We start from the raw sequence: 90,851 nt of genomic DNA on the forward strand, positions 1-90,851 counted from the left end.
AATTTAGACGGAAGTGAAGGGTAGAGCGGATTAAACTGCATAGGCTTAGCAAAATAGAGAGAGCGAATTTCACTATAACACAGTTAAAAAGCAGGCATAAAAATAGCTCCCGAAAGAGCTATTTTAGATCAGAATTTATTTTAGTCTGACACCACGTTGGTATTCTTTTTAACACTACGCATAAGTGTTTCTAAGCATTCGCGGTGATGACTTAAACGGTGTTCAAGCAATTGGAAATCAACTTTAAGCTTATGATCCATTCTATGAATCTTTTCAGCCATTGCTGCTTTTTTCGCTTGTAACTCTTGTTCTTTAAGTTTTGCCCAATCATTTAAGGTGTGTGTAAATGCTTCGTACTCTTGTGCAATACGTTGCTTCATTTGAGTAATGTCTGCATTTACATCATGACCATAAATAGCGAGGTCTTGTTCAGCGTATTTAAATTTCATCGCCAGTTCTGCTTTTTTAATATTAAAGCTTGGAATACGACGTAAATTTTTAGCTAAACCAATTTTAGAACATGACCAGATCAACCATTTTGTTGGGTCATATTGCCACCATTTCACACCATTACGATAGTCGTATTGGAAGATATGGTGATAGTTGTGGTAACCCTCGCCCCAAGTGGCAATGGCTAACCAGAAATTATCACGTGCTGAGTTTTCATCTGTATAAGGACGTTTACCAAACATATGGCAAAGCGAGTTAATAAAGAATGTAACTTGATGGCTAATGATTAAACGTAAGAGACCACCTAGGAGGACTACACCCCATAGATCACCTGTTGCCCAACCGATTAAACCTAAAATACCAACATGAACTGCGACTACAAGTAGTGCGTAATATTTATGCTGGAACATGACCAATTTATCATTGAGTAGGTCTGGTGCATTTTTAAAGTCTGGCTCAGATGGTGAATGATCGCGGATCATCCAACCCATATGGGCATACCAAAAACCACGCTCAATTGAATACGGATCCTCATCAACATCATCAACATGTCGATGGTGAGTACGGTGACCAGATGCCCAAAACAAAATACTATTTTGCACGGCAAATGTTCCACCGATCATTAAAAGAATTTTAAGCGGTAACGACGCTTCATAAGCTCGGTGAGCCCAAAGGCGATGGTAACCAGCAGTAATCCCCATACTACTTAGAGCTAAAAGAAAAAATAAGCTTACCCATGCGCTTACACTAAAATCATAATAATACGCATAAATCGGGATTATGATTGCGGCAAGAATTGGTAAACCAATTAAGGTAATGCTAGCGGTCCAGTTAATTGGGGCTTTGAGTGGGGCGGAAGTCATATCCGGCAGCGCTCCTAGAATCCTTGTGAAACAAGGTACAAAGACAAAACGACATAGCAAAACCAATCATCAAGATATATTGCTATTCTATCCTTCATATTAGCACGTGCTTAGTGAGAATCACTAGCATTATTGTACAGATGTATTGAAAGAACCGTAACAGAATTAAACTATGTCAAAGAGTTTTTCAAGCAGGAGAAGTTGTTTAATGAACGTACAACGATTGAAAAAAAAGAACAGCATTGATATTTCAAGAAAATTATCATTGAAGTGTGTCTTGGTCACAATCAGTCTTGTATTAGCCGCATGTCAAAGTGCACCCGAACAAACTACGAAAAAAGTTCAAACAAAAAGAACAGTTCATCAGACTCAAACCCCTATTGTAAAAAAGCGAGTGAGTCCAGATGGCATTCAAGATATTGATTGGCAGATCACTCAGATCAGTGGTCATAAGGCAAAATTTTTTAACCAATGGCCAACCCTTTCACTGAACTCAGCAGTCAAAACAGTATCGGGCCATACGGGCTGTAATGCTGTTTTTGGTCGTTATACCTTTAATTTCAGTCAGCAAAAACTTGATATGCAAGTAAATGCAGGTCATTCAAGCTGTGATGGTGCTTTGGCTCAAGAAGCAGAGCTGGTAGATGCTTTGCAACGTATTCAACGCTTTCAACTCGTAGGTAATACGCTATATCTACTTGACCAGAGTGGTCAGCGCCTCATTCAGGCACAAAAGAAATAAAAGGTGGTTTTTACCACCTTTTTTATATTTATAAAGCTTGTAACATCGTGGTTGGAATATCTGTAATTAAGCCCTGAACCTCTAAATCACGCAGCCTTTTTGCTCTTTCTACATCATTTACTGTCCAGACACTGATGTTCAAACCAGCTTGATGTGATAATTCAATCATTTCATCTGTTGCAAGCTGGTCGTGCCAACCAATATGACCGCAACCATATTGATGCGCGAGTTCAATCGCTGTTGCGCCAACTGGAAGTTCAACTAACAATCCGCGTTTAAATTGAGAGTTTATATCGCGTAAAGCAGTTAGAATTTGAAGATCAAAACTTGTGATGGTTACGACTTTCTCAAAGCCCTGTAATTCCATCTCAAGCTTTTGAACGAGTTGTTCGGCTAACGCCATATCTCTTACAGCTTTAACCTCAACTTCAATATGATCGAAGTTATCAAGTAAATTTAAAACACCTTTAAGTGTAGGTGTTGGTTCAGAAGTTGGCCAATTGGGCCAGCTTTGACGATGATCGAATGACAATGCCTGAGCCAAAGTCGACTGCTCTACAACTTGATCGACTCCAGCTGTACGTAAAAAATTGTCATCATGAATAACAACTAACTCTTGGTCTTGAAGCTGACGAATATCAAATTCGACACCACGAATACCTAAGTCTTTTATGTGCTGAAACCCACCTAACGTGTTTTCAGGAGCTTCTCGGCGTGCACCACGGTGACCAATAATGCGCATAATTTTCTTCTATGAAATCTTTTGATTATGGTCTCTTTTAAAAAGAGTAGAGACCATATTTAATCTAATCTATTTTTAAATAATCTCATTAATATTTTTTTGCCAAAGTACTTCTTGTCCACCTTCAGCACGCTGTAAAGCACGCGATGCGACAAATAACCAGTCAGATAGACGGTTTAAAAGTTGAAGTGCTGTAGCTTGAATATTTTGATCACGAGTTTGCACCGACATGAGTGATCGCTCTGCACGACGACAAACAGCACGAGCTTGATGAGCATAACTACAAGATAAGGAGCCAGACGGCAGAATAAACTCCTTAAGCATCGGTAAGTCTTCATTCATACGGTCAATTTCTTTTTCAAGAAATTCAATACAAACGGGCTGGAGTAGGTTGTAATTTGGAATACAAACCTCTCCACCTAAATCAAAAAGCCAATGTTGAATCAGACTTAAGCTTTTATCCCAATCAGCCTTATTAGTTATTTGACTAGCTGTGATTTGAGCACGGAGTACCCCAATAATGGCGTTGAGTTCATCAACATCACCAAGTGCCGTAATTCGTAAATCATCCTTGGCAACACGAGAACCATCGCCTAAACCTGTGGTACCTGAGTCGCCTGTGCGTGTATAGATTTTGCTTAAACGGTGTCCCATGATGGATATCCTGAACATAAAAAAGGGGATAATGTCGGTCAGAACATTACCCCGAAACTGGAGTTAAGAAAATATTTTTATAATCAGAGTGAAAAATTAATAACGGAAAGTGACCCCAACAGAAGCTTGGCGGCCTGTATTAACATACCAATCATTTGAAGGATACGTATTTAATACTTCACGATATTGAACATCACCTACGTTTTGAATATTGGTAAATACTTTTACGTTAGGAATAATATTCCAATAAGCATTTAAGTCTACAGTTGCATAACCCGGTACTCGCATAGAATTTGCTGAGTCTGCATAAGATTTAGATCTTGCAATTAAAGAGGCACTGATTCCATAAATTGCATTTTCTAAACCTGTACTTACAGTGATTGTCTGGCGAGGACGGTAAGCAATTTCTGTATTATCTTTTTCATTTTCTGTTTTTACGTAAGCATATTCAGTAGACAAGAATAGATCATCCTGACGCCACTTAATTCCAGCTTCACCACCTGTAAAGTTTGCTTTAGCTATATTTGTATTAGTACCAGCATTGTAGGCGATAAGATCTTTAATTTTTGTATGATAAACAGAAAAATTAGTACTCACATTTGATGTAAGATCGTAGTTCATACCCATTTCATAAGAAGTACTTTCTTCTGGGGCTAAGTTCTCATTGCCTCCCCATTGAGAATATAGTTCATTTAAGGTCGGAGCTCTGAAAGCACTGCCGATATTTGCATATACACTAGCATTAGGTAAGAAATGATAGCGTATAGCACCTTGTCCAACAGTATGAGTACCAAAGCGTTGGTTGTCTTCTAAACGAACACCGACTTGGGTGTCAAAAAGATCATTTTTGAGTTGATGCTGTAAATAATACCCTGTGCTATTTACACTTTTATCTGAGTTAAGAATGGTATTACTTTTATAATTTGCATCGTTATAGGTAGCACCAACTAAAATATTTTGGTTTGGAGTGAATTTCCATTTCAGGTTTAAATCACTCTCATTATTTTCAGTATTGTAATATGAGCCATAAGCAGGAACATTTTGTTTATCCTCAACATTTGCATAGTGTGCATTAATGATTAAATCAGGCAAAATATTATAAGCAACTTTAGTGTTAATAACTCGATTTTCGAATTGACGTTGTGCTGTATTGGTTATGTAGTCATTACTAAAAACGTTAGTGCCTTTATTTTCACTAATTGAAGCAGAAGCATCTATTAAGTTTTCTTGGAAGAAACCTATTTTAGCGTGATAGCCTTTTTGATCATAACTGGCTTTTTCATTTTCTGGCTGGCTTTCAAAAATACGTGTCCCATCACTTTCTAAGCGTTGCCCACCTACTTGTGCATAGAACCCTTGGTCAGTCACAAGATTGGCATTAACAATAGCCTTATAGGTATTATTTTCACCATAAATACCCGTTAACTCAGCACCTGTTTTCTCTGGTTTTTTAGAAATTAACTGGACAACACCACCAATAGCATCACTACCATATTGAACTGATGCAGGGCCTTTTAGAATTTCAATTTGTTGAACATCTGTCGTATCTAAAAACGCCGGATATAATGGGCCAAGCTCATTTTGACTATTTAAGCGAGCACCATCTTTAAGAACTAATGTATGAACTGATTTAGTGCCACGAAGTGAAATTTCAGAAATCTGACCTAGACCACCGCTTTGTTTGATATAAACAGAAGGATCGCGTTGGATAATATCCGAAACGTTTAATAATGGATTATTCTCAATCGTTTTTTCATCAATCACTGAAATCCGCGCCGGAACTTCACTGGCTTTTTCAGCACTTTTTGAGGCAGTGATTACAATTGGATCTAGCTGAGTTGCATTCGTTGTATCTTCAGCAAAAATAACAGGTGAAAACCCCATCGCAATAGCGATAGCCCCTACCAGACGAGTAGGTTGAAAAGACTTAGACATAACATGCTCCATACATTCACCCCACGTGAATGATCGGGTAGATAGATGAAACAAGTAGGTCTCCGGACTTCAGCGCCATATTTAATTTATGGACATATTCACCTTCCCACATTACTGCAGTGGTGTAAGTCGAGAACGACTTAAAAAATATGCTTTACATTGTTACCGTTGCGGGGGCAGTGCCGGACTTTCACCAGCTTCCCTAAAGCATGAATTGCTTACACTTGCTTCCAATTTTACGCAGTATAAAGTGGCGATTTACTTCATACAATGTCATTTGGAGCAATTCCCAGAGAACTTTTACGCAAGGGACAAAAATTGCATTACAATGGCGCTTATTTTAAGAAATGGTTGTAGTTTAGGCAGATCATGAGCCCATCAAACCAAAAACGTACACGAGCAAAAATCTGTGGAATTACTCGCATTCAAGATGTTCAGGCAGTTGTTGCTGCTGGAGCTGATGCGATTGGTTTTGTTTTTTTCCCGCCAAGTCCAAGACATGTAACGGTTGAACAGGCCCAAGAATTAGCAAAAGTAATTCCACCTTATGTACAAATGGTAGGTTTGTTTGTAAATGCGAGTGCTACTGAAATTCAGGATGTACTTGATTGTGTTCCCCTAGATGTATTACAACTACATGGCGATGAAACTCCAGAACAATGTCAGGAAATTGCTCTCCATTGTAAACGTCGCTGGTATAAAGCGATTCAGGTTAAACCTGATCTGGATGTAGTTGCTGAAATTCAAAAATATCAGGCAGCTGGTGCCAGTGCTGTATTACTCGATGCATGGCATCCTGAGCTCAAAGGGGGCACAGGACATCAGTTTGACTGGTCTAAATTCCCAAAACTTGATATTCCATTAATCTTGGCAGGCGGTTTAACCCCTGACAATGTCATTGACGCTATTCATACTACCGGTGCTTTTGCAGTAGATGTGAGCGGAGGCGTAGAGTCCGCAAAAGGTATAAAAGACCAACAACTCATTGAACGATTTATGCAAGGAGTCCAACGTGGATCAGCAAAACAATGTGATTGACTATACACAGTACCCAGATGCTGCAGGGCATTTCGGTATCCATGGCGGACGTTTTGTGTCAGAAACTCTAATGGCGGCATTAGAAGATTTAGAAAATCTCTATTCCCGCATGAAAAATGATGAACAGTTTTTGGCAGAATTCGACCGTGACCTCGCCTACTATGTAGGTCGTCCTAGTCCACTTTATTATGCTGAGCGATGGTCAAAAGAGTTAGGTGGTGCGCAAATTTACCTTAAACGTGAAGACTTGAACCATACAGGCTCACACAAGGTAAATAACACGATTGGTCAGGCATTACTTGCAAAGCTTTCAGGCAAAAAACGTATTATTGCCGAAACTGGTGCAGGGCAGCATGGTGTAGCAACAGCAACAATTGCAGCACGTTTAGGTCTTGAATGTGTTGTTTATATGGGTGCTGAAGATGTTAAGCGTCAAGCGATGAACGTTTATCGTATGCGTTTGTTGGGTGCTACAGTTGTTCCTGTGCAAAGCGGCTCTAAAACGCTGAAAGATGCTATGAACGAAGCAATGCGTGACTGGGTAACGAATGTTGATACGACCTACTATGTAATTGGTACAGTTGCAGGCCCGCATCCATATCCTCAATTGGTTCGTGACTTCCAGTCGATTATTGGCCGTGAAGCACGTAAACAGATTTTGGAGCAAGCAGGTCGCTTACCAGATGCATTAGTTGCCTGTGTAGGTGGTGGTTCAAATGCAATGGGCTTGTTCTATCCATTCTTAAACGATGCCAATGTGAAAATGTATGGTGTTGAAGCAGCTGGTTTTGGTATTGAAACTGGTAAACACTCTGCGCCGTTAAATGCGGGTCATGTTGGTGTATTGCATGGTAACCGTACTTACTTGATGAGTGATGAACAGGGCCAGATTATTGAGACACATAGTATCTCAGCGGGCCTTGATTATCCGGGTGTTGGCCCTGAACATAGCTTCTTGAAAGATATGAAGCGTGTAGAGTACGTGCCAATTAACGATACAGAAGCTCTTCAAGGTTTCCGTGATTTAACCAAAATCGAAGGGATTATTCCTGCGCTTGAAAGCTCGCATGCGATGGCCTATGTGTCTAAGCTTGCACCGACAATGTCTAAAGATCAGATTATTATTGCGACTGTTTCAGGTCGTGGTGACAAAGATTTAATGACAGTTGCACGCATTGATGGCGTAGAAATGGTTGAAATGTAAGAGGAAAAAATGCCAAGTTTGTTTATGGTAATGTTAGGCGGGCGTCATGCACGCGCTAATACCGAAGTTCATGATGTTGTCATGGCTGTAGGAGATACTTTGGAAGAAGTTTATCCTCAACTTAAACAGGCTTGGTTTGGTGAGGCTCAAGGATTGCATATTGATGCTTGGGCCAAGCTCTCTGGCGTTAGCTCTCAAGGACAAAATTATCAAATTCACTTTACAGACGCTGCTCCACAACCAGATGATTTAAAATTATATTTAATTAATCTAGGTGGATATAATGCAAGTGAATTCGGTGAACTTCACCGTTATGAGTTTGTGGTTGCGCCCAATGCGGTAGTTGCCAAACAATTAGGTAAACAATTTATAGATCGGCAGTGGCAAAAAGCACATACAGATCGAGTTATTGATATTGATGACTGCTTAGCGATAGATTGTGTAGCAGGGCGCTATATTCATTTAATAAAAGGCGGTTTTGCTGAAACAATTTGGGAAAATACGTATTTGACCGTGGTATAGGTCATTTGAAATCTAATATTCATATGGAAGTGGGTAAATGGATTTAATTCAAGAAAATGGACAGCCTCGCTACGGGCGTTTTGAATCTGTACCGTCAACCATTCACGTACAACATTATATTTATAAAACCCCTTACGGTAAGGTCCTTAAAGGCTGGCGTAAGCAATTAAAATATAAAAAATTTAAATTCTGCGGCATTCAACATAAACACTATAGTATTGGTCTGGCTATTGCAGATATCGGCTGGGTCGGGCATGGCTTTTTCTATATTTATGACCATGAAACAGGGCAGGTTATTGAGTGGAATGCCATTCAGCCTTTGGGGCATAAAACCTACCTTGATGAACAGCCCTTATTTAATCAAAGTTATTTTTCTAAATCTCCTTATCAGTTTGATATCCAGCATGCCAATGGTGTGCGATATATCCGAGTGACCAAATATGGTGAGATTCAACTCAGCGCTCGTATTTTTTGTGCTGGAACCGATATATTAAGTTTGTGTACACCAACTGGCATCAATGGTTGGACTTATACCCAAAAGCAGACCACATTGGCTGTAGAGGGAATGTTTATTAATAAGCAAAACCAAGTCGTACAATTTGATGAAAAGACATTTGCATCCTTAGATGATACCTGCGGTTTTTTGCGACCTGAAACAGCTTGGTTCTGGCTTTCATGTAATTTTTGGGATGAGCAAGGGCGACGTATCGGTTTAAATTTAGCTTCTGGTGTGAATGAAAGCTTTGGTAATGAAAATTGCTTATGGATTAACGGAGTTTTATTTCCACTGACTGATGTTTTATTTGAAAAAGTAAATGATGAACTTTGGCAAATTAGCTCTCTAGATCAAAAACTTAATCTCCAAGTGCATATTGGTTGGTGCCGATACGAAAATATTAATTTAAGAATGATTGGTAGTCAGTTTAACCAGTGGCAAGCTAAAATTAGCGGAACAATTGAGCATGAGGCAACCGATATAATCAATTGCAATGAGCAATACGGTTTACTAGAACAACATTATGCAAAATGGTAACAAGCAGGTTATAAACCTGCTTGCCAAAATGCTTCACCAGCTGCAATAGGATCATTGGTCTTTTCAAGTGTTTCAATCCAAACAGGATATTGACGAATGACCGGATGCTGACTTGGATGGAAATCTTTTTTAAACCAATCTAAATATTGGCTTTTCATAGCGGTTAATGTGCCATTTTTGCCAAAGAACCATGGTAAGCCTTTAAGGCTCATTAATAGTCTTTCTCTGGAACTAAAGCCATCACATTTCAACATGATATTCGTGCGGTAAAGTGTAAAGCCAAACATCAGTACTGTCGTAAGAACTAATACAAAACGACGAGTCGACTCAGGAACTTCACCTACTTGTTTCATGACATCAAAAGCAACATCGCGGTGCTCCATCTCTTCAATGGCATGCCACGCGAATAGCGCTCGAACATAGGGGTGAGCATTTTCCAAAGTTTTTTTATTGCTATAAAAAGTTTCCGCCATTAACGCTGTTAAATGTTCAGCTGCTGCCGTCATTGCAATATTGTATTGCGGTGAACGTTTGGTGAGTTCAAAACGAAAAATTCTTTTTAGTGTAGCTGTGAACTGGTCAACAGGCATGCCTTGCTCTTTCATGAGCTGATTCATTTTGTCATGAGCAATACCGTGTTGAGCTTCTTGTTTAATAAAGTCCGCAACCCGTTTTTGTAGTTCGGGATCATCAATTTTGTCTCGGAACATGCGGACACATTCAATAAAATAACGCTCTCCATCTGGAAAGGTTAAGCTGAGCGCATCAAACATACGAGTCAAAAAAGGATCATTATTAAACCAAAAGCGAGGTGCTTCGTTTAAATGAAAATCCAGATCTTTACGAACTACTGGCTCAACCTGATAAGAAACATGTGCGTTCATATTTTTATTTCTCGCATCTAACATGTTCATTAGTATGTCGCCAATAGTCGGCTTTGTTTTGACAGTTATTGCCAATTTTTATACAGTTTGCGACAAGATGGCATTAAAAAAAGGATGAGCCATGCAGGATTTTACGATTTCAAATGGTTATTTTTATCTGTGGAATACTTATCTAAAAGAAAAAGGAATCGATTGGCAGGCATTAAACCTTACAGATGTTCAGGCCCGTCAAGTTCAAAATATTTTAGCTTCATCTATTGATGCTCAATCTTCTTTAAACTTTTTTCTTGAACTTTTAGAGCTGACAGAGTCTCGTCTACAAGTTTCTAATTTAGCCCTAGAAATGGCAACTTGTATTACACCTGCCAATTTTGGTGTACTGGGATACATGGCTTCTCGAAGTGGCAGCTTTGCAGAGGTTCTTGAATATGTCATGAAATTTCATCGTCTCGTGATTGACGGTGAGCAAGTCGTACCTATGCAAGTTGAGCAAGATGCTTCTAACATTCGTTTGTATTGGCCGTTAGTTGATGCCAGTAATATCATACTTTGTGAGCTGACTTTAGCTGCTATGGTGCAGCTTGCTAAACAAATTGCTCCTTTTCATGATTTTCTCTTGCAACATGTTGAGTTCGTGCACCGTTCACGTGGTCCATTAGTTCACTATCAGCGTTTCTTTCAATGTAAATTATCATTTGAGCAACCTTACTATGCATTAACTTTTGCAAGTGAGGGATTGAATGTTCGCCCTCGACATGCAGACCCTAGCTTAATGCAACTTTTAGTGAAACAAGCAGAAGAGGCATTGGCTCAGCGGAAAATACATACAGATTTAGCTCAGCAAATACATTGGATTGTTCATGAATATTTCAAACACAAGCAACAAGCCCCGAAAATAGAGGATATTGCCATCGAGTTGAATATTTCAGTACGAAGCTTGCAGCGTCAATTACAGTCATTAAATACTTCATTTAAATTAATTTTAGATACTGAACGCATGAAACGCTGTGAAATATTACTTCACCAGAATGAAAGCCTCACCACAATTGCTGAACAGTTGGGATATTCGGATCAGTCGGCACTTGCACGGGCTCATAAAAATTTGACAGGACAAACTTTACTTACGCGCAAAAGGGAGTTACAACTCGCCAATAAAAATATTGAGAAATAAGCTTTATGTGGTTAATTTTTGGTCAGTCGACGATCTAATAATGGCTCGAAAATAGGAAGCTTTGATCATTGAGAAAAGTTTCAAAATATTGATAAATGTACACCATGGGTTGTATGAATCATACAATCGAATATCGCCATAACGTTAGACCTGTTCAATGGACAAAAAATAGCGTTAAAATGCGATGTTCTTGTATTTCTACAAACAACTCCTCAATTTTAAATAATTCAAGGAAAGCACAACCCTATGTCACGTCTTGCCACCCGTTTTGAAAAGCTTAAGTCCCAACAACGTAAAGCGCTTGTATCTTATGTTATGGCGGGTGATCCACAGCCACAAGTAACGGTTCCGTTACTGCATAAAATGGTTGCGGCAGGAGTAGATGTCATTGAGCTTGGCTTACCATTTTCAGATCCAATGGCTGATGGTCCGGTAATTGCGCTTGCAGCTGAACGTGCGCTTGCAGCAGGGACTAACACGTTGGATGCACTCAACATGGTAAAAGAGTTCCGTGAGCAGGATCAGGAAACACCTGTTGTTTTAATGGGTTATCTGAATCCGGTTGAAGTGATTGGTTACGAGAAGTTTGTTTCTCATGCGAAACAATGTGGTGTAGATGGCTTATTACTTGTGGATTTACCACCAGAAGAGTCAAAAGAGTTTGGTGCTGTGTTGAAACAACATGATATGGACCAAATTTTCTTACTTGCGCCAACCTCTACAGATCAACGCATTCAACATGTGACAAATCAGGCAAGTGGTTTTATTTACTACGTTTCACTTAAGGGTGTAACTGGAGCAGCAACACTTGATACGGCAGAAGCTGCTGCGCGTATTCAAAAAATCAAAAATGCCACTAATATTCCAGTGGGTGTTGGTTTTGGTATTAGTGATGCCGCCTCAGCAAAAGCAATGGGTAACGTTGCTGATGCCGTGATTGTAGGTAGTGCTTTCGTTAAAAATTTTGCAACGTTGGCAGCGGATGACGCTGTTGAACAGACGGTGAGTAAAGTCAAGGAGCTTCGAGCAGCGCTCGATGAGTTAGTATGAATCAAGAAGTGAAACCAGGGAAAGTTCTTAGCCCTTCGACACCATGGACAAAACGTCCGGTTCCAGGTATTGAAGTCGCAGATGAGCAACAAATTCTCAAAGCAACATTTACTGAGCCAACGATTGAATGTCCTGAATGTCATGCACTAGTGACACGTACAGCAATTTCTTTCAATGCATATGTTTGTCCGCAATGTGATGAACACTTACGAATGAAAGCTCGTGACCGCTTGAACTGGTTCTTCGATAATGTTGTAACTGAATTGGGTCAAGAATTTACTGCTAAAGATCCATTAAAGTTTGTTGACTCTAAACCGTATCCAGATCGTATGCGTGAAGCGCAAAGCAAAACTGGTGAAACGGAAGCATTAATTGCCATGCAAGGTAACTTAAATGGCGTGGATATGATTGCATGTGCTTTTGAGTTCGACTTTATGGGCGGCTCAATGGGTACAGTTGTAGGTGACCGTTTTGTACAGGCTGCCGAGCTTGCAATTGAAAAACGTCAGCCATTAATCTGTTTTGCAGCTTCTGGTGGCGCACGTATGCAAGAAGGTATGTTATCGCTTATGCAAATGGCCCGTACTTCTGCTGCGATTCAAAAATTAAAAGATGCTGGCTTACCATATATCGTTGTGTTAACACATCCTGTGTATGGTGGTGTAACAGCTTCTTTAGCAATGTTGGGCGATATCCATATTGCTGAACCTAAAGCGATGATTGGCTTTGCTGGTAAACGTGTAATTGAGCAGACTGTACGTGAAACTCTTGAAGAGCCGTTCCAACGTGCTGAATATTTGCTTGATCATGGTGTAATCGATCAGATTGTTCATCGCCACGCTTTACGTGATACTGTATCTCGACTTGTATCGAAATTGATGAACTTACCTTGAACCAACAAGCTCCACTTTCAATAGACTCTTTAGATACATGGCTCAATTATTGGAGCCATGTTCACGTTACAGGGATAGATCTTGGTCTGGAACGTGTAATTCCTGTTGCAGAAAAGCTGGGTGTAACTCAGCCTAATGCTAAAGTTTTTACAGTAGCCGGAACGAATGGTAAAGGCTCAACCACAACCACACTGGCTGCGATATTAAACGCACAGGGTTATAAAGTTGGGTTGTATCAGTCACCGCATATCTATCGCTTTAATGAGCGAGTCAAATTAGGTGGAGTCGAAGTCGATGATCAAAGTCTGATTGATGCTTTTGTTCAAGTCGATCAGGCTCGTCGCGATTGTGATTTAAGCTTATCTTTTTTTGAAGCAACCACTTTGGCGGCTTTTGTTATTTTTAAACAACAACAATGTGATGTATGGGTGCTCGAAGTCGGTTTGGGCGGGCGTTTAGATGTCGTCAATGTGATTGATCCCAACGTTGCAGTGATTACTAATATCGGCCTAGATCACACAGATTGGCTAGGCGATACCATCGAAAAAATTGCTTTTGAAAAAGCAGGCATTATTCGCCCACATATTCCGGTTATCTTTGCGGGTGAGCAACAATTACCGCAAGCAATTCAAGATAAAGCACAAAGTTCACAAGCAGAGTTATATACTGTTAATCGTGATTATTTCTATAAGCTCGCAGAAGATGGACAAAACTGGTACTTTGCTTCGGAAGGAACCACTTTAAAACTTCCTTTAGGTACATTAGCGATTGAGAATATTGCAGGGGCGGTTGCTGCCATTTTAAATAGCGGACTTGAAATTTCTCAGTCAGCATTAGAAAAAGGTATTCAATCTGCTCGCTTAGCTGGACGTTTTGAACAACGTCAAGTGGATGGGAAGACAGTTATTTTTGATGCTGGGCACAATCCACATGGTGTTGAATTTTTGTTAAAGCAATTGCGAAATTTCTTAGAATACAATAAACAGTACACAGAAGTTGTCGCAGTATTTTCAATGCTGGCAGATAAAGATATAAAATCAGTAGTCGATTTATTGAAACCTACTGTTTTACATTGGAAAATTGCTGAATTGAATGTGCCGCGTGCTGCACCGATTCAGCAACTCAATGATGCCTTGCAAGGCCAGACAGTACAACAATATGGCAATATCAAAGAGGCTTTTAAATCAGCGCTTGAGCAAACAAATAACAATCAGCTGATTTTGGCCTGTGGTTCGTTTCATACTTTAGAAGCGATTTGGGAGTATTTGGAAGAATGTCAATGAATAACAAACAACGCTGGATGGGTGGCGTTGTTTTACTAGGAGGTGGTGTTTTATTGGCAGCATTACTCCTAAAAGGAAATGAGGAAATAAAACAGGTTGAAGTTCAACCCTCCGCATCCACATCGCCAAAAACTCAAACTAAACCAAAACAGACAACTGAAGGGCAAATGGTACAACTACAACCTCTTGCGGTTGATGTTGAAACTGAAAAACGGTTGCTAGAAGAACAGCGTCGTGCGCGTGAAAAAGCCGTTGCTGAACAAGAAGCACGTGCAGCTGAGTTCTTAGCAATGCAGCAGCAAGCTGAAGCTGACGCTGCTCGTAAAGCTGCAGCAGAGTACGCTGCGATTAATGCGCGCCGTACAGCGGCTCAAGAAAGTTCAGATAATATTCCACCGGAGTTAGTGGGTGAGGCGAAAGCTAAAAACCAGCAAACCAATACGGTGAATAAAACAACTGATACTTCAAAAATAGATGCAGACAAGAAAGCTGCTGAAGCAAAACGCCAAGCAGAAGCAGACAAGAAAGCGGCTGATGCTAAGCGTCAAGCTGAAGCAGACAAAAAAGCAACTGAAGCAAAACGTCAAGCGGAAGCAGACAAGAAAGCAGCTGAAGCTAAACGACAAGCAGAAGCAGATAAAAAGGCTGCAGAAGCGAAACGCCAAGCAGAAGCAGACAAGAAAGCAGCTGAAGCCAAACGACAAGCAGAAGCTGATAAAAAAGCCTCTGATGCTAAGCGAAAAGCAGAAGCTGAGAAAAAAGCAGAAGCTGAAAAAGCGCGTGAACTGCTTGAAAATGGCGATAAAAAGTGGATGGTTCAAGTCGCTTTGGCTGCTAACCAAGCCAATGCAGATGCAGTTGTTTCTAAATTACGAGCTAAAGGATATAAGGTCACTACAAGCCCAACCAGTAAGGGTATTCGTATTATGGTTGGACCTGCGAAAGACCGTGATACAGCAGATGCTGCTCGTAAAAAAATCACTTCTGATTCAAGTCTAAATATGAAATCAGCGTGGGTAATTGACTGGGTGCCGTTAGATCAACGTAAGTCAGATTAAAACTCCACTTTAGATGTCATTAAGATGGATTCGACAGTTGTTGTTGAATCCATTTTACATTTTCAGGTGTGAATAAACGGTCAATATTCTTCCAAATAATATGATAACCATAACCACCTTGTTTCATTTCCTTAACCGCATCATCAATTGCCCAATTTTCAAAAATAATGCGATACATGGCAACGCTAGCACCTGTACGGTCTGAACCATGGTAACAGTGCAATAAAACGCGTTGATCATTCTGCTTGGCAATTTTGATTTGTTGCATGACTTCTAAGAGATCTTGTCGGTCAATTGCCCAAGTGTTGATAGGAATATGCACAAGATTAAAATTTTCATTTTTAAAAACTAAAGTATCTGCGTCTTTGGCTCTTAAATTAATGATCGTTCCAATTTGATGATTCTTTAATTCAGAAATCATTGCAGCATCAGGCTGTTCACTGCGATAAACATCATTACTAATTTGATAAAAGTTATGAGTCTGAGAAACTAAGCTTCCCCAATCTTGTGGTCGATGCTCATGGGCGATACTTTCGTGCTGCATACACCCTTGTAAACTTATACAGATGACAAGTGTAAGGAGCGATAATTTTTTCATGTTTGATACCGTTTCAGCTCATGAGGGTCGTGAGCACAAATTATTTCAATCGTTGGTTCATGTTGAGCTAAATGCTGTAAACGCTTGAGATTAAAAAGACGCTTTTCATTATCTTCTGCAAATGTTTTTTCCAACAGACCGAGTGATCTTAATTTATTTTTAGGGTTTAACTCTAGGTGTGAGTAGTAGGCATCTCCACAAAATAATAACCATTGATTTTGTTGCTTTATTGCAATACCGCAATGTCCAGCTGAATGCCCCAACAGTGGTACCATTAAAATTTCATCTTGAAACAGTGGAAATCCTTTTACTTTTTCGAGGTTAAACCATGCTTCACCTTTTTGATATTCAATAAAGTTCCAGTAGCGATGATCTTTATATTGATTGGTTCTATAACGAAGTTTGCCCTTAAAATTTGGAAGTTGGGCTGCGTTATATTCTGCAGCTAAAACATGCACAGTGGCATGTGGAAAATCTGAAATTCCACCAGCATGATCAAAATCAAGATGAGTGATAAAGATGTGTTGTACATCTTTCGCATTAAATCCTAGCTTTTGAATTTGTTGGATCGCACTAAACTCAAGGTTAGGCTCAATTTTGCCTAAACGTTTAACTAATGAGCCTAGGCGTTGCTTCATATGTAAGTAATCTTGCAAGCCAAAGCCTGTATCGATAAGCACTAAGCCTCGATCAGTTTCAACTAAAAGACAATGACAGATGACTTCAGCTCGGAAGCCTTTTTGTCCAAATAAAGGGGCGCAAACTGGGCACATGCTGCCACACTTTAAATGATGAATTTTATAGATCATGATTTTTATTTTTTACCGAATCGCTTCGAGTTATAACTGATCTGAGCAATAAAAACTATGCTTATTCAATACATAAATAAAAAAGCCATCACTCTGGATGACTTTGTCGGGTGTGATATTTAATCTAAGTGTGCCTACGCGCTTCGCTTGTCTTGTAGCCAACTTTTCGAATGCTTGCCTACGCACTTCGCTTGTCTTGCAGGGAATCTTTTAGATGCTTGTCTACGCACTTCGTTTGTCTTGCAAGCAATAAAACCTTTAGTCGGTTTTATTGCTTTCAGGCTGTGGCGTGAGGCGTAAATAAGGTTTAACAGCCGTATAACCTTTAGGGAAACGCTGTTTAATTTCTTCTTCATCTTTAAGTGATGGCACAATAACGACATCTTCACCTTGCTGCCAGTTCGCAGGTGTAGCCACTTTATGCTTATCTGTTAATTGTAATGAATCCACAACACGTAAGACTTCATTAAAATTTCGGCCCGTCGAAGCAGGATAGGTAATGATTAAGCGAACTTTTTTGTTAGGATCAATAATCACTAATGAGCGCACTGTTAGAGTTTCACTGGCATTAGGGTGAATGAAGCCATAGAGCTCAGATACTTTACGATCTTTATCTGCAATGATTGGAAAATTTACCGTTGTATTTTGTGTTTCATTAATGTCATTAATCCAGCCTTTATGAGACTCTACATCGTCTACTGACAAAGCAATCGCTTTAACATTACGCTTCGTAAATTCATCTTTTAATTTTGCTGTATAACCTAACTCAGTTGTACATACGGGAGTATAGTCGGCTGGATGTGAAAATAAGATTCCCCAACTATCCCCTAAAAAATCATAAAAATTAATCGTGCCTTCACTCGATTCTTGTTGAAAATCGGGAGCAGTATCTCCTAATCGTAGTGTCATGATCTTTCCTCAATTGCTCATAATTTGTTATTCGATTGAATGAATATGCAGCATTTACTTTATGATTAAAATTATTGTTTTTGTATTTTATTATGAACTTTTTATATAAGTGTAAATATATATGACTAAAACTCATTATTTTAAGTGCTTAATCAATGTAACTTTAAGGTAAATTTGCTAAATTAGATTTCTCGGAAGTTATGCTTAATCGATGAGCGTTAATGGTGTGTTTTTGGTGCTCGGCACATTAAGGGGAGATTAGATGAATGAAAAACCATTCGTCTAACTATCAGATTTTTTTTAGGGGTTTTGTGCAAACCCCTTGTACTTCAAATTTCTGGCACCATAATAAACGACTGAGAAAAAGTTTATTCATTTGACCAAGCAAGATTTAGAGAGTTTATCCATGTTGGCAAGTCTGATCGGAGGTATCTTCGGTACAAAAAATGAGCGTGAACTCAAACGCATGCGCAAAATTGTTGAGCAAATCAATGCGCTCGAGCCGACGATATCAGCTTTAAGCGATGCAGACTTATCTGCAAAAACTCCAGAATTCAAACAACGTTATAATAATGGCGAAAGTTTAGATAAATTACTTCCAGAAGCGTTTGCAGTTTGTCGTGAAGCTGCTAAACGTGTAATGGGTATGCGTCATTATGACGTTCAGTTAATTGGCGGTATTACCTTACATGAAGGTAAGATCGCCGAGATGCGTACTGGTGAAGGTAAAACCCTTATGGGTACTCTGGCGTGTTATTTAAACGCTTTGAGTGGTCAGGGTGTACATGTCATTACTGTGAACGATTATTTGGCACAGCGTGATGCCGAATTGAACCGCCCATTATTTGAGTTTTTGGGTCTATCAATTGGTACGATTTATTCAATGCAAGGTCCGTCAGAAAAAGCGGAAGCTTATCTTGCAGATATTACTTACGGTACCAATAACGAATTCGGTTTTGACTACTTACGTGACAACATGGTGTTTTCTTTAGCAGAAAAGAAACAACGTGGTTTGCACTATGCCATTATCGATGAAGTTGACTCCATCTTAATTGATGAGGCACGTACACCATTAATTATTTCTGGTCAAAGTGAAGACTCTTCACACCTCTACAGTGCAATCAATACGATTCCACCTAAATTGCATCCGCAAAAAGAAGAAAAAGTAGCAGATGGCGGTCACTTCTGGATTGATGAAAAGCAGCGTTCAGTTGAAATGACCGAAGTTGGTTATGAAACTGTTGAACAAGAACTTATTCAAATGGGCTTGTTGGCCGAAGGCGAAAGCTTATATTCAGCAACAAACCTAAACCTTGTTCACCATGTATCTGCTGCCATTCGTGCGCATTTCCTATTCCAACGTGATGTTCACTACATCATTCATGATGGTGAAGTGGTTATTGTCGATGAACATACGGGTCGTACGATGCCGGGTCGTCGTTGGTCAGAAGGTTTGCATCAAGCTGTTGAAGCAAAAGAAGGCTTAGAAATTCAGCCTGAAAACCAAACTTTAGCGACAACAACATTCCAGAACTATTTCCGTCTCTATAAAAAGCTTTCAGGTATGACAGGTACTGCTGATACTGAAGCTGCGGAAATGAAAGAAATTTACGGTCTTGATGTTGTGATTATTCCAACTCACCGTCCAATGATTCGTAACGACCAAAACGATTTAATTTATTTAAACCGTAACGGCAAATATAACGCGATTATTCAAGAAATTATGAATATTCGTCAGCAGGGTGTTGCTCCTATTCTGATTGGTACAGCAACCATTGAAGCCAGCGAAATTTTATCTTCTAAGTTAATGCAAGCTGGTATTCATCATGAAGTTTTGAACGCAAAACAACATGAGCGTGAAGCTGACATTATTGCTCAAGCGGGTAGCCCGAATGCAGTAACGATTGCAACTAACATGGCTGGTCGTGGTACGGATATTATCTTGGGTGGTAACTGGAAAGCTAAGCTTGCCAAACTTGAAAACCCAACTGCAGAAGATGAAGCACGTCTAAAAGCACAATGGGAACAAGACCACGAAGATGTATTGCAAGCAGGTGGTTTGCATATTATTGGTTCTGAACGCCATGAATCACGTCGTATTGACAACCAGTTACGTGGTCGTGCCGGTCGTCAGGGTGACCCTGGTGTTTCTCGTTTCTATTTATCTCTTGAAGATGATCTGATGCGTATTTTCGCAGGCGACCGTGTCGTTGGTATGATGCGCGCGATGGGTTTGAAAGAAGACGAAGCGATTGAACATAAAATGGTGAGCCGTTCGATTGAGAATGCTCAGCGTAAAGTTGAAGCACGTAACTTTGATATTCGTAAAAACTTATTGAAATACGATGATGTGAATAATGAACAGCGTAAGATCATTTACTCACAACGTGATGAAGTATTAGCTGAAAACACCTTAAAAGAATACGTTGAAGAAATGCATCGTGAAGTGATGCAAGGCATGATTGCCAACTTTATTCCACCAGAGTCAATTCATGACCAGTGGGATGTGGAAGGTTTAGAAAATGCTTTACGTATTGATTTAGGTATTGAGCTGCCAGTTCAGGAATGGTTAGACCAAGATCGTCGTTTAGATGAAGAAGGTTTGGTTGAGCGTATTAGTGATGAAGTAATTGAACGTTATCGTCAGCGCCGCGCTCAAATGGGTGATGAATCAGCAGCAATGCTTGAGCGCCATTTCGTTTTAAACTCTCTTGATCGCCATTGGAAAGATCACTTGGCTGCAATGGATTATTTGCGCCAAGGTATTCACTTACGTGGCTATGCGCAAAAGAACCCTGAACAGGAATATAAGAAAGAAGCTTTCAACCTGTTCGTAAACATGTTGGGTATTATTAAAACTGATGTTGTGACTGATTTGTCTCGTGTACATATCCCAACACCAGAAGAACTTGCAGAAATGGAAGCTCAACAGCAGCAGCAAGCTGAATCAATGAAGCTTTCTTTTGAACATGATGATGTAGATGGTTTAACTGGTGAAGTTACACTTTCTCAAGAAACCATGAACGAGTCTGCTGAACAGCAAGCTTTCCCTGTTCCAGAAAGCCGTAATGCACCATGCCCATGTGGTTCGGGACTAAAATATAAGCAATGTCACGGTAAGATCTAATCTGCCTTCACAAAAAAAGCAGAACAATTGTTCTGCTTTTTTTATGTTTGTAGTAAGCCTGTGAATAATGTTTGCAGTTTTAAGCATTAAATGCTATTTACTTCTCATCCAGAGTGTATGTTGGAAAGACAATGAAAAAAGTATTACAACCTTTATTTTTAACTGTTCTTGCTGTACCAAGTTTTGTTTTTGCAGCAGAAGCAGCTTCAGCCCCTCAAACGACAACGGTTGACAAAGTACTTGCAGCAAAAGGCCCAACTTCGGCTCAAGCTGTAGTGAAGCAAGAAAATACTACAGTGATTAGTCCACGTACAGGTATTCGCTATACGTTGGGTAACACAGGTAATCGCCCAATTATTTTACAAACTACTGCGATTGCTCCAGCAAACTCAGCAAATATTAATCGTATTGTGGCAAGTAACCCAGCTCTCTCTGCAAAAAGCCAAGAAAAAGCAAAAGTTGCTTTAATCGGTGAAGCAGCTGTAGCAGGACCAGCGGCAGTTGCAGCAAGCAATGTGACAACGTCAGCTGCAACAAATAGTGTTGCTCCAGCAAATCCTGCATCAATGAATTAATTCATTTACGTATAAAAAAAGCCAGTTCAAATTGAACTGGCTTTTTTATGGGGGTGTCTTTAAAACTTTAAATCTGATTATTTACATCATCATTTTTTGTTTCACGAATGAGTAAGAATGCGATAAGTGATAAAAGTGATGCAGCAGTAAGATAATAACCAACCGCATATAAACCATAAGTTTCAGCAAGTTTAGTCGCAATGAGTGGGGCAAAAGATGCACCAAAAATACCAGCCAAGTTAAAAGTTAATGCTGAACCTGTATATCGAACTGAAGTTGGGAAAAGTTCAGAAAGAACTGTACCAATTGGACCATATGTTAAGCCCATAATTGCTAAGCCAGTACATAAGAAAAGGAATACGATTAAGGTATTTCCAGACTCTAACATACTAGAGAAAAACAAGCCGAAAATCGCAGCAGCAATACAAACGCCAATAGAAGTTGTTTTACGACCAAATTTTTCTGCAAAAATAGCCGATAAAGGAATGAATGCGGCGAAGCAAAGGGTGGCAAAGAGTTGAAGTTCTAAGAATTCACCACGCGCATAACCCAGTTTAGTGGTTCCCCAGTTTAAGGCAAATACGGTAGTAAGATAGAACACAACAAAGGTACAGATTGCTGCAACTGTACCAAGAATAAGCTTACCGGTATGTTTGGTTAAAACTTCTTTAAATGGAATATTAACTTCTTTTTGCTTATCTAAGACTTTCTGGAAAGCTGGAGTTTCATGAAGTTTTAAACGGATATATAAGCCAACAATAACCAATACAGCACTAGCAATAAATGGAATACGCCAACCCCATTGCATGAATGCTTGCTCAGGAATAACTGCGCTTAATAATAAGAATGAACCTGTTGCCAGAATAAAGCCAATTGGAGCACCTAGCTGCGGAAACATGCCGTACCATGCTCTTTTTCCTTCTGGGGCATTTTCAGTCGCTAATAATACTGCACCGCTCCATTCACCGCCTAGGCCTAAGCCTTGTCCTAAACGACAAACAGCTAATAGTAATGGTGCGACAATCCCGATTTGGGCATAGGTTGGAAGCAAACCAATACATACAGTTGAAATACCCATAGTCAGTAAAGCTGCAACTAAAGTTGCTTTTCGCCCAATACGATCTCCTAGATGGCCAAATAATGCGGCACCGATAGGACGAGCAATAAAGGCAATTGCAAAGGTTGCCAGAGATTGTAAGACTGCGGCACTGCCACTACTAGCAGGGAAAAATAGATGAGGAAAGATAATCACGGCGGCTGTTGCATAGATATAAAAGTCGAAGAACTCAATAGTTGTACCGACTAAGCTTGCAAACAAAACTCGTGTTTTTGAATTAGTGGCTACTACAGGAGCAGCAGTCGCAGAAGTTGACTCCATATAAGTCCTTATATCCGTTAAAATTTATTTTTAATAGCTACTCTTTTTAAAGACGTATTTTTCTCAAAGAATAGCGTGAAAGAACATCATCCATGACTCTTTCAGGATCACTGAATATGAGTGAAAAATGGACTAAACTACGTACCAATAGATTGCAAGAAAATGTGCCCCTGCACCTAAAAGCACAAAAATATGCCAGATCGCATGGGTATATCTTACCTTTTTTAACGCGTAAAACAATGCTCCAACCGTATAAGCTAATCCGCCAATAATTAACAAAATCAACGCGTCTTTACTCAGATAGGTGCGCATATCATCCATAACAAATACAGCAAGCCAACCCATAAGAACATAAGCAAGTAGCGAAATTTTCTGAAAACGATGAATAAAAACTAACTTGAAAAGTGTACCAATTGCAGCAATGCTCCAGAGAGCAATAAGTAAAATATGAGCTTTTTGTGTAGGTATAGCAATGCTTAAGAATGGGGTATATGTTCCAGCAATTAAATAATAAATGGCAGTGTGATCGAGTTTTTTATACCAGTAGCGTAGGTTTTGTGTTTGAGCAAAATGATAGAGTGTAGAACTGGTAAAAACTAAAATCAGGCTAAATGAATATACCCATAAGCCCACCCACTGAGCAGTTGAAAGATAAGATCCCTTTATAATTAAAAAGATAGACGCTACAACTGCCATAACAACACCAGCACCATGACTATAGGCATTAAATAGTTCTTCTTTTGGATCGTAAGTTTCCAGCACAGATTTACTCATAACTTTAATTTTTTTGATTAAAAATACAAATGTATAGAAATGCAAAACAGTCGTAAAGTTATTTTATTTTTAATCCTAGACCCTTTAAACTTCTATTTTATATGAGTCTTCATTTTTCAGGTATATCCGTGTCGGTTTTCTCCTTTGAGCAAGAACAGCAATTCTTTCATGAAATCAAGCAAATGCTTGACCAACAAGCTTTTGAGCGTTTGATCTTGAGCCAATATAAGGGAGAGTTGGCGCAGCTTGAAAAAATTACTTTCCGCGTTGTAGAGCTACATGGACAAAAACAGCTTTCAGCTCTATATCATCACACGACCCAAGATGTGACTAAAAACTATTCATTTCAAGAAGGTTTGCAACAGATTGAGCAATTAATCACTCAGTGTAAGCAAGGAAACTTATTTTCGACTACTCAAGAAATTCAACTTAAAAAAAATAAGAAAAAAGCCATATTAAATATAGGCAAAAAGCAGGCAGTAAATACGACACAAACGGTTCAGGCGCATGACCGTGAAAAGCAGCGCTATGTACAGCAGGGGAATGCATTTTTAAAAGAGCTGGGTATTACTGATGAAAAAGCTCAGGTCATTCCAAGCATGGCTCGTAAATGGAAACAGATTAATAAATTTATCGAAATTTTTGCGAGTGCCTATGAACAGATTGATGCGTCTCAACAAGAGTTACGCATTGTCGATTTTGGATCAGGTAAAGGTTATTTAACTTTTGCATTGTATGATTATCTGCAACAACAACAGAAAACACCATTAATTACTGGTGTAGAGCTACGTCGTAATTTGGTGGAGTTTTGCCAGAACGTTGCAGACAAAGTTCATTTCAATCATTTAGACTTTTTTGAAGGTGATGTTCGTAGTTATCAACCGGAAAAGCTGGATGTTATGATTGCCTTACACGCATGTGATATTGCGACTGACTTTGCTATTCATACTGGAATTCGTTTAAACGCTTCGATGATTATGTGCGCACCATGTTGCCACAAAGAGTTACGTCCACAATTACATAGTCCGGAAGTTTTACAACCAATGCTACAGTTTGGTATTCATGCTGGACAACAAGCCGAGATGCTGACTGATACTTTACGTGCGTTACTTTTAAAAGCTTATGGTTATGAAACCAAAGTTTTTGAGTTTGTATCGCTTGAACATACCAGCAAAAATAAAATGATTTTGGCGACAAAACGCAAAAACGTTTCACAACCTGACGCCAAGATTATGGCTCAAATCCAAGCATTGAAAGAAATGTACGGAATTAAAAAACAAACGTTGGAATTGTTATTGCAAGATCAGTTGCCGATCGAAAATATCGGCTGTAAGTGCTAGGAAGGTGAATGGATGTATAAAATTGTAGAGGGTGGTTGGGAACAGCTTGGGCAAGATGCCAAATACATCCGTGAACAAGTCTTTATCCAAGAACAGGGAATTGCACCTGAAGATGAATGGGACGACTTGGATGCCACAGTTCTACATTTTATTGTCTATGACAAAGAGCAGCCTATCGCTACAGCACGCTTATTGCCACAGCATAGCGTAGGGCGTGTTGCTGTTTTAGTGCCTTATCGAAAGCAGGGTATTGGTAAAATTTTAATGCAGCATATTATTGACTATGCACGTCGTCATAAACTGCCTTACTTAAAGCTTTCAGCACAAACCTATGTAACAGCCTTTTATGAAGCTTTAGGGTTTCACGTGCAAGGTGAAGTTTACGAAGACTGTGGTATTCCACATATTGATATGATTTTAGAATTAACTTGAGACTTCTTTTTAGAAATCTCAAGTTGGATTTATTTCATTGCATTCCAGTTTTCGATGGCTTGTAAGCCAGTCTCTAAACCGACTTCATAGCTATAACGAAGCTTTTTCGGATTAGTAGTTAAACGGCCAGCCATATTTTTAAGTGGTGGTGGGCACACTTCTAAAATTTGCTGTTCTGGATTTTCACCACGAACAAAATCGACCGAAGCGTTATAACGAGCACAACGGCTACGCAAGCTACTAGCGAAACCATAATGATGTTTAAAAGCATAATTCGCGAGGAATTGATCACCTCGACTACTTGCTTTGAAATAGTTTTTCGGACGAGTACGTAAAACTAACAGTTTTTTTACGCCACTTTGCTGAGCCGTCCAGCGAACAGGTAGGGCATCTGCAACGCCACCATCAAAATAAGGTTCACCCATAATATCGACGGGATGACGCGTTAAAACTGGAATTGAGCTAGAAGCACGAAGCGCATTTAGCAAATTATCTTTACCCGCACGAAGATATTCTGCATGGCCAGTTTTAGCATGCGTCAACACCATATAAAAATCAGGATTTTTGGCAAAAAGACTCTGTTGATCAAGTGGATGTTCTTTTTCACCAATTTCCCACATCCATTTTAAATCAAGTAAATCACCGCCTTTAAAAAAGCGTTTGTAATCGATGAATTCAGGACGAAGTGAGTGATCAATATAAAACGTTAGAGTGCGGCCTTGCTGGCCTGCCAAGTAATTAGCCACATTGGTTGAACCAGACGATACACCAACGTATAAGTCAAAAGGATTAAACTGCTGTTGTAAAAATGAGTCAAGTACACCACTGGTAAAGGCACCACGCATGCCCCCACCTTCTACAACCAGTGCGTTGCGGGAAAAATCTGTCATTTGAAAAATATCTGATTACTGAGTTGATTGCTTATGTTCTTGCATATCCATTTCAGGCATGTTGTCACTATGTTGAGCATGTTGCTCTGTAGAGTGTTCAGCCTTTTGCTGCATTTGCTCTTGTTGAGCTTTGCGCTGTGCACCTGGCATATAGTCAGGTTCATTACTCATTGCTAAATAGAAAAAGCCAAGGAAAATCGCACTTAAAACACCAACGATCAGAACAAATTTCCAGCCTAAAATTGCTGACTCGGAAGAATTTTTATCGGACATAAGAATTTCTCGAATGTGCTATAGAAGCACAAAAATGAAGTCTATTTATAGCATATTTAGGCAGGGGGCTGAAATCTTAAAGGTCATAAAGAAAAACCCATATAAATAAAATATATTTATATGGGTAAGGTTTATGCAGTTTTTTAAATATCCAATAGGACTAAATTACTGAATATTTTGTTTCTGCTCAGCTTTGGTTCTTAGTAAAGCTGGCGGTGTAAAACGTTCACCATATTTTGCAGCTAATTCTTCAGCTCGTTTTTGTGCTTTATCAGTGCCGTATTGATTTAGGAATTGAATTGCTCCTCCAGTCCAAGGCGCATAACCAATTCCAAAAATAGAACCGACATTGGCATCAATTACAGATTCCAGTACGCCTTCTTCATAACAACGTAAAGTATCTAAGGCCTGTACAAACAGAATGCGATCAATCATATCTTGTTCAGAAATATCATGATCTTTTTTCCAGCGGTTTAAGCCTTCCCATAGATGCTTTTTACCATTTTCAGGATATTCATAAAAACCAGCTCCAGCAGCTTTACCTTTACGGTTTAACTCATGAATCATGGTGTGAACCACTTCATCTACAGAAGTTTTAGGTAAATCTTTTCCTTCGGCTTGTAGAGCTTTGCGTGCTTCACTAGCAACATGTTCAGTTAATGTTAAAGATACTTCATCTTGAATAGCGAGGGGGCCAACTGGCATACCAGCTTTCAGTGCTGCCATTTCAATACGCGCTGGGTGGACACCTTCGGCAAGCAAGCGCATACCTTCTTGAATGAAAGTACCAAACACACGACTGGTAAAGAAACCACGGCTATCATTGACAACAATCGGTGTTTTTCCAATTTGTTGTACAAAGTCGTAAGCTTTGGCAAGTGTCTCTGCGGAGGTGTTTTTACCTTTAATAATCTCAACCAACTGCATTTTGTCGACAGGGCTAAAGAAATGCAGACCGATAAAAGCTTTATCATCCTTACTTGCCTGAGCTAAACCTGTAATTGGCAGGGTTGAGGTGTTTGATGCCATCACACCGTTAGGCGCTAGATATTGCTCGGCTTCTTGAGTGACTTTAGCTTTGAGTTCTTGATTTTCAAATACCGCTTCAATAATTAAATCACAACCTTGAAGATCTTGAGCGGAAGCTGTCGCCGTGATGAGAGATAAAATCTGATCGCGTTTTTCTGCGGTCATGCGGCCTTGTGAAACACGTTTATCTAAGAGCTTTTGTGTGTAAGCTTTACCTTTCTCAGCATTTTCAACAGATACATCTTTAAGTACAACTGGAATGCCTTTAATGGCTGTTGAATAAGCAATGCCTGCACCCATCATGCCTGCACCCAACACACCAACTTTAGTCGCTTGCCATTTTGGAACGTCGGCAGGACGACTAGCACCAGACTTAATTGCATTTAGACCATGCCAGAAAGTGCCGATCATATTTTTAGAAATTTGACCTGTTGTAAGCTGAGTAAAGTAGCGAGACTCAATACGCAGTGCAGTATCGACATCAACTTGAGCACCTTCAACTGCGGCAGCCATAATTGCTTCAGGGGCAGGGTAACAACCTTTGGTTTTGTCTTTTAACATGGCTGGTGCAATTGCAAGAACTTGTGCAACTGCTGGAGTTTTTGGATCGCCACCCGGAATTTTATAACCCTTCACATCAAAGGGCTGCTGAGATTTTGGATTGGCCTTGATCCAAGCAATTGCTTTATCTAAAAGTTCTTGTTCATTTTCGGCAGTGTCATGAATTAAGCCTAAAGATTTTGCTTTATCGACACCGAACTGTTTGCCTTCCATTAAAAATGGGAACGCATTTTGAAGTCCAAGCAGACGTACCATACGTACAATACCGCCGCCACCTGGTAGTAAACCTAAAGTAACTTCTGGTAGACCAAATTTGCTTTTCGGGTCAATAATTGCAATACGGTGATGGCAACTTAATGCGATTTCCCAACCACCGCCAAGTGCCGTGCCATTTAATGCTGCAACCACTGGAATCCCTAGTGTTTCAATTGTACGTAAATGACCTTTTAGCTTTTCAACCATATTGAAAAAGTCAGTTGCGTGTTCAGGCTGAACTTGAATCAGCTCATCTAAATCACCGCCTGCAAAGAAAGTTTTTTTAGCCGAGCGGAAAATAACCCCTGAAAGTTCTGTTTCTGCTTTAAGTTTCTGAGTCGCTTCATCAAGCGAGTCACGAAACTCAGCATTCATGGTGTTCGCAGATTGACCAGTTGAATCAAGCGTTAAAATGACAATATTGTCGGCATTTTTTTCGTATTGAATTGCACTCATCTTCTATATCCCTAATTTTTATACGCGTTCAATAATGGTGGCGATACCCATCCCACCGCCAACACAGAGGGTCGCTAAACCGCGCTTTTTATCTTGTCGTTCAAGCTCATCAAGTAAAGTACCTAAAATCATGGCACCTGTTGCCCCTAATGGATGACCTAAAGCAATCGCACCACCATTTACGTTGACTTTTTCAGTAGGGACATTGAGCTCATTAATAAAACGCATAACAACTGCTGCAAATGCCTCGTTGACTTCAAATAGGTCAATATCATCAATCGTAAGCCCAGCTTTTTCTAAAGCTTTACGTGCAGCAGGCGCAGGGCCAGTCAGCATAATGGTTGGGTCAGTACCAACCAGTGCGGTCGCTAAAACTTTAGCGCGTGGTTTTAAGTTTTGTTCTTTTACCGCTTTTTCAGAAGCTAACAAAACTACAGCTGCTCCATCGACAATGCCTGATGAGTTACCTGCATGGTGAACATGATTAATTTTTTGTGCTTCTGGATATTTTTGTAAAGCGACTGCATCAAAGCCCATTTGCCCCATCATTTCAAAACTTGGGTTGAGCTTCGTTAGACCTTCGAGTGTTGTATTGCCTTTAATAAATTCATCTTTTTCTAAAATCACTACACCTGCGTGATCTTTGACTGGTACGACTGATTGGTCGAAATAACCATTTGATTGAGCCGCCGCCGCTTTTTGCTGTGACTTCACAGCGAAATTATCAACATCTTCACGGCTATAGCCATCTAAGGTTGCAATGAGGTCGGCCCCGATACCTTGTGGAACAAATGATGACTTAAGATTTGTTTCTGGATCTAGAGCCCATGGTCCGCCATCGGAACCCATTGGAATGCGTGACATTGATTCAACGCCACCAGCAACTACTAAATCTTCCCAACCAGAGCGGACTTTCATTGCTGCTATGTTGACTGCTTCTAAACCTGATGCACAAAAGCGATTGATTTGCACCCCAGCAACATCATCATTCCAACCTGCTGCAATCGCTGCAGTTTTGGCAATATCACCACCTTGATCGCCAATTGGTGTTACGCAGCCCAAAACAATGTCATCGACTTTAGACGTATCGAGTTGATGGCGCTGCTGTAATTCATTTAATAAGGTCGTCAGTAATGTAATTGGTTTTACTTCATAAAGAGAGCCATCTTTTTTTCCTTTTCCGCGTGGGGTGCGAATGGCATCAATAATATAAGCCTCGCTCATAACAGTTCCTTTTTTATTACTTAAACTTTGTTGTGTTTTGAGTGTACTGGTTTTAAAAGGCAACGCAATGACGATAAGCGCACCAGTCAGGTGATGATTTTTGCCAATAGAAATACAAAAAAGCCCAAGTTGAACTTGGGCTAAATGTGAAACTAAAGAGATTTAAGAGTTAGTGATAACCATGTAGCTGGCGATATAGGCCAGGAGTTACACCCGTCCACTTTTTAAATGCGCGGTGGAACGTACTGGTTTCACTAAAACCAACTTGTTGAGCAACGTCTTCAAGTGTTAATTCTGGGTTAAGTAACAAGTGAATCGCAGCATCTCGGCGTAGGGCATCTTTTACACCTTGGTAGCTTTTACCTTCGGCAGCCAAGCGGCGGCGTAAAGTTTGCGGAGATAAATACAACATTGATGCAACGTCATTAAGCGTTGGCATTTCTTCACCAATTTGGCTTTTAAGTACTTCACGAATACGAGAAGTTAGCGAGTTGGTGTTTTTGAATTTTACTAAAAGCTGAGCAGGAGCTGCTTTTAAGAATTCTTCTAGCGTTTTCTCATCTTGGCGGATTGGCAAATCAAGATAATCAGCTGCAAAGGTAATTTCAGTACGTGGTGCATCAAACTGCATAACTGGTGCAAAAAATAATGCATCATATTCATCGGCATGCGCAGGACGTGGATAGCTAAAATGAACACGTTCTAATGGCAAACGACGTTCAATCAACCATGATGCTAGACCGTGCCAAATCATGAGCATGCTTTCAGTAATGAAATGGTCTGGATCTAAAGTTTTTGGAATGAGGGGAACTAGACGTGCTTCATGTTTGTCACGCTCTAGAGTTACAGACCATTCATCGCCAAATAATTTGTAGAATTGAGATGACAGTTCAAGGGCTTGGCCCAATGTTTTTGCGTGAATAATCAACTGACACATAATGGCAAAAGTGCCCAGACGACGCGGTTGTACGTCAAATCCAACGTGTTCATCCTGTGTGACCATCCACAACATTTTTATAAAACGAGTGTATTGTTCTGGTGAGATTCGAGCTTTAGGTTGACGTAATAATTCCGCTTCAATACCCACATGTGAAAGGAGCATTTCAACATCCATGCCAAGGCGTTTTACGCCTGTCAAAGCCGCATTCACGAAGTGGATGCTAATCGTATCGCGACTCATATTGAATCCTTCAGTCTCTTTGATGTTCACTTTAAATTGACCTAAATGACCGTCTAAAAAAATAAATTGGCGATTTACAACAGAGTAAAAGCACTTTTTACATGTTAAATTGCCGAAATGATCAAGGTAAATGGCTGAACATGACATTGTTTTAGTATATTTGCTTAACTAATATAAAAGAAAATTCGAATAATAGTGGTTAAAAATACGATGACGACAGCATTAAATGGACTTAAAGTTCTCGATTTCTCGACGCTCTTACCTGGCCCTTTTGCCACAATGTATTTGGCTGATATGGGAGCAGAAGTCATCCATATCGAATCTCCATCACGTCCTGATTTAATCCGAATCATGCCGCCATATGCAAATGGTCAAGCAACAGCACATAGTTATTTAAACCGAAATAAACAGTCGATTGTTCTCGATTTAAAGGATAAGGCGAGTATTGATCTGATTAAAGCCAAAATTTCTGAGTTTGATATTGTCATAGAGCAGTTCCGACCTGATGTTATGCGCCGTCTCGGTTTAGACTACGCGACACTTGCCGAAATTAACTCACGTCTCATTTATTGTTCAATTACAGGTTATGGACAAACAGGGAGCTATAAAGACAGAGCTGGGCATGACATTAACTATTTAGCTTTAGCAGGTATTGCTGGATATAGCGGCCGACAAGACAGTGGTCCACCACCACTCGGTATTCAAGTTGCAGACATTGCAGGTGGTTCACTTCATGCGGTCATTGCGATCTTGGCTGCGGTCGTTGAACGCGGACGTAGTGGGATGGGACAATATATTGATATTTCCATGACCGATTGTGTTGCTAGCCTCAATAGTATGGCCGCATCAGCAACACTTGCGGCACAAGTTGAACAGGCTCCAGAGCATGGCATGCTCAATGGCGGTATTTTTTATGACTATTATATGACTCAAGATGGTCGTTATCTTTCAATAGGTAGTCTTGAGCCACAATTTATGTCTGGTTTATCAGTGGCGCTTGATTTGCCTTTATTATTACAAAAAGGTGCTTCCTTAGATGTCGAAGACCGACAGGAAGTTAAACAAGCTATTCAAGAGAAAATTAAAACGAAATCATTTAAAGAATGGCATGAAATTTTTGCAAATCTTGATGTGTGTGTAGAACCTGTTTTAAGCCTAACAGAGTCCTTAAACTCGCCTTTAGCACAAGAACGTGGATGGATTGTGGATGTACCTTTGCAAAATAATACAGCGGATACAGAACCACAATTGGCTTGTCCAATTAAGTTTTCAAGATCGAAAATGAGATATTCCTTTATAGGTCAAAAACTTGGTGAAGGGCAGTGGTAAAGAGCTGGGGCCATTTTTCATACAATGTGTATTAAGATTATTATTAGATTAATCAATCGATTAACATTTTGAATAATTTCTTTACATAAAATTAGCGTACCCTTTATAAACAAAGACATAAAAGGTATGTAAACATGAAAACACATAAATCCTTGATGGCTTCCTGTTTATCCGTTTTATCAATTACTCTTTTTATACAGCATGCACAAGCTGCTGCTGCATTCGACCCAAATAGTCCTTGGATATTGGGTGATTGGAACGGTCAACGCACCGCGTTACAAGCACAAGGTTATGATTTTTCTTTTGGATATACCGGCGAATATGCCGGTATTTTAGATTCAAAAAATACGTCTACGCATGGTAGTGCTTATACGGGGCAACTTGCACTAGGAACTCATTTTGACCTAAATAAAATTTTAGGTTGGCAAGATACTGAAGCTCAAATCACATTAACATATCGTGATGGGCAGTCGCTTTCTGAACATTCACCAGCTTTAGCAGGGCACTTAAGCTCGGTGCAAGAAGTGTGGGGGCGTGAACAAACTTGGCGTTTAACAGATTTGTGGATCAAGAAGAAATTCCTTGACCAGAAGTTAGATGTGAAAGTTGGTCGTTTTGGTGAAGGTGAAGACTTTAATAGTTTTGACTGTGATTTCCAGAACTTGGCACTTTGTGGTTCGCAGGTCGGTAACTGGGTGGGCGATCAGTGGTATAACTGGCCAGTAAGCCAATGGGCAATGCGTGTTAAATATAACTTGCAACCTGATTTATATACGCAAGTTGGTGTATATGAATACAACCCGGAAAATCTGGACCGAGGTAAAGGTTTTAACTTAAGTACTGATGGTTCTCACGGTGCAATTATCCCTGCCGAAGTAGTTTGGTCACCTAAATTAGGCGCTCAAAGTATGGCTGGTGAATACCGTTTAGGTTATTACTACAGCACTGCTGACGCCAAAGAAATTGCAGATGAAACCAAAAACTCACATAAACAAGGTGTTTGGGTAACTGCAAAACAAAAATTATTCCAGCCTGCTGATCAAACAGATCGCGGTTTGACAGGTTTTGTGAACCTGACTTTCCACGACTCTGATACCAACAAAATTGATAACATGCAAAATGTAGGCTTGGTCTATAAAGGTTTGCTCAATCAACGTCCTCAAGATGAGTTGGCACTCGGTGTGGCTCGTATCCATATCAATGATGATTGGAACGATGTTCAAACTAAAGAATATGACACTGAATACAATACCGAGCTTTACTACGGTATTCATGCCACTAACTGGTTAACTATTCGTCCAAATGTGCAATATGTTCGTCATGTTGGTGCATTAAAAAATGGTGATAACACTTGGGTTGGCGGTATTAAATTCTCAACTGCATTCTAAGCGTAATTACTCCGAAAAACGGATTGTCGAGGGCTAAATCATTGATTGAATTATCCTGACCTTCCGTTTTTTCTTGATGCCTGAATTTGTTTTAGATGTATTGGTGATGCCATTTTTCTATAAGGTTCTTGGCACATCTTTCCTATAAAAATGATGATTGATAAGAGGTGGTTTATGAATCAACCTACTTCAAGATCAGGTTTAACGACTTTTACCGTAATTATTATTGGGTTACTGGCGTTATTCCTGTTAATTGGAGGTATTTGGCTCGCTACACTAGGCGGTTCAATTTACTACATTATAGCTGGAGTATTACTCCTCATTGTTGCATGGCAACTCTACAAGCGTGCTTCTACTGCTTTGTGGGTTTATGCTGCATTAATGCTAGGAACTATTATCTGGAGTGTCTGGGAAGTTGGAACAGACTTTTGGGCGCTTGCACCACGTTTAGATATTTTAGGTATTCTTGGTTTATGGTTATTGGTTCCGGCTGTAACTCGTGGAATCAACAACCTTGGATCAAGTAAAGTTGCCTTATCTTCAACTTTAGCAATTGCAATCGTGTTGATGGTTTATTCTATCTTCAATGATCCGCAAGAAATTAATGGTGAAATCAAAACACCTCAACCAGAAACAGCTCAAGCCGTGCCTGGTGTTGCTGAAAGTGATTGGCCAGCTTATGGTCGTACTCAAGCAGGTGTGCGTTATTCTCCATTGAAACAGATCAATGACCAAAACGTAAAAGACTTGAAAGTTGCTTGGACTTTACGTACTGGCGATCTTAAGACAGATAACGACTCTGGCGAAACGACCAATCAGGTTACACCGATTAAAATCGGTAATAACATGTTTATCTGTACAGCTCACCAGCAGTTAATTGCGATTGATCCTGCTACCGGTAAAGAAAAATGGCGTTTTGATCCGAAACTTAAAACGGATAAATCGTTCCAGCATTTAACTTGTCGTGGTGTGATGTACTACGATGCAAACAATACAACTGAGTTTGCAACGAGTCTTCAAAGCAAGAAATCTAGCTCTACACAATGTCCACGTAAGGTATTTGTACCAGTCAACGATGGCCGTTTAGTGGCTGTAAATGCTGACACTGGTAAAGCATGTACTGACTTTGGTCAAAATGGTGAAGTGAACTTACAAGAGTTTATGCCATATGCGTATCCAGGTGGTTACAACCCAACATCTCCTGGTATCGTGACTGGTTCAACTGTTGTGATTGCTGGTTCGGTAACAGATAACTACTCAAATAAAGAGCCATCTGGTGTGATTCGTGGATACGACGTTAACACTGGTAAACTTCTTTGGGTATTTGATACTGGTGCAGCAGATCCAAATGCAATGCCGGGCGAAGGAACTACTTTTGTTCATAACTCACCAAATGCGTGGGCACCTTTAGCATACGATGCCAAACTTGATATCGTTTATGTACCAACAGGTGTAGGTACACCAGATATCTGGGGTGGTGACCGTACTGAGCTTAAAGAGCGTTATGCAAACTCAATGTTAGCGATTAATGCTTCTACTGGTAAATTAGTGTGGAACTTCCAGACAACCCATCACGATTTATGGGATATGGACGTACCATCTCAACCATCTTTAGCTGATATCAAAAACAAAGCTGGCCAAACTGTTCCTGCAATCTATGTATTGACGAAAACAGGTAATGCCTTTGTGCTTGATCGCCGTAATGGTCAACCGATTGTTCCTGTAACTGAGAAACCAGTTCCACAAACAGTTAAACGTGGACCACAAACTAAAGGTGAGTTCTATTCAAAAACTCAGCCATTCTCTGACTTGAACTTGGCTCCACAAGATAAATTGACTGATAAAGACATGTGGGGTGCCACTATGCTTGATCAGCTCATGTGTCGTGTATCTTTCAAACGTCTAAATTACGATGGTATTTATACGCCACCATCTGAAAACGGTACTTTAGTTTTCCCTGGTAACTTAGGTGTATTTGAATGGGGCGGTATGTCAGTTAACCCTGATCGTCAGGTTGCTGTAATGAACCCGATTGGTCTGCCATTCGTCAGTCGTTTAATTCCTGCTGATCCAAACCGTGCACAAACTGCAAAAGGTGCAGGAACTGAGCAGGGCGTACAACCGATGTACGGCGTACCGTATGGTGTTGAAATTAGCGCATTCTTATCTCCGCTTGGTTTACCTTGTAAACAACCGGCTTGGGGCTATGTAGCTGGCGTTGATTTGAAAACTCATGAAGTGGTATGGAAAAAACGTATTGGTACAATTCGTGACAGCTTGCCGAACTTGTTCCAGTTACCAGCTGTGAAAATTGGTGTGCCTGGTTTAGGTGGTTCAATTTCTACTGCCGGTAATGTCATGTTTGTTGGTGCAACTCAAGATAACTACTTACGTGCGTTTAACGTTACTAACGGTAAGAAACTTTGGGAAGCGCGTTTACCAGCAGGTGGACAAGCAACACCAATGACTTATGAAATCAATGGTAAGCAATATGTTGTAATCATGGCTGGTGGTCATGGTTCATTTGGTACGAAAATGGGCGACTATTTAGTGGCTTATGCCTTACCAGATAACAAATAAAAAGCTTTTATAGAAAGGGCCTGGATTTATCCGGGCTTTTTTTATGTCGATTTATATTAAAGCTTATCAATAAAACCGTTATTAAATATGCAAAAAAAGCATTTTATTGATGAATAAAAGCTCGCTATGCTATCCGCCTTAATAATGAATCTACTAGCCATACGCCATGTATTTATATACCGATTTCGACCAGCAGCTGGTTAATGAACGAGTTGCTCAGTTCCGTGATCAAACAGAACGCTATTTAGCTGGCAAACTTTCTGAAGATGAATATCGTCCATTACGTTTGCAAAATGGTTTATATGTGCAACGTTATGCGCCTATGCTGCGTATAGCTGTGCCGTATGGCTTAATGAATTCTAAACAATTACGTAAAGTTGCTGAAGTTTCAACTGCTTATGACCGTGGTTATGCACATGTATCTACACGTCAGAACATCCAGTTGAACTGGCCTGCGCTTGAAGATGTGCCAGATATTTTGGCGGAACTTGCAACTGTACAAATGCATGCCATTCAAACCAGTGGTAACTGTATTCGTAACACGACAACTGACCAATATGCAGGTGTGGTTGCTGGTGAAATTGCAGACCCACGTCCAACATGTGAGTTGATTCGTCAGTGGAGTACATTCCACCCAGAATTTGCATTCTTGCCACGTAAGTTCAAAATTGCTGTTTCTGCACTTGAAGAAAAAGATCGTGCGGCAACTGCATTCCACGATATTGGTGTTTATATCGTGCGTAATGAAGCAGGTGAAATCGGCTACAAAATTATGGCTGGTGGTGGTTTAGGCCGTACCCCAATCATCGGTAGTGTGATTCGTGAGTTTTTACCACGTGAAGATTTAATTGCTTACTTAGAAGCGGTTTTACGTGTTTATAACTTGCATGGTCGTCGTGATAACAAATATAAAGCGCGTATCAAAATTCTAGTTAAGGCATTAACTCCTGAAGTGTTTGCACAAAAAGTTGAAGCTGAATTCGAACATACACGTGAAGCATTGAAGATTCAGCCAGAAATCTTGAAAAAACTGGATGAAGAATTCACACCATTTGACTATCAAGATTTAGCAGATGAAGACTTCACAGGTTTATTTGCTGAGCATCCAAAATTCAAACAGTGGTTTAATATCAACACACATGCGCATAAAGTGAAGGGCTATCGTATTGTTACGATTTCTTTAAAACGTGCAGGTATTGCACCAGGTGATATGACCACCGCAGAAATGAATTTTATTGCAGACCTTGCTGATAAATATACATTCGGTGAACTTCGCACGACTCATGAACAAAACATTGCTTTGGCAGATGTACCCCAAAAGGATTTGTTTGATGTATGGCAAGCGCTTGAACAACAAAATATGGCGCGTGCACATATTGGTTTTATTACCGATATCATTAGTTGCCCAGGCGGTGATTTCTGTTCGCTTGCAAATGCAAAATCAATTCCAATTGCTGAAGCAATTACACGTCGTTTTGATGACTTAGACAAAGTTTATGATCTTGGTCATTTAGATCTAAATATTTCTGGTTGTATGAATGCTTGTGGTCATCACCACGTAGGTAACATCGGTATTTTAGGTGTAGATAAGAAAGGCGCTGAATTCTACCAAATTACATTAGGTGGTAATTCTGACCATGATGCATCAATCGGTGACATCTTAGGGCCATCATTTGCAGCAGATGCTGTGCCTGATGTAATTGAGGAAGTATTAAATACTTATCTTGATTTGCGTACTGAAGGTGAACGTTTTGTTGATACATATCGCCGTGTAGGAATTCAACCATTTAAGGAGCGTGCATATGCTTAATACAGCTCTACCAGTGCTTTATAAAGATGGCACGATTGCAGATAATACTTATCAAATCATTGCTGAAGATGGTGTTATTCCCCAAGGTGATGTTGTGGTTACAACAGCTCAACTTGATCAATTAGCTAACGTTCAAGGCAAAAAAGCTTTGTATGTAACTGTAAATGATTCACCTGAAGAGCACACATTTCCATTAAGTGAACTTGATGCAATCTTCATTGAGTTTGCAGGCTTTGGTGATGGTCGTGGTTATTCATTCGCTGCACTATTGCGTCGCCAAGGTTTCCAAGGTGAATTGCGTGCAACTGGTGATGTGTTTAAGGATGTCTTAAACTACTTAAAACGTTCAGGTTTTGATAGTTTTGTGATTAAAGAAGGTAAAGATGTGCAAGAAGCGGCAGCTGGTTTGCAAGACTTTACCAACCCATACCAAGCTTCAACAGCCGTACCGCAAGCAAGTTATCAAACTGGTGCTTAAATAGTTTTTAAATATAAAGGCTGAACTCAGGTTCAGCTTTTTTTATGAATAATTTTTAAATGACTCAACTGAAGAACAAAAATGTTTGGTTTAATTTCAAAAATAAATCCTGGTGCTTGGTGGCTACTTTTTGCTATTGCGACAGATGTACTCTCAACATTTTATTCTGCTAAGGGGAATGGCTTAGTCAATAAAACAGCGCAGGGCATTGCTCTGGTTTTGTATATTATTTCTTTTGCATGCGCTGCTATTGCTTTGAAATATATGCAAGCTGGAATCTTATATGTGCTTTGGTCTGGGATAGGTGTATTAGCAACAGCTTTTTTGGCAAAGATTTTTCTTGGTCAGAATATTGATATGGCAGGATGGGTGGGAATTGGTTTTATTACTGTAGGTTTAATGATTATTGCGCAATATTCCAATATCGATGTTTAAAGCCCTTATAGAAATAGTAAGTATTTCTATAAGGGCTAAATATTGAAAATATTAGGTGTCAAGCTGGCAGTTAATCATCCACTTTATACCGAACTGATCGGTAAAAGCGCCGTACAATGCGCCCCAGAAAGTTTTTTCTAAAGGCATTTCAATTTGACCATTAACAGATAAAGCATCAAAAAGTTGTTTTGCTTTTTCTTGCTCATCTTTTTCAAGATTGATCGAGATGTAGTGATTATTTCCTTGGGTAAAAACGCTGTTAGGGGCACAGAACTGATCATTTGTATCTGAGGCCATAAGTACAGTGTATTCATTAATTGGTAGAGACACATGCAGAACTAGATTTTTGTCGGCTTCAGATAGAGTCACGCCCTCGGTAGGTGGCATATCACCATATCGGCTTAACATACCGAATTCACCGCCAAATACTGACTTATAAAAATTAAAAGCTTGCTCTGCCTGACCTTGGAAATTGAGATAGTGATTGAGTTGCATTGTTATTGTCCATTGTTGTTTTCGTTTAAAGGAATAAGTTAAAACTTAAAAGTGATTTTGTGGGTCATTTTTTGTAGTTTTTTCATAAAAAATCCCACCGAAGTGGGATTTAAAAATAATGAATCTGGATTAAATGAGTTCAATTGCAACCGCTGTTGCCTCACCACCACCGATACAGAGTGCAGCAATACCTTTTTTACCGCCAGTACGTTTGAGTGCGTGAATAAGAGTAAGAATAATACGAGAACCCGTAGAACCTACTGGATGACCTAGGGCGCAAGCACCACCATTGATATTCACTTTCTCAGCATCAAGTTTGAAATCATCAATTGGACACATGGTAACCATAGCAAAAGCTTCGTTAATTTCCCAAAGATCGACATCTTGAGCATTCCATCCCGCTTTTTTAAGAACTTTTTCAATAGCACCAACTGGAGCGATAGTAAATTCTGAAGGATGCTGAGAGTTTGACGCTGTCGCGATAATTTTCGCAAGTGGTTGTAAACTGTGCTGTGCTGCAACTTCACTTGAAGTTAATACTAATGCAGACGCACCATCCGAAATAGAACTTGCATTCGCTGCGGTAATTGTACCGTCTTTTGCAAAAGCTGGTTTGAGTGAAGGAATTTTATCAATTTTAGCATTTAAAGGTTGTTCATCCTGATCAACAAGGATGTCACCTTTACGACTAGGTACGGTAACTGGAACGATTTCATCTTTGAAATAGCCTTCAGTAATTGCTGTTTGAGCACGTTTCAAAGAGCGAATCGCAAAGTCATCCATTTGTTCACGTGTATAGCCACGAGTATTGGCCATATCTTGAGCAAACGAGCCCATTAAACGCCCAGTTTCAGCATCTTCAAGCCCGTCAAAGAACATATGATCTTTAATTTCACCATGGCCCATACGGTAGCCAGCTCGTGCTTTTGGTAAAACATAAGGTGCATTTGTCATAGATTCCATACCGCCAGCAACAACAACTCCAGCACTACCTGCTTTAATCATATCAGCGGCTTGCATAACAGCTTTCATGCCAGAACCACAAAGCTTGTTAATCGTTACTGCACCTGTAGAGTCTGGTAAGCCAGCTTTACGCATTGCTTGACGAGCAGGGCCTTGTTTTAAACCAGCAGGAAGAACACAGCCCATAATAACTTCTTCGACATCAGTAGGCTGTAAACCTGCTCGTGCGATAGCTTCTTTAATCGTTACAGCACCTAATTCAGGCGCTGTAAGTCCTGATAGTGATCCTTGAAAACCACCCATGGCAGTACGAGCACCATTCACAATTACGATGTCAGTCATTGTTGTAATCTCCGATTGTTCTTAATCTCAAAATAAGAAATGTTTAAAACCTAGGCAGTATATTGCAAAAATTAAAGAGAGATATCTTCTGCATTAGACTGTAGAGTTCTAACAATTTTTAATGTCTTCTAAACGCGTGTGTCCCATTTTGCTGAGGATTAATTTAAAGTTTTTAAGCTGATTATAAGAACAATAAATAAAAGTACCGTTAGATTCACGTGGGAGTCCTGTGTCGCCCTGAAATACAATACTATTTAGATTTTTTCCAAACTTTTGAAATTTTAAAGAACCATAGTGATGGTCAAGTTCAACATTGGATAATATTTCCTCATTATTTTCTCTCTGTAGATTCTGATTTATGTCTACAAAACTTATAAGACTTGTATCCCAGTTACTATTACAAATAGACAAATCAACACTTGGGCAAAGTACGACATTTTTATGTCGTAGAATTGCGTCGTATTTGGCTTTTTGTATATGAATTGTGAGTAGTCGAGACGAATTTTTTAATTCTACAGAAGCCATAAATTGATGGTATAAAGGTAGCGCTATAGTGGTCATAATCATAAAAATTGCGAGCGTTATTATGAGTTCCACCAATGTGAAACCGGGAGATTTAAACATTAAAATTCCTTAATATATAAAGAAATATTTTGATTTTATGCTTTCTATCAATGATTTATAATGATTTTTATAATGAGGAAACACAAAATTAAATAAAGGTTATCAGGATGCTAGAATACTGGTAAAATCACCGTAAGCGAAAGAAAGAAGTTGTTCATATTTGCTAGTTGAGTGAAAAATTACCGAATTACAACGGAAATTGTAAGTAATTTTGTCAATAATTTACTTGATTAAAATTATCAAGCACTTGGAAAGTCTATCAAGTGTTTGTATGATTCAAATGTGAATAGCTTAAAAATAATACTGGGGTAAAAATATCTCAGGGGCCAATAAATTTAGGCTGAGCTTGAACAACAATTGTTATCTCTGGAGGATATCCATGAAATTGAGTCGTATTGCACTTGCTACTATGCTTGTTGCTGCTCCATTAGCTGCTGCTAATGCTGGCGTAACAGTTACTCCATTATTGCTTGGTTACACTTTCCAAGACAGCCAACACAACAATGGCGGTAAAGATGGTAACTTAACTAACGGACCTGAGTTACAAGACGATTTATTCGTTGGTGCAGCTCTTGGTATTGAGTTAACGCCATGGTTAGGTTTCGAAGCTGAATATAACCAAGTTAAAGGCGACGTAGACGGCGCTGCTGCTGGTGCTGAATATAAACAAAAACAAATCAACGGTAACTTCTATGTTACTTCTGATTTAATCACTAAAAACTACGACAGCAAAATCAAGCCATACGTATTGTTAGGTGCTGGTCACTACAAGTATGACTTTGATGGCGTAAACCGTGGTACACGTGGTAACTCAGAAGAAGGTACTCTAGGTAATGCTGGTGTTGGTGCTTTCTGGCGCTTAAACGATGCTTTATCTCTTCGTACAGAAGCTCGTGCTACTTATAATGCTGATGAAGAGTTCTGGAACTATACAGCTCTTGCTGGTTTAAACGTAGTTCTTGGTGGTCACTTGAAGCCTGCTGCTCCTGTAGTAGAAGTTGCTCCAGTTGAACCAACTCCAGTTGCTCCACAACCACAAGAGTTAACTGAAGATCTTAACATGGAACTTCGTGTGTTCTTTGATACTAACAAATCAAATATCAAAGACCAATACAAGCCAGAAATCGCTAAAGTTGCTGAGAAGTTAACTGAATACCCTAACGCTACTGCACGTATCGAAGGTCACACAGATAACACTGGTCCACGTAAGTTGAACGAACGTTTATCTTTAGCTCGTGCTAACTCTGTTAAATCAGCTCTTGTAAACGAATACAACGTTGATGCATCTCGTTTGTCTACTCAAGGCTTCGCTTGGGATCAACCGATTGCTGACAACAAAACTAAAGAAGGTCGTGCTATGAACCGTCGTGTATTCGCGACAATCACTGGTAGCCGTACTGTAGTTGTTCAACCTGGTCAACAAGCTCAATAATTTGAGTTTTTGAACAGTAAAAAAGCGACTCGTTAGAGTCGCTTTTTTTATCGCAATTTTTAAAATATTGAGTCATTTGTAAATCTCCTAATTCATAATCTCTTTCGATTTTGGTTTAAATTATTTACCAATCACCTTTTCTTAATTGCTGTTTCGTATCTTGTCTATCTCTACGATGCTGTGCACGAGGTTTTTCTGTCTCATGCATGCCACCTTTTTGAAGTAAAGGGGACAGAGCTATGTGGTTACGGACCTTAATTTTTGGCATTTCTTTAATTTTCATACTTTAACCTTTAATACATAAAACTTGTTTAAGAGTGTGAATAACTTCAATGAGGTCTGACTGATTCGCCATGACTTCATCAATGTCTTTATAGGCGCTTGGGATTTCATCGACAACACCATTGTCTTTACGGCATTCGATACCTTGAGTTTGTTCAATAAGATCTTGCTGATTAAAAAGAATTTTTGCTTTGCTTCTGCTCATCTTGCGACCAGCTCCATGGGAACAAGAACAAAATGATTCAGGATTTGCTTTGCCTTTAACAATATAAGATCGTGCTCCCATTGAACCAGGAATAATACCTAGTTCATCTAAGCCTGCTCTAATTGCACCTTTTCGGGTAATCAATAAGTTTTCGCCAAAATGTGTTTCACGGCTTACATAATTATGATGACAATTAATCGCTTCTTTTGTCATTTGAAAAGAAGGGAGAAGAGGGCGGATCGCTTCTAAAATTAATCGCATCATCTCTTTGCGGTTTTCAAAAGCATATTCTTGTGCCCACTCTACAGCTTCTACATAATCATCAAAACTTTTTGAGCCTTCAGCAAAATAACTTAAGTCTTTATCAGGAACATGGCCAAAGCGATGCTGAGCTTCTTTTTTGGCTAACTCAATAAAGTAAGTACCAATAACATTACCAAGCCCTCTGCTACCTGAATGTAGCATTACCCATACATCTTGATTCTCATCAATACATAACTCTATAAAGTGATTACCACCACCCAAAGTCCCAAGTTGCTTTTGCCATGTTGCATCAAATTGTCGAAGCATTCGGACAAGACCAGGATGCTTTTTGATAATTGGTTCTAAGCGTTTTTCAAGTGGAATAATGCTAGAAGCTTTCGCTTTGACTTGTTTATGCAAAGCAAAGCCAACAGGGACTTTACGTTCAATTGCATCACGCAAACGACTTAAGTTATCAGGTAAATGCGAAGCCTTTAAACTCAAGCGAATTGCATTCATCCCACATCCAATGTCAACTCCTACAGCAGCAGGAATAATGGCGTGTTTGGTTGGAATAACACTACCTACAGTAGCGCCTTTACCCACATGCACATCAGGCATAACTGCAATGTGAGAATAGATGAATTGCAGCTGAGCCATTTTTTTGAGTTGTTCTATACTTTCACTATCTATATCTTGAGTGAAAATTTTAACCGGGACACCATAGAGTGCCTCTTCGTTTAATATTTTTTGTATGCCCATAATTTTTCTCTTATTTTTGTCCGAGTAGGCATAAAAAAACCTAGCGAATGCTAGGTTTTAAATTTAAGCATTCGGACAAGTGGTGTGAATTTGTACACTTGTCCGTGAGCTGACATCGTGCCAAATTATTTAATCTGTTTTACCTTGTACTAATGGCATGATGTCCTCCTTATTTAAAAGTGCCGTTGAAAATCTGAACGGCATTTTACGCCTTTTAAATCAAAGATCAAGCTTTTGATCTTCGATTTACTTTAATGACGAGTTTTAATCTTGCTCAGGTTTGACGTTCATTTGATCGTAAGAGATCAATTTGGTTTTATTTTTCCACTTATAACCTAACCAAATGATCAAGAACAATGGCAAGCTAATATAAGTTGAAAGTAAGCCTAACCAGTCGATTTTTCCACCTAAAATTGCTTGATAGTTCTGCCCTAAAATGATGATTGAACAGAGAATAAATGCAAACCAAGGTGCAAATGGGAAAAATTTGGCGCGATATGCTAAATCTTCTAATTTATAGCCTTGAGCAATATATCCTTTACGGAAACGATAGTGTGAAATAGCAATTCCTAACCAAACAATGAAACCACACATACCAGACATATTGAGTAGCCAGTTAAATACTTGCTTTTCTCCAATAAAAGTCGTCAAGAAGCAAAAAGCGGCAATAAATGTGGTGGCATAGAGTGCATTCATCGGAACGCCACGACCATCGAGTTTTGCAAACCACTTTGGTGCACGGCCTTCTTGAGCCATTTTAAACAACATGCGAGTTGAAGAATACATGCCTGAATTACCTGCTGATAAAATAGCGGTAAGAATGACAGCATTCATTAACCCCGCAGCGAAAGCAAAGCCTACTCTTTCATAAAGCAATGTAAATGGAGAAAGCGCGATATCTTCAGTGGCAGCTGCTTGCAATAAATTTGGATCATCATAGGCAATCAGAGTGCCGATAATGAAAATACATAGGATATAGAATAATAAGATTCGCCAGAAAATCTGTTTGATTGCAAGTGGAATTGTCTTCTTTGGATCTTTTGATTCACCAGCAGCAACCCCAACCATTTCAGTTCCTTGGAAAGAGAATCCGGCAATCATTGCTACACCAATCATGGCTTGTAAACCACCTACAAAAGGTGCCTCTTTGTAAGTCCAGTTCCCGAATGTTGCAACACCAGGAGTTAGCATAATCTTGATGATCATGGCTAAGCCAATAATAATGAATGCAACAATCGCAATCACTTTTACCATTGAGAACCAGAATTCGCTTTCGCCAAATCCCTTTACTGTCATTGCGTTAATCATAAAAATAACGGCAAGGAATAGAGCACTCCAATAGAACCCCGGAATATCAGGGAACCAGAACTTCATAATAAACTGGACTGCAACAAGTTCGAATGCAACTGTAATTGCCCAGTTATACCAATAGTTCCAGCCTAGAGCGAAACCAAAGCCTTCTTCGACATAACGACTGCCATAAGTAAAAAAGGCGCCAGATGTTGGTGTATGAGTTGCAAGCTCGCCTAAGCTGGTCATTAAGAAGTAAATCATAATACCAATCAGAGAGTACGCGAGTAGCGCTCCACCGGGGCCAGCGTTTGCAATGGTTGATCCAGAAGCAAGGAAGAGGCCTGTACCAATGGAACCACCAATGGCGATCATATTCAGATGACGAGCCCCAAGCTTACGCTGGAGTTTTTCAGGAGCATGTGTTTCGCTCATGGAGATTCCTTACATAGTTTGTTATGCACAGGCATATAACACCTTAAAGCCTTGAAGATCAGTTTTAATCTGGCACTGACCAAAGTGCTTCTCAATTAAGATCGGATAGTTTAAAAAACGGTTTGCTACAATCCATAGCTCACCTGATGCCTTTAAATGTTTTTTAGCGTTTTGGCAGAGTCCTTCACTTGCATCATAGTTGGTATGAATACCTTGATGGAAAGGGGGATTACTGACAATGGCATCGAGTTCTGTTGGAGCGTCTGCAATACCTGTGACAGGCTGCAATCTCAACTGGTCTGACCCTATTCCATTTCGACTAAAAGTCATTTCCGTTGACCGTAAAGCGAAAGCATCAATATCTAGGGCATGAATAATATTACTTGAATTTATTTTTGCCAAATAGCAACTGATAATTCCAGCACCACACCCGAAGTCGGCAATTCTACCTGATTTCACCTGATTAAGATAAGGGAGTAAAACAGCTGTTCCGACATCTAGATGATTTTGGCTAAATACACCGGGAAGGGCACAAATCGTAAGCTCTTGTTCATTAACATGAACAGTGTAAGTTTTAAGCCAACTTTCGAGAGGTTTAATTTGTTCTGTTTTTTCAATTTTTAAGTGCCATAGCTGACAGTGACGTGCACTATCAAGTTTAAGTATTTTGCCGAAGCTTTGTAATTGTTTGGCAGCGCGTTCAACACCACCTTTTTTCTCACCTACTAAAAAAACAGACTGAGCAGTTTTAAGATTGCTCATTACGACATGCAGTATGTAATTTAACAGTTCTTTAGATTTCGGAACAAAAATGATCGCTTGATCGAATTCTTGTAATGGAAACTCAACTGAGAAATGCGCATTTGTTCCACTATTTATAAAGCTCTGGTAGTCGGCATAGTTCCATGTCCAGACTGACGCATCAACCTCAGTAGGTAATTGACTGACTAAGGCATCATTCGGTGCATTAATTAACAAGATTCTACCTTTTAAATAGTCTTGTTGTCTTAATACCACTTCACTTCTAGGATCCATGTACATCTCTCATGAAGAAGAATGCCCAGTGGAAACTGGGCAGTAATCAAAATTAAAAAATAGTTATTTGTGTGTTTCAGGAAGTACAACATTTAAAATTAATGCTGCTATACCACCTGTCGCTACGCCAGAGCTAAAAATATTTTTAAATAATTCTGGTAGATGTTCCAAAATTTGAGGAACTTGAGCAACACCTAAACCTAATGCAAGTGAAATTGCGATAATTAAAAGTGCTCGGCGATCTAAATGAATCGATGAGAGGATGTTAATCCCTGATGCCGCCACGGCACCGAACATGACCATCACTGCACCACCTAAAACCGCTTGAGGAACTGCTTGTATTACACCGGCTACTGCTGGAAATAAACCTAATAAAATAAGTAAAGCAGCAATCCAGATACCCACATAACGACTAGCTACACCAGTGAGTTGAATTACACCATTATTTTGAGCAAAAACGGAACTAGGGAAAGTGTTAAATAAGCCTGCGAGTAAAGAGTTCGCGCCATTCACTAAAACGCCACCTTTAATACGCTTCATCCATTCAGGGCCATTAACGGGTTGGTTTGAAAGTTTACTGGTCGCAGTAACATCACCAATCGCTTCTAAAGATGTGACTAAATAGATAAAAGCCATTGGAATAAATAAGCCCCAAGAAAAGCTTAAACCAAAATGCATCGGCGTTGGAATCTGTACAAGAGGCGCATCTTTAATACCTGAGAAATCTAGGTAACCCATAAATCCTGCAAGAATGTAACCAATCACTAAAGCAATTAAAATTGCTGAGCTTTTAATCCACACCACTCGGATACGGTTTAGCACAATAATAATAGCAAGTACGGTACATGACATAATAAGGTTGTCTGCACTTGCAAAAGTATGGTCTTGCATGGCTTGGTAGCCACCACCCATACTAATCAAGCCTTCCTTAATAAGCGTTAAGCCAATTAATAAAACAACAATTCCAGTCACCAAAGGAGTAATTAGTCTTTTTACCCATGGAAGAATTTGCGAAACACCCATTTCAATAAAGGAGCCAGCAATTACTACACCAAAAATTGCAGCCATAACTTGGTTTACAGGCGTTCCTGCGGCAACCATTGCACTACCAATACCAATAATTGGACCAATAAAGTTAAAGCTTGTGCCTTGTACAATCAGAAGGCCAGCACCAAATGGACCAACTTTTTTACATTGTAGGAACGTAGCAATACCTGAAATCACCAAAGACATCGATAAAATCATGTTGGTTTCAGTGCGTGATACACCTAAAGCTAAACAAATTAAAAGCCCAGGTGTAACAATTGGTACAATAATCGCAAGCAAATGCTGGAAAGCTGCTAAAAAAGCGATCAGTGGTTTTGGTCGATCATCTAAGCCATAAACAAGGTCAAGATGGTCTTGAGAGTGTTGATTGGACATGGGTGTAGGTCCGCCGCAATTTCGCAAATTGGCGCTATTCTAATCGAGATACCTATCTTTACAAAACGAAATACAGGCTATTGGAAAATTTTTTTGTCAATGTCAATAAACTGTCACTACTCAAGAGTAGTGTTTTTCTGTATAATTTGCCCTCAAATTTCAGGCGTTTCGAATTTTCATGTCAGATATCAAAAATCTCCGTAATATCGCAATTATTGCGCACGTCGACCACGGGAAAACCACACTTGTCGATAAACTACTTCAGCAATCTGGTGCTCTCGGTGAACGAGCAGGCGAGATTGAGCGTGTCATGGACTCAAATGCGCTTGAAAGTGAACGTGGTATTACCATTCTTGCAAAGAACACTTCTATTACTTGGTTAGATAAACGTACTGATACAACTTACCGTATCAACATCGTGGATACCCCGGGACACGCCGACTTCGGTGGTGAAGTAGAACGTGTTATGTCGATGGTTGACTGCGTATTACTTTTAGTTGACTCTCAAGAAGGCCCAATGCCACAAACTCGCTTTGTGACACAAAAAGCCTTTGCTCGTGGTTTAAAACCAATTGTTATTATCAACAAAGTTGACAAACCAAGTGCGCGTCCAGATTGGGTTATTGATCAAGTATTTGATTTATTTGATAACCTTGGCGCAACTGATGAGCAATTAGATTTCCCAATCGTTTATGCATCAGGTTTACGTGGTGTAGCGGGTCCTGCTCCAGAAGAACTTGCAGAAGATATGACCCCGTTGTTCGAAACGATTGTCGACATCGTTGAACCACCAGCAGTTGATGTTGATGGTCCATTCCAAATGCAGATTTCATCACTTGACTATAACAGCTTCGTAGGTGTTATCGGTGTTGGTCGTATTCAACGTGGTTCAGTAAAATTAAATACTCCTGTTACTGTAATTGACAAAGAAGGCAATACACGTAACGGTCGTATCTTAAAAATCATGGGTTACCATGGTTTAGAGCGTATTGATGTTGAATCAGCATCTGCTGGTGATATCGTATGTATTACTGGTATCGATGCACTTAACATTTCTGACACGATTTGTGATCCGAAAAATGTTGAAGCATTACCAGCTTTATCTGTAGATGAACCTACAGTATCTATGACTTTCCAAGTAAACAACTCTCCGTTTGCTGGTAAAGAAGGTAAGTTCGTAACTTCACGTAATATCCGTGAACGTCTTGATCGCGAATTAATTCATAACGTAGCTTTACGTGTTGAAGACACTGACAGTCCAGACCGTTTCAAAGTATCTGGCCGCGGTGAACTTCATCTTTCAGTTTTAATTGAAAACATGCGTCGTGAAGGTTTCGAAATGGGCGTATCTCGTCCACAAGTAATCATCAAAGAAATTGATGGTGAAAGACAAGAGCCTTACGAAAATGTAACTTTTGACGTTGAAGAACAGCATCAAGGTGCTGTAATGGAACAAATGGGTCACCGTAAAGGCGAGATGACCAATATGGAAGTTGACGGTAAAGGCCGTATCCGTATTGAAGCAACTGTACCTTCACGTGGTTTGATCGGTTTCCGTTCTGAATTCTTGACCATGACTTCTGGTACAGGGATCATGACTTCAAGCTTCTCGCATTATGGTCCTGTTAAACAAGGTACTGTTGCGAAACGTCAAAACGGTGTATTGATCTCTATGGTTCAAGGTACTTGCTTGGGCTATGCATTGTTCAGTTTACAAGACCGTGGTCGTTTATTCGCTAAACCACAGTTAGAAGTTTATGAAGGTATGATCGTGGGTATTAACTCTCGTTCAGACGATATGGTTGTAAACCCGACTAAAGCGAAACAATTAACTAACGTTCGTGCATCTGGTACAGATGATGCTTTAACTTTAGTACCTGCAATTGAATATACGCTTGAACAAGCGCTTGAATTCATTGAAGACGACGAATTAGTTGAAGTAACACCTAAATCAATCCGTATCCGTAAGCGTTATTTAACTGAAAATGAACGTAAACGTAACCGTGATAAATAATTTTTCTTAATTGAAAAAGAAGAAACCGCTAAATTAATTTAGCGGTTTTTTTAATCGTTATATTTGAAATTAAAGTAAGCTTAAAATCATATTTTTCTTGTAAACGAATATGTTGTTAAAGTGTGAAATAGCTTTCTTTTTTTGATAAAAATATTAAATTATCAATATCATGGCGAGAACTATCTAATTCGATAAGATGCCAATGAAAAAGAAAAATATGACGTGTTTCTGCCCCCGACATCTGGAGATGTTTAGATGAGTATTATTCAAGAATTTAAAGAATTTGCCGTTAAAGGCAATATGATGGATTTAGCCATTGGTGTGATTATTGGTGGTGCTTTTGGCAAAATCGTGGACTCTTTAGTGAAAGATATTATCATGCCACTTATCACTGTAATTACTGGTGGTGGTGTTGATTTTTCACAAAAATTCATTGTATTAGGTGCAAACCCTAATAACTTGCAATCTTTAGATGCTTTGCAAAAAGCAGGTATTAATGTTTTAACTTATGGTAATTTCCTCACCATTTTAATTAACTTTATTATTCTGGCGTGGGTTGTGTTCTTAATGGTGAAATTATTAAATAAACTTCGCCGTAATAAAGAAGAGCCAGAGGCTCCAGCTGCAACTCCAGAAGACATTCAATTGTTGCGTGAAATTCGTGATGAGTTGAAAAAGCAAGCTTAATAATATTCTGAATTAATAAGAAACGGTGCCGAGAGTGCCGTTTTTTATTACTTAGTATTTCATGTTGGACTAAAGATATTGATAAAATAGAAAAGTTACTGATAGGTTCAACTACCTAGATTGTAAAAGGGATATAAATAAATGAATCAGCTTTTTGTGTATGGCACTTTATGTCCGAATAAAGCAAATGCTCATATTCTCGAACAAATTGGCGGTAGTTGGACCAAAGCCAGTGTAAGAGGTGTGATTCATATTTTAGATTGGGGTCCTGACAAAGGCTTAAAAGCGCTTGAGTTAGATTCGGAAGCAGATTGGGTAGAGGGCTATTTGTTTAGCACAGAAAAACTTGCTGAAAACTGGCAGATGCTTGATGACTTTGAAGGTTTTCAATACCAGCGTGTTATCGCAAATATAAAATTAGAATCAGGCGATTATGTTAAAGCCTGGACATATCAGCTGAATGCGCAGGCTTCTGAAAAACGATAGTTAAAATTATGGAATCAACGTAAGCTACCCATTCTAAATTTAACTTCTAAAAGATGATAGCCAAACTGGCTTTTAATAGGGCCTTGCAACACGCGTTCAGCAGCCGTAAAAACAACTTTGTCGATGACGGGCACCAATTGCCCTTTTTTGACTTCACCAAGTTCACCGCCACGTTTTGCCGAATTACAAGTAGAGTATTGCTTGGCAAGTTTGGCAAAGTCAGCGCCACTTTGTAGCTTCTTTTTTAGCTGCTCAGCTAAGTCTTTATCTTTGACTAAAATATGTCGGACAATTGCTGTTTGCATGTTGTCTTCCTCCAAAAAATTAAGGCTTTCTCAGCTTTTTAAGCGGTTGGCACTGTGGGCAAAATACGCTGGCACGCTGACCAAGTTTTAAGTTTTCTAATGTGGTTTCACAGTTCACGCACATTTCTCCAGCACGACCATACGCGAGCAAGGTTTGCTGAAAATAACCATTTTCACCCATGGCATTGCTGTAGTCTCGTAATGTAGAGCCACCTAGATCAATGGCCGACTTTAAAATGCGCTTAATCTCGACAACAAGTTTCTCAATTTGTTGCATGCTTAAGTCACCAGCAGGCTGTGCAGGGTGAATACCAACATTAAACAAACTTTCAGTTGCATAAATATTGCCTACACCGACGACTACATGATTATCCATGAGTGCAATTTTTATGCCGACAGATTTATTCTTGAGTTTTGAAGCTAAATATTCCGCATGAAAGTCGGGACTTAAAGGTTCAGGCCCTAAAGTATCTATGAGTTTGCCTTGAGTCTCGTGGTTAAGCCAAAGAATACAACCAAAACGGCGAGGGTCATGGTAACGTAATTGCTGATCTTCAAATTGAATAATCAGATGATCATGCTTTCTCAGTTCATCATTTGGCTCGGTCAGACGAAAGCTTCCTGACATACCTAAATGCCAAAGCATTTGATCTTGTTCAAACTCTGCCAAAATATATTTTGAACGTCGATTTAACCCGATGAGACGTTGTCCGACAAGTTTCTGAACATCAGCTGGTATAGGCCAGCGTAAGCTAGGATTACGTACTTCAACACTAAGAACTTTTTGATTCAATAAGGGAAATAAACTGGTTTTGGTGGTTTCGACTTCGGGTAACTCAGGCATGCCAACTCGCAGAATTAACAGATATACTGGATTAATCAAGTATAACGTGTGGTATGTAATATTTCAGAGATTACTATGTCAGATATTTTACCATTAAGCTGGTTTCAACGTGAAACCTCAGAAGTGGCTTATGATTTAATCGGTTGCGTGTTGTGTAAACGACAACCTGACGGCCAAGTGATCCGCTGTACAATTAGTGAAACTGAAGCTTATTTGGGTGTTCGTGATAAAGCCTGCCATAGTTACAATGATAAACGTACAGCTCGAACAGAGGTAATGTATGGCCATGGAGGTACGATTTACGTCTACTTAATTTATGGCATGTATGAAATGCTTAATATTATTACTCAAACAGAGGGTGTACCTGAAGGAGTGATGATTCGTTCTGCGTTTTTAAATAATGCTTCAACCAAAAAAGACTTTAAGCTTTTAGCTGGGCCCGGTAAATTGACACGCTATTTAGGTATTGATCGATCTTTAAAAGGACAAACCTTGGGAGAAGAATCTGGACTATGGATTGAGGCGGCATCAACGCAACCAGAAGTAGTCCTAACGCCACGTATTGGAATTGACTATGCCGAAGAAGCAAAACATTGGCCTGAACGATATTGCTGGAAAGATCATCCATCTTTGAGTCGATAATTTTAATCTGGAAATCAGTTTTTAGATATCGATGAAGAATGTTCCAGATTTACAACAATGCAGATCGAATTCAATATCCAGACAAGACACTGCTTTTTGTTATCATAACTACAATATAAATAAAGGAAATAAGCATGTCCTTATTACGCTTAGACCGACTTCATTACTGTATTTTGATGAGTATGGGCTGTATTTCTAGCCCACTTGTTTGGGCAGAAGATTTAACACAAGACGTAACTGTATTGCCAACATTACATGTGGAAGCAACCCGTACCGATACAACCTATTTGCAGACACCGGCTTCGGTTTTTCGAATAGATGCACCTCAAGTTGATAGTTCTTCACAAGTAAATTTAACTGAAGTTGTGAAGGGTGTACCGAGTTTACAGATTCGTAATCGTGAAAATTATGCACAAGATTTACAGCTCTCTATGCGTGGTTTTGGTGCACGTTCTACTTTTGGTGTCCGTGGTATTCGCCTTTATGTAGACGGTATTCCTGCAACAATGCCGGATGGACAAGGCCAAACCTCTAATATTGATTTAAGTAGTCTGGACCATGTTGAAGTTCTAACAGGACCTTTTTCTTCACTTTATGGAAACTCATCTGGCGGAACGATTTTAACGTCTACTAAAGAAGGGCAAGGGAAAGATTCAATTGAGCTGAGCTATTCGGGAGGTAGTCACGATAAAAGCCGAGCAGGACTCGTGTTACAAGGTGGAGCAAAGGGGGAGAATGAACCAAGCTATGTTATTAGTTCATCGTATTTCGATACTGATGGTTATCGAGAACATAGCGGTGCAGAAAAAGTACTAAATAATGCAAAGCTCAGTTGGAATCTTGATGATGGTAGCAAAATCAACTGGGTAACCAACTATGTAAAAATTCATGCAGACGATCCGCAGGGTTTAACCCGTGACCAGTGGAATGCAAATCCAAAGCAACAAGTTCCGTTTTTAAAGCAATTTAATGTTCGTAAAGATATTGAACAAACGCAAACGGGTGTGACGTGGTCTAAACCGATTAATGATAAAAATGAACTCTATGCCATGGCATATTTAGGTAATCGCCAAGTTACTCAATATCAATCTATTCCTAAGTCGACACAAGATGCCAGCATCAATCATGCAGGTGGGGTGATCGATTTTGAGCGTGATTATTATGGCGCTGACTTCCGTTGGACGGGCAAAGAATTACTTCCAAATACTACTCTAAGTGTTGGTGTTGCACTCGATGCAATGGATGAAGATCGTAAAGGTTTTGAAAACTTTAATTTAGTAAACGGACAACCTTCTTATGGCGTCAAAGGTAATTTACGCCGTGATGAAGATAATACTTTGTGGAATATCGATCCATATTTACAAGCTTCATGGCAGTTCCTACCCACATGGCGTTTAGACACGGGAGTACGCTATAGCAACGTCCATTACAAATCTAAAGATAACTATTTAAGTAATGGCAACGATAGTGGTAAGACTGATTATGATAAAGTTTTGCCTTCTGCTGCTTTAAGCTGGCAAATTTTACCTGAACTCATGGCTTATGTGAGTTATGCCAAAGGATTTGAAACCCCAACTTTTACTGAAATGGCATATCGCCCAGATGGAGAAAGTGGTTTTAATTTTGATTTGACCGCATCCACAAGTGATACCTATGAAACAGGCTTAAAATCACAAAATCATTTAGGTGATTTCACTTTGGCGGTTTTCCAAACTAAAACCAAAGATGACATCGTTTCTGCCGGCAACTCAAATGGCCGATCAACGTTTCGTAATGCAGATAAAACCTTACGTGAAGGGGTAGAGTTTGCATGGAATAAAAAGTTGTGGCGAGATTTAACTGCGACTGCTAGCTATACATATTTAGATGCAACTTTTGATGCTGATATTCCAGCTTTAGGAAGTATTGCTCAAATTCCAGCGGGCAATGCTATCCCTGGAATTGCTAAAAACCAAGCTTATGCCTCTTTAGCTTGGCAGCCATCACACGGGCTATATGGCGGTGTAGATGTACAGTATATGGATAAAGTATACGTGAATGATACCAACAGTGACGCAGCGCCAAGCTACAGTGTAACCTCAGCTAATGTGGGTTATGCATGGGTAATGGGCGACTGGAAAGTAAATAGCTTTGCCCGTGTAGATAACCTATTTGATAAAAACTATGCAGGTTCAGTGATCGTAAATGATGGTAATGGACGTTACTTTGAACCAGCAGATGGACGTAACTGGAGTGCAGGTTTACGTGTAATTAAGCAATTCTAGGAATTAAAAATGGCAAAATTATTTGAAACGGTTAACTTTGGTTCACTACAACTGGTCAATAGAATTGTAATTGCTCCGATGTGCCAATATTCGGCAACAGATGATGGTGAAATTACCTATTGGCATGAACAGCAATGGGCGAATTATGCATTATCTGGCGCTGGGCTTTGTATTGTAGAAGCGACTGCTGTACAACCTGAAGGTCGGATTAGCTATGCTGACCTTGGGCTTTGGAATGATCAACAACGTGACAAAATTAAAACGTTGTTAGCTAAGGTTCATACACTTTCACCGATGCCATTTGGAATTCAGTTAGCACATGCAGGGCGTAAAGCATCTACTGAAAAGCCGTGGTTAGGTAAAGGTCAGATTGCAAAAGATCAGCCTCATGGTTGGCAAACAGTTGCACCAAGTGAAAGTACCTTTTCGGTCCATGATGCAGCGCCTCATGCTTTGACTATTGCTGAGATTAAACAAGTTCAACAAGACTTTGCAGCAGCGGCAAAACGTGCTGTAGAAGCTGGATTTGAGTTGATTGAAGTTCATGCCGCGCATGGTTATTTACTACATCAATTCTTATCGCCAATTGCCAATCAGCGTACTGATGAATATGGTGGTTCTTTAGAAAACCGTATGCGTATGACCCTTGAAGTTCTTCAGGCAATTAAACTCGCTGTACCAGAAGGTTATCCTGTTGGTGTTAGGCTGTCTGCGACCGATTGGTTGGAGAGTATTGAGCATTGGGATGTTGAATCTACAGTGGGCTTATCAAAAGCTTTAGAGCAATTGGGCGCAGCCTATGTGCATGTGTCTAGTGGTGGTTTGCATGAGCATCAATCTATTACGATTGGGGCTGGTTACCAAGTTCCATTTGCTGAACAAGTCAAAAAGCATGTGTCTATTCCCGTTATTGCTGTAGGGTTAATTACTGAGCCAGAACATGCTGAACAAATTTTGGAAAACCAGCAAGCTGATGCTATTGGTCTTGCTCGTGCAATGCTATATGACCCAAGATGGCCTTGGCATGCAGCAGCAGCTTTAGGTGCAGAAGTTAAAATTGCACCTCAGTATTTACGTTGCCAACCTCATGGATTAAAACAGCTTTTTAACTCTTTTTAATTGTATTGGGCAAAGTCATCTTTGCCCATTTTTCTTTCGCTAAGTGAGGACGGTCAGTGGTTTTTCAGGTTATTTTACCTATCTTGATATTGCTATTGATGGGCTATGTTTGTGTTCTCATCAAATTGGTAACACCTGAACAAATCAGGGCACTTAGCGCATTCGTAATTAAAATTTCTTTGCCCGCTTTTTTAATTCATTCTTTGGCAAATAAAAGCTTACAAGACATTTGGCATCCAGCTTATTTTCTTGCTTATGGTGGCGGGTCTTTAATTTTATTTTTCTTGGCTTTCATTCTCTATCGAAAATATTTTAAAAATAGCTTAACCCATAGCGCCGTTATTTCGATGGGGGCATCTATGTCCAATACTGGATTTATGGGAACAGCTATTCTAACTATGTTAATAGGTAATCACGCTGCGATCTATATTTCTTTAACACTCATCATTGAAAATTTATTGATTGTGGCGCTGATGCTCATTTTGGCCGAAGCTGGTTTACATCAACAGCAAAATCTTTTACCGCTTTTAAAACAAACATTTTTAAACTTACTCAAGAATCCTGTCATTATCGCTATTTTGGTTGGGATGGGATGCATTCTCTTAGATGTTAATCTTCCTGCGACGCTTGATCAGTCTCTAGAGTTACTTGGACGTACAGCTTCGCCTTTGGCTTTGTTTGCAATTGGCGGAAGTTTAGTAGGTATTGGAATCACAACGGTAAATATAGAAAGTATTTTGTTAGCGACCTTTAAAGTTGTGCTAATGCCATCTGTTATTTTTGCACTTTTTTTAATAACTCCAAATGTAAGCCGTGAAATGCTTTACGCAGGAACATTAATCGCTGCTTTACCAATGCCGATTGCTTTCGGAATTTTTGGACAGGCTTATGGCTTAAATGAAAAAGCCTTAACCCCGCTTATGATTAGTACAATTGTTGGTTTTATTGGGGTGAGTTGGCTTATTGCTTTGTGGTGGTAAAAGAAAAGCCCCCATAAGGGGCTAAGCATTGATTATTTTTTCGGTGCTGGCTGTGCGGGAGCATTTGCAGCCTGTTTGCTCTTTTCTGCAATAATCTTATCAACCGAGGCTAAAGACTCTTTAGCGTTAGGCACATTTTGATTGGCAAGTTCAGTAAAGATCTTTTTAGCTTGCGGTAGATTTTGCGGAATGATATTGCCATTCGCCATCATGGTGGCTAAAGCCATAGACGCAGGCGCATAGCCTTTTTGAGCAATTGATTGTAAAGCTTCGATACCTTGGCGTTTCATTAAAGGATTTTTATTTTCAACGCCTTGGCTAATGTCATAGAGTGCTTTGACCTGAATAGCAGGGTAGTTTCCTTTTCGAATTAAAGGCGCTAATTTTTGAAGGGCAATTTGATGTGACTGCGGTTTTTTCTGAGCAAATAAAATTGTCGCAATTTTCACAGTTGCATCATCAGAACCTTGAGCCGATGCCTTTTGAATATATTGACTGAATTTGTTGCTGTCTTTGGCAACGCCCAATTCACCCGTCTCATAAATTTGTGCAAGTGTGTAACTCGCTTGGGCATAACCCTTATTTGAAGCATCCTCATAATATTTAAGAGCTTTAGAAGAGTCCTTTGCTGTACCTTGGCCCATTTGACTCATATAGCCTAAGTTATAGATAGCTTGGGCATTACCTGTTTGGGCTAGGCGTTGCATTTCTTGAAATGCGGCAGAGTAATTTTTTGCTGCGTAGAGTTGTTCAGCTTGTTTAAAAACATCGGTTTTAGCAGCAGTCGCTGTGTTATCAGCTGCAAAAATTGATGCACTTGCAAGAGTGATTAGGCTTGCGATTAGTAATTTCTTCATTTCTTTTTAACCTTTTACTTCGTAGCTACATCATTCCATTGATGCATTGAATAGTTTCAATTTCTCATCATAAATATTGATTGCTGAAAGTAAACAGCCGATTTGTATATAAAGCACTGCACTTTGGGCAAATTGTGGAGAAAAAATACCCACTCATATTTATAAAACAGAGTGGGTAATATTATTATTTTGCTGACTAGAGTAATGCTTCAATTTGCTTGGCATCAGTTGGTACGCCAGAGAGTCTTTGGCCATCTTGCAAGAACAGGGTAGGTGTTCCATCGATATTTAATTTTTGACCTAAAGCAATATTTTTCTGAATTGGGCTTGAGCAACTTTTGCTATTAGTTGGCAATTTGCGATTAAGCATATAGTTTGTCCAAGCTTCTGCCGGATTCTTTGCACACCAGATTTGATTTGAAACTTTTTCAGCATTTGGATGCAAACTAGTAAGAGGATAAAGGAACACATATACGGTTACGTTATCAACCCCAACCATATTTTGTTCTAAGCGCTGGCAATATGGGCAATCTGGGTCACTAAAGACATAGATTGTACGTTCACCTTTACCTTTCACATATTTAATCGCCTGATTTAATGGCAAACTTTTAACGTCAATCTTACCCAATTCGGCAATACGTTCTTCAGTCATATTTTTTTGTTGTTTAATGTCGACTAAATTACCAACAAAAAAGTACTTCGCATCTTGATTAGTATAAACAATGCGGCCGCTTGTATACACTTCATAAATACCTTGCACAGGCGATTGATAAACACCTTTTACAGGCAAATCGGGATAATTCGTCTTAAGATTTTGTTCAAGTGTTTTAACATCAGCATGAGCAGAACCGAAAATAGCCAGACTCAAGATGAGTGTAGCAAGTTTAGTTTTCATCTTTTTTCTCTTTAATTTCAACAGGGCTAATGATGGCATATAAAGCTTAAAAAATTGACGTTCTAATCTAATGAAATCATTAGTGTTTTGTATCTATAAAAAAGCCCACTAACTTAGCAGTGGGCAGTTCGAGCTAATAAAAATTATTATTGTGGTCTTGCAACGTCGCCACTTAAAGCTTCTGGCAACTCAAGAACTTGAAGCCCCAACTCTTGTAGAGCAGCAGGTTTCGCAACAACTAAAGCAAGATAGCCTTCATCATTTGCAATACTATTAACGACTTCAACATCATTATTTAATTGAGTTGCTGAAGCAGGCGCTTCACCTGTACCCTGAACCAGATGTAACCAGTGTTTTGGTTTTGCTTTAAACCAAAGACGCGCCACAATTTCCTGACCTAGGTAACAGCCTTTATCGTAATTGACGCCTTCACGTTGATGTAAACGTAATTCCTGTGGTTGGAATTCATGCTCAGTAGCCTGTGTAATCCAAGCTTGACCTGTCATGATGGCTTGTTTTTGCCATTCTGAAATATCAGTTTCAGCAGTAGTGAATTCAGTTTGATGATTCACAACTTTTGGAAACACAGCACCTTGTTCACTTAAGGTCATTTTTGAAAAGGCACCATACTTTTTAATATGCTTGGCAAACTCTTCGGCTTGATCTTGAGTAACTACAATTTCAAAACTTTCAGGACTAATCTTCTTTAGCCATAAGCCAAAGTGAATACGACCTTTAAGATCACAAATGGCTGTATAGCGAGTTGTATTTTCAGCTAAACGTTCAGTATCTACAGTAACTTGGCCTTGTAAAAACTTTTGTGCATCTACACCGTTTAAAGCATATGAGGAGAAAGCGAGCAGACTCATGATTAATCTCAAATTCAATATGTTTCTTTATGATTGCTGACTATTTTGCTCCATTTTTACTAAAAAATCAGCCATAGTTTTCGTAATTTGAGTTTGTCCTGAAGTTGGCTTTTTTGTTTAAAAAAACACCAAAAATATACGTTCTGATAAATCGGAAGGTTTAAGCTAATAGCCATAATTTCAATAATTTTAAGGAAATTAAAATAAGGAGAATATGATGGCAACAGGTACAGTGAAATTTCATCGCGTGTTTAAGGCACCAGCCGAGCGAGTTTACCGTGCATTTTTAGATCCAGATGCTTTAGTAAAGTGGTTACCACCCCACGGCTTTACTGCTAAGGTTCATAGTTTTGATGCAAATGTTGGTGGTTCATACAAAATGAGTTTTACCAATTTTTCAACAGGTTCAACCCATGCTTTTGGTGGAACATATGTAGAGTTAGTTCCAAATGAACTAATTCGCTACAACGATCAGTTTGATGACCCAAATTTACCTGGGACTATGCAGGTTACTATTACATTAAAAAGCGTATTGGTAGGTACAGAAGTGCATATTACGCAAGAAGGCATACCGGAAGTGATTCCTGTAGAGGCATGCTACTTAGGGTGGCAAGAATCCCTATCTTTGCTTACTTTATTGATTGAAGCTGAAATTCCAGATCAATAAAGTTACTTTGCTTTTCTTATAAAAAAGAGTAGGTCGTATGACCTACTCTTAACATAGCTCTAATTGGTTTTGTTGTTCCAATATTTTAATTATTGCTGAAAAATCGACTTGTTGTGCATCGGGTTTGGAAACCTGATTAAACTGTTGCTGAATGAGACTAAAAGCTGGGAGTTCCAAATTATTTTGAGTAACGAGATTTAGTGCAATTCCAATATCCTTTTGTAATAAATCTAATGCAAAAGTTTTTTCAAATTTACGGCTTAAAACACGTTGCATCATGATGTGTTCTGAAATATTACTTTTGCCACTAGAGTGGTTAATACAGTTCATTGCGGAGTGTAAATTTACACCTTGAGATTTAAGGATACTTAATCCCTCTGCCAACGCCCAAAGATGTGTCGCCATTAATGTGTTATTGATGGCTTTTACTGCAAAGGCAGCGCCACTTTCGCCGACATATTCAACTAAATTAGCAAATGCTTGAATGATTGGTTTTGCTCTTTTAAAAGCAGACTCGACACCTCCGACCATTACCGTGAGAGTTCCTCGTTTAGCTCCAATCGTTTGTCCTGAAACTGGTGCATCCAAATAATCAACTCCATTTAATTTGAGCTGTTGGCTGAGTTTTCTTGCTGTCTCTGGCACACCGCTAGTGCAATCTACCCAAATACAGCCTTGTTTTAGTTGAGAGTCCGCAATTAAATTTTCTACATCTTGGCTAGTCGGTAGGCATGAAAAGATAATATCTGCTTGTAGAGCTTGTGTCAGGTCTACAGCCTGCGTACCAAAGGTTTGTTCATGTTGCTTTGCTTTAGCAAAAGTACGATTCCAAACATAGACTTGGCTGCATACTTGGGTTAAATGGGAAGCCATGTGCCATCCCATTGCACCTAAACCGATAAATGAAATACTTTGAATCAAGGAGTTTCTCCAGAACTAGAGATGTGGGACAGAATTAAGCGGTTCTACTGATTTTTCAATAGATTGATTTTCGGATTTTTCCGTTCTGTTGAGTAATAGGTTAAGAACAATTGCTGCAAGTGTCGCAGTTCCAATACCTCCTAAGTCAAATGGCCCAATATGTAGACTTAAATTGCCAGCACCCATAATGAGACTGACTGCTGCAATAATTAAAGTACTATTTTTAGTGAAATCAACTTTGTTATCGATCCAAATTTTTGCTCCAGCAACAGTAATTAAGCCAAAGACAACAATGGACGCACCGCCTAATAAAGCAACAGGAATGGTACTAATAATTGCTCCAAATTTAGGGGATAGACCGAGTAGAATTGCAAATAGTCCCGCAACCACAAAAATAGTCGTTGAATAGACTTTAGTTACAGCCATTACCCCAATATTTTCAGCATAAGTCGTCATGCCTGTACCACCAACAGAAGCTGATAAACTTGTACAGATGCCATCTGCAAAAAAAGCACGACCCATATATGGCGATAAATTACGTTCTGTCATGGCAGAAACCGCTTTAAAATGTCCCAAGTTTTCAGCGACTAAAATAAGCGCAACAGGTGCAATCAATAAAATAGCTTTGGCATTAAAAACAGGTGAGTGAAAAGTGGGTAGGCCAAACCATGCAGCTTGGCTGATTGCATTAAAATCGATGGGTTTGCCTAATCCTAAGATATTGGTGAGTAGAAAATAAATAAAATAAGCACTGATGAGCCCGATGAGTAATAGAAGGCGACGAATCATACCTCTTGTAAAAACAGCAACGGCACTAATGCATAAAATGGTAATGACTGCCATCCACGTGTCAAAGCTATTTGTCGAAACGCTTTTGATTGTTACAGGTGCAAGGTTTAAACCAATAATCATGACAATTGCACCAGTGACCACGGGTGGCATGAGTTTTTCAATCCATGCAGTTCCAGTTTTCATGACAATTAAACCGATGCATGCATAAATCAAACCGCAAATGATTGTACCGCCCAGCGCTACAGCTAAATTTGGATTTGATCCAACCCCTGCATAGCCTGTCGCTGCTGCGACTGCGCCAATAAAGGCGAAGCTTGATCCGAGATAGCTAGGCATACGCCCACCTGTAATTAAAAAGAACAAGATGGTGCCAATACCAGTAATAAAAATGGTGAGGTTCGGATCAAAGCCCATGAGTAACGGGGCTAAAACAGTTGCTCCGAACATCGCAAAAGCATGTTGTAACCCCAAAACAATACTTTTACCGAGAGGAAGATATTCATCAATTTGTACGGGAGTTTCTAAATTACCTGTGTGCGGCTTAAATTTAGGAAACCAAGATTCTTGTGTTCGCATAACAGATCCTCTTTTTCATTTTTTATCTGCATTAGCATGCTGTTTGTAATTCGCAATAATTGCGGTTGAAGTACATAAGTGCATTAAGCCCACTTTGGTGTTTCATTGCTTTGACCGAACAAAACAAGACATCATGACTACCGATACTCATGCTTTGTACAATTTCACAATCAAATGACACCAAGGCCTCATTCAAAATCGGAGAACCAGTGATTAGCTTGCTCCATTCCCCATGAGCAAAGCGTTCTGGCATTGGTGTTTTTCCGCCGAATATTGTAGATAGGGTACTTTGATGGGCAGCTAAAGTATTGACACAAAGCACCTTGTTTTGTTTAAAAGTATTAAACACAGATGCTGAGCGGTTGAGGCAAACCAATAGTGTCGGTGGTGTATCGGTTACGCTACATACTGCGGATGCTGTAAAACCAGCTTGCCCTGCAGGTCCATCCGTCGTGATGACATTCACTGCTGCTCCAAGATTGGCCATGCCTTGTCTAAAAGTATGCTGATCTACTTCTAAGTGTGTTGAGCATGTTTGAACCTGCTGAATAGCAGATGGAGTTAAAACCTGTTTCTCTTCTCTTTTTTGCATGATTGCTCTCCAACCCCAATGCATGATCATTACAATGAATCGAGGCTAAAACATCACATCAGTTATGATGCTTAAGGTTTTTATCAGTGACATCGTTTATCCCACATGGGCAATCGATGCAATTTCAATTAAGGCATCGGGTTTCACCAAGCCGCACTGGATACAAAAGCGAGCAGGTTTGTCACCCGGAAAGTATTCGGCATATACCGTATTCACTGCGGTATAGTCCGCCCAATCTTTAATGAAAATGGAATTGAACGTTACGTCATCCATGGTGCCACCCGCAGTTTCAATCACTTTTTTGATTGTTTCTAAAATATGGCGAGTCTGTCCTGCAGCATCACCAATACAAACCACATTATTATTTTCATCAAAAGCCAATGTGCCTGAGACATACACAATATTGTCCGCTTTGGTTGCAGGAACATAGGGTGCAAGTGGTGCCGATGTTCCTTCAGGGATAACAACTTGTTTAGACATAAAATGCTCCAAATCAAAAAATTTTAGATAAAATTAAATGTATGAATTAGGCAGATTGCTGTAGCAATGTTGATGCCGAACTAAAGGTTTCAATGAAACTATTGGTGTCAGATACCCAGCCAAAAAAAGTTTTAATGTTATATAGCGCTGCGTCGTGAGCCTCTTGAGGTCCGGCTTGATAGCAAGCATCTTTAAGTGCAACACCGAAATATTCCAAAAAGAAACCATCACGTAAGGTCGACTCGACACAGACATTGGTGGCAATACCTACAAAGACCAAATTACGAATGCCACGAGCACGTAAAATGCTGTCGAGCGCGGTGTTAAAGAAACCGCTATAACGTGGCTTTTCAATAATGATATCTTGTGGAAGTGGTTCTAACTCATCAATTAAAGCAAAGTCCCAACCACCTTTAGATAAAAGTTGGCCTTGTAACTCAGGCTGTTTACGCATGGTTTTTAAAGCATTGGATTTATGAAAATTTGGTGAACCTAAACCACCAGCTTCGACGTAGTTTTTATCCCAACCATTTTGAAAATAGATGACCTGAATCCCTGCACTATGTGCAGCATCGATCGCCTTTTTAATATTTTCGACTACAGGCTTAGTCTTTGAGACATCAAAACCTGCTAAATCTAAATACCCACCCAAAGAGGTGTAAGCATTTTGCATATCAATGACAACAAGCGCAGTTTGTTCTGCTGCTAGTTGAATATGTTCAGGTTCGGCTTTTAATACTTTGCCTGTACCAATCTGTGCCGTGAATTCTGCACATACAATATTAGACATTTCATTCATGCGCTTTTCTCCAAAACAGTTGGTTCGGCTTGCTTTGTCAGTTCGGTAACGACACTTTCACGACATTTCATGAGCGGTTGAATGCGTTGACCAAAATCTTCTACGCCTTGTACAAAGTCATCAAAGGTCAACAAAATTCCCTCTGTCCCTTTAATCTCGGAAATTTGATCGAGCATTTTTGCGACATTTTTAAAAGAGCCAACAATGGTGCCCATATTGATATTGACGGGAGAAACGCTAGAGGCCATGTGGCGAATATTGGTGTCAGTGCCAGACACTTTATCTTTTGCACCTTGGTCTTGTAGCCAACGGATAGCTTCCATGTCCGCACCGTCGTTATAGTGTTGCCACTTCTGCATTGCAGCTTCATCTGTTTCGGCAGCAATTACCATAAACAACACATAGGTCTGTACATTGCGTCCAGTTTTGTCGGTTTGAACTTTTAAGCGATCATTAATTTCGGCATAGGCTGTCGGTGTGTTTAAACCTTTTCCGAAAACAAAGTTGTAGTCAGCATATTTTGCGGAAAAAGCTAAACCAGCATCAGACTGTCCTGCACAGATAATTTTCATATCAGCTTGAGGCTGTGGTTTGACCTGACAATCATTCATCTGGAAGAACTCGCCTTTTAGGTCTGACTTCCCAGTTGCCCAAAGTTCACGTAAAACTTCGACATATTCAGATAAGTAATCATAGCGTTTAGCAAAATATTCATCGCCGGGCCACATACCCATTTGGGAATATTCAGGCATTTGCCATCCGGTCACAACGTTTAGGCCAAAGCGACCGTTGGAAATCGAATCTATGGTCGATGCCATACGTGCCACAATTGCAGGAGGCATGACTAGTGTTGCAGCGGTTGCATAAATTTGGATTTTACTGGTGACAGCGGCGAGACCTGCCATGAGGGTAAATGTTTCAAGGTTATAGTCCCAAAACTCAGTTTTTCCGCCAAAACCACGCAACTTAATCATGGAAAGGGCAAAGTCAAAACCGTAGTGTTCAGCACGCTGTACAATTTGTTTGTTTAATTCAAAGGTAGGTTTATATTGCGGTGCATTTTCTGAAAGCAGCCAGCCATTATTTCCAATTGGACAAAAAACGCCGATCTTCATCTTGATTCCCCATCGTGAGTTTAGGAAGTCGAACTGAAAGCTATAAACGATATAATTTTCAGTGTTTGGTTGTATTTTTTAATAATGCATAGCTCATGCCAACTTTAATATTTTTATATTTATCAATGTATTGAATTTATTGTTTGGTATAATTTTTATCAAATGGTAAAAAATAATGCGATTATGCACCAAGGAGGAACTAACTTGCTTCATTGTGCATCATTTGATCAATTTTGCTTTTGGAGTGTGTATGACATCCAATGTTTTAAAACAGCAGAATAAAAAAGGCGACATTGAAGTCGCCGTGTAGAACTAAGGTATTTCTCTTTTGAGATTGAAGAGGGAGTTATGTACTTAACTCATTCTACCCGACAAGCCTCTTCAAAATTTAAACGGGGAAGGCGAGTATAAACTTTTTGAGGGTCGCCATAGCCGATGTTAATGATGATATTAATATGATGATTTGTGCCTGCAAAAAATAGCTCATCAACTTGTTTTGCATCAAAACCAGACATTGGACCCGTATCTAAACCTAGACTACGACATGCCATAATTAAATATGCAGCTTGTAATGAACTATTACGAAAAGCAGTTTCATGTGCTACGGCTTCACTTGATGTAAACCATGATTTTGCATCGGCATAAGGAAATAGTTCTGGCAGTTTGTCATAAAATCTTGCATCGGTTGCAACCAAAACAGTGACAGGAGCTGTCATCGTCTTTTCTACATTGCCAGACGACAATGCTGGCTTGAGTTTTTGTTTAGCTTCAGGTGTTGTTAAAAAGACAAAACGAGCAGGACTACAGTTGGCAGAAGTCGGCGCCATTTTGACCAGATCATAAATTTGTTGAATTTGCTCAGTGCTGACCGCTTTATCTAACCACGTGCTGTGGGTTCTAGCTTCTAAAAAGAGTTGATCTAAAATATTTAATGTTTTTGCATTCATGATAAGGCCTTAATGTTATGGAAAAATTGAATGAAAGTTTGATTTAGTCGTTGAGATTCGGTCACTGTGGAAGCATGGGCACCAGAGGGTAAAATGCAGAGTTGACCATGAGCGAGTTTGATAAAAAGATCCTGTGATTTATGTACTGGAACTAAAAAATCATCTTGATTGGCAACGATATGAATTGCGGTGTCTTGCAATGCTTGTAAGTGCTCTGCTTGTAATTGAAAGCGCATCAATGCTTTGAGTCGTGCAAATACATTGGTCTTAGGTGGAAAGTTTTGGAGTTGAATATCTTCGGTATTTTTAATGTGGCTATGATTCTGAGAAATCCATGCTGGGGGATACAAAAATAATGCCTGTGCACGCACATAGGCTTCAGCACCTGCTGACGCTAATAATGCGATACGGGCATCAAAACATTTTTGTGTATGGGCATCTAGCTCATCCCACGCATTAATCAGTGTCAGGCTGAGCATGGTAATTGAGCTGGATTGTAGTTGTTTTGCTAGCTCCATTCCGATGATGCCGCCTAAAGCATGCCCGATCATATGGAATTCATGAATTTGAAGATGTTCTAATAAATGTAGTACTTGATTTGCCATGTCACACATATGGTAGTGTGCCGGTAATAAAGCACTGTCTTGGTGACAGCCTTCTTGGTCATAAGTCACGATGTTGAAATGCGTGCTCAATGATTCAAGTTGTGGGCTCCAAAAACTAGCATGACCACCTAACCCAGATGAGAAAATCAAATAAGGGGCATCTTTTTGAGCTGAACACGGATAAATATAATATTTCATTTTTTACCATTTGATAAAATAATGAAAAATTCAAAAGCAATTTATATGCCTGAATTAATCAGTAATGGCAAATTGAGACAATATTTAGCGCAAAAGATTTAGATTGTAGAGGAAGGCAAATCAATGTGATGATTAAGCCAATGATATTTAGATTGAGCTGAGTAGGTGTCAGAAATGGATATACATATTAAAAGAATTTATGAAAATGCTGAGCCTAGTGATGGAAAGCGAATATTGGTTGACCGTTTATGGAGTAGGGGAATTAGTAAGGAGAATGCCCACTTAGATTTGTGGCTAAAAGAAATAGCACCATCGACCGAGCTTAGAAAATGGTTTCATGCTGCAACACCAGATCATTGGCACGAGTTTAAACAGCGCTATTTAAAAGAGCTTGAGACCAATTCCGCAGTTCAAGAGCTACAACAAATCGCATTGAAGAATACGATCACACTTTTATATTCAGCCAAAGATGTTGAAAACAATCACGCAATTATTTTGAAGGAATATTTATTAAGTAAAAACTTAAAATAATATATAAATTTTTTTTTGGTAAAAGTCTATTATTTAAAACTTTAAAAAATGAGTCATTTCTCGCATAATATACTTTTTGAGATTTTTTTCATGTCTTTGCCAAACTGCCCAAAATGCCAATCAGAATATACTTACCAAGATGGCGACCTATTGATTTGTCCTGAATGTTCACATGAGTGGAAAGAAGGAGAAGCATCAGCAACTGAAGAACAAGAAATTATTAAAGATGCAAATGGAAATGTCTTGGCAGATGGTGATAGCGTCACTGTAATCAAAGACTTAAAAATTAAAGGTTCTTCTTCAGTCGTTAAAGTAGGTATGAAGGTAAAAACGATTCGTTTAGTTCCAGATGCAAGTGATGGTCACAATATTGATTGTAAAATTGATGGTATTGGTCAGATGAAACTAAAATCTGAATTTGTAAAAAAAGCTTAAACTGTTAATTATTATTACATTTCAGCAGAGATATATGTCTATATCTCTGCTTTTTAAATTCCCAACATCATTATAATTTTATTACGAAAAAGTATAAAAAATGGACTATTCAAGGAGTGTTCGCGCCTTTATATTGTCACTAATAACAAATAACTTTCGTCCAGAATAATAACGAAAGTCATACCCACACCAACAAAAAAATGAGGTTTTTATGGCAGGATGGTACGAAATTTCACAAGCAAGTGATGGACAATACCGCTTTATCTTAAAGGCAGGAAATGGTGAACCTATTTTAAATAGTGAGCTATATAAGGCAAAAGCTTCTGCTGTAAATGGTATTGAGTCAATTCAGAAAAACAGTGGTGATGATGCCCGATATGAGCGTTTAACTGCAAAGAATGGGAAACCTTATTTCAATTTAAAAGCTGCAAATCATCAGATTATTGGCACGAGCCAGTTCTATGCGAGCGAAGCTTCACGTGATAAAGGAATTGAGTCGGTTAAAAATAATGGTTCATCCACGACTATCAAGGATTTAACTGTTCAAGCATAAAAATTGAAATAAAAAAGCAGCTTCTAAAAGCTGCTTTTTTATTTATGTATTTATTAACGCACTAATTTAGCTAAAAGCTCTTCTTTAGTTAAATTACTCGCTTCAGCATCGCGGCGGCCTTTGTATTCAAAAGTACCAGCATCCAAACCTTTTTCACCAATTACAATACGGTGTGGAATACCCATCAATTCAAGGTCAGAGAATTTAACACCTGGACGTTCGTTACGATCATCAAGTAACACATCAAAACCTTGAGCTTGAAGTTCTGCATAAAGAGACTCTGCTGCTTCAAGAGTACGTGGTGATTTGTGCGCATTCATTGGAACAATTGCAATTTCAAAAGGTGCAATGGCTTGAGGCCAGATAATACCTTTGTCATCGTAGTTTTGTTCAATTGCAGCTGCAACAACACGTGTTACACCAATACCGTAGCAGCCCATAGTTACTGTAAATGGTTTGCCATCTTCACCTAGAACTTTACAGCCCAAAGCTTCAGAGTATTTAGTACCAAGCTGGAAAATATGACCTACTTCAATACCGCGTTTAATTTGTAGTGTGCCTTTGCCATCTGGAGATGGATCGCCTTCAACCACATTACGTAGATCAAAAACTTCGCTAATTTGTGCATCACGTTCCCAGTTTACGCCAACCGCATGTTTGTCCGCTTCATTTGCACCAGCAACGAAGTCAGAAAGAACAGATGCAGCACGGTCAACAATTACAGTTAAGCCTTTTTCGACTAAACCTTGTGGACCTGTAAAGCCAGCAGTTAAACCAAATGCTTGGAGTTGTTCTTCAGTTGCAAAAGTAAGAGGCGCAGCAACTAAAGGATGCTTCTCAGCTTTAATCTCATTAAGTTCATGGTCGCCACGTACAAATAGAGCAACAACAGGAACATTACCTTTTTCATCAGCAACGCCTTGAACCAATAAAGCTTTAACAGATTGCTTTGGATCAGCATTTAAGAATTGGCAAACATCATCAATCGTTTTTTGGTTTGGTGTTTCAACCAATTTAAATTCTTGTGTCGGTGCTGCACGTTCACCCACTAAAACAGCCTCAGCCATTTCAACGTTTGCCGCATAATCAGATTCAGTTGAAAATGCGATGTCATCTTCACCACTTGCAGCCAATACGTGGAATTCGTGTGAAGCTGAACCACCAATAGAACCTGTATCTGCTTGTACTGGGCGGAAATCTAAACCTAAACGAGTGAAAATACGACTATAAGTGTCGTACATCACATCATAAGTTTCTTGTAATGACTCTTGAGTTGCATGGAAAGAATAAGCATCTTTCATGATGAACTCACGTGAACGCATTACACCAAAACGTGGTCGAATTTCATCACGGAATTTGGTTTGAATTTGATAGAAGTTTACAGGGAGCTGCTTATAACTTTTTAATTCGTTACGCGCCATATCTGTAATAACTTCTTCATGCGTTGGCCCAAGTACGAATGGGTTCGTATGACGATCTTTAAAGCGTAATAACTCAGGACCATATTGTTCATATCGACCTGATTCTTCCCAAAGACTTGCGGGTTGAGTCACGGGCATGAATACTTCCATCGCGCCTGAACGGTTCATTTCTTCACGAACAATCGCATCTACTTTTTTAAGCACACGTGTTCCCATCGGCAGCCATGTATATAAACCAGATGCCAATTTACGAATCATCCCCGCACGTAACATGAGCTGGTGTGAAATCACTTCAGCATCATTTGGGGTTTCTCTCAACGTTGCAAATAAAAAGCGGCTTGCGCGCATGGAAAAAGTCCTAAAAGTTAAGCGTTATAAAAACGCAGATTATACGATAATCGCTGCATTATGACATGAATCGTCGAGTTTGACGCAGCATAAAGTTTTTCAAGTCATCCAGATAAGTGAAAATGACGGGTACAACCACAAGAGTCAACAGGGTAGAGGTAATCACACCACCAATAACTGCATGAGCCATTGGTGCGCTTTGTTCACCACCTTCGCCGAGACCTAAAGCTAATGGAACCATCCCCATCACCATAGCGCTTGTTGTCATCAAAATTGGACGTAAACGGGTCTTACCAGCTTGTAAAATAGCGTCATAACGGCTCACACCCTGATCCATAGCTTTTTTAATAAAATCGATCAGCAAAATTGCATTTTTAGTGACAAGTCCCATCAGCATAATAATACCAATAATCGAAAACAGATTTAGGGTGCTTTGGAACAAGAATAGGGCAAGAAAAACACCAATCAATGATAAGGGTAAAGAGGCCATAATTGCTGCAGGATGAATAAAGCTATTGAACTGAGAACCTAGCACGATATAAATAAATACAATCGATAGGGTAATGGCTGTCAATGCGTATCCCGCAGATTCAGCCATATCGGCGTTTGCCCCTTGCGTATCGAATGTATAACCTGCAGGTAACTTAAATGCTTTTTGCATTTTGTCGATGTCTTGACCAATATCGCCACTAGGGCGACCTGAGGTATTTGCCTCAATAAGAACCTCACGTTCAAGATCACGTCGGTTAATTTGCGAAGCCCCAAGCTTTTCTTCGGTCGTTGCGACGGCACTCAAGGGAACTAATATATTTTGTCCAGCTGCATTGGTTTTATTAGAGTTGATATATAAATTTTGCACATCTTGCGGAAGCATACGTTTATTTTCATTTAAACGTAAATTCACATCATAAGTTTCACCATCACGGTCTTCCCAAGTGGTGACATTATCGCCCGCAATTAATGGTCGAATGGCATTCGCAATTTGGGAAACAGATAAGCCCAAATCACTTGCCAGCACGCGATTAATATGAACACCCAAAGTAGGTTTGGGTTCTTTCAATGAACTTTCTAAATCAACTACGCCTTTAATTTTTTCCATTTCTGCAATAAAGCGATCTGAAATTTTTTGTAGTTCATTTAGGTCAGATCCTTTAATCGAAATCATGATTGGTTTCTGACCGCCAGATACAGAGTCTTGTGCTGCGGCAACAGAAGTCACTCGAATACCCGCTACAGTTTGCAAACGATCACGGAACTCATTATTGAGTGTATTTAGATCTGAGCTACGTTCTTGTTTTGGCTTTAAGGTAACTCCTAAACCGGCATGGTTTTTACCAGAGTCTACTTCACTGTTGACCACGCCATAAGTAGAAACGACATCAGGGAATTGTCTAATAATTTGATCGACCTGATGTAATTTTGCTTGGGTATATTCTAAAGAAGAATCTACAGGAGTCTCGAACTGAATGCGCACTTCACCCTTATCTGGTGTAGGTACAAATTCGGTCCCAATCAGTTTCGATAGTCCTAATGCAGCAAATAATGAAGCGATTGCAACAATAACCGTGATTAAACGGAAGCGTAGAGCAAGTTTTAATAGCTTTTCATAAACATGGGTAAGCCGATCTAGTATTTTAGAAATATGGTTAAAAAACCGTTGTAGCCAATTATCTTTTTTCTTTACAGGATCTTTCCAATGAGCAGAAAGCATTGGATCGAGCGTAAAACTAATAAACATTGAAATTAGAACAGCTGTACTGACTGTTACACCGAACTGATAAAAGAAACGTCCAATCAGACCACCCATAAAGGCAACAGGTAGAAATACTGCCACAATGGTAAGTGTAGTTGCGAGTACGGCTAAACCAATTTCTTTTGTCCCTTCAAGAGCTGCAGTTACGTGGTCTTTGCCAAGTTCAGTATGTCTGACAATATTTTCCCGAACTACAATTGCATCATCAATAAGTAAACCAATACTGAGCGATAGTGCTAACAGCGTCATCATGTTAATGCTAAACCCGAAAGCCCAAATAAAAGTTAAGGTTCCGAGCAAAGTAATAGGTAAGGTTAAACCGGTAATAACTGTAGAGCGGAAAGAGCCTAGAAAGAGTAAAACAATAAGAACTGCTAAAGCAGCACCTTCAATAATGGTTCGAACAACATCTTTGATTGAAGCGCGAATACCTTTAGAGCTATCAGCTACGACTTTGTAATCTAAACCCGCAGGCATTTGATCTTTTAATTTTTCTAACGTTTGATAAGTCTGATCGACGACTTTAATTACATTGGCATCGGAACTTTTTAAGATATCGACAGAGACCGCAGTTCTTCCATTATAAAAGGCACTCGATTGTAGTTCTGCTTGAGTATCTTCAACGGTTGCTACTTGTTTTAAAAAAATAGGGGAACCATTTTTATTAGCAATAACTAAATCACCAAATCCAAGAGGATGGATGACTTTTGATTGAATCTGTACAACCAGTTCAGAATTCTTTTGTTGTAAGGTTCCTGCAGGTACTTCAATATTTTCATTTTTTAGCGTGTTAATGACCTGATCAATACCAATACCGTAGCTTTGTAATTGTTCAGGATGAACCTTAATCCGAATTTGACGTTTAGCATCACCTAGTAAATTGACATTACCCACACCAGAAACAGTTTTAAGCTGAGGCACAATACGTTTATCTACATAGGAACTTAATTGAGCCAAACTCATGCTGTTTGATTCAAATACGACTGACATGATTGGGCTAGACGAGGGGTCATAGCGTTGCACAATCGGTGTATCAATTTCGTCACGGAACTGCGCTGTGACGGGTGCAATTTTGTCACGAACATCCTGAGCAGCAATCGCCGAAGAAGTATCAAGATTAAACTCGGCAATCACCATTGAAAGGCCTTCACTTGAGCGTGAAGTAATCTGTTTAATGCCTGAAATAGTATTGATTTGATCTTCAAGTTTTTTTGTTATATCTGACTCAACAGCTTCAGGTGACGCACCCGCATATTGTGTGGTGACTACTACGAATGGGAAATCTATATTTGGAAACTCTTCGACAGTCATACGTTTCCAAGACGCCAACCCGAGTACCATTAAGCTGAGCATCATCATAATGGTAAAAACTGGGTATTTCACACTGATTCGAGTAAACCACATACGCTATTTGCTACCTTATTTATTTTTGTCGGTTGTAACCGTCACTTTTTTATTAATGTCGGAATCTTCAAATTGAATACGGCTAACCAGATCTGTGCTTTGTAAACCTTCGACTAAAGCAATATTGTCGTTATAAAGCTGTTCAACCACCCGAATTTTAACTTTTTGAATGGTGTGATTGCGTATCACCCATACAAATGGATCATGTTGCATATTTTGAATGCTGTCTAAAGGAATTGTTTGGCCTTGATGAGTGTCGTTGTGCAGAATGTTTCCATTAATGAAAGCTCCTATGCTTAATGAATCAATTTTTTCTTTAGGAGCAGCAAAAAACTCAATTTGTCGACTGTCTTGATCGGCAACAGGTGAAATGCGAGTGAGCGTTGCATTTAATTGTTTTGAATTGCCCTGAATTTGATATTGAATGTTACTACCTATCTTAAGCGCAGATTGCTGTTCAATTGGCAACTTGGCCTGTATTTCAAGCTGATCTGGATTTACGATTTCAAATAGTGTTTGTCCAACTGAAACAGTTTGACCTGGTTCTACTTGTCGTTTAGTAATCACACCTGAAATTGGACTGATAATAATTCCGTCCTGATCAGCTTTTTTAGCAATGTCGACATTTGCTTGTTGTGCTTTTACGCTTTCAAGCTGGCCTTTGTAGTCAACCTGACTTTGTTCAAACTCGACACGAGCAATAAAACCTTGATTAAATAATCTTTGTTTTCGGTTCATCAAATTACGTGCAAGTTCAGCTTGTGACTGAGCTGATGCAAGGTTGGCGCGTGCTTGTGCTAAACGTGCAACATTGTCCTGATTATTCAATCTCACCAGCACTTGACCTTTTTGTACCTGTTGACCAACATTGGCAGTGACATTCGTCGCTGTTGCACTCACTTGTGCCTGAATGGAACTTTGCTGAACCGCACGAATTGTTCCTGTAAATGCAGTTTTGGAGTCAAGTGCTCCTTCTTTAACTGCAATAAGGTCTTGAGGAATAAGCTCAATTTTTGTAGGAGCTGAGGCCGCAGTTTTGGTTGTTTCTTGTTGATTACATGCAGCTAAAATTAAACATAAACTAATAATACTCAGTTTAAAAAAAGTAGAAGGGGTGAGATGCATTGTGTGCATACAGCATCATCCTATAATTCAAATTTTATTTTGCCCCTATTCTTGATAAACCTTTGCCGTTATTCAAGCTTTTTTAAACGTTCGATAATATTTTCATACTCATTATTAGTTCGACTATAGGTCTTGGAAAGTGTTTCAATGGTTTGTTTAACTCGATTAATATTATTTAGATTGTTTTCAATCAATGCTTTATGACGCTTAGGAATCATTTCTCCTTTCCTGAAATACTCCATTTCCTGACGCTTAAATAAAATTTTGTCTTGTTGTAATTGGTTAAGTTGTTCCTGTTGATAATTAATTTGCTTTTTTATAGACACTAATGCCTGATCTCTTTTAATCGAAGCTGTCTTACTATTGCTATAAGCTTTTTTTAATTTGATATCTTGTTCTTTATGTTGTGCTAATAATGCGCGTTGAGTTGATTGATTTAAATCTGCCTCAGCATTATAAGAGTGGTTTCTTTTTATCACTTGCATATTGCGATCCAGAGCTTCATATCCATAACGGATGTGAGCTGGCGTAACTGAAGTGCTGATATTGGCAACACCATTTTGATCATAATAACGATACCAGACCGCTTTAGAAGTATCGGTAACAGCCATACTAGAAGGTGAGAAAAAGAGTGATCCGAAGGAAATAATGCCTATAGATACAGACACGCAGTTCCTATAAAAGGCATATTTCGTCCTATCAGTCATTGAAAATCCCCAAAAAAGATAGCTAAGTCGCTTATTTTTAAATAATTAATCTTTATTATATTAATTATTATTTAGCTGAATAAAAATATAGTCATTATAAAAAAAATGATAATTTTAATTAAAGTGTGATGAGGTTAAAAGTTATTGTTTATAAATGAGAAAGTAGACAAAAATGCCTCATTGAAAATAGAAGGTGAGTTATGTTAAAAATGCGTATAAATGTGTAAAAACAAATTTAAGTTAAATTGCATTTATATTTTATGTTATGGGGATGGAAGATTAAATGGAAGATACGTTCCAAAATCTGAAAGTAATGGTTATTGATGACTCAAAAACTATTCGCCGTACAGCAGAAACACTATTGCAACGTGAAGGTTGTGAAGTAATTACTGCTGTGGATGGATTTGAAGCTTTGTCTAAAATTGCAGAAGCAAATCCGGATATTGTTTTTGTGGATATCATGATGCCTCGTTTAGATGGTTATCAAACTTGTGCTCTGATTAAGAACTCTCAAAATTATCAGAACATTCCCGTTATTATGCTCTCTAGTAAAGATGGTCTGTTTGATCAGGCAAAAGGGCGTGTGGTAGGTTCAGATGAATACTTGACGAAACCTTTTAGCAAAGATGAATTGCTAAATGCGATTCGTAATCATGTAAGTTCATAATTAAGTAATTTAAGGGCAAAGAAATGGCACGTATTCTTATTGTTGATGACTCACCAACAGAAACTTTTCGTTTTAAAGAAATTCTAACCAAGCATGGTTATGACGTACTTGAAGCATCTAATGGTGCAGATGGGGTAACCTTGGCAAAAGCAGAGCAACCTGACTTAGTGTTAATGGATGTTGTGATGCCAGGTGTAAATGGTTTTCAGGCAACACGCCAGATTACTCGTGATGAAGACACTAAACATATTCCTGTTGTGATTGTGAGTACTAAAGATCAGGCAACTGACCGAGTATGGGGTAAACGTCAAGGTGCAATCGATTACCTGATTAAGCCGATCGAAGAAAAGCAATTGATTGATGTAATTAAACAATTTCTAAATTAACTCATCCATCCATAAAAACATAAATGACGGGATACACCCGTCATATAGGATCGAGTATGGCCGCGAATGGATTTATCGAATTACTTCGTCTGTCTAAACGAGGTAATAAGAATTACGCTTCAGTCCAAAATGAAGCAGAACGGTGGTCAGGAATTGCTTTTGAAATGAGAGGGCAATACTTCGTCGCACCACTTGGGGAAGTCTCAGAAGTTATCTATCCACCAAAATATACACCTGTTCCTAATACTCAAAGCTGGGTGAAGGGATTAGCAAATATTCGAGGAAGATTACTTTCAGTTTCTGATTTGGCACATTTTATTTCAGGGCAACGAAGTTCATTTTCGTCTGCCCAAAAAGTGTTATGTATTAGCCATCATGACCAGTATGTGGGGTTGGTTGTTGATCAGGTTTTGGGGATTCAACACTTTAATAAGAAAAGCTTTTTTTCTCAAAGTTTAAACTTGGAGGAAAATCTAAAAGAATATTGCCAAGGGTATTTTCACCAGCATAATCAGCATTGGCATGTCTTTTTATTTAGTCGATTATTGCAAAACCCACATTATATGAATGCGTCGACAAAATTTATAAACTAATTTTTATGCTGTTAATAAATAGCATATTTTTCTGGGGAGAAGCTGTATGGGCTTTAAACTTAAAAAGAAAAGTGGCAGTCGTGATCTAAACGAAAAATCGAAAGTCAATTTTATTGCAAAAATCCAGTCAGAAATTGAGCAATATGCCAGTTTGTTTGGGGAAAGTAAAAAGTCCAAGCCTATCCTTTATGTAGCGTTGTTATGTTTAGTATTTGCTTTAACTTCGCTCGCCTATTTGTTTTATAGCGTGCCTCGACATAACCAATTAACACGTAGTTTGGGTGAGTTACGTTTATTGTCACAAACGATTTCTAGACAGGCTACCGAAGCAACAGCTTCTGGATCACCTGAAGCCATGAAAGAGTTAGTTGAGTCGGAAAAACTTTTTGCAGAAAATATGCAAGAAATTGAAAAGATTCATGGTACATCTTCAAAAGAATATAAAAAAGTTGCGGTTTTGTGGAAAGCTTTGTCTTATGACATTAACTTGATCTCATCACATCAGCCTGTAATTAATCAGTTATATAACATGAATATCTCGATTAGTGACTCTATTCCTGAAATTCAGGCTGAGTATAACTTGATGGTTGATAAGATGGTTCGCGAAAAAGTATCGAGTAATCAGGTAATGATTGCTAAAAACCAGGTATTTATTGCAGAACGTATTTTACGATCTATTAATTCGGTTTTGGTTGGCACAGAGGATTCTCAAAGTTCAGCACATGATTTTGGTGTCGATATCGAGACTTTTGGTGTGTATTTAAATGCTCAGCTAAACGGTAATGCTGAGTTGGGAGTTACTAGAGTTGAGTCCCCAGAAATACGAGAATCTTTGGAAGGTATTAAAGCTGAGTATGATAAAGTTTTAAAATCTGCAGCGACATCAGTTCTCAAACATACAGATCAAATTGTAAATGTACGTCAGTCATCGGGTGAAATCTTCTCACAATCTGATGAGATGTTATCTGCATTAGGTAAGCTTTCTGAGCAAACACACTATGGCTGGAAGGCTTTTGCTTTGGGTGCACTTGTTGCATTATCGCTTCTTGGATTAATTAGTTCAGTCTTAAAGCTTTTATCACTTCGTAGTAAAGCAGATAAACAACGTGTAGCTACCTTACAAGAAGAATATGACCGTAACCAGAACGCGATCTTACGTTTACTTGATGAAATTGCCGATCTTGCAGATGGTGACTTACGTTCATATGCAACAGTATCTGAAGACTTTACAGGGGCAATCGCCGACTCTATTAACTTCGCAATTGACCAATTACGTGACTTAGTATCTCGAATTCATGAAACTTCACAAGAAGTTGCTCGTTATACGCATAATACTCAGAATATTACTAACCAGCTAGCAGAAGCATCTGAGCACCAAGCACAAGAAATTGCAGGTGCATCAACAGCAATGAATGAAATGGCATTGTCTATTGACCAAGTATCCTCTAATGCGTCTGAATCTGCTAGCGTAGCACAGCGTTCGGTATATATTGCATCCAATGGTGCACAAGTAGTAAACCGTTCTATTGAGGGTATGGATACCATTCGTGAACAGATTCAGGAAACCTCTAAACGTATTAAACGTTTGGGTGAGTCTTCACAAGAAATTGGTAACATTGTCTCGTTAATTAACGATATTGCAGACCAAACAAACATCCTTGCATTAAATGCTGCAATTCAAGCATCTATGGCTGGTGAAGCAGGTCGTGGTTTCGCCGTGGTTGCCGACGAAGTCCAACGCCTTGCGGAACGTTCTGCTTCAGCGACTAAACAGATTGAGACACTCGTTAAAACGATTCAAACGGATACTAACGAAGCTGTTATTTCAATGGAGCAAACGACAACAGAGGTTGTGCGTGGTGCTAACTTGGCGAAAGATGCGGGTATTGCACTCGATGAAATTCAAAAAGTATCTGGTGATTTGGCAAAGTTAATTGCCAGCATTTCTGATGCAGCAAAACTTCAATCTGCATCTGCAAGTCATATTGCCGCAACCATGACAGTCGTACAAGAAATTACTTCACAAACAACAACGGCAACCTTTGATACTGCTCGCTCCGTATCGGAATTGGCGAATATGTCGGAGTCACTACGTGAGTCAGTAACTGACTTTAAATTACCTGACTAAATTGGGGGAAAAGAATAGCTATTTCTGTAATAGCTATTCTTTTAAAAAGTATGAACAGCACCAGTTAAATATTGGGGAAAATAGCTATTTTTCTGGTGTTGACTCTGTCGTTTTTCTCCATTTAGGGGATAAGCAAAAGAAGCCTTTGCTATGAAAGAAATACTAAAAACTTTAACTGAAGCAATGATGCTACCGGAAGATAGCTACTCTCAACAAGATGATGAATTTCTAGATATCTTTGTTGAAGAGATTGAAGAAATTTTTGTTGAATTACAATCTTTGATTCATGAATGGATGCAATCTGGAAATATTGCAACGCTTACTGAAATCCGTCGCCATTTTCATACATTGAAAGGTTCGGGGCGAATGATTGGGGCCAAATCTTCTGCTGAGCTTGCTTGGACTGTAGAAGATACACTTAATCGGGTAATCAATCAAAGTCTTGGATTAACTCCAGACATCCAACAATATGTTCAGTTGGTATTTAAGTTCTATTTCTTTAAGTTAGTAGATGATTTCAAATCTAAAAAAGAACATGCTGTAGATTTTAAAGCACTTATTTTATTGGGACAACAATTACAACAACAGCAAAGTTTAGAGCCTGCATTGGAAGAGCTTTTAGTGTTGTCGGGTACTCTTACTGCTGAAACTCCGACTGGTTTAGAAACGAATAGTTTAAACCAAGAATTAAGTGACACTTTAAGTAGTGAAACTCCAGAAGTGCTTGTAGAAAATGAACAGCCTCTTGCTGAAACCCTAATTCTATTTATGGAAGAGGCGGAAGAGCATTTGGCGACAATTGATCAGTTTTTAGAAAAAGAAATACATCAGCATGAAAGTTATAATGCTTTAATACGTGCGTTACATACGTTACGTGGCAGCTCTGCAATGGCACAGATTGATGCGATTTTTGAGGCCAGTACTAAAGTTGAGCATCTATTTAAAATACTATTACAAGAAGAACTCTCTTCTCACTCAGAAGAGATTTTACTGCTCCGTGATTATCGACAGTTTATTCGAAATTGTTTAGATCTATTGGCTTCACATTGTTCTAGTGAGCAATTGGAATCTGATTTACAAAAGTTCAATCAGATTTGGGATGCTTATATGGAGCAGCGTGGAGAGCATTCGAGCCCACTCACTCCTCCGCATGGCCTAGTATCTCAGTTATTACAGTTAGATGTTTCCGAATTACTTGATGCAGAATTAGATTTTGAGAAGGGAATACGTACAGAGTTCCCTCATTATCTCGAACGTTTAAGTGAACAAGCAGATTTATTGTTGCAACATACTCAGTCGCAGGCAATGATTGGTTTATATGAATATACTAACCAGTTAAAAGACAGCTATGGCATATTGCTTGATCGACCTGATTTATTGCAATCGGATTATGTTTTTGAAATTTATCAAAAAGCCCACCAACAATTAATTCAGTTATTTGATGCTTTAGCTGCGGGGCAGAGAGTAAGTATTATTGAGCAGCACCAAAATGTTTTGGAAGAGCTAAAGCTATATACTCAACATATTCCAAGTCTTAATTTTGAACCATTCGAAAGCCAGCAAAAAGTTATTGAGCTATCGTTTAATACAGATGCAGAACATTCATTGAATGAATCTCCGATGAGTTCAGAAAATGAATTAACTGATCACGATCTTATAGGCCAGAGTGTGCAGATGGATCGACAGTTCATGTTAACTGAGCATGTAAATCGACATTTTGATCCCGATCTATTAGACATTTTTCTTGAAGAAGCTGATGAGTTGCTTGAAGGAATGGATACAGATCTTAATATTTGGATTAATGATCAAGAGAACTTTGCTGCTCTTAATAATTTGATGCGCTATTTGCATACCTTAAAAGGTGGGGCAAATATGATTCAAGCAACTTATATCGGTTTAATTGCACATGAATTGGAAAGTGTTTATGAGCGCTTAATTCAGAGACAGCTAATTGCCTCATCTGCTCTCATTGATTTTATTCGTCTGGTTCAAGATGATTTAGCTGACCGTCTTCAAGTTGTCCGTAAACAGCACCTAGATTATGCAGCTTCTTATACTATTCAAGCGCTTAAAAACGTAGGCAATGTGTATGCTTCACTTAGTTCTAATTCTAATAAAGAAACAACAGAAGACTCTGAACAATCTATTATATCTGAATTAAACTTTGAAGTATTGCAACAAGAAACTATACATAATAATGCATTAAATATTGACGAGTTAAGTTCTAATTTTGAGCAAATTGTTGAGAATACGGAATTACAAGTTTATGAGGCTGACCCAAGATATATAGAGAGTATCCAGGACCAGAATATTAACTCTGTGGTCGAGCAAACATTTATGGAGGAAGCGGCCGAGTTGTTAGAAATGGCCGATCAATTATTAAAGCAGTGGTTTGAGCAGCGTACCAATCGTAGTACTTTGCTTCAACTACAAAGGGCTGTGCACAGCTTGAAAGGTGGTTCCCGCATGTTGGGACTTGAAACTGTTCAAGCGATTGCTTATCAGCTCGAGAATGCTTTTGAGCAATTTGCACTCCATCATTTCAGCTCAAATATTTATGACAGCTTATTAGAGAGAGCGATTGTTTGGCTAAAAGAAGCCATTTTTAAGCAAAATTATCAGCACTTTGATAGTTTACAGCAAAGTCTGGAAAATATTCAGTTTATCGAAACTGCAATTCAAATCCCGAGTAAGCTGACGAGCACAGATCTATTTAGTATTGAACCTGTAATGAGTTTTGTACAAGGTGATGGTGCAGAGCCACCACCAATGATGGGAGCATGGGAGCAAACACAGCGTCTTGATCAAAATAATGAAATGATCCGTGTTTCGGCAGATTTGATTGAGAAAATGATTGATTTATCTGGTGAAAATTCGATTAACCGTTCGCGCATTGAAATGGATCTAGGTCAGTTTGGCCATACGCTCTTGGAAATGGAATTGGCCATTCAACGACTTGCAGATCAGTTACGTCGAATGGAAGGTGAATTAGAAACCCAGATTATTGCCAAACACGGCATTGAACATTCACGTTATAGTGATTTTGACCCTTTAGAGATGGACCAATATTCATCTTTAAATCAATTATCAAAATCTCTTGCTGAATCTGCATCGGATTTGGTCGATTTTAAAAATACATTATCTGACAAGATCAGAGATACAGAAAGTCTACTTTTACAACAGTCGCGGATTCAAGCAGAAATTCAAGAAGGTTTGATGCGAACGCGATTAGTACCGTTCTCTCGATTACTACCGCGATTACAACGAATTGTTCGTCAGACATCTACAGCGTTGAACCGACCAGCAGAGCTTTTTGTAAATAATACAGAAGGTGAGTTAGACCGTAATATTTTAGAACGCCTAGTGACACCGCTTGAGCATATGCTTAGAAATGCAATTGACCATGGTTTAGAAGATCGTGTGCAACGTGAACAAGCACAAAAACCGGAAACTGGACGTATTGAACTTAATATCCATCGTCAAGGTACAGATGTTGTTGTCACATTTAAGGATGATGGAAGAGGGGTTGATATTGAAAAGGTCCGTCAAAAGGCCTTAATGTCTGGTTTAATTAATGCTGAACAAGTATTAGAACATCACGATATTTTACAGTTAATTTTCCACCCTGGTTTAAGCACAGCTGATCAAGTCACCCAGATTTCAGGTCGTGGTGTAGGACTGGATGTAGTACAAAGTGATATTAAGGCCTTGGGTGGTCATGTGAGTGTCGACTCTGTGTATGGGCAGGGAACTGTCTTTACCATACGTGTTCCAACTACAGTAGCTGTCAGTGATGCTTTAATGGTTAAAGTTGCTGATCAGCAATTTGCAATCCCATTAGCTCAGATTGATCGAATTGTACGAGTTTCACCGACATCATTAGAGCAGTATTTTGGAAGTACCCAAGAATTTTTTGAATTTGAAAACAAACACTATCCATTACGCTACTTATCTGAGTTCGTTGGCAATCAGCCAATTCCACGTTTAAGTGGAATGATGTATTCATTACCTGTATTAATGATTAAAGCAAATAATGGACAAACGGTTGCGTTATTAGTTGATCAGCTTATTGGCTCACGCGCACAAATTGTGGTCAAACCAATTGGACAACAATTCTCTAGTATTGGTGCAATTGCAGGAGCAACTATTCTAGGTGATGGTCAAGTTTGTCTAATTTTAGATGGACAAAATATTGCTCGCCAAATTCAGGCTAGTCGCCGACATAAGCTGATTAATGACGCTATTTATAGACAACGAGAGTCTGATGAACGACGTCTCATCATGATTGTAGATGACTCGGTAACAGTACGTAAGGTGACGTCTCGATTACTCGAACGTCAGGGCTATGATGTAGTCACAGCTAAAGATGGGATCGATGCGATCGAGCAGCTAGAAAATATTAAACCAGATCTAATGTTACTTGATATCGAAATGCCACGAATGGATGGTTTTGAGGTACTCAACCTCGTTCGACATCATGATCTCCATCAAAATATGCCAGTGATTATGATTACATCGAGAACTGGTGAAAAACACCGTGAACGAGCATTTACTTTAGGCGTTAACCAATACATGGGCAAACCTTTCCAGGAAGAAGATTTACTTCACAATATTGATGCATTATTCATGACATGTGAAGGGGGACTTGCATAATGAAAAGTAATATAAGTACATCCTTAATTAATGAAATGGATCAGCAAGAACTCCAGCATTTAATTACTGTTTCAACAGGCTTTATTGATGCATATATTATTGAATGCGATCAGCAAGTACCAATGCTATTGCCACAAAATATAGTGTTATCAGCTATGGATGTTAAAAATGGTATAAAGTATATTGAATGGCATGATGTAAAGCTTCCTGTTTATTCGGTTCATAATGAAACTGATTTACGAGCAGTAGCATTAGTAATTGAAAGTGAAGATATTAGTCAACGGTTTGCACTCATATGTAAATCGATGCCGGTCTCAGTTCGTTTGCGTATTTCTGAAGTCGTAGATGAGAATGATGATATACAAGATTCTTTGCAGCACCCTAGTGTATTTAAATATGTGCGTATGGAGAATCAACGTTTCCACGTTCCAAATTTACAATATATCCAAAACTCACTTTAGTTATAAAAAAGGAACTCATTTTGAGTTCCTTTTTTTATCAAAAATAGGTGAAATTCTTTTATAGAATATAAATTTTTTTTGTTTAAAAAATCCTTGAAGTGCTTGCTTTATTTATATCGCAAATTTATATTTTATATGTATTTCAAATGCTAAAATATAAGAAATTACTAATATTTACTTTTAATAAAGTCTCATACTAAATTTTAAAAGGAGATAAATTGAAGTTATAGTTAAAGAATGAGCCTAATTTTATTATATTAATCATAGCGAAATAACCTAGAATAAAATATTTGCAAAAGTAGAAAAATAAATGTCAATTCATAGAGAACTACATATTTTAAAGACAGATGATCATGGCGAATTTGCTTTATGGAAAGTTTATAGAAGAAATAATTCTCCAATAAAAAAAGAAGCAATTTTCTTATCTCATGGTGCATTTTCGGATAAAACTGTTTGTATAGGCGTTGCAGATTATTTGACAAATCATGGTTATATTTGTTTTATTTTAGAGTGGCGAGGGCATGGTACTAGCCCAAAAACAGATATACCATTTAATTTTGAAACTGTTGCATTATATGAATATAAAACTGCATTTTATTATATTTACCATCATTTTAATATAACCTCCTTGCACTGTGTAACACACAGTGGTGGAGGGCTATGCTTAACCATGTTCTTAATTAATTATCCTGAATATTTAAAAAACATTCAAAGTATTACTTTTATTGCTTGCCAAGCATTTGGAGCAGTAAATAATTCCTTTGATTTTATTAAATTGTTTTCTGCAAAATTAGTTGTAAAAGGTCTAGGTCAGATTCCTGCTAATAAATTTAAGTTGGGGCGAATAAATGAAACCTATTACACGATGCGTCCATGGTTTAATTGGAATTTAAAGGAAAATTTTATAAGTGAATTTAAGGATATAGATTATAAAAAATTTATGAGTTCTATTAGAGTTCCAATATATTCTATTTGTGGGGCTGGTGATAAATTTATTGCCCCTACTAAAGGATGCTATAAATATTTGCAAGCTTTTGAAAATGAAAATAATATTTTTCGTGAATTTGGTCATTCCAATAATAACTTAGAAAATTATTCTCATAGTCGAATTGTACTTAGCCAAAATGCTGCAAAAGAAGTCTGGCCAACTATATTGCAATGGATAGATAAAAATTCGAAAGAAGATATATAAATTATTGATATTAAATATAATTATATGAGTTCTTGAATTTGATTCACATTGAAGCTTTTAAAGAATGTACTGATAACTTAAAGACAAAAAGCGCCCCAAAAAGGGCGCTTTTTCAATTCATTAGATTTTAACTTTTACTTAGCTAACAAATTTTCTAAAATTTGCTCATAAATATCAGTTAGTGGATCAAGGTCTTGTACATCAACGTGTTCGTTAATTTGATGAATTGTTGCGTTTAGAACACCTAACTCTAATACCTGTGCGCCTGTTGGAGCAATAAAACGGCCATCAGAAGTACCGCCACTTGTTGAAAGCTCAGTTTCAGTACCCGTGACGTTCAAAATAGCAGTTTGTGCTGCATTAACGAGTTCACCCACGGGTGTTAGGAAGGGTAAACCAGAAAGATTCCAGATGATTTCATACTGTAAACCGTGTTTATCTAAAGTCTCATGCACACGTTGTTTAAGTTGTTCTGCTGTCACTTCTGTTGAATAACGGAAGTTAAAAGTAACTTCTAGTGCGCCAGGAATGACATTTGTTGCGCCAGTGCCAGCATGAATATTTGAAATCTGAAATGATGTTGCTGGGAAATATTCATTTCCATTATCCCAAACAGTTTGGCATAGTTCTGCTAAAGCTGGCGATGCTTCATGAATCGGATTAAGCGCTAAGTGTGGGTAAGCCACATGACCTTGCTTACCTTGAACTTTTAATACGGCATTGAGTGAACCACGACGACCATTTTTAACAATGTCACCCAATTTATGAGTACTTGAAGGTTCGCCTACCAAACACCATGTCATCTTTTCGTTACGTTTTTCAAGAGTCTCAATCACTTTAACCGTACCGTTAATAGCAGGGCCTTCTTCATCAGAAGTAATTAAAAAAGCAATTGAACCTTTATGATCAGGATGTTTTGCGACAAAACGCTCAGATGCAACGACCATGGCTGCAAGTGCTGTTTTCATATCGGCCGAACCACGACCATATAATTTTCCATCACGAATTTCAGGTGCAAACGGATCTGAATTCCATGCTTCTAACTTACCTGTCGGAACTACGTCAGTATGACCGGCAAAACAAAATACAGGTTCTTCAGTTCCACGACGTGCCCAAAGATTGTCAACGTCACCAAAACGCATCGGTTCAATATGAAAACCAATTTTGGCTAAACGGTCTGCCATGATGGTTTGGCATGTATGATCAATAGGAGTAACAGAAGGTTGTTGTAACAGTTCTAAGCTAAGCGAGAGAGTGTCTGAATGGTTCATACCGAAAATTGCGTGCTGATCAGGTGAAATATAGTTCGATATAATAGGCGAATCTCTATGGGATGGGTACGTAAAAATAAAAAAACCTTATCGGAACGATAAGGTTTTTGACGTAATAACTCTAACTTACATTTTATCTTGTGTTTTTTCAGCAGTATTTGTTACAGCATCACCTGCTTTAGAAACATCTTGCCCAAAACCTTTAAACGTATTACACCCTGTTAAAATCACAGCAACCATTACAGACGCAGCTAAAACTTTTTTCATCATTTTCTCCGTTTAAATTTAATAATGAAGTAAATTTAGATTAAAAAACAAACGGAAAAAGAAACATGACTGTTTAATAGTAAAAACGTTATAAAATGTTTCTAGAAGCTTAAAACTTATTGTTAATTAGCTTAATTTTTGCAGGTGAGGCTTGATGTTTAAGTAGGAAGGATGTCTAAACATATAAAACAAAACCTCTTCACTATTTTTACAATATAAACCGTCTGTCCACCAATGTGCTGAATTCGAACTAGGTTGTTTATTTGGACACAACCATTCGTGTCTTTCCAATCGATAAAAAGAAGAGTGTGGAATGCTGGTGCCCCAATATCCCAATCGACGCTTTAAATTTATCCAGTCTGGTAATGATTGTTGCAAATTTAATTGTAAAGGAAGATAGAGCTGTCCTTTTAAAACAGCAAAACGTTGTTGAATCTTAAAATTTAATGCTTCAGGGAACTGAAATTGTTTGTTAGTAAAATGATAAAGTTTTTTGCTTAAAGTATCCTGACGATTCAATCCAATCCATTGTTCTAAATCTAAACTTGCTTCACCTAGATAGTATTTTAATGCGACTTCCCAATGTTCAATTTGTTGAGTTTCTTTATTTAAAATTAAAAAATCTAACTCACCTAAAGTTCTTGCCCCATCAATTTTTTGAATACTATGACCCAATAATTGGTAAGGATGATAACTATCTTCTTGTAACCAAAACCAAAGTAAATTCTCAAAACGTAAACCTAAACGTGTGCTTTTAAGTTGAGACATAAACTGAAGTAAAGGTTGAGGTGCTTCATCGAGCTGTTTTAAACGTGGTAGATAGTTGTAAAAATGTTGTTCCCAAATCTGATCAGTATGTAATTGGAAACTATGTTGAATAGATAGAGTTTGGGGAAGGTGAGAAAGTAGATTTGGACTAGCAATCGTAAACGCTAATTGTCTGACCATTGGATGGTTAAATTGCAACCATGGCTCAAAATAGGATGTTTGAACTGAGGCAATATTCATATGTTTAATACTCGCAATAATTCATCCTAATTTCATGGTTGATCAACAAAACAATACCAGAAAAACACTTTATACTATGACCAACAATAGCTTAAGGTTTCTATATGCAAACATTGTTTTGGCGAACGCTGGTCGTGATTTTTATCACGCTTGGTATTATCGGAGCAATTTTACCAGGCATGCCTACAACAGTGTTTCTTATTCTGGCTGCTTGGGCCGCATCAAAGGGATGGCCTCAGATGGATGCATGGTTGTTAAATCATCCGAAATATGGGCCAACCCTACGTGACTGGCGAGCAAATGGTACAGTACCACGTAAGGCAAAGTGGATTGCAAGCATTATGATGGCTGCAAGTGGTATTTTAATGCTATTTACCTCAGCGCCGTTTTGGGTAAAAGTTTTCACTGATACTACCATGTTCATCGTTGCAGTTTGGTTATGGTTACGTCCTGAGCCAAAAATAAAAGATTGATAATCTTTTATTTTTGGCGCAAGACAAGCAGTGAAACTGCGCGTAGAGTAAAGAAGATTGATAATCTCTTATTTTTGGTCCAATACAAGTTTTCCCATAAATTTTCATTAAAACTCAAAAGAGAGTTGAGTTCATATAATTAAGAGAAGAAATTCCATGTCCCAATTTAAACTTGAAGATGCCGATATTCTCATTGATTTAGAAAATCAAACTTTAAGCCTACCTAAACAAAATAAGTTTTATGTGGTCTCTACAGGTAAGAATGGAATTGGTGAACAAGAAAATACTGGAAAAACTCCGCGTGGCTGGCATAGGGTTGCAAAAAAAATTGGCGCACAATCTCCTCAAAATGCAGTTTTTATTGCACGTAAGCCAACAGGAGAGGTCTATAGTAATGAACTTGCAGCACAATTCCCTGAGCGAGATTGGATATTGTCACGCATTCTTTGGTTAGATGGCTTAGAAGAAGGCTTCAATAAAGGCGATGGCCACGATACCATGCAACGTTATATCTATATTCATGGGACACCTGATAAAGAACCGATGGGAGTTCCAATGTCTCATGGGTGTATTCGAATGCGTAATGAAGAAATCATTGAACTGTTTGATTTAGTCTCTGAAGATGCATTGGTTTATTTGTCTGAACAATCTTTAACCTAAAATAAGATTTTAAAAATTCTTATTTAATTAGCTGAATGATCAAAATATTAAAATAAGTGCTTAAATAAAATACAAAAAATTGTTTTTTACTTAATAATGACTTATTTTTAATCATTCATTCGCATTTTTTTGAAAAGTTGTCGAAAAGCGTTTGACACCTGTTAAAGATTCTCTATAATGCACCTCACAAACGATGAAGACGTTAAGGGCGCTTAGCTCAGTTGGTAGAGCGTCTGCCTTACAAGCAGAATGTCGGCGGTTCGATCCCGTCAGCGCCCA

86 protein-coding genes, 1 tRNA gene and 1 riboswitch (1 of these 88 only partly in view) are annotated in these 90,851 nt (G+C 38.9%); of the genes, 42 read left to right on the forward strand and 45 right to left on the reverse strand.

Features of this window, described 5'->3' with window-relative positions; genetic code table 11:
• On the reverse strand, window positions 1-41 hold the beginning of the coding sequence (locus KTJ10_RS13875) for a protein adenylyltransferase SelO (protein WP_262442244.1). The gene continues 1,402 nt to the left of window position 1, outside the view; only the first 41 of its 1,443 coding nucleotides appear in the window; it begins with the start codon at window positions 39-41; its stop codon lies off the left edge, out of view.
• Window positions 42-140: 99 nt separating this feature from the next.
• A complete protein-coding gene (locus KTJ10_RS13880) occupies window positions 141-1,313 on the reverse strand; it encodes an acyl-CoA desaturase (RefSeq protein WP_002116208.1) in 1,173 nt (390 codons plus the stop codon).
• Between the two features lie 208 nt (window positions 1,314-1,521).
• Between KTJ10_RS13880 and KTJ10_RS13885 the strand changes: the two genes are divergently transcribed.
• On the forward strand, window positions 1,522-2,055 hold the full coding sequence (locus KTJ10_RS13885) for an META domain-containing protein (RefSeq protein ID WP_005064230.1): 534 nt from the start codon (window positions 1,522-1,524) through the stop codon (window positions 2,053-2,055).
• Between the two features lie 28 nt (window positions 2,056-2,083).
• On the opposite strand, the gene KTJ10_RS13890 is transcribed toward KTJ10_RS13885, so the two are convergent.
• The 3 genes from KTJ10_RS13890 to KTJ10_RS13900 form a co-directional block, all read right to left on the reverse strand.
• Window positions 2,084-2,797, reverse strand: a complete 714-nt coding sequence (locus tag KTJ10_RS13890; RefSeq protein WP_262442245.1) for a glycerophosphodiester phosphodiesterase — start codon at window positions 2,795-2,797, stop codon at window positions 2,084-2,086.
• Window positions 2,798-2,872: 75 nt separating this feature from the next.
• Window positions 2,873-3,451, reverse strand: a complete 579-nt coding sequence (locus KTJ10_RS13895) for a cob(I)yrinic acid a,c-diamide adenosyltransferase (RefSeq protein WP_262442246.1) — start codon at window positions 3,449-3,451, stop codon at window positions 2,873-2,875.
• A gap of 96 nt (window positions 3,452-3,547) precedes the next feature.
• Window positions 3,548-5,398 carry a TonB-dependent receptor plug domain-containing protein gene (locus KTJ10_RS13900; RefSeq protein ID WP_262442247.1) on the reverse strand — a complete coding sequence of 617 codons (1,851 nt, stop codon included), beginning with the start codon at window positions 5,396-5,398 and terminating at the stop codon, window positions 3,548-3,550.
• 23 nt (window positions 5,399-5,421) lie between these two features.
• A riboswitch (cobalamin riboswitch) is annotated at window positions 5,422-5,629 on the reverse strand.
• Between the two features lie 126 nt (window positions 5,630-5,755).
• Here KTJ10_RS13900 and KTJ10_RS13905 point away from each other — a divergent pair.
• Genes KTJ10_RS13905 through KTJ10_RS13920 form a run of 4 tightly spaced genes read left to right on the forward strand, consistent with a single transcriptional unit; the run spans window position 5,756 to window position 9,183 of the window.
• Window positions 5,756-6,424: a phosphoribosylanthranilate isomerase gene (locus tag KTJ10_RS13905; protein WP_199977970.1), complete on the forward strand. Its 669-nt coding sequence runs from the start codon at window positions 5,756-5,758 to the stop codon at window positions 6,422-6,424.
• Window positions 6,399-7,628, forward strand: coding sequence for a tryptophan synthase subunit beta (trpB, locus tag KTJ10_RS13910; RefSeq protein WP_002116129.1), 1,230 nt, complete (start codon window positions 6,399-6,401; stop codon window positions 7,626-7,628). Before KTJ10_RS13905 ends, trpB begins: the two co-directional genes overlap by 26 nt.
• A gap of 9 nt (window positions 7,629-7,637) precedes the next feature.
• Complete coding sequence (locus KTJ10_RS13915) at window positions 7,638-8,150, forward strand: DUF1543 domain-containing protein (protein ID WP_032056704.1); 513 nt, start codon at window positions 7,638-7,640, stop codon at window positions 8,148-8,150.
• Between the two features lie 37 nt (window positions 8,151-8,187).
• Complete coding sequence (locus KTJ10_RS13920; RefSeq protein ID WP_032056703.1) at window positions 8,188-9,183, forward strand: DUF2804 domain-containing protein; 996 nt, start codon at window positions 8,188-8,190, stop codon at window positions 9,181-9,183.
• Between the two features lie 8 nt (window positions 9,184-9,191).
• Here KTJ10_RS13920 and KTJ10_RS13925 read toward each other — a convergent pair whose 3' ends face one another.
• On the reverse strand, window positions 9,192-10,067 hold the full coding sequence (locus tag KTJ10_RS13925) for a metal-dependent hydrolase (protein WP_032056702.1): 876 nt from the start codon (window positions 10,065-10,067) through the stop codon (window positions 9,192-9,194).
• A 121-nt stretch (window positions 10,068-10,188) separates the two neighbouring features.
• Between KTJ10_RS13925 and KTJ10_RS13930 the strand changes: the two genes are divergently transcribed.
• From KTJ10_RS13930 to KTJ10_RS13950, 5 genes are all read left to right on the forward strand, one after another.
• Window positions 10,189-11,238 (forward strand): AraC family transcriptional regulator, encoded by a 1,050-nt coding sequence (locus KTJ10_RS13930; protein ID WP_005804700.1) that lies wholly within the window; start codon window positions 10,189-10,191, stop codon window positions 11,236-11,238.
• 246 nt (window positions 11,239-11,484) lie between these two features.
• Window positions 11,485-12,288: a tryptophan synthase subunit alpha gene (gene trpA / locus KTJ10_RS13935; RefSeq protein ID WP_002116163.1), complete on the forward strand. Its 804-nt coding sequence runs from the start codon at window positions 11,485-11,487 to the stop codon at window positions 12,286-12,288.
• Window positions 12,285-13,181: an acetyl-CoA carboxylase, carboxyltransferase subunit beta gene (gene accD / locus KTJ10_RS13940; RefSeq protein WP_086265215.1), complete on the forward strand. Its 897-nt coding sequence runs from the start codon at window positions 12,285-12,287 to the stop codon at window positions 13,179-13,181. Before trpA ends, accD begins: the two co-directional genes overlap by 4 nt.
• Window positions 13,178-14,464, forward strand: a complete 1,287-nt coding sequence (gene folC / locus KTJ10_RS13945; RefSeq protein ID WP_086265214.1) for a bifunctional tetrahydrofolate synthase/dihydrofolate synthase — start codon at window positions 13,178-13,180, stop codon at window positions 14,462-14,464. The genes accD and folC overlap by 4 nt, the downstream gene beginning before the upstream one ends.
• Window positions 14,455-15,522: an SPOR domain-containing protein gene (locus tag KTJ10_RS13950; RefSeq protein ID WP_262442248.1), complete on the forward strand. Its 1,068-nt coding sequence runs from the start codon at window positions 14,455-14,457 to the stop codon at window positions 15,520-15,522. The genes folC and KTJ10_RS13950 overlap by 10 nt, the downstream gene beginning before the upstream one ends.
• A 19-nt stretch (window positions 15,523-15,541) precedes the next feature.
• Here the strand turns inward: KTJ10_RS13950 and KTJ10_RS13955 are convergent, their stop codons facing one another.
• From KTJ10_RS13955 to KTJ10_RS13965, 3 genes are all read right to left on the reverse strand, one after another.
• Window positions 15,542-16,120, reverse strand: coding sequence for a dual specificity protein phosphatase family protein (locus KTJ10_RS13955; protein WP_197738968.1), 579 nt, complete (start codon window positions 16,118-16,120; stop codon window positions 15,542-15,544).
• On the reverse strand, window positions 16,117-16,929 hold the full coding sequence (locus KTJ10_RS13960; protein WP_199992986.1) for an MBL fold metallo-hydrolase: 813 nt from the start codon (window positions 16,927-16,929) through the stop codon (window positions 16,117-16,119). The genes KTJ10_RS13955 and KTJ10_RS13960 overlap by 4 nt, the downstream gene beginning before the upstream one ends.
• A gap of 258 nt (window positions 16,930-17,187) precedes the next feature.
• Window positions 17,188-17,838 (reverse strand): peroxiredoxin, encoded by a 651-nt coding sequence (locus KTJ10_RS13965; protein ID WP_005050084.1) that lies wholly within the window; start codon window positions 17,836-17,838, stop codon window positions 17,188-17,190.
• 406 nt (window positions 17,839-18,244) lie between these two features.
• On the opposite strand from KTJ10_RS13965, the gene secA reads away from it, so the two are divergent.
• Both secA and KTJ10_RS13975 read left to right on the forward strand, forming a co-directional pair.
• A complete protein-coding gene (gene secA, locus KTJ10_RS13970) occupies window positions 18,245-20,965 on the forward strand; it encodes a preprotein translocase subunit SecA (RefSeq protein ID WP_262442249.1) in 2,721 nt (906 codons plus the stop codon).
• Between the two features lie 131 nt (window positions 20,966-21,096).
• A complete protein-coding gene (locus KTJ10_RS13975) occupies window positions 21,097-21,540 on the forward strand; it encodes a hypothetical protein (protein WP_033850706.1) in 444 nt (147 codons plus the stop codon).
• Window positions 21,541-21,607: 67 nt separating this feature from the next.
• On the opposite strand, the gene KTJ10_RS13980 is transcribed toward KTJ10_RS13975, so the two are convergent.
• Window positions 21,608-22,918 (reverse strand): MFS transporter, encoded by a 1,311-nt coding sequence (locus KTJ10_RS13980; protein WP_016143091.1) that lies wholly within the window; start codon window positions 22,916-22,918, stop codon window positions 21,608-21,610.
• Window positions 22,919-23,050: 132 nt separating this feature from the next.
• Window positions 23,051-23,692, reverse strand: coding sequence for a PAQR family membrane homeostasis protein TrhA (gene trhA, locus KTJ10_RS13985; RefSeq protein ID WP_031944657.1), 642 nt, complete (start codon window positions 23,690-23,692; stop codon window positions 23,051-23,053).
• Window positions 23,693-23,820: 128 nt separating this feature from the next.
• Here trhA and KTJ10_RS13990 point away from each other — a divergent pair, with 128 nt between their 5' ends.
• Entirely contained in the window at window positions 23,821-25,032 is a 1,212-nt protein-coding gene (locus tag KTJ10_RS13990; protein ID WP_262442250.1) for a class I SAM-dependent methyltransferase, read from the forward strand.
• Between the two features lie 12 nt (window positions 25,033-25,044).
• The gene (locus KTJ10_RS13995) at window positions 25,045-25,464 is read left to right on the forward strand and encodes a GNAT family N-acetyltransferase (protein WP_262442251.1); all 420 of its coding nucleotides are present in this window, start codon (window positions 25,045-25,047) and stop codon (window positions 25,462-25,464) included.
• 29 nt (window positions 25,465-25,493) lie between these two features.
• Here the strand turns inward: KTJ10_RS13995 and KTJ10_RS14000 are convergent, their stop codons facing one another.
• From KTJ10_RS14000 to KTJ10_RS14020, 5 genes are all read right to left on the reverse strand, one after another.
• Entirely contained in the window at window positions 25,494-26,354 is an 861-nt protein-coding gene (locus KTJ10_RS14000; RefSeq protein WP_262442252.1) for a patatin family protein, read from the reverse strand.
• A 15-nt stretch (window positions 26,355-26,369) separates the two neighbouring features.
• Entirely contained in the window at window positions 26,370-26,627 is a 258-nt protein-coding gene (locus KTJ10_RS14005; protein ID WP_001280981.1) for a hypothetical protein, read from the reverse strand.
• Window positions 26,628-26,792: 165 nt separating this feature from the next.
• Complete coding sequence (locus KTJ10_RS14010; protein ID WP_262442253.1) at window positions 26,793-28,928, reverse strand: 3-hydroxyacyl-CoA dehydrogenase NAD-binding domain-containing protein; 2,136 nt, start codon at window positions 28,926-28,928, stop codon at window positions 26,793-26,795.
• Window positions 28,929-28,946: 18 nt separating this feature from the next.
• Window positions 28,947-30,152, reverse strand: coding sequence for an acetyl-CoA C-acetyltransferase (locus KTJ10_RS14015; protein WP_262442254.1), 1,206 nt, complete (start codon window positions 30,150-30,152; stop codon window positions 28,947-28,949).
• Window positions 30,153-30,321: 169 nt separating this feature from the next.
• Entirely contained in the window at window positions 30,322-31,332 is a 1,011-nt protein-coding gene (locus KTJ10_RS14020; RefSeq protein ID WP_002116561.1) for an AraC family transcriptional regulator, read from the reverse strand.
• Between the two features lie 210 nt (window positions 31,333-31,542).
• Between KTJ10_RS14020 and KTJ10_RS14025 the strand changes: the two genes are divergently transcribed.
• The 6 genes from KTJ10_RS14025 to KTJ10_RS14050 all read left to right on the forward strand — a co-directional run bounded on the left by KTJ10_RS14025 (window position 31,543) and on the right by KTJ10_RS14050 (window position 39,352).
• A complete protein-coding gene (locus KTJ10_RS14025) occupies window positions 31,543-32,661 on the forward strand; it encodes a CaiB/BaiF CoA transferase family protein (protein WP_262442255.1) in 1,119 nt (372 codons plus the stop codon).
• Window positions 32,662-32,816: 155 nt separating this feature from the next.
• Window positions 32,817-34,049, forward strand: a complete 1,233-nt coding sequence (locus KTJ10_RS14030; protein WP_262442282.1) for a carbohydrate porin — start codon at window positions 32,817-32,819, stop codon at window positions 34,047-34,049.
• Window positions 34,050-34,223: 174 nt separating this feature from the next.
• On the forward strand, window positions 34,224-36,629 hold the full coding sequence (locus KTJ10_RS14035; RefSeq protein ID WP_017400275.1) for a glucose/quinate/shikimate family membrane-bound PQQ-dependent dehydrogenase: 2,406 nt from the start codon (window positions 34,224-34,226) through the stop codon (window positions 36,627-36,629).
• Between the two features lie 166 nt (window positions 36,630-36,795).
• Window positions 36,796-38,439, forward strand: a complete 1,644-nt coding sequence (locus KTJ10_RS14040; protein WP_262442256.1) for a nitrite/sulfite reductase — start codon at window positions 36,796-36,798, stop codon at window positions 38,437-38,439.
• Entirely contained in the window at window positions 38,432-38,917 is a 486-nt protein-coding gene (locus KTJ10_RS14045) for a DUF934 domain-containing protein (RefSeq protein ID WP_002116122.1), read from the forward strand. Before KTJ10_RS14040 ends, KTJ10_RS14045 begins: the two co-directional genes overlap by 8 nt.
• 81 nt (window positions 38,918-38,998) lie before the next feature.
• On the forward strand, window positions 38,999-39,352 hold the full coding sequence (locus KTJ10_RS14050) for a DMT family transporter (RefSeq protein ID WP_086265202.1): 354 nt from the start codon (window positions 38,999-39,001) through the stop codon (window positions 39,350-39,352).
• A 51-nt stretch (window positions 39,353-39,403) separates the two neighbouring features.
• Here KTJ10_RS14050 and KTJ10_RS14055 read toward each other — a convergent pair whose 3' ends face one another.
• From KTJ10_RS14055 to KTJ10_RS14065, 3 genes are all read right to left on the reverse strand, one after another.
• Entirely contained in the window at window positions 39,404-39,847 is a 444-nt protein-coding gene (locus tag KTJ10_RS14055) for a VOC family protein (RefSeq protein WP_017392465.1), read from the reverse strand.
• A 129-nt stretch (window positions 39,848-39,976) separates the two neighbouring features.
• Window positions 39,977-41,152, reverse strand: coding sequence for a thiolase family protein (locus KTJ10_RS14060; RefSeq protein ID WP_199977959.1), 1,176 nt, complete (start codon window positions 41,150-41,152; stop codon window positions 39,977-39,979).
• 108 nt (window positions 41,153-41,260) lie between these two features.
• On the reverse strand, window positions 41,261-41,776 hold the full coding sequence (locus KTJ10_RS14065; RefSeq protein WP_199977958.1) for a GspH/FimT family pseudopilin: 516 nt from the start codon (window positions 41,774-41,776) through the stop codon (window positions 41,261-41,263).
• A 379-nt stretch (window positions 41,777-42,155) separates the two neighbouring features.
• Here KTJ10_RS14065 and omp38 point away from each other — a divergent pair, with 379 nt between their 5' ends.
• Entirely contained in the window at window positions 42,156-43,208 is a 1,053-nt protein-coding gene (gene omp38, locus KTJ10_RS14070) for an outer membrane protein Omp38 (RefSeq protein WP_044100281.1), read from the forward strand.
• A 124-nt stretch (window positions 43,209-43,332) separates the two neighbouring features.
• Here omp38 and KTJ10_RS14075 read toward each other — a convergent pair whose 3' ends face one another.
• The 5 genes from KTJ10_RS14075 to KTJ10_RS14095 form a co-directional block, all read right to left on the reverse strand.
• On the reverse strand, window positions 43,333-43,491 hold the full coding sequence (locus KTJ10_RS14075; protein ID WP_199977957.1) for a hypothetical protein: 159 nt from the start codon (window positions 43,489-43,491) through the stop codon (window positions 43,333-43,335).
• A 3-nt stretch (window positions 43,492-43,494) separates the two neighbouring features.
• Window positions 43,495-44,700 (reverse strand): RtcB family protein, encoded by a 1,206-nt coding sequence (locus KTJ10_RS14080; protein ID WP_262442257.1) that lies wholly within the window; start codon window positions 44,698-44,700, stop codon window positions 43,495-43,497.
• 264 nt (window positions 44,701-44,964) lie between these two features.
• A complete protein-coding gene (locus KTJ10_RS14085; RefSeq protein WP_086265197.1) occupies window positions 44,965-46,425 on the reverse strand; it encodes an amino acid permease in 1,461 nt (486 codons plus the stop codon).
• Between the two features lie 21 nt (window positions 46,426-46,446).
• Window positions 46,447-47,460, reverse strand: a complete 1,014-nt coding sequence (locus tag KTJ10_RS14090; RefSeq protein WP_199977955.1) for a methyltransferase — start codon at window positions 47,458-47,460, stop codon at window positions 46,447-46,449.
• 63 nt (window positions 47,461-47,523) lie between these two features.
• Window positions 47,524-48,882, reverse strand: coding sequence for a uracil-xanthine permease family protein (locus KTJ10_RS14095; RefSeq protein ID WP_002116159.1), 1,359 nt, complete (start codon window positions 48,880-48,882; stop codon window positions 47,524-47,526).
• Between the two features lie 178 nt (window positions 48,883-49,060).
• On the opposite strand from KTJ10_RS14095, the gene typA reads away from it, so the two are divergent.
• From typA to KTJ10_RS14110, 3 genes are all read left to right on the forward strand, one after another.
• The gene (gene typA / locus KTJ10_RS14100; RefSeq protein WP_002116501.1) at window positions 49,061-50,896 is read left to right on the forward strand and encodes a translational GTPase TypA; all 1,836 of its coding nucleotides are present in this window, start codon (window positions 49,061-49,063) and stop codon (window positions 50,894-50,896) included.
• 255 nt (window positions 50,897-51,151) lie between these two features.
• Entirely contained in the window at window positions 51,152-51,583 is a 432-nt protein-coding gene (mscL, locus tag KTJ10_RS14105) for a large conductance mechanosensitive channel protein MscL (RefSeq protein ID WP_002116334.1), read from the forward strand.
• Window positions 51,584-51,724: 141 nt separating this feature from the next.
• Window positions 51,725-52,069, forward strand: a complete 345-nt coding sequence (locus KTJ10_RS14110) for a gamma-glutamylcyclotransferase family protein (protein ID WP_119684672.1) — start codon at window positions 51,725-51,727, stop codon at window positions 52,067-52,069.
• A gap of 14 nt (window positions 52,070-52,083) precedes the next feature.
• On the opposite strand, the gene KTJ10_RS14115 is transcribed toward KTJ10_RS14110, so the two are convergent.
• On the reverse strand, window positions 52,084-52,374 hold the full coding sequence (locus KTJ10_RS14115; RefSeq protein ID WP_002051379.1) for a peptidylprolyl isomerase: 291 nt from the start codon (window positions 52,372-52,374) through the stop codon (window positions 52,084-52,086).
• Window positions 52,375-52,393: 19 nt separating this feature from the next.
• Window positions 52,394-53,218, reverse strand: coding sequence for a bifunctional DNA-formamidopyrimidine glycosylase/DNA-(apurinic or apyrimidinic site) lyase (mutM, locus tag KTJ10_RS14120; protein ID WP_119684671.1), 825 nt, complete (start codon window positions 53,216-53,218; stop codon window positions 52,394-52,396).
• 75 nt (window positions 53,219-53,293) lie between these two features.
• On the opposite strand from mutM, the gene KTJ10_RS14125 reads away from it, so the two are divergent.
• From KTJ10_RS14125 to KTJ10_RS14140, 4 genes are all read left to right on the forward strand, one after another.
• A complete protein-coding gene (locus tag KTJ10_RS14125) occupies window positions 53,294-53,860 on the forward strand; it encodes a DNA-3-methyladenine glycosylase (RefSeq protein ID WP_119684670.1) in 567 nt (188 codons plus the stop codon).
• A 134-nt stretch (window positions 53,861-53,994) separates the two neighbouring features.
• A complete protein-coding gene (locus tag KTJ10_RS14130) occupies window positions 53,995-56,124 on the forward strand; it encodes a TonB-dependent receptor family protein (RefSeq protein WP_262442258.1) in 2,130 nt (709 codons plus the stop codon).
• Between the two features lie 9 nt (window positions 56,125-56,133).
• A complete protein-coding gene (locus KTJ10_RS14135; RefSeq protein ID WP_002116511.1) occupies window positions 56,134-57,243 on the forward strand; it encodes an NADH:flavin oxidoreductase/NADH oxidase in 1,110 nt (369 codons plus the stop codon).
• A 56-nt stretch (window positions 57,244-57,299) separates the two neighbouring features.
• Window positions 57,300-58,223, forward strand: coding sequence for an AEC family transporter (locus KTJ10_RS14140; RefSeq protein WP_262442259.1), 924 nt, complete (start codon window positions 57,300-57,302; stop codon window positions 58,221-58,223).
• 32 nt (window positions 58,224-58,255) lie between these two features.
• On the opposite strand, the gene KTJ10_RS14145 is transcribed toward KTJ10_RS14140, so the two are convergent.
• The 4 genes from KTJ10_RS14145 to KTJ10_RS14160 form a co-directional block, all read right to left on the reverse strand.
• Window positions 58,256-59,080, reverse strand: coding sequence for a tetratricopeptide repeat protein (locus KTJ10_RS14145; RefSeq protein ID WP_262442260.1), 825 nt, complete (start codon window positions 59,078-59,080; stop codon window positions 58,256-58,258).
• 196 nt (window positions 59,081-59,276) lie between these two features.
• The gene (locus tag KTJ10_RS14150; RefSeq protein WP_262442261.1) at window positions 59,277-59,975 is read right to left on the reverse strand and encodes a DsbC family protein; all 699 of its coding nucleotides are present in this window, start codon (window positions 59,973-59,975) and stop codon (window positions 59,277-59,279) included.
• A gap of 146 nt (window positions 59,976-60,121) precedes the next feature.
• Window positions 60,122-60,844, reverse strand: coding sequence for a YgfZ/GcvT domain-containing protein (locus KTJ10_RS14155; protein WP_262442262.1), 723 nt, complete (start codon window positions 60,842-60,844; stop codon window positions 60,122-60,124).
• A gap of 59 nt (window positions 60,845-60,903) precedes the next feature.
• A complete protein-coding gene (locus tag KTJ10_RS14160; RefSeq protein ID WP_081309740.1) occupies window positions 60,904-61,020 on the reverse strand; it encodes a hypothetical protein in 117 nt (38 codons plus the stop codon).
• Window positions 61,021-61,058: 38 nt separating this feature from the next.
• On the opposite strand from KTJ10_RS14160, the gene KTJ10_RS14165 reads away from it, so the two are divergent.
• Window positions 61,059-61,511 carry an SRPBCC family protein gene (locus KTJ10_RS14165; protein WP_014207573.1) on the forward strand — a complete coding sequence of 151 codons (453 nt, stop codon included), beginning with the start codon at window positions 61,059-61,061 and terminating at the stop codon, window positions 61,509-61,511.
• A gap of 48 nt (window positions 61,512-61,559) precedes the next feature.
• On the opposite strand, the gene KTJ10_RS14170 is transcribed toward KTJ10_RS14165, so the two are convergent.
• The 8 genes from KTJ10_RS14170 to rutD form a co-directional block, all read right to left on the reverse strand.
• Window positions 61,560-62,432, reverse strand: coding sequence for an NAD(P)-dependent oxidoreductase (locus KTJ10_RS14170; protein WP_262442265.1), 873 nt, complete (start codon window positions 62,430-62,432; stop codon window positions 61,560-61,562).
• A gap of 15 nt (window positions 62,433-62,447) precedes the next feature.
• Window positions 62,448-63,800, reverse strand: a complete 1,353-nt coding sequence (gene rutG / locus KTJ10_RS14175) for a pyrimidine utilization transport protein G (RefSeq protein WP_262442267.1) — start codon at window positions 63,798-63,800, stop codon at window positions 62,448-62,450.
• A gap of 31 nt (window positions 63,801-63,831) precedes the next feature.
• Window positions 63,832-64,422, reverse strand: a complete 591-nt coding sequence (rutF, locus tag KTJ10_RS14180) for an NADH-dependent FMN reductase RutF (protein ID WP_086265187.1) — start codon at window positions 64,420-64,422, stop codon at window positions 63,832-63,834.
• A 66-nt stretch (window positions 64,423-64,488) separates the two neighbouring features.
• Window positions 64,489-64,872 (reverse strand): pyrimidine utilization protein C, encoded by a 384-nt coding sequence (rutC, locus tag KTJ10_RS14185; RefSeq protein ID WP_002116077.1) that lies wholly within the window; start codon window positions 64,870-64,872, stop codon window positions 64,489-64,491.
• Window positions 64,873-64,918: 46 nt separating this feature from the next.
• Window positions 64,919-65,671, reverse strand: coding sequence for a pyrimidine utilization protein B (rutB, locus tag KTJ10_RS14190; protein WP_262442268.1), 753 nt, complete (start codon window positions 65,669-65,671; stop codon window positions 64,919-64,921).
• Complete coding sequence (rutA, locus tag KTJ10_RS14195) at window positions 65,668-66,786, reverse strand: pyrimidine utilization protein A (RefSeq protein WP_130173355.1); 1,119 nt, start codon at window positions 66,784-66,786, stop codon at window positions 65,668-65,670. Before rutA ends, rutB begins: the two co-directional genes overlap by 4 nt.
• Window positions 66,787-67,145: 359 nt before the next feature.
• Window positions 67,146-67,733: a malonic semialdehyde reductase gene (locus tag KTJ10_RS14200; RefSeq protein ID WP_151823340.1), complete on the reverse strand. Its 588-nt coding sequence runs from the start codon at window positions 67,731-67,733 to the stop codon at window positions 67,146-67,148.
• Window positions 67,730-68,536, reverse strand: a complete 807-nt coding sequence (rutD, locus tag KTJ10_RS14205; protein WP_213689332.1) for a pyrimidine utilization protein D — start codon at window positions 68,534-68,536, stop codon at window positions 67,730-67,732. The genes KTJ10_RS14200 and rutD overlap by 4 nt, the downstream gene beginning before the upstream one ends.
• A 174-nt stretch (window positions 68,537-68,710) precedes the next feature.
• Here rutD and KTJ10_RS14210 point away from each other — a divergent pair, with 174 nt between their 5' ends.
• The 3 genes from KTJ10_RS14210 (at window position 68,711) to KTJ10_RS14220 (ending at window position 70,055) form a co-directional block, all read left to right on the forward strand.
• Window positions 68,711-69,067, forward strand: coding sequence for a DUF488 domain-containing protein (locus KTJ10_RS14210; RefSeq protein ID WP_130119511.1), 357 nt, complete (start codon window positions 68,711-68,713; stop codon window positions 69,065-69,067).
• A 90-nt stretch (window positions 69,068-69,157) separates the two neighbouring features.
• A complete protein-coding gene (locus KTJ10_RS14215; RefSeq protein WP_262442271.1) occupies window positions 69,158-69,502 on the forward strand; it encodes a zinc ribbon domain-containing protein YjdM in 345 nt (114 codons plus the stop codon).
• Between the two features lie 211 nt (window positions 69,503-69,713).
• A complete protein-coding gene (locus KTJ10_RS14220) occupies window positions 69,714-70,055 on the forward strand; it encodes a YegP family protein (RefSeq protein WP_016143125.1) in 342 nt (113 codons plus the stop codon).
• A gap of 53 nt (window positions 70,056-70,108) precedes the next feature.
• Here KTJ10_RS14220 and KTJ10_RS14225 read toward each other — a convergent pair whose 3' ends face one another.
• From KTJ10_RS14225 to KTJ10_RS14240, 4 genes are all read right to left on the reverse strand, one after another.
• Window positions 70,109-71,824 carry a proline--tRNA ligase gene (locus KTJ10_RS14225; RefSeq protein WP_086265182.1) on the reverse strand — a complete coding sequence of 572 codons (1,716 nt, stop codon included), beginning with the start codon at window positions 71,822-71,824 and terminating at the stop codon, window positions 70,109-70,111.
• A gap of 58 nt (window positions 71,825-71,882) precedes the next feature.
• Entirely contained in the window at window positions 71,883-74,981 is a 3,099-nt protein-coding gene (locus tag KTJ10_RS14230) for an efflux RND transporter permease subunit (protein ID WP_262442272.1), read from the reverse strand.
• Between the two features lie 15 nt (window positions 74,982-74,996).
• Window positions 74,997-76,106 (reverse strand): efflux RND transporter periplasmic adaptor subunit, encoded by a 1,110-nt coding sequence (locus KTJ10_RS14235; RefSeq protein WP_262442283.1) that lies wholly within the window; start codon window positions 76,104-76,106, stop codon window positions 74,997-74,999.
• A 68-nt stretch (window positions 76,107-76,174) separates the two neighbouring features.
• Complete coding sequence (locus tag KTJ10_RS14240; RefSeq protein ID WP_199977942.1) at window positions 76,175-76,813, reverse strand: hypothetical protein; 639 nt, start codon at window positions 76,811-76,813, stop codon at window positions 76,175-76,177.
• 283 nt (window positions 76,814-77,096) lie between these two features.
• On the opposite strand from KTJ10_RS14240, the gene pilG reads away from it, so the two are divergent.
• The 7 genes from pilG (at window position 77,097) to KTJ10_RS14275 (ending at window position 86,893) form a co-directional block, all read left to right on the forward strand.
• A complete protein-coding gene (gene pilG / locus KTJ10_RS14245) occupies window positions 77,097-77,480 on the forward strand; it encodes a twitching motility response regulator PilG (RefSeq protein ID WP_086265179.1) in 384 nt (127 codons plus the stop codon).
• A 23-nt stretch (window positions 77,481-77,503) separates the two neighbouring features.
• Entirely contained in the window at window positions 77,504-77,866 is a 363-nt protein-coding gene (locus KTJ10_RS14250; protein WP_000101096.1) for a PleD family two-component system response regulator, read from the forward strand.
• A 56-nt stretch (window positions 77,867-77,922) separates the two neighbouring features.
• On the forward strand, window positions 77,923-78,459 hold the full coding sequence (locus tag KTJ10_RS14255) for a chemotaxis protein CheW (RefSeq protein ID WP_199977940.1): 537 nt from the start codon (window positions 77,923-77,925) through the stop codon (window positions 78,457-78,459).
• Window positions 78,460-78,505: 46 nt separating this feature from the next.
• Entirely contained in the window at window positions 78,506-80,587 is a 2,082-nt protein-coding gene (locus KTJ10_RS14260) for a methyl-accepting chemotaxis protein (protein ID WP_199977939.1), read from the forward strand.
• A 150-nt stretch (window positions 80,588-80,737) separates the two neighbouring features.
• The gene (locus KTJ10_RS14265) at window positions 80,738-85,240 is read left to right on the forward strand and encodes a hybrid sensor histidine kinase/response regulator (protein WP_262442274.1); all 4,503 of its coding nucleotides are present in this window, start codon (window positions 80,738-80,740) and stop codon (window positions 85,238-85,240) included.
• Window positions 85,240-85,701 carry a hypothetical protein gene (locus KTJ10_RS14270; protein WP_199992958.1) on the forward strand — a complete coding sequence of 154 codons (462 nt, stop codon included), beginning with the start codon at window positions 85,240-85,242 and terminating at the stop codon, window positions 85,699-85,701. The genes KTJ10_RS14265 and KTJ10_RS14270 overlap by 1 nt, the downstream gene beginning before the upstream one ends.
• Before the next feature lie 310 nt (window positions 85,702-86,011).
• Window positions 86,012-86,893 (forward strand): alpha/beta hydrolase, encoded by an 882-nt coding sequence (locus KTJ10_RS14275; protein WP_262442275.1) that lies wholly within the window; start codon window positions 86,012-86,014, stop codon window positions 86,891-86,893.
• 134 nt (window positions 86,894-87,027) lie between these two features.
• Here the strand turns inward: KTJ10_RS14275 and dapE are convergent, their stop codons facing one another.
• From dapE to KTJ10_RS14290, 3 genes are all read right to left on the reverse strand, one after another.
• Window positions 87,028-88,164: a succinyl-diaminopimelate desuccinylase gene (dapE, locus tag KTJ10_RS14280; RefSeq protein ID WP_262442276.1), complete on the reverse strand. Its 1,137-nt coding sequence runs from the start codon at window positions 88,162-88,164 to the stop codon at window positions 87,028-87,030.
• Between the two features lie 126 nt (window positions 88,165-88,290).
• Entirely contained in the window at window positions 88,291-88,434 is a 144-nt protein-coding gene (locus tag KTJ10_RS14285; protein WP_014207555.1) for an entericidin A/B family lipoprotein, read from the reverse strand.
• Between the two features lie 123 nt (window positions 88,435-88,557).
• Window positions 88,558-89,439 (reverse strand): DUF1853 family protein, encoded by an 882-nt coding sequence (locus KTJ10_RS14290; RefSeq protein WP_262442277.1) that lies wholly within the window; start codon window positions 89,437-89,439, stop codon window positions 88,558-88,560.
• A gap of 104 nt (window positions 89,440-89,543) precedes the next feature.
• Between KTJ10_RS14290 and KTJ10_RS14295 the strand changes: the two genes are divergently transcribed.
• From KTJ10_RS14295 to KTJ10_RS14305, 3 genes are all read left to right on the forward strand, one after another.
• Entirely contained in the window at window positions 89,544-89,912 is a 369-nt protein-coding gene (locus KTJ10_RS14295; RefSeq protein WP_086265171.1) for a YbaN family protein, read from the forward strand.
• Window positions 89,913-90,068: 156 nt separating this feature from the next.
• Window positions 90,069-90,572 (forward strand): cell wall-recycling L,D-carboxypeptidase ElsL, encoded by a 504-nt coding sequence (gene elsL, locus KTJ10_RS14300; protein ID WP_086265170.1) that lies wholly within the window; start codon window positions 90,069-90,071, stop codon window positions 90,570-90,572.
• Window positions 90,573-90,778: 206 nt separating this feature from the next.
• Window positions 90,779-90,851: transfer RNA gene (locus KTJ10_RS14305), tRNA-Val, on the forward strand.

Origin of the sequence: Acinetobacter sp. WU_MDCI_Abxc222 (assembly GCF_025514755.1) — a bacterium.
Taxonomy (GTDB): domain Bacteria; phylum Pseudomonadota; class Gammaproteobacteria; order Pseudomonadales; family Moraxellaceae; genus Acinetobacter; species Acinetobacter geminorum.

Coding starts and splice junctions, on each gene's coding strand:
- KTJ10_RS13880 (WP_002116208.1), bottom strand. CDS start 1,313: ATGACTTCCGCCCCACTCAAAGCCCCAATTAACTGGACCGCTAGCATT.
- KTJ10_RS13885 (WP_005064230.1), top strand. CDS start 1,522: ATGAACGTACAACGATTGAAAAAAAAGAACAGCATTGATATTTCAAGA.
- KTJ10_RS13890 (WP_262442245.1), bottom strand. CDS start 2,797: ATGCGCATTATTGGTCACCGTGGTGCACGCCGAGAAGCTCCTGAAAAC.
- KTJ10_RS13895 (WP_262442246.1), bottom strand. CDS start 3,451: ATGGGACACCGTTTAAGCAAAATCTATACACGCACAGGCGACTCAGGT.
- KTJ10_RS13900 (WP_262442247.1), bottom strand. CDS start 5,398: ATGGAGCATGTTATGTCTAAGTCTTTTCAACCTACTCGTCTGGTAGGG.
- KTJ10_RS13905 (WP_199977970.1), top strand. CDS start 5,756: ATGAGCCCATCAAACCAAAAACGTACACGAGCAAAAATCTGTGGAATT.
- KTJ10_RS13915 (WP_032056704.1), top strand. CDS start 7,638: ATGCCAAGTTTGTTTATGGTAATGTTAGGCGGGCGTCATGCACGCGCT.
- KTJ10_RS13920 (WP_032056703.1), top strand. CDS start 8,188: ATGGATTTAATTCAAGAAAATGGACAGCCTCGCTACGGGCGTTTTGAA.
- KTJ10_RS13925 (WP_032056702.1), bottom strand. CDS start 10,067: ATGAACGCACATGTTTCTTATCAGGTTGAGCCAGTAGTTCGTAAAGAT.
- KTJ10_RS13930 (WP_005804700.1), top strand. CDS start 10,189: ATGCAGGATTTTACGATTTCAAATGGTTATTTTTATCTGTGGAATACT.
- trpA (WP_002116163.1), top strand. CDS start 11,485: ATGTCACGTCTTGCCACCCGTTTTGAAAAGCTTAAGTCCCAACAACGT.
- accD (WP_086265215.1), top strand. CDS start 12,285: ATGAATCAAGAAGTGAAACCAGGGAAAGTTCTTAGCCCTTCGACACCA.
- KTJ10_RS13950 (WP_262442248.1), top strand. CDS start 14,455: ATGTCAATGAATAACAAACAACGCTGGATGGGTGGCGTTGTTTTACTA.
- KTJ10_RS13955 (WP_197738968.1), bottom strand. CDS start 16,120: ATGAAAAAATTATCGCTCCTTACACTTGTCATCTGTATAAGTTTACAA.
- KTJ10_RS13960 (WP_199992986.1), bottom strand. CDS start 16,929: ATGATCTATAAAATTCATCATTTAAAGTGTGGCAGCATGTGCCCAGTT.
- KTJ10_RS13965 (WP_005050084.1), bottom strand. CDS start 17,838: ATGACACTACGATTAGGAGATACTGCTCCCGATTTTCAACAAGAATCG.
- secA (WP_262442249.1), top strand. CDS start 18,245: ATGTTGGCAAGTCTGATCGGAGGTATCTTCGGTACAAAAAATGAGCGT.
- KTJ10_RS13975 (WP_033850706.1), top strand. CDS start 21,097: ATGAAAAAAGTATTACAACCTTTATTTTTAACTGTTCTTGCTGTACCA.
- KTJ10_RS13980 (WP_016143091.1), bottom strand. CDS start 22,918: ATGGAGTCAACTTCTGCGACTGCTGCTCCTGTAGTAGCCACTAATTCA.
- trhA (WP_031944657.1), bottom strand. CDS start 23,692: ATGAGTAAATCTGTGCTGGAAACTTACGATCCAAAAGAAGAACTATTT.
- KTJ10_RS13995 (WP_262442251.1), top strand. CDS start 25,045: ATGTATAAAATTGTAGAGGGTGGTTGGGAACAGCTTGGGCAAGATGCC.
- KTJ10_RS14000 (WP_262442252.1), bottom strand. CDS start 26,354: ATGACAGATTTTTCCCGCAACGCACTGGTTGTAGAAGGTGGGGGCATG.
- KTJ10_RS14005 (WP_001280981.1), bottom strand. CDS start 26,627: ATGTCCGATAAAAATTCTTCCGAGTCAGCAATTTTAGGCTGGAAATTT.
- KTJ10_RS14010 (WP_262442253.1), bottom strand. CDS start 28,928: ATGAGTGCAATTCAATACGAAAAAAATGCCGACAATATTGTCATTTTA.
- KTJ10_RS14015 (WP_262442254.1), bottom strand. CDS start 30,152: ATGAGCGAGGCTTATATTATTGATGCCATTCGCACCCCACGCGGAAAA.
- KTJ10_RS14020 (WP_002116561.1), bottom strand. CDS start 31,332: ATGAGTCGCGATACGATTAGCATCCACTTCGTGAATGCGGCTTTGACA.
- KTJ10_RS14025 (WP_262442255.1), top strand. CDS start 31,543: ATGACGACAGCATTAAATGGACTTAAAGTTCTCGATTTCTCGACGCTC.
- KTJ10_RS14030 (WP_262442282.1), top strand. CDS start 32,817: ATGGCTTCCTGTTTATCCGTTTTATCAATTACTCTTTTTATACAGCAT.
- KTJ10_RS14035 (WP_017400275.1), top strand. CDS start 34,224: ATGAATCAACCTACTTCAAGATCAGGTTTAACGACTTTTACCGTAATT.
- KTJ10_RS14040 (WP_262442256.1), top strand. CDS start 36,796: ATGTATTTATATACCGATTTCGACCAGCAGCTGGTTAATGAACGAGTT.
- KTJ10_RS14045 (WP_002116122.1), top strand. CDS start 38,432: ATGCTTAATACAGCTCTACCAGTGCTTTATAAAGATGGCACGATTGCA.
- KTJ10_RS14050 (WP_086265202.1), top strand. CDS start 38,999: ATGTTTGGTTTAATTTCAAAAATAAATCCTGGTGCTTGGTGGCTACTT.
- KTJ10_RS14055 (WP_017392465.1), bottom strand. CDS start 39,847: ATGCAACTCAATCACTATCTCAATTTCCAAGGTCAGGCAGAGCAAGCT.
- KTJ10_RS14060 (WP_199977959.1), bottom strand. CDS start 41,152: ATGACTGACATCGTAATTGTGAATGGTGCTCGTACTGCCATGGGTGGT.
- KTJ10_RS14065 (WP_199977958.1), bottom strand. CDS start 41,776: ATGTTTAAATCTCCCGGTTTCACATTGGTGGAACTCATAATAACGCTC.
- omp38 (WP_044100281.1), top strand. CDS start 42,156: ATGAAATTGAGTCGTATTGCACTTGCTACTATGCTTGTTGCTGCTCCA.
- KTJ10_RS14075 (WP_199977957.1), bottom strand. CDS start 43,491: ATGAAAATTAAAGAAATGCCAAAAATTAAGGTCCGTAACCACATAGCT.
- KTJ10_RS14080 (WP_262442257.1), bottom strand. CDS start 44,700: ATGGGCATACAAAAAATATTAAACGAAGAGGCACTCTATGGTGTCCCG.
- KTJ10_RS14085 (WP_086265197.1), bottom strand. CDS start 46,425: ATGAGCGAAACACATGCTCCTGAAAAACTCCAGCGTAAGCTTGGGGCT.
- KTJ10_RS14090 (WP_199977955.1), bottom strand. CDS start 47,460: ATGGATCCTAGAAGTGAAGTGGTATTAAGACAACAAGACTATTTAAAA.
- KTJ10_RS14095 (WP_002116159.1), bottom strand. CDS start 48,882: ATGTCCAATCAACACTCTCAAGACCATCTTGACCTTGTTTATGGCTTA.
- typA (WP_002116501.1), top strand. CDS start 49,061: ATGTCAGATATCAAAAATCTCCGTAATATCGCAATTATTGCGCACGTC.
- mscL (WP_002116334.1), top strand. CDS start 51,152: ATGAGTATTATTCAAGAATTTAAAGAATTTGCCGTTAAAGGCAATATG.
- KTJ10_RS14110 (WP_119684672.1), top strand. CDS start 51,725: ATGAATCAGCTTTTTGTGTATGGCACTTTATGTCCGAATAAAGCAAAT.
- KTJ10_RS14115 (WP_002051379.1), bottom strand. CDS start 52,374: ATGCAAACAGCAATTGTCCGACATATTTTAGTCAAAGATAAAGACTTA.
- mutM (WP_119684671.1), bottom strand. CDS start 53,218: ATGCCTGAGTTACCCGAAGTCGAAACCACCAAAACCAGTTTATTTCCC.
- KTJ10_RS14125 (WP_119684670.1), top strand. CDS start 53,294: ATGTCAGATATTTTACCATTAAGCTGGTTTCAACGTGAAACCTCAGAA.
- KTJ10_RS14130 (WP_262442258.1), top strand. CDS start 53,995: ATGTCCTTATTACGCTTAGACCGACTTCATTACTGTATTTTGATGAGT.
- KTJ10_RS14135 (WP_002116511.1), top strand. CDS start 56,134: ATGGCAAAATTATTTGAAACGGTTAACTTTGGTTCACTACAACTGGTC.
- KTJ10_RS14145 (WP_262442260.1), bottom strand. CDS start 59,080: ATGAAGAAATTACTAATCGCAAGCCTAATCACTCTTGCAAGTGCATCA.
- KTJ10_RS14150 (WP_262442261.1), bottom strand. CDS start 59,975: ATGAAAACTAAACTTGCTACACTCATCTTGAGTCTGGCTATTTTCGGT.
- KTJ10_RS14155 (WP_262442262.1), bottom strand. CDS start 60,844: ATGAGTCTGCTCGCTTTCTCCTCATATGCTTTAAACGGTGTAGATGCA.
- KTJ10_RS14160 (WP_081309740.1), bottom strand. CDS start 61,020: ATGGCTATTAGCTTAAACCTTCCGATTTATCAGAACGTATATTTTTGG.
- KTJ10_RS14165 (WP_014207573.1), top strand. CDS start 61,059: ATGATGGCAACAGGTACAGTGAAATTTCATCGCGTGTTTAAGGCACCA.
- rutG (WP_262442267.1), bottom strand. CDS start 63,800: ATGCGAACACAAGAATCTTGGTTTCCTAAATTTAAGCCGCACACAGGT.
- rutF (WP_086265187.1), bottom strand. CDS start 64,422: ATGATCATGCATTGGGGTTGGAGAGCAATCATGCAAAAAAGAGAAGAG.
- rutC (WP_002116077.1), bottom strand. CDS start 64,872: ATGTCTAAACAAGTTGTTATCCCTGAAGGAACATCGGCACCACTTGCA.
- rutB (WP_262442268.1), bottom strand. CDS start 65,671: ATGAATGAAATGTCTAATATTGTATGTGCAGAATTCACGGCACAGATT.
- rutA (WP_130173355.1), bottom strand. CDS start 66,786: ATGAAGATCGGCGTTTTTTGTCCAATTGGAAATAATGGCTGGCTGCTT.
- KTJ10_RS14200 (WP_151823340.1), bottom strand. CDS start 67,733: ATGAATGCAAAAACATTAAATATTTTAGATCAACTCTTTTTAGAAGCT.
- rutD (WP_213689332.1), bottom strand. CDS start 68,536: ATGAAATATTATATTTATCCGTGTTCAGCTCAAAAAGATGCCCCTTAT.
- KTJ10_RS14210 (WP_130119511.1), top strand. CDS start 68,711: ATGGATATACATATTAAAAGAATTTATGAAAATGCTGAGCCTAGTGAT.
- KTJ10_RS14215 (WP_262442271.1), top strand. CDS start 69,158: ATGTCTTTGCCAAACTGCCCAAAATGCCAATCAGAATATACTTACCAA.
- KTJ10_RS14220 (WP_016143125.1), top strand. CDS start 69,714: ATGGCAGGATGGTACGAAATTTCACAAGCAAGTGATGGACAATACCGC.
- KTJ10_RS14225 (WP_086265182.1), bottom strand. CDS start 71,824: ATGCGCGCAAGCCGCTTTTTATTTGCAACGTTGAGAGAAACCCCAAAT.
- KTJ10_RS14230 (WP_262442272.1), bottom strand. CDS start 74,981: ATGTGGTTTACTCGAATCAGTGTGAAATACCCAGTTTTTACCATTATG.
- KTJ10_RS14235 (WP_262442283.1), bottom strand. CDS start 76,106: ATGCATCTCACCCCTTCTACTTTTTTTAAACTGAGTATTATTAGTTTA.
- KTJ10_RS14240 (WP_199977942.1), bottom strand. CDS start 76,813: ATGACTGATAGGACGAAATATGCCTTTTATAGGAACTGCGTGTCTGTA.
- pilG (WP_086265179.1), top strand. CDS start 77,097: ATGGAAGATACGTTCCAAAATCTGAAAGTAATGGTTATTGATGACTCA.
- KTJ10_RS14250 (WP_000101096.1), top strand. CDS start 77,504: ATGGCACGTATTCTTATTGTTGATGACTCACCAACAGAAACTTTTCGT.
- KTJ10_RS14255 (WP_199977940.1), top strand. CDS start 77,923: ATGGCCGCGAATGGATTTATCGAATTACTTCGTCTGTCTAAACGAGGT.
- KTJ10_RS14260 (WP_199977939.1), top strand. CDS start 78,506: ATGGGCTTTAAACTTAAAAAGAAAAGTGGCAGTCGTGATCTAAACGAA.
- KTJ10_RS14265 (WP_262442274.1), top strand. CDS start 80,738: ATGAAAGAAATACTAAAAACTTTAACTGAAGCAATGATGCTACCGGAA.
- KTJ10_RS14270 (WP_199992958.1), top strand. CDS start 85,240: ATGAAAAGTAATATAAGTACATCCTTAATTAATGAAATGGATCAGCAA.
- KTJ10_RS14275 (WP_262442275.1), top strand. CDS start 86,012: ATGTCAATTCATAGAGAACTACATATTTTAAAGACAGATGATCATGGC.
- dapE (WP_262442276.1), bottom strand. CDS start 88,164: ATGAACCATTCAGACACTCTCTCGCTTAGCTTAGAACTGTTACAACAA.
- KTJ10_RS14285 (WP_014207555.1), bottom strand. CDS start 88,434: ATGATGAAAAAAGTTTTAGCTGCGTCTGTAATGGTTGCTGTGATTTTA.
- KTJ10_RS14290 (WP_262442277.1), bottom strand. CDS start 89,439: ATGAATATTGCCTCAGTTCAAACATCCTATTTTGAGCCATGGTTGCAA.
- KTJ10_RS14295 (WP_086265171.1), top strand. CDS start 89,544: ATGCAAACATTGTTTTGGCGAACGCTGGTCGTGATTTTTATCACGCTT.
- elsL (WP_086265170.1), top strand. CDS start 90,069: ATGTCCCAATTTAAACTTGAAGATGCCGATATTCTCATTGATTTAGAA.